This is a genomic window from Streptomyces sp. NPDC090045 (assembly GCF_044747975.1).
Classification (GTDB): domain Bacteria; phylum Actinomycetota; class Actinomycetes; order Streptomycetales; family Streptomycetaceae; genus Streptomyces.
This window is the reverse complement of sequence record NZ_JBIVFA010000001.1, coordinates 911587-1024090: the sequence shown is the minus strand read 5'-3', so window position 1 is coordinate 1024090 and position 112504 is coordinate 911587. Positions and strand designations below refer to the sequence as shown.

The following is a 112504-nucleotide window of genomic DNA, read 5'->3' as shown; positions in this document are numbered from 1 at the left end:
GATGAGGTCCTTGAGACGGCCGGGGGTGGCGACGAGCACCTCGGCGCCGCGGCGCAGGGCGCCGGACTGCCGGTTGATCGACATGCCGCCGACGACGGTCGCGATGCGCAGGTTGACGGCCGTGGCGTACGGGGCCAGGGCGTCGGTGACCTGCTGCGCGAGCTCGCGGGTCGGTACGAGGACCAGGGCGAGCGGCTGCTTGGGCTGCGCGCGGTGGCCGGCGGTGCGGGCCAGCAGCGCCAGGCCGAAGGCCAGCGTCTTGCCGGAGCCGGTGCGGCCGCGGCCGAGCAGGTCACGGCCGGCGAGCGAGTTCGGCAGCGTCGCGGCCTGGATCGGGAACGGCTCGGTGACGCCCTGGGCGGCGAGGGTCTTCAGCAGCGCCTCGGGCATGTCCATGTCCTCGAACGCGGCGACCGGCGGGAGCGCCGGGGTCAGCGGTTCGGGCATGGTGAATTCTTGCGGCCTGGCAACGGGGGCGGACTTCTGCCGTCCCGCGCCAGCCTTCGGACGTCCCTGGGCCGCGCCTCGGCCCCGGGTGGGGCGGCGGCTGGGTCGTGCGGAGCTGGAGCTGGTCATGCGGAAATGCCCTCCTGAAACCGGCAGGTAGAACTGGGTCGAAACAGCAGACAAGCCGGGGCCCGCACCTCACGGTGCGGACCCCGGCGAGCTGAAAAACTTAGGCGGGGAGGATGTTCTCCGCCTGGGGGCCCTTCTGGCCCTGGGTGACGTCGAAGGACACGCGCTGGCCCTCCTGGAGCTCACGGAAGCCCTGGGTGGCGATGTTCGAGTAGTGGGCGAAGACGTCCGGGCCGCCACCGTCCTGCTCGATGAAGCCGAAGCCCTTTTCCGAGTTGAACCACTTCACGGTGCCAAGTGCCATTTTGAATCTCCTGAATAGGCGGCAAAGGGCCCCATCCGGAGATTCCGGCAAAACAATAAAAGCGCCTGAGGAACATTCCCGTCAGGCGCACATAAAGTTCATGGGTACCACAACTGCAACGAGCTCTAAGCTAGCACACCTCCGTGCGGGGATGTGGCTGCAGGCGTGTGACCTGCGTCGTCCTCCTGAAAACCGCCGGCGGGGCCCCGGTCCCCGCCGGGGGTGTCGGAGCCCGCCGGGCCCGGGCTACAGCCGCTCGATGATCGTGACGTTGGCCTGTCCGCCGCCCTCGCACATGGTCTGGAGGCCGTAGCGGCCTCCCGTGCGTTCCAGCTCGTGCAGGAGCGTGGTCATCAGCTTCACGCCCGTCGCGCCCAGCGGGTGGCCCAGGGCGATCGCGCCGCCGTTGACGTTGACCCGTTCCGGGTCGGCCCCGGTCTCCTTGAGCCAGGCCAGCACCACCGGGGCGAAGGCCTCGTTGATCTCCACCAGGTCGATGTCGGCCAGCGACATGCCGGTCTTCTTCAGCGCGTACGCCGTCGCCGGGATCGGCGCGGACAGCATGCGGATCGGGTCCTCGCCCCGGACCGAGAGGTGGTGGATGCGGGCCCGCGGCCGCAGGCCGTGTTCCCGTACGGCCCGCTCGGAGGCGATCAGCATCGCCGCCGCGCCGTCCGAGACCTGGGAGGAGACCGCGGCGGTGATGGTGCCGCCCTCGACCACCGGCTTGAGGGTCGCCATCTTCTCCAGCGTGGTGTCCCGGCGGGGGCCCTCGTCCACCGTCACGTCCCCGTACGCCACCGTCTCTCGGGCGAAGCGCCCCTCGTCGATCGCGCGCAGCGCCCGCTGGTGGGAGCGGAGGGCGAACTCCTCCATGTCCCGCCGGGTGATGCCCCACTTCTCCGCGATCAGCTGGGCGCCGTGGAACTGGTTGACCGGGGCGTCCCCGTACCGGGCCCGCCAGCCCGCCGATCCCGCGTACGGGCCCTCGGTGAGTCCCAGCGGCTCCGCCGCCTGCCGCGAGGCGAAGGCGATCGGGATCATCGACATGTTCTGGGTGCCGCCCGCGACGACCAGGTCCTGGGTCCCGGAGAGCACTCCTTGCGCCGCGAAGTGCACGGCCTGCTGGGAGGACCCGCACTGGCGGTCGACGGTGACCCCGGGGACCTCCTCCGGGAGTCCCGCCGCCAGCCAGGCCGTCCGCGCGATGTCGCCCGCCTGCGGCCCCACCGTGTCGAGGCAGCCGAACACCACGTCCTCCACGGCGGCCGGGTCCACCCCGGAGCGCTCGACCAGCGCCTTCAGGACGTGCGCGCCCAGGTCGGCCGGGTGGACGGCGGACAGTCCGCCCTTGCGCCGCCCCACGGGGGTGCGTACGGCATCGACTATGTAGGCCTCGGGCATCGGGACTCCTCGGATCGGATCGGTCAGGTAGGGCGTAGGGCGATCCCGTCCAGCACCATCGACAGGTACTGGCGGGCGATCTCCTCGGGGCTGTGCTGTCCGCCCGGCCGGTACCAGGACGCCGCCACCCACACCGTGTCGCGCACGAAGCGGTAGGTGAGGCGGATGTCGAGGTCGGCGCGGAAGACCTGGGCGGCGACCCCTCGCTCCAGCGTCCCCAGCCAGGCCTTCTCGAACTTCTGCTGCGAGTCGGACAGGTAGTGGAAGCGGGGCTGGGCGGAGAGGGTCCGGGACTCCTTCTGGTAGATCGCGACGGCGGCGCGGTGCCGGTCGATCTCCCGGAAGGACTCGGTGACGAGGGCCTCGATGGTCTCCCTGGGGCCGAGGCCCGCGGCGAGGACGGTGTCGTACCCCTGCCACAGTTCGGTGAGGAAGGCCGAGAGGATCTCGTCGAGCATCGATTCCTTGGAATCGAAGTGGTAGTAGAGGCTGCCGGCGAGCATGCCGGCGGCGTCGGCGATCTTGCGGACGGTGGTGGCGTTGTACCCCTGTGCGGCGAAGACCTCGGCGGCGGTGTCGAGGAGTTCGCGGCGCCGCTCGGGCGAGGCCGTCACCTGCGGCTTCTTCTTGGGTGTCGGCCGGTTCGGCTGGTTCGTTGGCACGCGCCCATTCTCGGCCAAGGCATCCGCTAGGCGTGCTGGCTGCTGACCGAGACGGTCTCGCCGGTCATGTACGAGGAATAGCCGCTGGCCAGGAAGACGATGACGTTGGCGACCTCCCAGGGTTCGGCGTAGCGGCCGAAGGCCTCGCGGGCGGTGAGTTCGGCCAGCAGCTCCTCGCTGGTGACCTTCACCAGGTGCGGGTGCATGGCCAGGCTCGGGGCGACCGCGTTGATCCGTACGCCGAACTCCGCGGCCTCCAGGGCCGCGCAGCGGGTCAGCGCCATCACCCCGGCCTTGGCTGCGGCGTAGTGGGCCTGGCCGGTCTGTGCGCGCCAGCCGACGACGGAGGCGTTGTTGACGACGACCCCGCCGGCGCCGGACGCCTTGAACGAGCGCAGCGCGGCGCGGGTGCAGCGGAAGGTGCCGTTCAGGGTGACGTCGAGGACCTTGCCCCACTGTTCGTCGGTCATGTCGACGAGGGCGGCGGTGCCGCCGAGCCCGGCGTTGTTGACGACGACGTCGAGGCGGCCGTGGGTCTGTTCGGCGAGCGCGAAGAGGGCCGCGACCTGGTCCTCGTCGGTGACGTCGCAGGGCAGGGAGGCGACCCGGTCCGCGCCGAACTCGGCGGCGAGCGCCTCCTCGGTCTCCTTGAGGCGGCGGGCGTGGGCGTCGCCGATGACGATGCGGGCGCCCTCCTCCAGGAAGCGGCGGGCGGTGGCCCCGCCGATGCCGGCCCCGGCGGCCGCGGTGATGACGGCGGTGCGGTCCTTCAACAGTCCGTGCCCGGGGACATAGTCGGGGGTGCTCACGCCCGTACCTCCTTGGGAAGGCCGAGGATCCGCTCGGCGATGAGGGTGCGCTGGATCTCGTCCGAGCCCGCGTAGACCGTGTCGGCGCGGGAGAAGAGGAAGAGCCGCTGCCAGTCGTCGAGGTCGTACTGGTCCCCGTGCGCGCCCGCCGCGAGGAGCGAGGGGGCGGCGCACACGTCCATGGCGAGCTCGCCGAGGTCGCGGTGCCAGCGGGCCCAGTGCAGCTTGGCGGTGGAGGGGGCGGTACCGGGGGCCAGGGCGGTGGCGCGCATGGCCTCCAGGCCGATCCAGGCCTGGACGAGGCGGTCGCGGATCAGCGGGTCGGCGATCGCGCCGTTGCGGCGGGCCAGTTCGGCGAGGCCTTCGAGCTCGCGGCGGAAGCCGACCTGCTGGCCGAGGGTGGAGACGCCGCGCTCGTAGCCGAGGGTGGCCATGGCGATGCGCCAGCCGTCGCCGGGTGCGCCGACGACGTGGGCGGCGTGGGTGCGGGCGCCGTCGAAGTAGACCTCGTTGAACTCGGAGGTGCCGGTGAGCTGCACGATCGGGCGGACCTCGACCCCGGGCTGGTCCATGGGGACCAGGAGGTAGGAGAGGCCGGCGTGGCGGCGTGAGCCCGGTTCGGTGCGGGCGAGGACGAAGCACCACTGGGACTGGTGGGCGAGGGAGGTCCAGATCTTCTGGCCGTCCACCACCCACTCCCCGTCGCGGAGGGCCGCGCGGGTGCGGACGGCGGCCAGGTCGGAGCCGGCGTCGGGCTCGCTGTAGCCCTGGCACCACAGTTCGTCCACGGCCCGGACGGCCGGGAGGAAGCGGCGCTTCTGCTCCTCGGTGCCGTGGGCGATGAGGGTGGGGCCGAGCAGCTGTTCGCCGATGTGGTTCACGCGGGCGGGGGCGTCGGCGAGGGCGTACTCCTCGTGGAAGGCGATCTGCTCGGCGAGGCTCGCGCCGCGGCCGCCGTACTCGACGGGCCAGCCGAGGCAGGTCCAGCCGTGGGCGGCCATGTGGCGTTCCCACGCGAGGCGTTCGGCGAAGGCCTCGTGCTCCCGGCCGGGTCCGCCGCGGCCCTTGAGGGCGGCGAACCCGCCGGTGAGGTGGGCCCGTAGCCAGCTCCGAACCTCGGTGCGCAACTCCTCGACGCTGCTCATGGCCGTACGTTAACCTACCAAACACTTGTTAGGGAAGGATCCCCGCATGCCCGAAGCCCCCGTGGTGCTGTACGAGCGGCGCGGCCCGGTCGCGTACGTGACCATGAACCGCCCCCGCTACCGCAACGCGCAGAACAGCGCCATGACCTACGCCCTGGACGACGCCTTCTACCGCGCCGCCGACGACCCCGAGGTCAAGGTGGTCGTCCTGGCGGGGGCCGGGGAGCACTTCTCCGCGGGCCACGACATCGGCACCCCGGAGCGCGACGCCCACCTCCCCTTCGAGCGGCGGGCCGGCCTGTGGTGGGACCACTCCGGCCGGGCGGGCGCCGAATCCCGCTTCGCGCGCGAGTCGGAGGTGTACCTGGGCATGTGCCGGCGCTGGCGGGAGCTGCCGAAGCCGGTGATCGCCTCGGTGCACGGGGCCTGCGTGGCGGGCGGGCTGATGCTGGCCTGGGTCTGCGACCTGATCGTGGCGAGCGAGGACGCCTTCTTCGCGGACCCGGTCGTCCGGATGGGCATCCCCGGCGTCGAGTACTTCGCCCACCCGTGGGTGATGCCGCCGCGCATCGCGAAGGAGTTCCTCTACACCGGGGACCGGATGCCCGCCCGGCGCGCGTACGAGGTCGGCATGGTCAACCGGGTCGTGGAGCGTGCGGAGCTGGCGGACGAGACCGGCCGGCTGGCCCTGCGCATCGCCGAGATGCCGGGCTTCGGCCTGGCCCTGACCAAGCGGGCCGTCAACCAGGCCGAGGACCTCCAGGGCCTGCACACCGGCATGGACTCGGTCTTCGGCCTGCACCACCTGGCGCACGCCCACAACGCGGAGACGGCGGCGGATTCGCTCGGCGGCATGAACATCGCCGCCATGAAGGAGGCGAACACCTGATGGACCTCGACCACGCACCCGACGTGCAGGCCTTCCGGGCCGAGGCCCGGGCCTGGCTGGCCGCGCACGTGCCCGCCGCGCCCCTGCCCTCCCTGGAGACGGAGCAGGGCTTCGCCGCGCACCGGGAGTGGGAGGCGCGGCTCCAGGCGGACCGCTGGGCGGTGGTGTCCTGGCCCGAGGAGTACGGGGGCCGGGGCGTCGACATCGTGAAGTGGCTGGTCTTCGAGGAGGAGTACTGGGCGGCGGGCGCCCCCGGCCGGGTCTCCCAGAACGGCATCAACCTCCTCGCCCCCACCCTCTTCGACCACGCGACGGCCGAGCAGCGGGCCCGGGTGCTGCCGTCCATGGCGAGCGGCGAGGTCGTCTGGGCGCAGGCCTGGTCGGAGCCGGAGTCGGGATCCGACCTGGCCTCGCTGAAGTCGCGGGCGGTGCGCACGGAAGGCGGCTGGCTGCTGTCCGGACAGAAGACCTGGTCCTCGCGGGCGGCCTTCGCGGACCGCGCGTTCGGCATCTTCCGCACCGACCCGGACACCCCGAAACCCCACCAGGGGCTGACGTACCTGATGTTCGACCTGCGGGCGCCGGGGGTGACGGTGCGGCCCATCGGCCGCCTCGACGGCAAGCCGGCCTTCGCGGAGCTCTTCCTGGACGAGGTCTTCGTACCGGACGGGGACGTGATCGGGGAGCCGGGGCAGGGCTGGCGGATCGCCATGTCGACGACCGGCAACGAGCGGGGACTGACCCTGCGCTCCCCCGGCCGCTTCCTCGCGGCGGCGGACCGGCTGGCCGGGCTGTGGCGCGCGCAGGGGGACCCCTCCGACACCGCGCTGCGGGACCGGGTGGCGGACGCGGTGGTCGGGGCGCGCGCCTACGAGCTGTTCACCTGGGCCAACGCCTCCCGGTTCGCGGCGGGGGAGACGATCGGCGCCGAGTCCAGCCTGAACAAGGTGTTCTGGTCGGAGTACGACATCGCCCTGCACGAGACGGCGCTGGACCTGCTGGGCGCGGACGCGGAGCTCGCGGAGGGCGAGTGGGCCGAGCCGTGGGTCTTCTCCCTGGCCGGGCCGATCTACGCGGGGACGAACGAGATCCAGCGCGACATCATCGCCGAGCGGCTGCTCGGCCTGCCGAAGGGCCGCCGCTGATGCGCTTCCTGCCGACCGACGAGCAGTCGGACTTCGCCCGTACGCTGCGCTCCCTGCTCGGGGCGGCCGAGGTGCCGGCGGCGGTACGGGCCTGGGCGGACGGCGAGCACGGGCCGGGGCGGGCACTGTGGTCCCGGCTCGCGGGGACGGGCCTGTTCGCGCTGGCCGCGCCGGAGCCGTACGAGGGCCTCGGGCTGCTCCCGCTGGAGCTGTCGCTCGGCTTCGTGGAGCTGGGGCGGGCGGGGGTGCCGGGGCCGGTGGTGGAGAGCGCGGCCGCGTCGGTCCTCCTCTCGGAGCTGGGGACCGTCCTCGACGAGGAGCTGGCGAAACGCTTCGTCCCGGGTCTGGTCGCGGGCGGATCCTCGGCCACGCTGACCCTGCCGGGCGGCGGACCGTACGCCCTGGACGCGGACGCGGTGACGCACTGCCTCACGGTGTCGCCGGCGGGCGAGCTGCGGCTGGCGGCCGGGCACGGGGAGCTGCTGGCGTCGACGGATCCGGCGCGGCGGCTGTACCGGCCGGCCCCGGACGGCGAACTGCTGGCCGCGGGCCCGGCCGTGGTCGCCGCGGCGGAGACGGCCCTGCGGTGGGCGCGGCTGCTGACGGCGGCCCAGTGCCTCGGCGTGGGCGAGGCACTGCTGGCGCGGACGGTGGAGTACGTGAAGCAGCGCACCCAGTTCGGCGCCCCGATCGGCTCGTTCCAGGCGGTCAAGCACCGGCTGGCGGACACCCTGCTCGCCCTGGAGTTCGCCCGGCCCCTGCTGTGGGCGGCCGCCCTGTCGCGGGCCCCGGCCGACGTGGCGGCGGCGAAGCTGTCGGCGGGCGAGGCCTGCTACCGGGCGGCGATGACGGCGCTCCAGCTGCACGGGGCGGTCGGCTACACGGAGGAGCTGGACCTGTCCCTGTGGCTGCGCAAGGCCCGCCCGCTGCGGGACGCATGGGGAACACCGTCGGCCTGCCGGGCGGAGGTCCTGCGGTCGCGCGCGGGCTAGGGGTCCGCACCGGTCGGCCTCGCCGGCCGGGCCCGGGCGGCCGGCTGCGCCGGTACGGGTGGGGCCGGGCTGGTTGGCTTCGGCGGTGCGGGTGGGGCCGGGCCGGTTGGCTACGCCGGTACGGGTGGGGCCGGGCCGGTTGGCTTCGGCGGTGCGGGTGGGGCCGGGCCGGTTGGCTTCGGCGGTGCGGGTGGGGCCGGGCCGGTTGGCTTCGGCGGTGCGGGTGGGGTCGGGCGTGTTCCGGGGCGTCTCCTCGGGCGCCGAACGTGTCGGGAGGTCGGCGGGCCGGGGCACCTTGCGTTCGACGCCCTGCGGGGAGCGCCCCTGCACACACCCGCCCCCGCACCATCCAGCCCCCGCCGCACCCTCCAGCCCCTCCGGCGTTTGAGTGGGGGTCCCCCCGGACGAAGTCTGGGGGAGGGTCCGGGCAGAGCCCGGCGGGGTCCGGGGCGGAGCCCCGATCCTTGAGCCGCACCCTCCAGCCTCCGCCGCACCACTCCAGCCCCGCCGGCGTTTGAGGCGCGGGGTCCGGGGCGGAGCACCGGCCTCGCCGCAGCAGCTTCAGCCTCGGCGGCGCCGCGGGCCCGTCACACTCGCGTGAGGCCGAGGGTCACGACGTACTGCTCCTCGACCACGCCGTCCGGGAAGCGCGGGGCCAGCAGCTCCCGTTCCGTCGCGAAGTACTCCCGGGTGCCGGACTCGCCGAGGACCAGGAAGGCGGAGTGGCTGGCGAGGTTCGCGAGGTGGGCGTCGAGCGTGATGCGGCGGGACCAGCGCAGGGTGCGCGTGGTGAACTCGCCCAGGCCCTCCGGCAGGGTACGGAAGCCGTTCACACCCTCGGCCGCCCGGAAGAAGACGCGCAGCCGCTCCTCCTGCTCGGCGATCCACGGGACGCCGGAGTCCGTGTCGTTCCACCAGACGGCGAGCGCGCCGCCCGGGCGCAGCACCCGGCGGGCCTCGGGGACGGAGCGGGCGGGGTCAGTCCAGTGCCAGGCCTGGGCGTAGGTGAGGAGGTCGAACGCGCCGCTCGCGAGCGGCAGCCGGTCCCCGTCCCCGCGCACGAGCGGGATCGAGGGGTTCGCCCGCCGGAACTCGGCGGCCATCCCGTCGCCCGGCTCCACGGCGAGGACCTCGGCCCCGCGCTCGTGCAGCAGCGCGGTGGCGATCCCGGTCCCCGCCCCTACGTCGGCCACGCGGGCCCCGGCGAGCGGCCGTCCGGCGAGCTCCTCGAGGGCGTCGAGCAGGGCCGGCGGGTAGCCGGGCCGGTTGGCGGCGTACAGAGCGGCTGCGGAATCGAAGGAACGGGCACGTGTCGTCATGCGTCCATTGTTTTCGATCAAGCAATCGAGCAACAAGGACGAGGTACCAGGAACATGCGAAGCACGAAGACCGCGATGTCCGCGATGGCGCTGTGCGCGGCGGCCGCGCTCCTCACGGGCTGCGGCAGCGACGCCCCGAAGCCGGCCGTCGACAGCGGCAAGCCCGCCGCGGCCTCCCCGGCCCCCGCGTCGTCCGCGCCGGCGGCCAAGGCCGGCGGCGCGACCCACGAGGTGGTGCTGGAGGTCGGCGGCACCGGCAAGACGGCGGTCATGTACAGCGGCATCGGCAGCGGCTTCGAGCAGCAGACCCTGCCGTGGTCGAAGTCGGGCACCGCCGAACTCACCGCCGCCGAGCGGAAGGTGGGCTACCTGGTGAACGTCGTCCCCGGCACGATCACGGGCCCCGACGGCAAGCTCCAGCAGGCCCCGTGCACCATCAAGATCGACGGCAAGCAGGTCGCGGAGAGCGACGGCGTCAAGAACACGAAGGGCTGCTCCTACATCATCAAGGAGTAGCCGCCGTTCAGGTGCGGGGGCGCCGCAGGCAGAGCACGCCGAGGGTGACCGTCTGGAGCAGGAGCAGCCCGGCGGTGCCGGTGGCCTGCCAGAGGGGGCGGTCCGGGCGGCCGCCCAGGGACCAGGACCCGCCGTCCGGGTCCGTGGTCACGGTCAGGCGGGCGCCGGCCTGCAGGTCCAGGGTCACCGGCCCGGGCAGGTCGCGGCCCGCCTCCGTGCGCAGGCGCAGGGACGGGCTGTGGCCGGAGCCGTCCTCCACCATCGTGCGCGAGGCGACGACCGCCGTCTCCTCCCGGCCGCGCTCGTGGAGGGTGTGCCGGTCCCAGGTGATCCCGGTGAGGACCACGATCCCCACCGCGAAGAGCGCGACCGCGGTGCGGGCGACGAACTCCGCGTCGGTGCCGTGCGGGACGGCCGCGCCGAGGACGAAGACGGCCAGCAGGACCGGGACCCAGGACCACTCGGGTCCCCGCAGCAGCAGGACCGCACCGAACTCGGCGGCCAGGAGGAGGCCGTTGCGCAGGATCGCCCCGACCAGCCTCCGTATCGCTTCAGTCATGGACACATCATGCCCGGGATAACTCCGGTGCACCGTGCCCCGTCCGCCCCGTAGGATCCGGGGCAAGGGCGGGGTCGTAGCACAGAGGTAGTGCGCCTACACAGCATGGAGGAGGACGCCGGTTCGAATCCGGCCGCCCCGCCCCCCTATTCGCCCCCTTGCCGAGGGGTGGCCGCCAGCCAGGCCGCCGCCCCCGCGAGGGCGTCCCGCGCGGCCGGCAGTGGCAGGCCCAGGAAGCCGTGGAAGACGCCCGGGTGGAGCCGGACCGCGCAGTCGACTCCGGCCGCCGCGAGGCGGCGGGCGTAGGCGAGGCCCTCGTCGCGCAGCACGTCGCAGTCCGCGAGGACGATCAGCGCGGGCGGCAGGCCCGAGAGGTCGGGGGCGCACAGGGGCGAGACGTGCGGGTGCCGCGGGTCCCCGCCGTACTGGTCCCAGTACCAGGCCATGTGGGCGGCGGTGTGGAAGTAGCCCTCCGCGTACGTCTCCACCGAGGCGCAGCCCATCGAGGCGTCCAGGGGCGGGTAGAACAGCAGCTGGCCCGCGAGGAGTTCGGGGGCGCGCAGGGCGGTCACCGCCGCGAGGTTGCCGCCGCTGGAGTCCCCCGCGACCACCACCCGGCCCGGGTCGCAGCCGAGTGCGGTCGCCTGCTCGCGGGCCCACAGCAGGACGGTGAGCGCATCGTCGGGCGCCGCCGGCCAGGGGTGTTCCGGGGCGAGCCGGTAGTCGACGGAGACGAGCACCGCGCCCGAGGCCGCCGCGAGCGTGCGGCAGGTCGCGTCGTGGGTGTCCAGGCCGCACATCACCCAGCCGCCGCCGTGGAGGAAGACGACCAGGGGGCGGCCCCGGGAGCCCGGCGCGGGATCGTAGATCCGGACCGGTACCCCGCCCGCGGCGGTGTCGGACACCGAGGCCACGGGCGGGCCCGGCCGGGCGGACACCGCCGCCGCCCGCAGGGCCGCCGTGTCGCCCGGCCCCGGGAAGCCCGCGGTCATCGCGTCGCACAGCAGCCTGGCCGTCGGCGACAGGGGATCGCTCACGCTGTCGTGGCTCATGCCGCCGTCATCCCTCCGTCCACGGTGAACTCGGCGCCCGTCACGTACGAGGACGCGTCCGAGCAGAGGAAGAGGACGAGCTCTCCGACCTCCTCCGGCCGGCCCATCCGCCCCAGCGGTACGTGCGACCAGTCGCGGCCCGCGACCGCCTCGGCCACCATCGGCGTGTCGATGGCCCCCGGGTGCACCGAGTTGACCCGGATCCGGTCCCCGGCCAGGTCGAGCGCCGCGGACCGGGTCAGTCCGCGCAGCCCGAACTTGGTGGACCCGTAGGCCGCGTGGCCCGGTATCCCGACCAGTCCGGCGGTGGAGGAGATGTTGACGACCGAGCCGCCGCCCCCCGCGCGCAGCACCGGGGCCACGGCCTGGATGCCGAGGAACGGGCCCAGCAGGTTGACCCGCAGCAGGGTCTCGAAGTCGTCGAGGGTCTGCCGTTCCACATGGGCGGTGCGCCACAGGGCCGCATTGTTGACCAGCGCCGATACGGTGCCGAAGGCGCGGACCGACTCCGTCACCACCGTCGCCCAGCTCGCCGCGTCGGCCACGTCGTGGCGGACGTACAGCCCCTGGTCGCCGAGTTCCGCGGCCACCGCCCGGCCCTCCTCCTCCCGCACGTCCGTGACGACCACCCGCGCCCCGGCCGCCGCGAACAGCCGGGCCCCGGCCGCGCCCTGGCCGCGTCCGGCGCCGGTGACGACGACCACCTTCCCGTCGAGGGAGACACCCACGGCTCAGCCCTCCAGCGCGCGGAAGTGCGGGATGACCTTCTCGCCCCACTGGCGGATGGTCTCCATGCACGCCTCCTGGGGCACCGTGCCCATCTGGATCAGGCACATCACCTCGTCGACGCCGATCTCGCGCAGCTGCTCGACGTAGGCGATGGCGGTCTCGGCGCTGCCGTACGCGTGCTCCGCGTTGTACGTGCCCGTGTCGACCGGGCGGGCCGGGATGTTCGCCTCGTGCAGCCGGGCGACGAGCTCCTCGCGGCCCTTGGCCAGCGCCCCCACGTGGTCGTCCTCCTCGGCGTGACCGGTGGGCGCGGGGGCGTTGCCGTACCAGTGCGCGATGGATTCGGCGAAGAAGCGCTGGCCACGCGTGCCGAGCCGCAGGGCCCGCTCGGCGTCGTCGAGGACGATGGTCGGGCAGAGGGCGGACAGGTGGTCGTTGACCTCGGACGACACCAGGCGCTCGCCGGTGCGCGTGGCGATGGCCTCGTCGTAGACCTTGCGCATGGCACGTACGTCGTCGGCGCCGGCGAAGCCCATCACCAGGGCGCCGATGCCGAGTTCGGCGGCCAGCTTGAGGGTGTCGTGCTTGGAGCAGGCCATGAACAGCGGCGGGTGCGGGTCCTGGACCGGGCGGGGCAGGACCGCGCCCGGCCCGATGTCGAGGGAGCCGTGCCATTCGAACTGCGGCTCCCGCCAGGCGGCGGAGAAGATCCGCAGCGCCTCCTCCATCTGCGGGTAGGTGTCCTCGGGCCTGACCCCGTACATGGACATCTCCTGGCGGGTGGCGCCGCGTCCGGCTCCGATGTCGACGCGGCCGCCGGAGAGCACGTCGAGCATGGCCGCGCGCTCGGCGACGCGCACCGGGTGCTGGTAGCCGAAGGGCATGGTGACGACGCCGTGGCCGATGCGGATCCGCCGGGTGCGGGCGGCCACCCAGCTCAGGAAGATCTCGGAGGCGCTCATGTGCGCGTACTGGGTCAGGGAGTGGTGCTCGACCGCCCAGATCCGGTCGAAGCCCATCTCCTCGGCGAAGACGGCCTGTTCGACGCAGTCGTGGATGACCTGGCGTTCGCGTTCCGGGGTCGGGTCGACGAGCTGCGCCTCGAAGATCATCGAGAACTTCACGGGGCCTCCGTAGGTTCGCGGGCGGATCTATTTCTAATAGGCATACTTCTAGCAGTCATATCCCGAAGGGGGAAGGCCGCCGCGGGGACCGGTCGTAGACTGCGCTGCGTGGCAGACGAGACGAACAAGCGCGCGCTCCCCGCGACCAGCTGGGCGGTGCTCGGGCTGCTCTCCTTCGGAGAGGAGCTCTCCGGTTACGACCTCAAGAAGTGGTCGGACTGGTCGCTGCGGTTCTTCTACTGGAGCCCGTCGTTCAGCCAGATCTACAGCGAGCTCAAGCGGCTGGAGAAGGCCGGCTACGCCTCCTCGCGGATGGTCGCCCAGGACACCGGGACCCGCGACAAGCGGGTGTACCGGATCACCGACGAGGGCATGACGGCCGTACGGGAATGGGCCCGCGAGGCCCCGGTCGACCCGCCCGTCCTCAAGCACGGGCCGATGCTGCGGCTGTGGCTGGGCCACCTGCTGGAGCCGGAGCAGATGCGCGAGGTCCTGCTGCAGCACCAGGAGTTCGCGGAGCAGATGCGCCGTCGCGCGGTGGCCGACGTGGAGGGCGCCAAGGACGAGGCGGCGTGGGCGTACCCGACGCTCACCCTCAAGTGGGCCGAGCGGTACTACGCCTCCGAGCGCGACCTCGCGGCGAAGATGCTCGAGGACATCGACGGGCTCGCCGCACCCGGGGAGCCCGGCAAGCTGCCGTAGGAACGGCGGAAGTACAGCAGCGGCGGACTGCCGCGGTGCACGGCCAGGGCGGTGACCCGGCCGAGCACGATGGCGTGGTCACCGCCGTCCAGCACGCCCTCCAGATCGCATTCGACGCTCGCGAGCACCCCGTCGAGCACGGGCGCGCCGTTGCCGCCCGCGCGCCAGGCCACGCCGGCGAACTTGTCCCCGCCCGTGACCGCGAACCGGCGGCACAGCTCCTCCTGGTCGGCGGCCAGGATGTTGACGGCGAAGGCCCCGGCGGCCTCGATCCGCGGCCAGGTGGCCGACGTGCGGGCGGGGCAGAAGCAGACCAGCGGCGGGTCCAGCGACACCGACGAGAAGGACTGGACGGCCATCCCGGCGGGACGGCCGTCGCCTCCGCGTGCCGTGATGACGGCGACGCCGGTGCAGAAGCTGGACAGGACGGACTTCAGGTCCACGGACGTCATGGAAGCCTCCCGATCTCTGATTATTCCTACTAGGTATATGCCTAACAGAAACACGTGTGATTGGATACCGCCCACGCTCGCTCGTCAAGCAGCAAGTAGGGAGGGTCCGATGCCACCGATGCCGCCACCGCCGCAACCCGCGCCGCCACCGCCCGCCACGCTCGCCCGGCTCCCGGAGTACGCGGCCGCCGCGTACGGGGAGCGCGAGGCTCTCGCCGACGGAGAGGTCCGGTGGACCTTCGCGCAGCTCGCCGCCGAGATCGCCGCCGCCGCCCGCGCGGCCATCGCCCACGGCATCCGGCCCGGGGACCGGGTGGCGATCTGGGCGCCCAACAGCCGCCGGTGGATCGCCGCCGCCCTGGGCGCGGTCGGCGCGGGAGCGGTCCTCGTCCCGGTCAACACCCGCTACAAGCCCGCCGAGACGGCCGACATCATCCGGCGCAGCGGCGCCCGCGTCCTCTTCACCGAGCGCGGCTTCCTCGGCACCGACTACGTCGACGCCCTGCGCTCCTCGGGCGAGGACCTCGGGGCGCTCTCCTCCACCGTCGTCCTGCGCGGCGGTACGGGACCCGAGTCCTGGGAGGCGTACCTGGCAGCCGGCGGGTCCGTCACCGAGGCCGAGCGCCTCGCCCGCGCCGACCTGATCCGCCCGGAGGACCTGAGCGACATCCTCTACACCTCCGGCACCACCGGCCGCCCCAAAGGGGTGATGACCACCCACGGCCAGACCCTCCGGCTCTACGGCTCCTGGTCGGAGCTGGTCACCCTGCGCCCCGGGGACCGGTACCTGCTGGTCAACCCCTTCTTCCACACCTTCGGCTACAAGGCCGGCGTCCTCGCCTGCCTGCTGCGCGGGGCGACCATGCTCCCGGAGGCCGTCTACGACACCGACCGCATCCTGGTGCGCATGGCCGCCGAGCGGGTGTCCTGCCTGATGGGCCCGCCGACCGTCTTCCACGGCCTGATCCGGCACTCCGCGCGCGCCTCCTTCGACCTGTCCGCGCTGCGGCTGGCCGGCACCGGCGCCGCCTCCGTGCCCGCCTCCCTCGTCGAGGAGATCCGGAACGTCCTGGGCGCCCCCGACGTGTTCACCGCGTACGGACTGACGGAGTCCGGCGGCGTGGTCACCGTCTGCCCGACCGACGCCGACGCCTGGACGGTCGCCCACACCGTCGGCCTGCCGCTGCCGGACACCGAGGTGCGGATCGTCTCCCCGCTGGGCGAGGTGCTGCCCGCCGGGGAGCCCGGCGAGGTGCAGGTCCGCGGCTACCACGTCACCCCCGGCTACCTGGACGACCCCGCGTCCACCGCCGAGGCCGTACTGCCCGGCGGCTGGCTGCGCACCGGCGACGTCGGCGTCCTGGACGGGCGCGGCTACCTCTCGATCACGGACCGGCTGAAGGACATGTACGTGGTCGGCGGCTTCAACGCCTATCCGGCCGAGGTGGAGAACGTGCTGCTGACCCACCCCGCCGTCACCGACGCGGCCGTGGTCGGGGCCCCGGACGAACGGCTCGGCGAGGTCGGCGTGGCCTACGTGGTCACCTCCGCCCCCGTCACGGCCGCGGAGCTGACCGCCTGGACCCGGGAGCGGCTGGCCAACTTCAAGGTGCCGCGCCGGTTCACCCGGCTGCCGCAGCTCCCGCGCAACGCGGGCGGCAAGCTGCTGAAGGCGGAGCTGCGCCGCGCGGCGCGGGAGGAGCGGGCATGAGCGGGCCGGCGCGGACCCTCGCGGCCGAGCGGCAGGAACTGCGGGAACTGCGGGAACTGCGGGACGCGGTACGGGCGGTGCTCGACCGCCACCCCGGTCACGCGGCCTGGGCCCCGCTGACGGCGCAGGTGGGCGCGGCCGCGCTGGCCGTGCCGCAGGAGTACGGCGGGCTGGGCTGCGGGGCCCCCGAGGTCGGGGTGGTCATGGCGGAACTGGGCCGCGCGCTGAGCCCCGTACCGTACCTGAGCTCGGCGGTGCTGACCGTACAGGCGCTGCTCGCGTCCGGGGACCGGCAGGCGTGCGCCCGGCACCTGCCCCGGCTGGCCGAGGGCACACTGGTAGGCACCCTGGCCTGGGCGGAGTCCCCAGCGTGGCCCCCTGCGGGGAGCCCGGGCAGTCTCGTCGGGCCGCGCCCCGGCGCGAGCCCCGACCCCACATCCGGCGAGCTGCCCGAGGCGGCTCCCGATCCCCGACCCGAGCCTGGAACCGACCCCGGGGCTGGGCCCGGGGACGGAGCCGAAGCAGGGCCCGAGGCCCGAGCCGGGGCGGCTCGCGATGCGGCGTCCGGGGCCGGAGCCGGGGCGGCGGCGGGCGGGGGTACGGGCCCTGGGCAGGGCCCCGGGCCGCGCACCGGGCGTGGCGGGTGGGAGGTCGCCGACACTATCACCCTGGCGGTGCCGGACGGTGAGGGTTGGCTGCTCACGGGTACCAAGCGGTACGTGCTGGCGGGCCCGGCCGAGCCGGCACTCGTCCTGGTCTTCGCCGTCATCGGCTCCGACCCCGCTCCCGGCTCCGCGCCCGGCCAGGGCACCGGCATCGGTCGGCTGGGGCTCTTCGAACTCGCCGCCGCGCCGGCGGCCTTCACCGTACGGTCCACCCTGGACCGCACCCGCCCCCTCGCGGAGCTGACCCTGGACCGGACCCCGGCCCGGCTGCTCTCCGCCGACGGCGCCGCGGTCCTGGCCCGGGTCCGTGACCTGGCCTGCACCGCCCTGGCCGCCGAACAGGTGGGGGCCGCCGCGCAGGCCCTGGAGCTGACGGTCCGGTACGCGAAGGACCGCATCCAGTTCGGCCGCCCCATCGGCTCCTTCCAGGCCGTGAAGCACCGCCTCGCCGACATGCACACGGCGGTCGAGACGGCCGGGGCGCTCGCCGCTGCGGCGGCCCGCGCCGACGCCCCGCCCCGGCTCGCGGCGGCCGCCAAGTCGGCGTGCTCGCAGGCGTACGCGTACGTAGCCGGGGAGATGATCCAACTGCACGGCGGCATCGGCATCACCTGGGAGCACCCGGCGCACGAGTTCTTCAAGCGGGCCCACGGCTCCGCCCTGCTCTTCGGCTCACCGGCCGCGCACCGGGCCCGGCTTGCGGCAGACCTGGGTTTCGGCGGGCCGGTCTGACGTAACCTCGCCGCATGACGGGCAGTGCGATAAACCTCCGCAAGGTCGAGGAGACGGCTCCGGCGCTCGTGAGCCTCTACAAGAGCGCCGGGGTCTCCCTGCGCAAGCACGGCATGGAGGGCGGACGGGCGGCGGTCTACCTGGTGCTGGACTACTCCGGGTCGATGCGCCCGTACTACGCGGACGGCAGCGTGCAGGCCCTCGCCGACCGGGTGCTGGGCCTGTCCGCGCACCTGGACGACGACGGCCGGGTACCGGTGGTCTTCTTCTCCACCGAGGTCGACGCGGTGGAGGAGATCTCCCTGGCCGGGCACGAGGGGCGGGTCACCGAGATCGCCTCCCGCCTCGGCCACATGGGCAAGACGGCCTACGACGCGGCGATGGAAGCGGTGATCGACCACTACCTGGACTCGGGGTCGACGCAGCCGGCCCTCGTCGTCTTCCAGACCGACGGCGGGCCGATCAACAAGCTCGCGGCTGAGAAGTACCTGTGCAAGGCGGCCCGGCTGCCGCTCTTCTGGCAGTTCGTCGGCTTCGGCAACACGCGCAGCACGCAGTTCGACTTCCTGCGCCGGCTGGACGAACTGCCCGTGCCGGCCCGGCGCGTGGTGGACAACGCCGGCTACTTCCACGCGGGCCTGGATCCCCGCACCGTCCCGGACGCGGAACTGTACGACCGGCTGGTCGGGGAGTTCCCGGCCTGGCTGGCGGCGGCGCGCGGCGCGGGCATCGTGCGCGCCTGACCCGGGACCGCCCCGGCCACGCGCTTTCATGGACGTATGACGCACACCAGCTGGGCAGTCTTCGAGAAGGCGGAGCCGGAGTTCGCGGCGGCCGTCCAGGCGCGCTTCGCGCAGTACCCGCACCATGTCCTGGCCACCCTCCGCAAGGACGGCTCCCCCCGGGTGTCCGGGCTGAACGTCGACATCCGCGGCGGTGAGCTGTGGCTCGGCATGATGGCGGGCTCGATGAAGGCCAGGGACCTCCAGCACGACCCGCGCTTCGCCCTGCACACCAATCCGGGCCAGGGCGAGGAGATGCCCGACGGGGACGTACGGATCTCCGGGCGGGCCGTGGAGCTGGTGGACCCGCCCGAGCTGCACCGGTACGCGGAGGAGACGGAGACCCCGCACCCCTTCCACCTCTTCTACGCCGATGTGACGGAGGTCGTCCACATCGGTGTGGAGGGCGATGACCTGGTGCTGCGGTCGTGGACCCCGGCGCGCGGCACGCACACCGTCCGCCGGGGCAACGACGACGAGCCGCCGCGCGAGGACCCGGAGCCGGGCGGCTCGGCGGCGGACGGCTCGGCGCCGGACGGGCCGGCGCCTGGCGGGGCGGCTAGCTGAGCGGAACGGCCGGCCGAGCGGGGCGGCTAGCTGAGCGGGAGGACGCCCCCGACCGGGCCGAGGGCCGCCGGGTCCACGTCCACCCAGTTGCGGTCGATGTTGATGGTCACCCCGCCGTACGTGGCGTCGTGGTCGCCGCGGAACTGGTGGGCCCGGCGCGGCCCGGCCCACAGGGCCGTGCCCGCCGGCAGGCCCATGTCGGCGTCGGCGACGGACGCCGAGAGGTTCCAGCGGGCGGCCCACAGCACGTCCGGCATGGCCTGGGGGGCCTGGTGGTGGTGGGCGCTCAGCGCCTTGACCCCGGAACTCACCGAGACGTAGGCGGCGGAGCGGAAGCCCAGCTCGTGCAGCCGCTGCGTCCAGGCGGTCAGGTAGGCGACGACCGGGGCGTCCCAGGTGGCGCGGTCCGTGTAGTTCTCCAGGTCGTTGTAGAGCACCGTGCCCTCGGCCATGCCGAGGGACCGGGCCGCGTCCACCGCGCCCTCGGCGGCCTCCTTGCCCTGCCCGTTGGCCTCGGAGGGGTCGGTGGACAGGCCGGTGCTGGAGCTGTGCCAGGGCTGCGGGCCCACCCAGATCGGCATCAGGTGCCAGCCCGCCCCGGCCTGCCGCTCGACCCAGCGGGCGGTGAGCCGCGGCTGGGCGCAGGCCCGGGCGCGGCCGCCGATGTAGATGCCAACCGCGCGGAAGGGGGACTCGGCCCGCCAGGTGTCCATGGCCTTCTGGGTCGGGGCGGTGCAGGCGTCGAAGCCCTCGCCCTTGAAGGCCTCCTGGACGCTGCGCTGGTCCCCGCCGCGGGCCACCGCGGGCACCGCGGGGCGCGGGGCCGGGGTGGCGCTCAGCGTGCGGGCCCGGGTGAGGACCCTGCGTACGGCGTCGGGTGCGGCCCCGTAGGAGACGGTGGCCATGACCCCGGGCCGGAGCAGGGCGTAGCGCAGCTCGTTGCTGGCGGAGGGGTGGGGGGATTCGGGCAGCGCGGTGGCGGTCTCGACGGTGACGGTGGGGACGTCGGCGCGTTCGGGAGCCCCGTCGAGGGGTTCGAGGTGCAGGGTGTCGGCGCGGCTGGCGACGGCCCGGCCGGTGCATTCGCTCTGGGTGCCGGCGTGGCCGAGGTACAGGGTGGGCAGGTCGAGGCGGAGGCAGGCGCCGGGGTCGCGGTCGAGGTCGACGACCCGCCAGTCGGCCGGGAGGGCGAGGCGCAGCCCGTGGTAGTCGACGGTCTGCCGGTCGGCGGCGGCCAGGGACGGCTGGACGGACAGCAGCAGGGCGGCGGCGCCGAGCAGCCCGCTCAGCAGGGTTCGGGTGGGGGCCATGATCCGGATAGTTACCAGACGGCGTGCCCCCCGACTGCGCGGCGCCTCCCCCGGATGGTCCGTCCGGCCCAGGCCGGATCGGGCCGGCGCTCGGGATCCTGCCGGGTCGGTCGCGCGGGCATCACCCGCACGAGCGAATCGGGCTCGGCCCCGTCGCCGTCCGGTACGTCGCCGGTACCTCGCCAGTACCCCGCCAGTGCGTCGCCGGCCCGGGAAGCCCCGCCGGGCGGTGTCACCGCCCGTTGCGCACGGACCGCCCGGCCGACGTCAACTCCTTGAGCACGTGGTCCAGTTCGGTGGCCCGTACGCCGAGCAGGCGCTCGGTGTCGGAGGCGTCGAGGCGCAGCTCTCCGTCGTACTGGTAGGCCACCTCCGGGATCTCGGCCATCACGGGGTCCGCCGCTGCCGCCGCGCCGAGCTCCTCCCGCGTCGTGGTCCTGAGCCTCGGGCCCGCCGCCGCTGCGGGTGAGGGGGGACGGCGTCCGCGGAGTTCGGCCGGCTCTTCCCGGACGTCGAACTCGTGCCCGACGTGCTGTTCGTCGAGGACGGCGGAGTGCTGAGCTCGGCCGGCATGTCGGCCGGGATCGACCTGTGCCTGCACCTGGTGCGCCGCGACCACGGCGCGGCCGTCGCGAACGCCACCGCCCGCCTGGTCGTGGCGGGCCCCGTACGGCCGGGCGGCCAGGCCCAGTACATCGAGACCCCGCTCCCGACCGAGCGCGGCACCTCCCTCGCGGCCACCCGCGCCTGGGCGCTGGGCCGCCTGCACGAACCGACGACCCTGGCCGGGCTGGCCCGGCACGCGGGCACGAGCACCCGCACCCTGACCCGCCGCTTCCGCGCCGAGACGGGCCTCAGCCCCCTCCAGTGGCTGCTGCACCAGCGCCTGCACCGGGCGCGCGAGATCCTGGAGACCACCACCCTCCCCATCGACCAGGTGGCCGCCCGCAGCGGCCTGGGCACGGCGGACTCCCTCCGCACCCACCTGACCCGCCACACGGGCCTGACCCCGAGCGCCTATCGCGCCACGGCGCGGACCCGGTGGCCGTAGAGTCGAGGGGCGGCCGAAGCCAGTTGCGTTGGCTTCGGCCGCCCCTTTCCCTACGTTTTTCCCTCGTTCCGGTCAGGCCGTCCTACGGCGCAGCCACCAGGAGCAGAACCCGGCCAGCAGCCCGGAGAGCGCGAGGAAGATCCCGGTCTCGACCCACTGGAAGGTCCAGTAGCGGTCGGCGGGCTGGTAGGTGACCTCCGTGTGGAGGTCGGAGGTGGTGAAGCACTTGAAGGGATCCCCGTCGCGCTCCGCACAGCCGCGCGGGCCCCGGACCTCCCGGCCGGACTGATCGAGCACCGCGCCGGGGTCGGAGACGACCCAGGCGCCCGGCCTGAGGACCCCGACCTCCAGGTGGGCGTCGTCGCCGTAGCCCTTCAGCTGGACGTGGTTCACGTTCCAGCCGTCCGCCGGCGCACCGGACTCTCCGTTGCTGCCGACCGGCGCCAGGACGAGGGAGCTGAGCGCGACATCGGTGCGCTCCGGCGTCACGAAGTGCGGGCGGATCGCGAAGGGCACGAGGATCTGGACCGCGAGGAAGGCGACGAGGGTCGCGGCCATCGCGGGCACGGTGCGCCGGATCAGCAGCCCGGCGCAGGCGCCGAGGGTGAAGGCGAACGCCGCGTAGCCGAGGGGGACGATCGCGCGGCCGCTGAACATGAGGGGGGTGAACCGGTCCAGGTTGACCCGGTCGATGGGACTCGCCCACCAGGTCACCAGGAGGCTGAGCACCCCGGTGACGGCTACGGCGACCAGGCCGACGGCACCGAGCTTGACCAGGATCCAGCGGCCGCGGGTGATGCTCTGGTTCCAGACGAGCCGGTGGGTGCCGGTCTCCAGTTCACGGGCGATCAACGGGGCGCCCCAGAAGACCCCGATGACGCCGGGCGCGGCGAGCAGCAGGCTGGTGACGTAGTAGGTCAGGGTCCGGTACTCGACGACCAGCGCGTTCCTGGCCCTTTCACAGTCACCCTGACAGCCGGCGACGGTGCTGTCGTAGAGGTCGCGCATCTGGAGGCCGGTGACCACCAGGAACATCGCGGCCGCGGCCAGGGCGGCGAGGGCCACGAGCATCTGGACACGGTACTGGCGCCAGGTCAGCCAGATCATCGCTGGTCCTCCCGGGTGGCTCGGGGGCCCGGCCTGGCTGCGGCCCGACTCATGTAGGTGATGACGAGGTCCTCCAGGTTGAGGGGTTCCAGGACCCAGGAGGGGTCGTGGACCGCCTTGTCGGAGCGCACGATGAAGGTGCTCTGCCGCTCGGTGTGGGTCTCCTGGACGACCTGCATGCCCTCGGGCAGGGTGGCGGCCTCGCGGCGCGCGGTGGTGAGCCGGAAGTGTGTGGCGAGGAGGTCGTCGACGTCGCCCGCGAGCTGGACGCGGGAGGCGACGAGCGAGATCAGGTGGTCGCAGACCCGTTCCAGGTCGGACACCAGGTGCGAGGAGAGCACGACGGTGGTTCCGTGTTCGGCCACCACCTCCATCAGGCTCTGCAGGAACTCTCGCCGGGCCAGCGGGTCCAGGGCGGCGACGGGCTCGTCGAGGATCAGCAGTTCGGGCCGTTTGGCCACGGCGAGGGTCAGGGCCACCTGGGCGCGCTGGCCGCCGGAGAGCTTGCCGGCCTTCTGTGCGGGGTCCAGGCCGAGCTGCCGGATCCGGCCCTCCGCCAGCTGGGCATCCCAGCCCGGGTTGAGCCGGGCCCCCAGCTTCAGGTGGTCGGCGATGGACAGCCCGGCGTACGTGGGGGTGTCCTGGGCGACGAAGCCGACCTTGGCGAGCTGCTCGGGCCCGGAAGCGGGCCGGCCGCCGAGCACCTCGATGCTGCCGGAGGTCGGGCCGATCAGCCCGCAGGCCAGCTGCAACAGGGTCGACTTCCCGGCCCCGTTGGGCCCGACCAGGCCGACGACCCGCCCGGCCGGCACGCTCAGGGTGCAGTCGCTCAGCGCCTGTTTGCGGCCGTACCGCTTGCCCAGCGCGCGGGCTTCCAATATGGCGGTCATTTCTCCTCTTCGGTGTGCGGGTCCGTGCCGGTCCGGGCACGGAAGGTGCTCAGGAACAGGGCCTCGATGCTCTCCTCGCCCAGCCCGGCGGCCCGCGCCTTGTCGAGCCACAGCTGCAGCTCCCGGCGCAGTGGCTCGTGCTCGGAGAGCGAGTCGTCGCTGAGGGTGCCGGAGATGAACGTGCCGACTCCGGGCTTCTTCACGACCAGGCCCTCGTACTCGAGCTCCCGGTAGGCCTTGAGCACGGTGTTCGGGTTGATCGCCACGCCGGCCGCGACGTCCTTGACGGTCGGCAGCCGGTCCCCCTCGGCCAACAGCCCCAGCCGCAGGGCCTGCCGGACCTGGTGGATGAGCTGCATGTACGGGGCGACACCGGAACGGGCATCGAGGTGGAACTCGATCACTGTCCTCCTCTATTCATCTAGCTTCCTAGCACTATAGGACTGTAGGTCTGCGATCACTGTCAAGAAGGAGCGCCTCAACACGGGCGCGAGCAGGGCGGATTGGATGCGCTGGCCCATAACCCTGCGCGATGCCCTCGGGGTGCCCCAGGATGTGCCTGTCGGGTGCAAGGGGGGACCGCGGGCGGTCCCGGAGCCATGGGGGGCGTGGCGGACATGGCAGGACAACTCATCTCCATGACGTTGGAGGACGGCGGCGACGAGATTGCCGCCGTGTTCGAGGTCGACGGGGCGTTGGCGGGATCCGACCTGGAGCTCGCGGCAGACGACGGACTGGTGGGGCGGGCCCGCATCTCGCTGCAGGACGCCCTGGACCAGGTGAAGCCCACGCTGGCGAGGGTCGCGCGGACGGTACGCGAACTGGGCCCGGACGAGGCCGAGATCGAGTTCGGGCTGAAGATGGGCGGCGAGACCGGCGTCATCGTCGCGAAGGGCACGGCAGAGGTGAACTTCGCCGTCCGGCTCGTCTGGCACCGCGCCTGAACCGGATGGGCGCGCGGCGCGAGGGGTTCGTCGTCAAACTGCGCCAGGGCACGTCCGACGTACCCGTCGGGGTCGGCTTCGTGGTGGGCGACAAGCACATCGTGACCTGCGCACACGTCGTCAACGTGGCCCTGGGCAGACCGAAGGGCACCACCGAGAGACCGGGTGAAGAGGCCCGCGTCCAGGTCGAGTTCGTCCTGCTCGGCGACGCCGAGGGAGCTCCGCTGCGCAACTGCCGGATCGTGGCCTGGGACCCCCCTCCGGGGGACCGGCGGCCCGGGCGGGACGTCGCGGGACTCGTACTGGTGGGGGGCGACACCCTGCCGGCGGGAGCCGGCCCGGCCCGGCTCGTCGACCCTAGGAACGGCCTGGCGCAGACCACCGAGGTGTCCGTCTTCGGCTACCCGGGGAGCCCGCCGCGGAAGGCCAACGGCGCCTGGAGCAGCTGCGTGCTGCGGGGCGCCGTCGGCGGCGGCCTGGTCCAGCTCGACACGTCCGGCGAGTCCGCGCTGCGCACCCAGCCGGGGTACAGCGGCGCCGCCGCCATCGCCTCCGACCGCTGGGGGGACGTGGTGATCGGCATGCTGGCCGTCGCGAGCCGGGGCGGTGAGCACGAGGACGCGTACGCCGTACCCGTGTCGGAAGTGGCGTCGGCCTGGCCCGAGGTCCTGGAACGCACCGTGCTGGCCCCGTGCCCCTACCGGGGGTTGCAGGCCTTCACCGCGGCCGATGCCCGGGCCGGGGTGTTCGTGGGCCGTGAAAGGGAGATCGAACGCCTCCGGGCGATGCTCCAGAACCAGCCCTGCGTCGTGGTGGCCGGCCCCTCGGGAGTCGGCAAGTCCTCCCTGGTCGGGGCCGGCCTGCAGCCGGCGCTGGCCGCCGACGGCTGGACCGTGGCGAGCTTCCGGCCCGGATACACCCCGTACGACTCGGTGGCCCGTGCCCTGCTGGACCTGGAGAACCCAGATGCCGATCACACCCTGGAACGGCTGGAGAGCAGGGCGCGCGCCCTGAGGGAGGAGGGGTTCTGGCCGGTCGCCACGCGGATCGCGCTGCTCACAGGGCGCCGGCTCACCCTCATCGGCGACCAGTTCGAAGAGGTCCTCAGCAACGGCGGCCCCGCCCTGCGGCAGGAATTCCTGGAGCGGATGCTTCCCGAACCGGACTCCGTGGGCGACTCACCGGTGCGGCTCGTGTGCACCTTGCGGTCCGACTTCCTGCCGGACCTGCTGGATCTGCCCTCCATCGGTCCGCGCATCCAGGACCGCCAGCTCAACGTCTCCCCGCTGGACGAGGCGGCGCTGACCCGGGTGATCGTCGAACCGGCCGCCGCGGCCGGGGTCGTCTACAGCCAGGGCGTCGCCGAGGCCATCGCCGCCGAGGCGGCCAAGGCCCCGGGCAGCCTCCCGCTGCTCGAGTTCGCCCTGACCGAGCTCTGGCCCATGCAGCAGGAACGGAAGATCACCTTCGACGGCTACCACTCCCTCGGCGGGGTCGCGGGCGCCCTCAACCGGCACGCCGAGAACGCCTTCCGGTTCCTGGCCCGGCGACTGGACGAGGCCCGGATCCGGCGGGTGCTGCTGTCGATGGTGCGGGCCCGCGGCGGGGCGAGCAGCGCGGTCCGGGTGACCGCCCTGCGGGCCCATCTGGGCCGGGACTGGCAGGTCGCCCGGCTCTTGGCACAGCCCGACCAGCGACTCGTCGTACTCGGGACGACCGGACCGGGAACGGCGGAGATCGCCCACGAGGCGCTGATCAGGGAATGGACCAGGCTCGCCGACTGGGTCGACGCCGATGCCGACTTCCAGCAGTGGCTCGCGGTCATGGAGGAGCGGGCCGCGGACGGAGACCTGCTCTCCGCCGCCCGGGTGTCGGAGGCGGAACACTGGCGGAGCGAGCGCAGCACCGACGTGCCCGCGGTGGTGTCCGAGTTCGTCGAGCGCAGCGCGGCGGCCATCCTCGTCCAGCAGCACAACGAGGTCCTGCTGACCAAGTCGCAGGCCCTGACCGAGCAGTTACGCGAACGGTCCACGATGCTGGAGAACCGCCAGGCGGCGCTCCAGGCCGCGAACCGGCAGCTGGAGGAGCAGGCGGCGCAGCTGGCCCACGAGAACGACGCGATGGAGGTCCAGTACGCCCGGACCGAAGAGGCACGGCAGAGCCTGCAGGAGCACAACGAAGTGCTGGCCCTGTCGATCAGGCAGAAGAGCGAGTTCCTGGCGAACATGTCCCACGAGCTGCGCACTCCGCTGAGTTCCCTGCAGCTCCTGGCTCAGGAGCTCGCCGACAACGCCGACCGGACGCTCACCCCGAAGCAGGTCGAGTACGCCCGGGCCATCCAGGGGGCGGGCCGTGACCTCCTCTCCCTGCTGGACGACATCCTCGACCTCTCCGACGCGGAGACCGGCCGTATGGAGATCGTCCCGGTCCCGGTTCCCCTGCTCCAGGTCGCCGACCATCTCGATGCCGCGTTCTCGCCCTTGGCGGAGAGAAAGGGACTGGACCTGTCCGTCCGGGTGGCGCCGGAGCTGCCGGCGACCCTGCACGCGGACGAACAGCGTCTGCTCCAGATCCTGCGGAGCCTGCTCGCCAACGCCGTGAAGTTCACCGACGACGGCGAGATACGGCTCGAGATCCGGCCCGCCGGCCGGGACGTGCCGCCGTCGGTCCACGGACGGCTCGCCGACATGAAGGCGGCGGAGCTGATCGCCTTCTCGGTCAGCGACACGGGGGTCGGGATCTCCGACGGAAGGCTGAAGGTCATCTTCGAGGCGTTCGAGCATGCCGGCGACGTGACCGGGAAGCGGTACGTCGGGGCCGGACTCGGGCTGTCCATCAGCCGCGAGATCGCCCGGCTGATGGAGGGCGAGATCCATGTGGCCAGCGAACGCGGACTCGGGTCCGTGTTCACCCTCTACCTACCGCTCGTTCCCGGCGGGCCGGTGCCGCAGCCGGAGCCGTGGGAGCTGTCCGGGCCGCGGGAACACGCCGATGGCGCCGCGTCCGCCGCGGCCTACGGCTTCTCCGGGCAGAAGGTGCTGATCGTGGATGACGACGTCCGGGTGGCTTTCGCCCTCACCACCGACTTCGAGCGCCACGGCCTGGACGTCCTGTGGGCGGAACGCGTACCGCAGGCGATCGCCGCGGTCACCGCCGCCCCGGACGTCGCGCTGGTGCTGCTGCGCCTGCCCAGTCAGGGCATGAGCGGCGGCGGCTCCGCGGCGGCCTCGGTCATCGCCCAACTGACCGGCCCGTCCCAGCGCCCCGTCATCGTCCTCGCCCGCAAGGAGACCGCCTTGGGCCGCGAGAGGGCCCTCGCCGCGGGCGCGTCCGACTACGCCGCCAAGTCCCTCGACGGCGAACACCTCCTCCCGCTCATCCACCACTGGCTCCGCCCGGACCGGGACGGACCGTGACGCCTACGGATCCGGGCGCACCCCCGCGCAACGGATCCTGGAACGCCACAGCGCCCGTCATCCCTGGTCGGGGACATGACGGGCGCTGTGTCGGGAGTTCCGCACGCCGTTGTACGGACCGTATGAGGGGTCCCTCCCCCGAGGGAGGGTGCTGCCGGTGGCACGGGCCCCGCACCGACGGTCGGAGGCCGGCGCAGCCGGGCGAAGCCCGGGAGGCCGCCTGCGGCCGAGCGGTGCGAGCACGGCGTCCAGAAGGAGCCACGACGGGCGCTGTGTCGGGAGTTCCGCACGCCGTTGTACGGACCGTATGAGGGGTCCCTCCCCCGAGGGGGAGGGGGACTGCCAGGTCAGACGGTCAGAGAACGGTCCGTCGGCTTGACCGGGTACGGGAGGGCGCTGGTGCCGGTCAGGAAGCGGTCCACGCCGCGGGCGGCCGAGCGGCCTTCCGCGATGGCCCAGACGATGAGCGACTGGCCGCGGCCCGCGTCGCCGGCGACGAAGACGCCGTCGACGTTGGTCGCGTAGGAGGCGTCGCGGTCGATGTTGCCGCGGGCGTCCAGCTCCAGGCCGAACTGGTCGACCAGACCGTTGGCCTGGTCCGTGCCCGTGAAGCCCATCGCCAGGGTGACCAGCTGCGCGGGGAGGACGCGCTCGGTGCCGGGCTTCTGGACGAGCTTGCCGTCCTCGAAGGCGACCTCGACCAGGTGCAGGGCCTTGACGTTGCCGTCCTCGTCGCCCTCGAAGTGGGTGGTGGAGACGGAGTAGACCCGCTCGCCGCCCTCCTCGTGCGCGGAGGTGACCTTGTAGAGCATCGGGAAGGTCGGCCACGGCTGGTTGGCGTTGCGGTCCTCGCCCGGCTTCGGCATGATCTCCAGCTGCGTGACCGAGGCCGCGCCCTGGCGGTGGGCGGTGCCCACGCAGTCCGCGCCGGTGTCGCCGCCGCCGATGACGACCACGTGCTTGCCCTCGGCCGTGATGGGGGGCGCCATGAAGTCGCCCTCCTGCACCTTGTTCGCGAGCGGCAGGTACTCCATCGCGAAGTGGATGCCGTTCAGCTCGCGGCCCGGGACCGGGAGGTCGCGGGAGACCGTGGCGCCCGCCGCGATGACCACCGCGTCGAACCGCTTGCGCAGGTCGGTGGCGGTGATGTCGCGGCCGACCTCGATGCCGGTACGGAACTTGGTGCCCTCCGCACGCATCTGCTCGATGCGGCGGTTGATGTGCACCTTCTCCATCTTGAACTCGGGGATGCCGTAGCGCAGCAGGCCGCCGACGCGGTCGGCGCGCTCGTACACCACCACGGTGTGGCCGGCCCGGGTCAGCTGCTGGGCCGCGGCGAGACCCGCCGGGCCGGAGCCGATGACGGCGGCCGTCTTGCCGGAGAGGCGCTCCGGCGGCTGCGGGGTGACGTTGCCGTTGTCCCAGGCCTTGTCGATGATCGAGACTTCGACGTTCTTGATCGTGACGGCCGGCTGGTTGATGCCGAGGACGCACGCCGACTCGCACGGGGCCGGGCAGAGGCGCCCGGTGAACTCCGGGAAGTTGTTCGTGGCGTGCAGGCGCTCGCTCGCCGCCGACCAGTCGTCGCGGTACGCGAAGTCGTTCCACTCGGGGATCAGGTTCCCGAGCGGGCACCCGTTGTGGCAGAACGGGATGCCGCAGTCCATGCAGCGGCCGGCCTGCTCGCTGATGATCGGGAGCAGCGAGCCCGGAACGTAGACCTCGTTCCAGTCCTTCAGCCGGTCGGCGACAGGACGGGTACAGGCGGTCTCGCGCTGGGTGGTGAGGAAGCCCTTCGGGTCAGCCATGGGTCGCCGCCTCCATCATCTTCTCCGTGGTCTCGGATTCCGAGAGTCCGGCGAGCTCAGCGGCGTCCTTGGCGGCGAGCACTGCCTTGTACGTGGTCGGGATGATCTTGCTGAAGCGGTCCACCGCGACGGACCAGTCAGCCAGGAGCTTCGCGGCCACGGTCGAGCCGGTCTCCTCCTCGTGGCGGCGCACCACATCGTGCAGCCACTGCTTGTCGGTGTCGGACGGGGCCTCTACGGCGCCCGCGTTGCCGACGTTGACGTTGTTCGGGTCGAGGTCGATGACGTACGCGACGCCGCCCGACATGCCGGCCGCGAAGTTGCGGCCCGTCTCGCCGAGGACGACCGCGGTGCCGCCGGTCATGTACTCGCAGCCGTGGTCGCCCACGCCTTCCGAGACGACCAGGGCGCCGGAGTTGCGGACGCAGAAGCGCTCGCCGGTGCGGCCGCGCAGGAACATCTCGCCGCCGGTGGCTCCGTAGCCGATGGTGTTGCCGGCGATGGTGGAGTACTCGGCGAGGTGGTCGGCGCCGCGGTCCGGGCGGACCACGATCCGGCCGCCGGAGAGGCCCTTGCCGACGTAGTCGTTGGCGTCGCCCTCCAGGCGGAGGGTGATGCCCTTCGGCACGAAGGCGCCGAAGGACTGGCCGGCCGAACCGGTGAAGGTCAGGTCGATCGTGTTGTCGGGCAGGCCCGCGCCGCCGAACTTCTTGGTGACGTGGTGGCCGAGCATGGTGCCGACGGTCCGGTTGATGTTGCGGATCGCGACCTGGGCGCGGACCGGCTGGGCGCTCTCGGCGGAGTCGGCGTTCAGCGCGTCGGCGGCGAGCTCGACGAGCTCGTTGTCGAGCGCCTTCTCCAGGCCGTGGTCCTGCTCGATCAGGGCGTGGCGCACCGCGCCCTCGGGCAGCTCCGGCACGTAGAAGAGCGGCTCCAGGTCGAGGCCCTGCGCCTTCCAGTGCGTGACGGCCTTCGTCGTGTCGAGGAGCTCGGCGTGGCCGACGGCCTCCTCGATCGTACGGAAGCCCAGCTCGGCGAGGAGCTCGCGCACCTCCTCCGCGATGAACTCGAAGAAGTTGACGACGAACTCGGGCTTGCCCGAGAAGCGGTCGCGCAGGACCGGGTTCTGCGTGGCGATGCCGACCGGGCAGGTGTCCAGGTGGCAGACGCGCATCATGACGCAGCCGGAGACGACGAGCGGCGCGGTCGCGAAACCGAACTCCTCGGCGCCGAGCAGCGCGGCGATGACCACGTCGCGGCCGGTCTTGAGCTGGCCGTCCGTCTGGACGACGATCCGGTCGCGCAGCCCGTTGAGCAGCAGGGTCTGCTGGGTCTCGGCGAGGCCGAGCTCCCAGGGGCCGCCCGCGTGCTTCAGGGACGTCAGGGGAGACGCGCCCGTACCGCCGTCGTGGCCGGAGATGAGGACGACGTCCGCGTGGGCCTTGGAGACACCCGCGGCGACCGTGCCCACGCCGACCTCGGAGACCAGCTTCACGTGGATGCGGGCGACCGGGTTGGCGTTCTTGAGGTCGTGGATCAGCTGAGCCAGGTCCTCGATGGAGTAGATGTCGTGGTGCGGCGGCGGGGAGATCAGGCCGACGCCCGGGGTGGAGTGCCGGGTCTTGGCGACCCACGGGTAGACCTTGTGGCCGGGCAGCTGGCCGCCCTCGCCGGGCTTGGCGCCCTGCGCCATCTTGATCTGGATGTCGTCCGCGTTGACCAGGTACTCGGAGGTGACGCCGAAGCGGCCGGAGGCGACCTGCTTGATCGACGAGCGCCGCGCCGGGTCGTACAGGCGGTCCGGGTCCTCGCCGCCCTCACCGGTGTTGGACTTGGCGCCCAGCTGGTTCATGGCGATGGCGAGGGTCTCGTGCGCCTCCTTGGAGATGGAGCCGTACGACATGGCGCCGGTGGAGAAGCGCTTGACGATGTCGGAGACCGACTCGACCTCGTCGAGGGGGATCGACGGGCGGTCGCTCTTGAAGCCGAAGAGGCCGCGGAGCGTCATGAGGCGCTCGGACTGCTCGTTCACGCGGTCCGTGTACTGCCGGAAGATGTCGTACCGACGGTTGCGGGTGGCGTGCTGGAGGCGGAAGACCGTCTCCGGGTCGAACAGGTGCGGCTCGCCCTCGCGGCGCCACTGGTACTCGCCGCCGATCTCCAGCGCGCGGTGCGTGGCCGCGATGCCGGAGACGGGGTACGCCTTGGCGTGGCGGGCGGCCACCTCCTTGGCGATGACGTCCAGGCCGGCGCCGCCGATCTTCGTGGCGGTGCCCGCGAAGTAGGTGCCGACGAAGTCCTCGTTGAGGCCGACGGCCTCGAAGACCTGGGCGCCGCGGTAGGAGGCGACGGTGGAGATGCCCATCTTGGACATGACCTTCAGGACGCCCTTGCCGAGCGCGTAGATCAGGTTCTTGATGGCCTGCTCCGGCTCCAGGCCGGTCAGGAAGGTACCGGCGCGCAGGAGGTCCTCGACGGACTCCATGGCCAGGTACGGGTTGACCGCGGCGGCGCCGTAGCCGATCAGCAGCGCGACGTGGTGGACCTCGCGGACGTCACCGGCCTCGACGAGCAGGCCCACCTGGGTGCGCTGCTTCGTGGCGATGAGGTGGTGGTGCACGGCGGAGGTGAGCAGCAGCGACGGGATCGGCGCGTGCTCGGCGTCCGAGTGGCGGTCCGACAGGACGATCAGGTGCGCGCCGTTCGCGATGGCCGCGTCGACCTCGCCCCGGATCTCCTCGATCCGCGCGGCGAGCGCCTCGCCGCCGCCGGAGACCCGGTAGAGGCCGGAGAGCGTGGCGGCCTTCATGCCGGGCATGTCGCCGTCGGCGTTGATGTGGATGAGCTTGGCCAGCTCGTCGTTGTCGATCACCGGGAAGGGCAGGGTGACGCTGCGGCAGGACGCGGCGGTCGACTCCAGCAGGTTGCCCTGGGGGCCGAGCGAGGACAGCAGCGAGGTGACGAGCTCCTCGCGGATGGCGTCCAGCGGCGGGTTGGTGACCTGCGCGAAGAGCTGGGTGAAGTAGTCGAAGAGCAGCCGGGGGCGCTCGGACAGGGCCGCGATCGGGGAGTCCGTACCCATGGAGCCGAGGGGCTCGCCGGCGGTACGGGCCATCGGCGCGAGGATGACGCGCAGCTCTTCCTCGGTGTAGCCGAAGGTCTGCTGGCGGCGGGTGACCGAGGCGTGGGTGTGCACGATGTGCTCGCGCTCGGGCAGGTCCGACAGCTCGATCTCGCCGGTCTCCAGCCACTCCGCGTACGGGGCGGCGGCGGCCAGCTCGTTCTTGATCTCGTCGTCCTCGATGATCCGCTTCTGGGCGGTGTCGACGAGGAACATCTTGCCGGGCTGCAGGCGGCCCTTGCGGACGACCTTGGCCGGGTCGATGTCGAGCACGCCGACCTCGGAGCCGAGGACGACGAGGCCGTCGTCGGTGACCCAGTAGCGGCCGGGGCGCAGACCGTTGCGGTCGAGGACCGCGCCGACCTGGGTGCCGTCGGTGAAGGTGACGCAGGCCGGGCCGTCCCAGGGCTCCATCTGGGTGGAGTGGTACTTGTAGAACGCGCGGCGGGCCGGGTCCATGGAGGTGTGGTTCTCCCACGCCTCCGGGATCATCATCAGCACGCTGTGCGGGAGCGACCGGCCGCCGAGGTGGAGCAGCTCCAGGACCTCGTCGAAGGAGGCCGAGTCGGAGGCGTCCGGGGTGCAGATCGGGAAGATCCGGTCCAGCACGCCGTCGCCGAAGGCCTCGGAGGCCAGCTGGGACTCGCGGGCCTTCATCCAGTTGCGGTTGCCCTTGACCGTGTTGATCTCGCCGTTGTGCGCGACGAAGCGGTACGGGTGGGCGAGCGGCCAGGACGGGAAGGTGTTCGTGGAGAACCGCGAGTGGACCAGGGCGAGCGTCGAGGCGAAGCGACGGTCGGAGAGGTCGGGGAAGAAGGGCTCCAGCTGGCCGGTGGTCAGCATGCCCTTGTAGACGATGGTGCGGGCGGAGAGCGACGGGAAGTAGACCCCGGCCTCGCGCTCGGCGCGCTTGCGCAGCACGAAGGCCTTGCGGTCCAGCTCGATGCCGGTCGTCCCGTTGCTCACGAAGAGCTGGGAGAAGGCCGGCATGGTGGCGCGGGCGCCGTTGCCGAGCAGGTCCGGGGTGACCGGGACCTCGCGCCAGCCGAGAACGGTCAGGTTCTCCTGGGCGGCGATGGCCTCGATCTGCTCCACGGCGACGGCCTGTGCGGTGCCGTCGGCGGGGAGGAAGGCGATGCCGACGGCGTACGCGCCGGCCTCGGGGAGCTCGAAGCCGGCCACCTCGCGCAGGAACGCGTCCGGGACCTGGCTGAGGATTCCGGCGCCGTCGCCCGAGTCCGGCTCGGAGCCGGTCGCGCCGCGGTGCTCGAGGTTCCGCAATACGGTCAGGGCCTGCTCAACGAGGGTGTGGGTGGCCTCGCCGGTGAGGTTCGCCACGAATCCGACGCCACAGGCGTCCTTCTCGTTGCGCGGGTCGTACATGCCCTGCTGGGCGGGGCGACCGTCCATGGGCGACCAGGCGGTGGTGCTGAGCCCGGTCGCGGAGTGCGTGGATGCGGAACGCATCGGCTCTCCCGTCGTCGTCGTGGCATATGTGCATAGCCGAGGGACGACGTTGGCCCTCTGCGAAATTTCGTGCAGATTACATGATGACGACAATCCCGAGAAGCGGATACGTCATTCCAGCATGCGGACACTGCACGAGGCAGAAAGAGCGGACTTCCGCGGCACGCCAAGGGGTTTTCGCGGGGCGGAGGTCCGGACACAGGACGGGCATCGTTGCCCGGAGTCCTGGTCTGATTCCCGGCGGACACGGAATCGAAACCGCCGGGTAACGGACTACTTATGTTGCGCACTGCATAGTGTCTCACTCCAGCCGCGGTCAGCCTATGGCTCCACCGATCCAGGTTCCCAGGATGTACGTCACACCGGCGGCCGCGCCACCGAGGACCAGCTGGCGCACGCCGCTGTACCACCAGGACCGGGCGGTGACCCGGGAGACCACCGCGCCGCAGGCGAAGAGCCCGGCCAGCGCGAGCAGCACCGCGGGCCACAGGGCCGTGGCGCCGAGCAGGTACGGCAGTACGGGGAGCAGCGCGCCCAGCGCGAAGGAGCCGAAGGACGAGACCGCGGCGACGAGCGGCGAGGGCAGGTCGTCGGGGTCGATCCCGAGCTCCTCGCGGGCGTGGATCTCCAGCGCCTGCTCCGGATCGCGGGACAGCTGCATGGCGACCTCGCGGGCGAGCATGGGCTCGACCCCGCGGGAGACGTAGAGCTCGGCCAGCTCCTCCATCTCGTCGACCGGGTGCTTGCGCAACTGCTGCCGCTCTATGTCCAGTTCCGCGAGGACCAGCTCGCGCTGCGAGGCGACGGAGGTGTACTCGCCGGCCGCCATCGAGAAGGCGCCGGCCGCGAGGCCCGCCAGCCCGGTGATGACGACGGTCTGCGGGGCGACGGCGCCGCCGGCCACACCGGTCATGAGGGCGAGGTTGGAGACGAGGCCGTCCATGGCACCGAAGACGGCCGGGCGCAGCCATCCGCCGTTGACGTCGCGGTGGGTGTGGTTGTCCCGGTGCGCGGTGTGCAGCGGTGCTTCGATGTCGATGATGGACATGCCGAGATATCTCCCCATTTGTGCGAACGGGTGCCGCGAGACACCCCGCTCCCCCTGAACACCTCGAAACTACGCACGATTTCTGCCGCCCGCCAGCAAGGAAGGCCGTACTTACCTGCGGTTTTGTGGGTCGGCGACCGGGTGACGACGGGCTGCGCGGGGTGTTTCGCGACGAGCGACAAACCACATGCCGTGGCACAAATCCCCCAAGGGCTCATGATGAGCCCCATCCAATGTGGGAGAGGCGCGCCATGGAGCCGGTGAAGCTGATTGCATGCAATCCGCAGGTCCTCCTCGAACGGGCCAGGGGCGCTCTTCTCGGGCTCGCGGTGGGCGACGCGCTGGGCGCCCCCGCGGAGAACATGAAGCCGTCGGAGATCCGGGCCAAGTGGGGCCGCATCGAGGGGTTCGTGTCGGAGGACCCGGCGGGCACGGACGACACCGAGTACGCGATCTTCTCCGGGCTGCTGCTGGCCCGTCACGGCTCGGCGCTCACGGTCTCCCACGTGGAGCGCGCCTGGCACCACTGGATCGCGGACCTCGACGAAGGCCCGTTCCGCGGCGCCGGGTTCTCGGAGCGCGGCACCCTCGAAAACCTCCGCCGGGGCCTGGCCGCCCCCATCTCGGCCCAGCACCGGCACGCGTGGTCGGACGGTCTCGCCATGCGGGCGGCGCCGTTCGGGGTCTTCGCGGCCGGCCGGCCCGCCGAGGCGGCCCGGCTGGTCGCCATCGACGGCACGGTCAGCCACGACGGCGAGGGCATCTACGGCGGCCAGGCGGTGGCGGCGGGCGTCGCCGCGGCGATGGCCGGCGGCAGCCCTGCGTCCGTGGTCTCGGCGGCCCTGTCCGTGATCCCGTCCGACTCGTGGACGGCCCGCTCCCTGCGCCGGGCGGTCACCGCCGCTCCGCGCGGGGAACGGGCGGTGCGCTCGGCGGTGGTCATCGGCGGCTACCCGTGGACGGACCTGGCGCCCGAGGCCGTCGGCCTCGCCTTCGGCGCCTTCGCCGCGTGCCGGGGCGACTTTCCCTCCTCGGTCCTGACCGCGGTCAACATGGGCCGCGACGCGGACACCACGGCGGCGGTGGCGGGCGCGCTGTCCGGCGCGATGTCGGGCGCCGCCGCGATCCCCGCCGCCTGGTCCTCGGCCATCGGCCCGGTCCGCGGCAGCTGCCTCCCCTCGATGCGGGGCTACCACGTCCTCGACATCGCGGACCTCCTCACCCCCGAATACGAGGCCCCCCGATGACACCCCCGCCCGCCCCGGCAGAACCGGACCCCCGCCACCGGCCGCAGGCAGCGCTGACCGATACCAACGGAAACCGAGGGGCCGGGGGCCCGCCCCCGGAGCGGAACCCGGCCCCGGCAACGGCACCGGAGCCCGGCGGCCGGCCGCGCGCAGCGCTGGCCGATCTCTCGGCGGGCCCGACCGCGCCGGCAGAGCCGGACCCCCACCACCAGCCACGCGCAGCGCTGAGCGAGACCAACGGAAACCGGGGGGCCGGGGGCCCGCCCCCGGAGCGGAACCCCGCCGCAGCGACGGCACAGGAGCCCGGCGGCCGGCCGTGCGCAGCGCTGGCCGAGGCCGACGGGAGCAGGGGGGCCGGGGGGCTGCCCCCGGTTTCGGGAAGGGGCGGGGTGGGGGGAGTCTTCGCCTCCGCCGACGGCCCGCACCCGGCTCCCCGTACATCCGCGGGCGCAAGCGGAGCCACGGCCGGGGGCCGAGCCCTCGCCGCAGGCGAAGCAGGAGCCGTGGCCGTGGCCGGAGTGGGGAGCGGGGCCATGGCGGTGGCCGGGGGCGGGCCCCTGGTCGGGGTGGCGCGCGGGTGGGCCGGGGACGTGGCCTTCGGGGTGCTCGGTGCCGGGCCGGGCCTCCGTATCGCCGGGGTCCGGGTCGTCGCGCGGCCCGCCGCATCCGTCGAGCCCCCCGCAGGGGCCCGGCGGATCGAGGGCCTCCTCCTCGGCCTCGCCGCAGGCGACGCGGCCGGGTGGCCCGCCGCCCGCCACCGCGCCAGCCGGATGCCCGAGTGGACCCGCCGTCTCACCCGCGAGCTCGACACCTTCGCCGAGCAGAACGCCACCACCACCCTCCCCGTCCCCATCGCCCTCAACCAGCCCCCCGAGCCCCTGCGCCTCGGCCCGTCCGACGACGCCGAGTGGGCCGCGTTCGTCGCCGAGTCCGTACTCACCGCCGCCGGCGTCCTGCTCAGCGACCTGTCCCGGTCCCGCCGCATGCGCGCCGCCATCGACCTCGCGTGGAACGCCCTGGCCTCCGAGGTCGCCGCCGCGGCGGAACGCGCGCCCGAGGTCGAGTCCGCCGTCCTCCCCCTCCGCGCCCGGATCTCCGTCCGCGCCGGCCTCGGCAACCTCGCCACCGGCCTGCGCCCGCCCGCCACCGGCCACGACAACCCGCACTACTTCGACGACGCCGCCTGCATCCGCGCCTGCGTGCTCGCCGTCGTCCACCCCGGCGACCCCTTCGCGGCGGCCGACCTCGCCGAGTTCGACGCCCGCTACACCCAGGACGGCGACGGCGTCCACGGCGCCCGCGCCATGGCCGCGGCCATCGCCACCGCCCTCGCCACCGCCGACGTCGACGCCGCCGTCGAGGCCGCCCTCGCCCAGCTCCCCGAGGCCACCGAGATCGGCCGCAACGCCCGCCACGCCGTGGACCTCGCCCGTACCCGCACGGACGGCGGCGGCGCCTTCGCCATCGTCCCCATCCTCGAACACGAGATCGTGGACCACGTCTACAGCTACGGGATCGCCGCCGCCGAGACCGTCCCCGTGGCCCTCGCCCTCGCGACCGCCGCCCGCGGCCGGGTGACCGAGGCCGTTCCGGCGGCCGCCTGCCTGTCCCGCGTCGCGGACTCCGCCCCCGCCCTCGCCGGCGCCCTCACCGGCGTGCTCGGCGGCGGCGATTCGATCCCCGCCGCCTGGCGCGAGGCCTGCCGCACCCTGTCCGGCTGCGCCCTCCCCCGCCTCGCCGGCACCGACCTCGTGGAACTCGCCGCGCTCCTCGCGCGTACGGAACTCACCTCACCCAAACCGCAAGGGATGATTCGGACATGACGCTCACGTTGGAGGACCGGGCCTGCGGCGCTCTCGTCGGAGCCGCCGTCGGCGACGCGCTCGGCGGCCCGGTGGAGGGCTGGACCCCGGACCAGATCGTGGAACGGCACGGCGGCCGCGTGCACGGCATCGTCGGCCCGTGGCACGAGAACTGGCGCACGGCCCGCCCCATCGCCCCGTACCACAAGGGCGACGGACACGTCACGGACGACACCCTGATGACGCACGCGCTGGTCCGCGTGTACGAGGCCGTACGGGACCACCTCGACTCCCACGCGATCGCCGAGCACCTGGTCCCCGACCTGATGAACAACCCCCGCTGGATCCCCGAACTGGAGGCCGAGGCCCTGCCGTTGCAGCGGATCTTCCTCGCCGAGAAGTGGATCGTGACCCGGCTGCACTACGCGCACGTCGACCCCCGCGAGGCCGGCAGCGGAAACATCGTCAACTGCGGGGCCGCGATGTACATGGCGCCGGTGGGCCTCGCCAACGCGGGCAACCCGGCGGGCGCGTACGCCGAGGCGCTCGACATCGCCGGCGCGCACCAGTCCTCGTACGGGCGGGAGGCGGCGGGCGTGTTCGCGGCGGCAGTGGCCGCCGCGTGCGTGCCCGGGGCGACGGCCGCCTCCGTGGTGGACACGGCCCTGTCCCTGGCCAAGGACGGCACGCACGCCGCGATCGCGGCCGTCCGGGAAGCGGCCGCCGCCCACCGGGACTTCGAGTCGGCGCTGGCCCCGCTGCGGGCGGCGGTGGCCCCGTACGACTCGGTCGGCCCGGACTACCGCAACCCGTCACTCGGCGCCCGCCGCCCCTCCCGCCTCCACGCCATCGAGGAACTCCCGATCGCGCTGGGGATGCTGCTGGTCGCGGGCGGCGCGTACGAGACCTCGGTGCTCGGCTCGGTCAACTACGGCCGGGACTGCGACTCCATCGCCACCATGGCGGGGGCGATCGCCGGGGCCCTGGGCGGCGAGGCCGCGGTCCCGGCCGTCTGGGCCAAGCAGGTCGCCGAGGCCAGCCGCCTCGACCTGCACGCCCCGGCGCTGGCGATGGCCGCCGTGGCCCGCGAGGTCTTCGCCCTCGACCGGGACCGCCGCCGGACCCACGAGTCGGCCTTCACCGCGATCTCGGCCCCGCGGTGACGGCATCCGCGGCCTGCGCCCCGGACTCCGTCCGGCTCACGTGGGCCCAGCCCGAGGACCTCGTCGGGCACGAGCTGCGCCAGGCTGCCGAGGACGGCCGGAACCCGGAGCCCGCCCGGCGCGCCTGGCTGGCGGCGGGCGGCAGCCCGGCCCCGGACCGCGCCGGCGCCTCCCCGACCCCGGCGCCGCCGGAGCTCCGCGCCCTCGCGGTCGGCCTGCTGGACGAACTCGCCGCGCAGACCTCCCCCCTGGCCGCCGCCGAACCACAGCCCTGGCAGGCCATCGTCGCAGCCTGCCCAAACTGGCCCCCAACCGCAGCACAGCCCCCCGCCACCCCGGCCGAACACACACCGTCCACACCCCCCACCACCCCAGCCACGATGCAGGCCCCCGCCCGGAACCGGCCGCAGGCAACCGGGCCTGACCGGGACCCCGCCGGACACCGGCCAGCCTCCCACCCCGGCGCCGCGGCCGGGCACCGCCGGGAACCCGGCGGCCACCAGCCGTCCGGGCACGACCAGTCCGCACACCCCGCCGCCCCGGCCGCACAGTACGACCCCGCCCGGGCCGGACACGACGCGCCGAGCCGGCCGCAGGCCACCCGGCAGGACCTGGATCTGCGGACCCGGCTGGAAGCCGCCTGGTTGGGGCGGGCCGTCGGGTGTCTGCTCGGCAAGCCCGTCGAGAAGCTCCCCCTGGAGGGGATCCGGGCGCTGGCCCGCGCCACCGGCAACTGGCCGCTGAACGACTGGTTCAGCGAACGCGGCGTACCGCCGGAGGTGCTGGCCGCGTACCCCTGGAACCGCCGCTCCGCCCCCACCTCGCTCGCCGAGAACATCGACGGCATGCCCGAGGACGACGACCTCAACTACCCGCTGATCGGCCTGCTCCTGCTCCAGCGGCACGGCAAGGGCTTCACCACCGCCGACGTGGCCCGCCTCTGGCTCGACGAGCTGCCCGCCGGGCGGACCTTCACCGCCGAGCGCATCGCGTACCGCAACCTCCTGCTGGGGCTGGAGCCGCCCGCCACCGCCAACCACCACAATCCCTTCCGCGAATGGATCGGCGCCCTCATCCGCGCCGACGTCCACGGCTGGACCAACCCGGGCGACCCGGCCGCCGCCGCGGCCCAGGCGTACCGGGACGCCGTCCTGACCCACACCGGCAACGGCGTCTACGCCGCCCTCTTCATCGCGGCCGCCACCGCCGAGGCCGCCACCGGCCGGGCGGACGTCCACACCGCGCTCCGGGCCGGGCTGGCCGTCGTACCGCCCCGCTCCCGCCTCGCCGAGGCCGTCCGCCTCGGGATCCGGGCGGCCTCGGACGAGGCCGACTTCGACCTCGTCGTCGACCGGCTGCACGCACGCTTCGGGCACTACCACTGGGTCCACGCCGTCCCCAACACCGCCCTGATCGCGGCCGCCCTCACCCACGCCGACGGGGACTTCACCCGCTCCGTCTGCCGCGCCGTGTCCGGCGGCTGGGACACCGACTCCAACGGGGCCACCGCCGGCGCCCTCGCCGCGCTGGTCGCGGGCTCCCCCGGCGCCCTCCCGCACCGCTGGACCGCTCCCCTCAAGAACCGTCTCGCCACCACCGTCCCCGGCTTCGACGGCATCGGCTTCGACGCCCTCGCCCACCTCACCGCACAGGAGGCAGCACGCTCATGACGGCAATCGCCGTGCTCGGCAGTACGAACATGGACCTCGTCGCCTACGTCCCCAAGGCCCCCCGCCTCGGGGAGACCGTCACCGGCCGGGCCTTCCGCACGGTCCCCGGCGGCAAGGGGGCCAACCAGGCCGTCGCCGCCGCGCGCTCCGGCGGGGAGGTGGTGATGATCGGCGCGGTCGGGACCGACGAGTTCGGCGTACGGCTGCGCTCCGCGCTCACCGCCGACGGGATCGACACCGCGGCCCTGCGCACCGTCGAGGGTGCCAGCGGCACCGCCCACATCACCGTGGACGACGAGGGCGGCAACAGCATCATCGTCATCCCCGGCGCCAACGCCCGCGTCACCGGCCTGGAGGCGGGGGACGAGGCCCGGATCGCGGCCGCCGGATCCCTCCTCCTCCAGCTCGAACTCCCCCTCACCGCCGTCCTCGCCGGTGCCCTCGCCGCCCGCGCGCACGGCGTCCGTACGGTCCTCACGCCGGCCCCGGCCCAGCCGCTGCCCCCCGAGCTCCTCGCCACCACCGACCTCCTGGTGCCGAACGAGCACGAGGCGGCGGCCCTCACCGGCCTCACCGACCCCGGCCAGGCCGCCGAGGCCCTGCTGAACGACGTGCCCGAGGTGGTGATCACCCTCGGCGCGGCCGGAGTCCTGTACGCCGCCCGCGGCCGTGCGCCCCTCGCCGTGCCCGCGCCCCGGGTCCGGGCCGTGGACACCACGGCCGCCGGGGACACCTTCGTCGGCGCCCTCGCCGTGGCCCTGGGCGAGGGCCGGCCGATGCCCGACGCCCTGCGCTGGGCCTCGGCGGCGGCCGCACTGTCCGTCCAGCGGCACGGCGCCCAGGACTCGATGCCCACCCGCACCGAAACGGACGCCTTCGCCGCGGCGCGGCCCGGAGCCGCCTCGTGACGAGCACCGGGCCACTGGCAGGGCTGCGCGTGCTCGACCTGGCCACGCTGTTCGCCGGACCGCTCGCCGCCACCCTGCTCGGCGACTTCGGCGCCGAGGTCGTCAAGGTCGAGCACCCCGGCATCCCCGACCCCTCCCGCGGCCACGGACCGGCCAAGGACGGGATCGGCCTGTGGTGGAAGCTGCTTGGCCGGAACAAACGGACGATGACCCTCGATCTGTCCACCCCCGGCGGACGGGACACCCTGCTGCGCCTGGCCGCCACCGCCGACGTGGTCATCGAGAACTTCCGCCCCGGCACGCTGGAGAAGTGGGGCCTCGGCTGGCCCGAGCTGTCCACCGCCAACCCGCGCCTCGTCCTGGCCCGCGTGACGGCCTTCGGCCAGCAGGGCCCGTACGCCCACCGCCCGGGCTTCGGCACCCTGGCCGAGGCGATGAGCGGTTTCGCCGCGATCACCGGGGAACCGGACGGGCCGCCGACCCTGCCGCCCTTCGGGCTCGCCGACTCGATCGCCGCGCTGACCACCGCGTACGCCGTGATGACGGCCCTGGCCGGGCGGGACCGCACCGGGCACGGGCAGGTCGTGGACCTGGCCATCATCGAGCCGATCCTCACGGTGCTCGGCCCGCACCCGCTCTGGTACGACCAGCTCGGCTACGTCCAGCCCCGCACCGGCAACCGCTCCGCGAACAACGCCCCCCGCAACACCTACCGCAGCGCCGACGGCCGCTGGCTGGCCGTTTCCACCTCCGCGCAGTCCATCGCCGAGCGGGTCGTACGGCTGGTCGGCCGGCCGGAGCTGATCGCGGAGCCGTGGTTCGCGTCCGGGGCCGGCCGGGCCCGGCACACGGACGTCCTGGACGAGGCGGTCGGCGGGTGGATCGCCCGGCACAAGGCCGAGGAGGTCGTCGCCGCCTTCGAGGAGGCCGAGGCGGCCGTCGCCCTGGTGTACGACGTCCGGGACGTGATGGCCGACCCGCAGTTCGCGGCCCTCGACACGGTCACCGAGATCGAGGACCCGGAGCTGGGCCCGCTGCGGATGCAGAACATCCTCTTCCGGCTGTCCGAGACCCCCGGCGGGATCCGCTGGGCCGGCCGCCCGCACGGCGCGGACACCGACGAGGTCCTGACCGAGCTCGGGCTGACCCGGGCCGAGATCACCGCGCTGCGGACCGAGGGGGCCCTGTGATCCTGACCTGGCTGTACGCACCCGGCGACCGCCCCGCGGTGGTCGCCAAGGCCCTCGGCTGCGGGGCGGACGCCGTGATCGTCGACCTGGAGGACGCGGTACCGGTATCCCGCAAGGAGTACGCCCGCGCCGCCACCGCCGAGCTCCTCAGCGAGCGGCCCCAGGTCCCCGTGCACGTCCGCGTCAACGCCCTGGACTCCCCCTGGGGCGGCGCCGACCTCAACGCGCTCGGCGGGCTGCGCGGGCTCGCCGGGCTGCGGCTGCCCAAGATCAGCGCCCCGGAGCAGATCGGCGCCATCGCCGACCGGACCGGCGGGGTCGGCCTGCACGCCCTGCTGGAGTCGGCGCTGGGCGTGGAGCGCGCGTACGAGATCGCCCGCGCGCACCCCGCCCTGCGCGGGCTCTCCCTCGGCGAGGCGGACCTGCGGGCCGATCTGGCCGTGAGCGCGGAGACGGGGCTGGACTGGTGCCGGTCGCGGGTGGTGGTGGCGGCGCGGGCGGCGGGGCTGGCGCCCCCGGCCCAGTCGGTGTTCCCGGACATCCGGGACTTGGAGGCGCTGGCCGTCTCGTGCGTCCGCGGGCGGTCGCTCGGCTTCCTCGGCCGGGCGGCGATCCATCCGCGCCAGCTGCCGGTGATCGAGCGGGCCTACGTTCCGGCACCGGAGGAGATCACGGCCGCCGAGGAGGTCCTCAGCGCCGCCCGGGCCACCCCGGGCGCCCTGGCCCTGCCCGACGGCCGGTTCGTGGACCCGGCCGTCGTGGCGGCGGCCCACCGCACCCTGGTCCTGTCCCGGCGAATGGCTACGCGTTGAGTGCCGACCAGAGCCACTGGCCGCCGACGCGGACGTAGAGCCGCTTGTTGGCGGAGTCCACGGCCATGGTGCCGTCGAGCGGCGGGCGGGTGAAGGAGGCGTCGGTGACGGGGCCGGGCACCAGCCGCAGCGGGGGGTTCGGCGCGTTCTTGACCGGGATCGTGCCGGTGGCCTGGGCGCCGAGGGTGCCGTAGCTGTTCTCCACCCGGAAGTCCCCGGTGGAGGACTGCTCGTAGTAGATGTGGGTGCCGGTGGGCGCGGTGCCGTACAGCCCGACGACGTTGCGCAGCACGGCGGTGGAGCCGGGTCCCGAATACAAGGCCACGCCCGCGTTGACGGTGGCCCGGTCCCGGTTGGCGATGACCACGTTCTCCAGCGCGCTGGAGCTCGCCGCCCAGCTGATGATGTTCCGCGCAGTGGCCGGGGTGCCGGCCGCGAAGTCGCCCGCGTAGCAGTAGATGTGGTTCGCGTAGACGTGCTTGCAGCCCGCGTCGGTCTTCAGGTGCGGGCCGCCTCGCATCCGGGAGGTCTCGAACTTGCAGTCCGTGAGGTAGATGCCGTTGGGGTTGTTGGTGGTGACCGCGCCCTGACCGATCCACAGGGCGCCGGTGCCGAAGGCCTCCAGGCGGCAGCCGACGAAGTGGATCTGGTTGATGTTGTCCTTGCTGTGGCCCCAGGCGCCCTCGGTGGCCGAGGAGGCGTTGCGCAGCCAGATGTTGGGCTGGGTGGTGCTGCCGGTGGAACCGGTGCAGTCCTCGATGACCAGGTTGGTGAAGCGCGAGTCCCAGAACTCCACGGCGTCGATGCACATGTCGTTGTTCGACGACATGAAGACGTCGCGGAAGGCGGAGTTGTTGTTGTAGTACAGCTCCACCAGCAGCCCGGTCTTGCGGTTGCCGTTGAAGCCGAGGTTCTCCACGGCGCAGTAGCGGCGGTGCGTGGCGCCGGTGGAGTAGGCCGCTCCCGTCCCGGACATCCGCAGCAGGATGCCGTCTCCGCCCTTGACCAGAGTGGCGGCCTTCGCCCCGGCGCCGACGAGGCGGATGCCGTCGGCCTTGACGGCCAGGGCCGGGGCGCCGGCGGCGGGCTTGACCAGGTACTTCCCGACGGGGAAGTACACGGTGCCGCCACCGGCGGCGGCTGCCGCGTCGAGTGCTCGCTGGACGGCAGCGGTGTCGTCGGCGGCTCCGTCGCCGACCGCGCCGTGGCCCTTCACGTCGAACCAGTCCGGCGTGCCCGCGCCCGCGGCCGCGCCCGCTGCGGTGGCCGGCGCGCCACCGGATATCACCGCGGCTCCGGCCAGTCCCGCCACGGCTCCGGTCAGCAGGGCCCGGCGGGCGGTCTTCGGCAGCTGTTCGGTCATGGTCTCCCCCTCGTGACGACGGTCATCGGAGATGATCATGTCAGTCGGCACCGACAGACGAAGAGGGGTGCCGCGCGGTACGCGGCACCCCTCTTGCGTGACTCCTGCGGTCAGCGCGTCTCGGCCCCCGGGGCCTCGGCCGACTCGGCCTTGCGCAGATCTGCCTTGGTGCCCTTCGCCGCGTCCTCGGCCTCGGCGTCCTTGGGCTCCGCGTCCTTCGCCTTGGCAGCCTTCGCCTTGGCGTCCTTGGCCCCGGTGCTCTTGCCGTCGGCGTCCCCGGCCTCGGCGTCGCCCGCCTCACCACCGGAGGCAACCGGTTCGACCTCCGTCTCCCGGCCCGGCCGCAGCTTCGCCGACAGCACCAGGTAGACCACGGCCAGGACGAAGACCACGATCGAGGTCCACACGTTCAGCCGCACGCCCAGGATGTGGTGCGCCTCGTCGACCCGCATGTACTCGATCCAGCCGCGGCCCACGCAGTACGCGGCGACGTACAGCGCGAAGGCCCGCCCGTGGCCGAGCGTGAAGCGGCGGTCGGCCCAGATGACCAGCAGCGCGACGCCGATGCACCACAGCGACTCGTACAGGAAGGTCGGGTGGTAGGTGCCCGCGTCGCGGTTCGGACCCGCGGTGATCTCCACCGCCCACGGCAGGTCGGTGGCCCGGCCGTACAGCTCCTGGTTGAACCAGTTGCCCCAGCGGCCGCAGGCCTGGGCCAGCGCGATGCCGGGGGCCAGGGCGTCCGCCCAGGCCGGCAGCGGGATCCCGCGCAGCCGGCAGCCGATCCAGGCACCCACCGCGCCCAGCGCGATCGCGCCCCAGATGCCGAGGCCGCCCTCCCAGATCTTGAAGGCGTCGACCCAGTTGCGGCCTTCGCCGAAGTACAGCTGGTAGTCGGTGATCACGTGGTAGAGGCGACCGCCGACCAGGCCGAAGGGCACCGCCCACACGGCGATGTCCGCGACCGTGCCCGGCTTGCCGCCGCGCGCGATCCAGCGACGGTTGCCGAGCCAGACGGCGACGAAGACGCCGATGATGATGCAGAACGCGTAGCCGCGGAGCGGGATCGGTCCGAGATGGATCACGCCGGTCGACGGACTGGGGATGTAAGCAAGGTCCATGGCAGACATGACGCTACCCTGCCGGGTGGTGCGGACGGCAACCACCCGGCAAGACGAGACCAAATCCAGACATGGACCGGCCGGTGGTCAGTCCCCCGAAGCGCCGTTCGAAGCACCGTTCGAGGAGCCGGTCGCGGAGCTGCCCGAAGAGCCGGTCGAAGAGCGGTTCGCGGAGCCGTTCGACGCCGTCCTCGAGGCCGACGGCGAGGCCTTCGCTCCGGCCTTCGTCCCGGATCCGGCCGACGGCGAGGCCTTCCCCGCCGCCTTGTCGGCTTCCTTGTCCGCCCCCTTGTCGGCCGCGGTTCCGCCGGAACCCTTGGCCGCCTCCTCCACCTGCTGCTTCAGCTTCTCCGGGGTCACCGGCTTCGCCTCGTCGGCGAAGATGTTCTTGCCGTCCAGCAGCACGGTCGGCGTGCCCCGGAACTTCCCGGCGATGAAGGCCTCGTGCGATTTGTCCACCCAGCTGTTGTGGGTGCCGTCCTCGACGCACTTGCGGAACGCGGGGGTGTCCAGCCCGTCGACCTTGCCCGCCAGTTCCAGCAGCTTCGCGTTCTTGCCGTAGGCGTCATCGACCTCCTCCGGCTGGTTCTGGAAGAGGACGTCGTGGTACTCGGTGAACTTTCCGGCGTCCTGGGCGCAGGCCGCCGCGTTCGCACCCTTCAGCGAGCCGCTGCCGCCCATGTTCCCGTCGATGAGCTTGACCAGGTGGTAGTCGACCTTGAGCAGGCCCTTGGCCTCCAGCTCGTGGATCGTGTCCCGGTAGTTGTCCTCGAAGGACTTGCAGGCGGGGCAGCGGAAGTCCTCCCACACGGTGAGGGTGGACTTCGCCTCGGCCTTGCCCGTCTGGATGGCGAGGGCGTCCTTGCCGGTGGCCCCGGAGGGGGCGACCACCGGGCCCCCCTTGGAGCCGCCGCTCTTGTCGGTGTTGGCCGCGATCACGCCGACGACGGTCGCCAGACCGAGGACGCCGACGACCGCCGACGCCACGATGAGGGTCCGCCGGCGCTTGTCCCGGGTCTTCTGCCGCTGGCGCTCCTCCTGGAGTCGCTCCCGGGCCGATCGTTTCGTCGCATCGCGGTTAGCACCGTCGTTCTTCTCGCTCACGTTCGGCCAAACGAAGCAGGGAGGCACTCGCGTGCCTCCCTGCTCTCAATTCCACCCGATCGGACTACAGAACCCGGTCAGAGTTCCGGGCTCTCGATCGAACGGGGGCCGTCGGGGCCCCGTCAGCTCCTGCGGACGCCTTGCGCGAGCTCGCCCGCGAGCCCCCGTACGGCGTCCAGCCCGGCCGGCAGGTCCGGCGCGTCCAGCAGCAGCTTCACGAAGGCCGAGCCGACGATCACCCCGTCGGCGAAGCCGGCGACCTCCTTGGCCTGGACGGCGTTGGAGACGCCGAGGCCGACGCAGACCGGCAGGTCGGTCGTGGCGCGCGTGCGCCGGACCAGGTCCTGGGCCTGGTTGCCGACCGATTCGCGGGTGCCGGTGACCCCCATGAGGGAGGCGGCGTAGACGAAGCCGGAACCGGCCGCCGTGATGGTGGCCAGCCGCGCGTCCTTGCTGCTCGGGGCGACGACGAAGACGGTCGCCAGGTTGTGCTTCTCGGCGTGCTCGCGCCACAGCGCGGACTCCTGCACCGGCAGGTCGGGCAGGATGCAGCCGGCGCCGCCCGCCGCCGCCAGCTCGGCCGTGAACCGCTCGACGCCGTAGCGGTCGATGGGGTTCCAGTACGTCATCACCAGGACCGGGGCCCCGGTGGCCTCGTGCGCCTCGCGGACGGTACGGATCACGTCGGCGATCTTGACCCCGCCGCGCAGGGCGATGTCGTCGGCGGTCTGGATGATGGCGCCGTCCAGCACCGGGTCGCTGTGCGGGAGGCCGATCTCGACCACGTCCGCGCCGCCCTCGATGACGGCCTTGACCGCCTCGATGGCACCGTCGACGGTCGGGAAGCCCGCCGGGAGGTAGGCCACGAGGGCCGCGCGGTCCTCGGACTTCGCCTTGGCGAGGGTGTCGCTCAGCAGCTGGAGGTTTCCGGTGCTCACTTGTTCTCCCCCTCGCCGTCGTACAGCCCGAAGTAGCGGGCCGCCGTGTCCATGTCCTTGTCGCCGCGGCCGGACAGGTTGACGACCAGCAGGCCGTCCTTGCCCAGCTCCTTGCCGAGGTCCAGGGCGCCCGCGAGGGCGTGCGCCGACTCGATCGCCGGGATGATCCCCTCGGTGCGCGACAGCAGGCGCAGGGCCTGCATCGCGGCGTCGTCGGTGACCGCGCGGTACTCGCCGCGGCCGGAGTCCTTGAGGTAGGAGTGCTCCGGGCCGATGCCCGGGTAGTCCAGACCGGCCGAGATCGAGTACGGCTCGGTGATCTGGCCCTCCTCGTCCTGGAGGACGTACGAGCGGGAGCCGTGCAGGATCCCGGGCTCGCCGGCGGTCAGCGTGGCCGCGTGCTCGCCGGTCTCGACGCCGTGCCCGGCGGGCTCGAAGCCGACCAGGCGGACGCCGGCGTCCGGGATGAAGGCGTGGAAGAGACCGATGGCGTTCGAGCCGCCGCCGACGCAGGCCGCGACGGCGTCGGGCAGCCGGCCGGCACGCTCCAGGATCTGGCGGCGGGCCTCGACCCCGATGACCCGGTGGAAGTCGCGGACCATGGCCGGGAAGGGGTGGGGGCCGGCGACCGTACCGAAGAGGTAGTGGGTCCGGTCCACGTTGGCGACCCAGTCGCGGAACGCCTCGTTGATCGCGTCCTTGAGCGTCCGGGAGCCGGACTTCACGGCGATGACCTCGGCGCCCAGCATCCGCATGCGGGCGACGTTCAGCGCCTGGCGCTGGGTGTCGATCTCGCCCATGTAGATGACGCACTCGAGGCCGAAGAGCGCGCAGGCGGTGGCGGTGGCCACGCCGTGCTGGCCGGCTCCGGTCTCGGCGATGACGCGGGTCTTGCCCATGCGCTTGGTGAGCAGCGCCTGGCCCAGCACGTTGTTGATCTTGTGCGAGCCAGTGTGGTTCAGGTCCTCGCGCTTGAGGAAGATCCGCGCGCCGCCCGCGTGCTCGGCGAAGCGTGGCACCTCGGTGAGGGCGCTGGGGCGGCCGGTGTAGTTGACCATGAGGTCGTTGAGCTCGGCCGCGAAGGCCGGGTCGCCCTTGGCCTTCTCGTACTCGACGGCGACCTCGTCCACGGCGGCGACGAGCGCCTCCGGGATGAACTTGCCGCCGAAGTCGCCGAAGTAACCCTCGGCGTTGGGAACGTGACCCTCCGGGTCCGGGATGAAGAACTCGCTGGACATGTCCAGTGCTCCTACGGGTGCGAGATGCGGCGGGGTGGATTCACCGTATTGCGCCGTCCGCAAGTACGGCGCACACCCCGCTGGGGGATGTCGCGCGTACGGTGCGGAGCGGCCCGCGCCCGGAGCCGGCCGGCTCGGGCTGCAGGCCGTACGGGAGCGGCTCGCGGCGCGGTACGTCTCGCGTACCGGGCCGCGGCGGCCCTCGTTACAGCGCGCCTCCGCGGCGCCATCGCATGCCGTTGACCTGACCGGGCTCGGAGCCGATCACGTACCGGACCCGCCGCCCGTGCACGCGCCGGGCCGGGGCACGGCAGCCGCGGGGGCGGCAGCCGCGCGCCAGGGGCGCGTGCGCCGTCGGCACGCCGGCCAGGCGGGAGCCGGGCCGGGTGCGGACGGTGGGGCGGTCGTGGGCCATGGGGACGGGTCAGCTCCGCCCGTGGCGCAGGGCGGGGTGGGCGCCGGCGGCGACGAGGTCGGCCACGGCCGCCTTCGGGTCGCGGCCGGTCACCAGGGACTCCCCGACGAGGACGGCGTCGGCGCCCTCGTTGGCGTAGGCGATCAGGTCGTGCGGCCCGCGGATGCCGGATTCGGCGACCTTGACGATGTGGGCCGGGATCTCGCCGACGACGCGCTCGAAGGTGGAGCGGTCGACCTTGAGGTCCTTGAGGTTGCGGGCGTTGACACCGATGATCTTGGCACCGGCGGCGACCGCGCGCTCCACTTCCTCCTCGTCGTGGACCTCGACGAGCGGGGTGAGACCGATGGACTCGGCCCGCTCGATGAGGGAGACGAGGGCCTCCTGCTCCAGGGCCGCGACGATCAGCAGCGCGAGGTCGGCGCCGTAGGCGCGGGCCTCCCAGAGCTGGTACGCCGTGACGATGAAGTCCTTGCGCAGGATCGGGATGTCCACGCGGGCGCGGACGGCCTCCAGGTCGGCCAGCGAGCCGCCGAAACGACGCTGCTCGGTGAGGACGGAGATGACCGCCGCACCGCCCGCCTCGTAGTCGGCGGCGAGCCCGGCCGGATCGGCGATGGCGGCCAGCGCGCCCTTGGAGGGGCTGGAGCGCTTGACCTCGCAGATCACCTTGACGCTGTCGCCGCGCAGGGCAGCGACGCCGTCCTTGGCCTGGGGCGCCTTGGCGGCACGCTCCTTGAGCTCGTCGAGGCTCACGCGGGCCTGCCGTTCGGCAAGGTCTTCGCGGACCCCTTCGATGATCTCGTCGAGCACACTCACGCGAGCGGCCCCCTTCCGGGTCGATGACGGTCGGCCGCCTTGCAGACACGTACAACTGCAAGGTCAGCAATTCAAATGGTATCCGCAGGAGGCCTTGCCCTCCGCACGTGGTTGACGGCGTCCCAGTACCTGGACATCCGGAACCCGGGCTTCATATGCGCTGCTCAAGGGGCTCAGGGGGCCAGCATCGAGCCGAAAGAAAGATTTCGGACGACGACGAAGACCAGGGCCAGCGCGCCGAGCCCCCACCAGTACGGCCGCCGCAGGACGATCCTGGGGACCGGGCCGCCGCGGAAGGCGCGGACCAGCCACAGGGTCATGAATCCGGCGAAGACGAAGTAGCCCGTGACGGCGAGGGCATTCGCCCCGAAGGCCGTGACCAGATCGCCGTGGGCGAACGCGTGCGCACTGCGCAGGCCCCCGCAGCCCGGGCAGAGGATCCCGGTCAGCCGCAGCAGCGGGCAGACCGGATAGTGGCCCGGCTCGTTGGGGTCCACGGTGCCCACGTACGCGAAGGCGACGACGGCCCCGGCCAGGTAGGACGCCGGGACGGCGAGCCTGCGCGCCCGTGACCGCGGGGGCGCGGGCGGCACCTGGTGCGCCGGGTCCGCCGGGTGCCCGGCCGGCGGCAGGGCATCGGGGGTGCGAGAGGGGGTGCGAGAGGCGTCCACCCGGTGATTCTCTCCGGTCATGACAAAAGGCGCAGCCCGGCGGGGCCACGCCTTTCGGCTGCGCTGCATCTCGTCGCGCACCTCGTCGGTCGCGTCAGACCTTGGCAGGGACCTTGTTGGCGGCGATGACCTCGGCGAGGTCCTTGTGAGCGGCCTTCGGCGCACCCATGCCCGCGGCCCTCATCGCCATGCCCACGACACCGCCGAGCACGACGACGACGAGACCGGCCCAGAAGCCGAGCGGGTTCGCGATCACCATGAAGGCGCCGGAGATGCAGAAACCGATGAAGGCGATGATGACACCGGTCCAGGCGGCCGGGGTGTGTCCGTGGCTAGTGCCCGCCATGAGTTGCTCCTCGTTGCTCTGTCGCGCTGCTGTGTCGAACGTGCGGTCTGTGTCGAACGCTCGGTGACCATTGTCCCGCACCGGGCGGCCTCGCCGTCCAGGGGGGTCGGGTCAGCGGGCCGGGCCTGCGGTCGGGTCCGTGGTCGGGTCCTCGCCCCGGTCCAGAGCCTTCCACAGATCTTCCGGCCGGTCCGGATCCACCGCCGCGACGGCGCGCTGACGGGGGCTGCCGTCACGCTCGTAGCGGCCTCCCATCGAGGGCCAGCTCCGGCCGAAGCGCAGCGCCAGCAGCCCGGCGGCCAGGATCAGGACCGCGCCGGCGGCCGTGACGTACGGCCACGTCGTCTGGGTCAGCCCGGCCACGTGCGCGGCGCTGTCCGCGGTCGTACGGGCGGCCTCCGCGTCCAGGGCCCGGCGGCCGTCCGAGCCGAGGAGCGCGGACAGCACGGCGCCCAGGCCGCTGAGCGCCAGCAGGGCCGACACCAGCAGGCGGCTCTTGCCGCGCACGGCGAAGACGGCGACCAGCGCGGCCAGGCCCACGATGGCCAGGGCGGCCGGGAGACCCGTGACGGCCCGGCCGTCCGCGGCCAGCTGGAGCGAGTCGCCGCCGATGGCGGCGGTGCCCCGGGCCCAGGTGCGGCCGGAGGCGAGCAGGACGACGGTGGCGCCGAGCGCGCCGAGCAGCAGCGCGACGGCCACGCTGCGGCGGCCGCTGCGGCTGTCGGGAGCCTCGGGCTCGGACGCGGCATCGTTTCGGGGCGGGGGTACGGCACTCACGTACCCCACTATCCCCTACGCCCTCAGGAGCCGTGGAGGCGGTTCGCCGCTGCCACCGCGCGCAGCACCGCGGCCGCCTTGTTGCGGCACTCCTTGTCCTCCAGCTCGGGCACCGAGTCGGCGACGACACCGGCGCCGGCCTGCACGTACGCCGTGCCGTCGCGCAGCAGCGCGGTGCGGATGGCGATGGCCGTGTCGGAGTCCCCGGCGAAGTCCAGGTAGCCCACGCAGCCGCCGTAGAGGCCGCGGCGGGAGGGTTCCAGCTCCTCGATGATCTGCATGGCGCGGGGCTTGGGCGCGCCGGAGAGGGTGCCGGCCGGGAAGCAGGCGGTGAGCACGTCGAAGGCGGTCCGGCCCTCGGCGACCCGCCCGGTGACGGTGGACACGATGTGCATGACGTGCGAGTACCGCTCGACGCTCATGAAGTCGACGACCTCGACGGAGCCCGGCTCGCAGACCCGGCCGAGGTCGTTGCGGCCCAGGTCGACGAGCATCAGGTGCTCGGCGCGCTCCTTGGGGTCGGCCATCAGCTCCTCGGCGAGCTCGTGGTCCTCCTGCGGCGTGGCTCCGCGGTGGCGGGTGCCGGCGATGGGGTGGACCATGGCCCGCCCGTCCTCGACCTTGACCAGCGCCTCGGGGCTGGAGCCGACGACGTCGAAGCCGTTCTCGAAGCGGAAGAGGTACATGTACGGGGACGGGTTGGTGGCCCGGAGCACCCGGTAGACGTCCAGCGCGGAGGCGTGGCAGGCGGTCTCGAACCGCTGCGAGGGCACCACCTGGAAGGCCTCGCCGGCCCGGATCCGCTCCTTGATGTCCTCGACGGCCGCCTGGTACTTCTCGCCGCCCCACAGCGCCGAGAACTCGGGCAGCTCGGAGGTCGGCAGCGGGGCCGGCGTGTAAGGGGCGGGCCGCGCGAGGTCGGCCTCCATGGCGTCGAGGCGGGCCACGGCGTCCGCGTGGGCCTCGTCCACGCCCGTGTCGAGGTCGTTGTGGTTGATCGCGTTGGCGATGAGCTGGACGGTGCCGTCCCAGTGGTCCAGGACCGCCAGGTCGGAGGTGAGCAGCATGGTCAGCTCGGGCAGTTCGAGGTCGTCGGCCGTGTGCTCGCCGATCCGCTCCAGGCGGCGCACGATGTCGTAGCCGAGGTAGCCGACCATGCCGCCGGTGAAGGGCGGCATCCCGCCCGCGAGGTCGCGGGGTGTGTGCAGGGCCTCCACGGTGGCGCGCAGCGCGTCCAGGGGGTCGCCGTCGGTGGGCACGCCGACGGGCGGGGTGCCGATCCAGTGCGCGCGGCCGTCCCGGGCGGTCAGGGTGGCGTCGCTGCGGACGCCGATGAAGGAGTACCGGGACCAGGAGCGGCCGTTCTCGGCCGATTCCAGCAGGAAGGTGCCGGGGCGTTCGGCGGCCAGCTTGCGGTAGAGCCCCACGGGGGTGTCCCCGTCGGCCAGCAGCTTGCGGCTCACGGGGATGACGCGGCGGTCGGCCGCGAGCTTGCGGAACGTCTCAAGATCCATTGCGTGGGACCCTACCTAGTCGGCTGCGCGGAGGAGGACATCGTCGTCGAAGCAGGTCCGGGCCCCGGTGTGACAGGCGGCTCCGACCTGGTCGACCTGGACGAGCACGGTGTCGGCATCGCAGTCCAGCGCGACGGACTTCACGTGCTGGAAGTGGCCGGAAGTGTCCCCCTTCACCCAGTACTCCTGGCGGCTGCGGGACCAGTAGGTGCAGCGGCCGGTGGTCAGGGTGCGGTGCAGGGCCTCGTCGTCCATCCAGCCGAGCATGAGCACCTCACCGGTGTCGTACTGCTGGGCGATGGCCGGTACCAGTCCGTCGGCGGAGCGCTTGAGCCGTGCGGCGATGGCGGGATCGAGGGAGCCGGGGCGGGAGGACGTACTCATACGGACATTGTGCCGGGCCGGGACGGCGGTGATGATCCGCGTCCGCCTGATGGGCGGGCACGCGGTGGGTTCCGGCCGTAGGCTGGCCTGCATGTCTACCCATGCGAAGCGTGAACGCCTGTTGCTGGCGGACCTGTTGGAGGCGGCCGGCCCGGAGGCCCCCACGCTGTGCGACGGCTGGACCTGCCGGGAACTGGCTGCGCACGTCGTCGTCCGGGAACGGCGGCCGGACGCGGCGGGCGGGATCCTGCTGAACGTGCTGAAGGCCCGCCTGGACAAGGCCATGGCGGAGTACACGGCCAAGCCGTTCGAGGAACTGATCCAGCTGATCCGGACCGGCCCGCCGAGGATGTCGGTGTACGCGCTGAAGCAGATCGACGAGGCGGCGAACGCGGTGGAGTTCTTCGTCCACGCGGAGGACGTCCGCCGGGCGCAGCCGGACTGGTCCCCGCGGGAACTGGACCCGGTGTTCTCGGACTCCCTGTGGTCCCGCCTGGAGAAGATGGCCCGCCTGACGGGCCGCCGCTCCCCGGTGGGCCTGGTCCTGCGCCGCCCGAACGGCCAGACGGCGGTGGCGCACAAGGGGGCGCCGGTGGTGACGGTGACGGGCGAGCCGGGCGAACTGACCCTGTTCTGCTTCGGCCGCCAGGACTCGGCCGACGTCTCTCTGGACGGGGAGAAGGAGGCGGTCGCCAAGTTGACGGTGGCCAAGCTGGGCATCTAGGCCCCGGATCGGGCCGGGCGCTTTCGGCTCGTCCCTCTTGTCTGGCAGGGACATGGCGTGCTTAATGAAGCCCCGCTCCGTCCGCGGTCGACAGCTCACGGGGGAAGAATGTCGAACTCGGTCCCGCCACCGTTACCTTCCCGGCCGCCACAGCAGCCGTCGACTGCTCCACCGGTCCCACCGCCGCTCTCTTCCGGGAGCGGTGTGGAGCTGCGGGTCAGCAGCCGGCTGCTGTGGGTGGACGGCGCGGCCTATCCGCTGCACAACATCGCCCGGGTGCACACCTTCAAGCTCAGGCCCGACCGCTGGAAAGCCTTCATGAGCTTCCTGAAGGGGGTCGCCGCCGCCGTCGTGGCCGTCCTCGCGCTCCAACTCACCAACGGGAACTCGCAGCCGTTCAGCAGCTCGGACTACGGCACGGACGATTCCGCGACAGGGCTGTGGAGCCTCGTCGTCTGCGTGGTGATCGTCCTCTTCGTCCGGCTGCTCTCACAGTTGTTCGCGCGGTCCGAGCACGTTCTGGCCGTGGAGACCTCGGGCCCCAGCGCCCTGGTGACCCTGCCCGACAAGGAGCAGCTGCGGCAGCTGGTCGGGCAGATCGTGCACGCCATCGAGCACCCGACGGCCGAGTTCGCCGTACGGGTCCAGCGCGTCGGCGACACGGTGAACATCTTCGGCGGCACCGGACACACGGGAATCAAGAAATGACCGAGGGCAACCACTACGGCGACGTCGTCAACATCCATGGCGGGACGCACCACATCGGCATCGTGAAGAACCAGTCCCCCACCATCGCCCCGCAGCTTCCCGCCGACCAGCGTGAGGCCATCGCCGAGCTGGTCCGGCTGCTCGACGGGCTGCGCGACCGGATGCCGCCCGGCGGCGCCGAGACCGTCGACGGCTCCCTGCGCGCGATCGGCTCCGCCGACAGCACCCCTCAGGAGCGGCGCAACGCCCTGATGGCCGTGGCCGGGGTCGCGTCGCTGATCGGCACCGTCGCCCAGCCGGTCAGGGACGCGGTGACCGCGATCCTCCAGCTGATCGGCGGCTGAGCCGGTGCGGGGCCCGGCCGGAGACCGGACGGGCCCCGCACCGTGGCGCAGGACCGGGTCAGCGGACCGGGTGGCCCGCTTCCCGGAGGGTGGCCTTGACCTCGGAGATCCGCAGGTCGCCGAAGTGGAACACCGACGCCGCCAGCACGGCGTCCGCGCCCGCCTCGATGGCCGGCGGGAAGTGCTCCAGCCTGCCGGCCCCGCCCGAGGCGATCACCGGGACCGTGACGTGCTTGCGTACGGCCGCGATCATCTCGGTGTCGTAGCCGTCCTTCGTCCCGTCCGCGTCCATCGAGTTGAGCAGGATCTCCCCCGCGCCCAGCTCGGCCGCCCGGTGGGCCCACTCGACGGCGTCGATGCCGGTGCCCCGGCGGCCGCCGTGCGTGGTGACCTCGAAGGTGCCGGCCTCGGTCCGGCGGGCGTCGACCGACAGGACGAGGACCTGGCGGCCGAAGCGCTCCGCGATCTCCTGGATCAGCTCGGGGCGGGCGATGGCGGCGGTGTTGACGCCGACCTTGTCCGCTCCGGCCCGCAGCAGCTTGTCGACGTCGTCCGCCGTGCGGACGCCGCCGCCCACCGTGAGCGGGATGAAGACCTGCTCGGCGGTCCGCCGCACCACGTCGTACGTGGTCTCGCGGTTGCCGGAGGAGGCGGTGATGTCGAGGAAGGTCAGCTCGTCGGCGCCTTCGGCGTCGTACAGCTTGGCCATCTCCACCGGGTCACCGGCGTCGCGCAGGTTCTGGAAGTTGACGCCCTTGACGACCCGGCCGTTGTCCACGTCCAGGCAGGGGATCACGCGTACGGCGAGGCTCATCCGGACACCGCCTTGTACGCCTCGACCTCCACCTCGACGACCATCGACGGGTCGACGAAGCCGGAGACGATGAGCATGGTCGCGGCCGGGCGGACCGCGTCGAAGAGTTCCTTGTGCGCGCGGCCCACCTCGTCCACGTCGCGGGCGTGCGTCAGGTACATGCGGGTGCGGACGACGTCCTCGGGGCCGAGCCCGGCCTGGGCGAGGGCCTTGAAGGCGACGCCGAAGGCCGCGACGGTCTGGTCGTACGGGCCGCCAGCGTCGGCCGCGGTGCAGCCGGAGACGAGCACGAGCCCGTTCGGCAGCTGCACGGCGCGGGAGTACGCGATGACGTCCTCGTAGGGGCCGCCGGAGGAGATGCGGCGTACGTCTGCGGAGCTCATGCGGAGACCACCTTCAGGGCTTCTTCCAGGGTGAAGGCCTTGGCGTACAGGGCCTTGCCGACGATCGCGCCTTCGACGCCCAGCGGGACCAGCTCGGCCAGGGCCCGCAGGTCGTCCAGGGAGGAGATGCCGCCGGAGGCGACGACGGGCCGGTCGGTGGCGGCGCAGACGTTCTTCAGCAGCTCCAGGTTGGGGCCGGTGAGCGTGCCGTCCTTGCCGATGTCGGTGACGACGTACCGGGCGCAGCCCTCGGAGTCCAGGCGCGCGAGGGTCTCGTAGAGGTCGCCGCCCTCGCTGGTCCAGCCGCGGCCCTTGAGGGTGGTGCCGCGTACGTCGAGACCGACCGCGATCTTGTCGCCGTGCTCGGCGATGGCCTTGGCGGCCCACTCGGGGGTCTCCAGGGCGGCGGTGCCGAGGTTGACGCGGGTGCAGCCGGTGGCGAGGGCCGCGGCGAGCGAGGCGTCGTCGCGGATGCCGCCGGAGAGCTCGACCTTGATGTCCATGGCGCCGGTGATCTCGGCGACCAGGGCACGGTTGTCACCGGTGCCGAAGGCGGCGTCGAGGTCGACCAGGTGCAGCCATTCGGCGCCGGAGCGCTGCCAGGCGAGGGCCGCCTCCAGCGGGGAGCCGTAGGAGGTCTCGCTGCCGGACACCCCGTGCACGAGGCGGACGGCCTGACCGTCGCGGACGTCGACCGCGGGAAGGAGTTCCAGCTTCGCTGAGGACACGGTCATCACAGGGTCTCGATCCAGTTGGTGAGGAGCTGGGCGCCGGCGTCGCCGGACTTCTCGGGGTGGAACTGGGTGGCCCACAGTGCCCCGTTCTCCACCGCCGCGACGAAACGCTCGCCGTGGGTGGCCCAGGTGACCTTGGGGGCGCGGATGAGCGGGTTGGTGGTCTCCAGGGTCCACTCGCGCGCCGCGTAGGAGTGCACGAAGTAGAAGCGGGCGTCGGCGTCCAGGCCGGCGAAGGCCTGGCTGTCGGCCGGGGCCTCGACGGTGTTCCAGCCCATGTGCGGGACGATCGGGGCCTTCAGCGGGCCGACCGTGCCGGGCCACTCGTCCAGGCCCTCGGTCTCCACGCCGTGCTCGATGCCGCGCTCGAAGAGGACCTGCATGCCGACGCAGATGCCCATGACCGGGCGGCCGCCGGAGAGCCGGCGGCCGATGATCCAGTCGCCGCGGGCCCCGCGCAGGCCCTCCATGCAGGCGGAGAAGGCGCCGACGCCGGGGACGAGGAGTCCGTCGGCGTCCATGGCCTTGTCGTAGTCACGGGTGATCTCGACGTCGGCGCCGACGCGGGCGAGGGCCCGCTCGGCGGAGCGGACGTTGCCGAAGCCGTAGTCGAAGACGACGACCTTCTTGGTGGGGCGTGCTGTGCTCATTCCCAAATTCCCTGGATCCGCAGGACTCCGGCGGCGAGGCACATCGCGGAGCCGATGGCGAGCAGGACGATGACCGACATCGTCATCTTCTGCTTGTGGAAGGAGTAGACGCCACCGGCCAGGAACAGGCCGAGGACGATCAGGATGGTGTTGAGGCCGTTCACGGCTAGAGGGCGCCCTTCGTGGAGGGCAGGATGCCGGCCGCGCGCGGGTCGAACTCGGCGGCGTAGCGCAGGGCCCGGGCGAGGGCCTTGAACTGGCACTCCACGATGTGGTGGGCGTTGCGCCCGTACGGGACGTGGACGTGCAGGGCGATCTGCGCCTGCGCGACGAAGGACTCCAGGATGTGCCGGGTCATCGTGGTGTCGTATTCGCCGATCATCGGCGCCATGTTCTCGGGCTCGGTGTGCACGAGGTACGGGCGGCCGGACAGGTCGACGGTCACCTGGGCGAGGGACTCGTCGAGCGGCACGGTGCAGTTGCCGAAGCGGTAGATGCCGACCTTGTCGCCGAGGGCCTGCTTGAAGGCGGCGCCCAGCGCGAGGGCGGTGTCCTCGATGGTGTGGTGGCTGTCGATGTGCAGGTCGCCGTCCGTCTTGACCGTGAGGTCGAAGAGGCCGTGGCGGCCGAGCTGGTCGAGCATGTGGTCGTAGAAGCCCACGCCCGTCGAGACGTCGACCTTGCCGGTGCCGTCGAGGTCTATCTCGACGAGGACCGAGGTCTCCTTGGTGGTCCGTTCGACCCGTCCGATGCGGCTCATGCGTGCTGCTCCTTCTTCAGTGCGCGAACCGCTTCCAGGAACGCGTCGTTCTCTGCCGGGGTGCCGGCGGTGACGCGCAGCCACCCCGGTACTCCGTTGTCACGGACCAGGACACCCTGGTCGAGGATCTTCTGCCATGCGGTGTGGGAGTCGTCGAACTTCCCGAACTGGATGAAGTTCGCGTCGGACTCGGTGACCTCGTAGCCGATGGCCCGCAGTTCGACGACCAGCCGGTCCCGCTCGGCCTTGAGCTGCTCGACGTAGCCGAGCAGGGTGTCGGTGTGCTCCAGGGCGGCCAGCGCGGTGGCCTGGGTGACGGCCGACAGGTGGTACGGCAGGCGCACCAGCTGGACGGCGTCGACGACGGCGGGGTGCGCGGCCAGGTAGCCCAGGCGCAGGCCGGCCGCGCCGAAGGCCTTGGACATGGTCCGGGAGACCACCATGTTCGGGCGGCCCTCGATGAGGGGCAGCAGCGAGTCGCGGTGGCTGAACTCGACGTACGCCTCGTCCACGATGACCAGCGAGGGCTTGGCCGCCTGCGCGGCCTCGTAGAGGGCGAGGACCGTCTCGGCCTCGACCGCGGTGCCCGTGGGGTTGTTGGGCGAGGTGATGAAGACGACGTCGGGGGCGTGCTCCGCGATGGCCTGCTCGGCCGCCTCCACGTCGATGGTGAAGTCCTCGCGGCGCGGGCCGGAGATCCACCCGGTGCCGGTGCCGCGGGAGATCAGCGCGTGCATCGAGTAGGAGGGCTCGAAACCGAGGGCGGTGCGGCCGGGCCCGCCGAAGGTCTGCAGCAGCTGCTGGATGACCTCGTTGGAGCCGTTGGCGGCCCATACGTTCTCCCGCGCGACCGGGTGCTTGCCCGTACGGGTGAGGTAGGCGGCCAGCTGGGTGCGCAGCTCGACCGCGTCCCGGTCGGGGTAGCGGTTGAGGGTGCGGGCGGCCTCGGCCACCCGCTCGGCGATCCGCGCGACGAGCTCGGCGGGGAGCTCGTAGGGGTTCTCGTTGGTGTTCAGCTGGACGGGCACGTCGAGCTGGGGGGCGCCGTACGGGGTCTTGCCGCGCAGCTCGTCCCGGATGGGGAGGTCGTCGATGCCGGTCACGCCTGGGGAACCTTCCATCCGAAGCGGGCCTTGAGGGCGGCGCCGTGCGCCGGCAGGTCCTCGGCCTCCGCGAGGGTCACCACGTGGTGGGTGACCTCGGCGAGGGCGTCCCGCGTGTAGTCGACGATGTGGATCCCGCGCAGGAAGGACTGCACGGACAGGCCCGAGGAGTGGCAGGCGCAGCCGCCGGTGGGCAGCACGTGGTTCGACCCGGCGCAGTAGTCGCCGAGGGAGACCGGGGCCCACGGGCCGACGAAGATCGCGCCGGCGTTGCGGACGCGGGCGGCCCAGGCCGCGGCGTCCGCGGTCTGGATCTCCAGGTGCTCGGCGCCGTACGCGTCGACGACCTTGAGCCCGTCCTCCAGGCTGTCGACCAGCACGATCGCGGACTGCTTGCCGGCGAGCGCGGGCTTGATCCGGTCCTCGACGTGCTTGGTCGCGGCGACCTGCGGCTCCAGCTCCCGCTCGACCGCGTCCGCGAGCTCCGCGGAGTCGGTGACGAGGACGGCGGCGGCCAGCGGGTCGTGCTCGGCCTGGCTGATCAGGTCGGCGGCGACGTGCACCGGGTCGGCCGTGGAGTCCGCGAGGACCGCGATCTCGGTCGGGCCGGCCTCGGTGTCGATGCCGATCTTCCCGGTGAAGTAGCGCTTGGCGGCGGCGACCCAGATGTTGCCGGGGCCGGTCACCATGTTGACCGGCAGGCAGTCCTCGGTGCCGTACGCGAACATCGCGACGGCGACCGCGCCGCCGGCCGCGTACACCTCGTCCACGCCGAGCAGCGCGCACGCGGCGAGGATCGTCGGGTGCGGCAGCCCGCCGAACTCCTTCTGCGGCGGGGAGGCGAGCGCGATCGACTCGACGCCCGCTTCCTGGGCGGGAACGACGTTCATCACGACGGAGGAGGGGTACACCGAGCGGCCGCCGGGGGCGTACAGGCCCACGCGCTCCACCGGAACCCACTTCTCGGTCACGGTTCCGCCGGGGACCACCTGGGTGGTGTGCTCGCTGCGGCGCTGGTTGCGGTGCACGATCCGGGCGCGCCGGATCGACTCCTCCAAGGCGGCGCGGACGGCCGGGTCCAGCTGTTCCAGGGCGGCCTTGATGGCCTCCGCGGGTACCCGGACCCGCGAGAGCTCGACTCCGTCGAACTTCTGCGCGTACTCGATCAGCGCCGCCGTGCCACGATGATGGACGTCCTCGCAGATGGGCCGCACCTTCTCCAGGGCAGCTTCTACGTCGAACTCGGCACGGGGCAGCAGATCGCGCATGGCGCCACCCTCGGGGAGGGCGTCACCGCGCAGGTCGATACGAGAGATCACCTCCCAATTCTCTCAGACCGCCCAGCGCCACCGTTCGCCCGTATCACTGGCTGATACACGCCCCGGATGTCACAGGCGCCCGATAACTTTGATCTACACGTACATGTCAGCGGAGGGGGGCCGCCGTGGCCGAGGCGCGCGCGGGCGAGGAACCGGCGGATCTCACCGCTTCCGAGCGCCGCATGTGGGAGGCGTTCCGCACCGGCAGCATCTGCGACCTCAGCGCCCGGGCCCCCGACCAAGACGATCCGCACGCCGACCGCGTCTGGGGCCCCGGGCGCAGCGTCCGCGCCCGGGTGGTCGCCCTGCTGCTGCTCCACGGGCCGCCGCCGGTGCCGGGCCGGGTGGCCTCGCTCAAGCTGCGCGGGGTGCGGATCACCGGGCGGCTGGATCTGTCCGGTGGCACGGTGGCCCCGTACGTCGAGCTCCAGTCCTGCCGCTTCGACAGCGAGATCCAGCTGTCCGAGGCCCGCTTCGGCACCCTGCGCCTGATCAACTGCGCGATTCCGCGGCTGGAGGCGGCCCGCCTGCACACCGAGGGCGATCTGCACCTGCCGCGCTGCCGGGTGGCGCGCGGGATCCGGCTGACCGACGCACAGATCGGCACCGACCTGCTGGTCAGCCAGGCCGTGGTGCAGCGGGACAGCAAGGGCCGGGCCGTGGCCGCCGACGGGATGTCGGTCGCGCAGGACTTCCAGGGCGAGCTGCTGGAGACGTACGGGGAGGTGAGCCTGCGCGGCGCCAAGGTCGGCGTGTCGATGAACCTGCGCGGGGCCCGCCTGCACAACCCGTCCGGGCGGTTCGCGCTGAACGCCCCGCAGCTGACCGTCGAGCGGACCCTGTACCTGACCTCGATCGCGCTGGGCTACGTGCAGGGCGGGGAGGGCTCCTCCACTCCCCCGTACGGGCTGGGGGCGACGCCGGTGCGCGGCCGGCGGGCGCAGCGCTTCGAGTGCCGGGGCGGGCTGCGGCTGGACGACGGCCGCTTCGGGGACGCCATCGACTTCTACGGCGCGCGGTTCGAGCTCACGGACGAGCAGGAGATCTCCCTGCGCCGGATCCAGACCCCCGAGTTCCGTTTCGTCGGCGAGCGGCCGGAGCGCGGGCGTGTCGTGGTGTCCGGGGCCAAGGTCGTCAAGCTCGTCGACACCTCCACCAGCTGGCCGGGCCCGGGCGGGGTGTCCATAGAGGGATTCGTCTACGAGAACCTCGCGCCGCGCGGCCACTTCCCGCTCGCCCGGCGCCTCGCCTGGGTGGCGGCGGCCACCCCCGAGTACTCGCCGGAACCGTACGAGCGGCTGGCCGCCGTCCTGCGCGCGAGCGGCGAGGACGCGGACGCCCGCGAGGTGCTGCTGGCCAAGCAGCGCCGGCGCCGGGCCACGCTGCCGCCGGGGCCGAAGGCGTGGGGGTACCTGCAGGACTGGACGGTGGTCTACGGGTACCGGCCGGGCCGGGCCGCGCTGTGGATGGCGGTGCTGTGGGCAGCGGGCGCGCTGCTGTTCTCCCAGCTCGATCCGCCGGCCATCAAGGAGGACGAGCATCCGCAGTGGAGCGCCGCCCTGTACGCGCTGGACCTGCTGCTCCCGGTGATCGACCTCGGCCAGCAGGGCCAGTGGAAGCTGGAGGGCGGCTGGCAGTGGGGGGCGGCGGGCCTCGTCATCATGGGCTGGATCCTGGCCACGACGGTGGCCGCGGGGGCGTCCCGGCTGCTGCGGCGGGGGTGACGGGGTCTGTGCCCGGGCGATTACCCTGTGCCTCGTGACCACCGTTCGCCTGCCCCTCTTCCCGCTGAACTCGGTGCTGTTCCCGGGACTCGTCCTCCCGCTGAACATCTTCGAGGAGCGTTATCGCGCCATGATGCGCGAGCTGCTGAAGACGGGCGAGGAGGAACCGCGCCGGTTCGCCGTCGTCGCGATCCGCGACGGCCGGGAGGTGGCACCGACCGCGCCCGGGCTGCCGGACCAGACCGCCCTGCCCGAGCGGGGCCCCGCCGCTGGCTTCGGCTCCGACCCGATCCAGGCCTTCCACCGGGTGGGCTGCATCGCGGACGCGGCGACGATCCGGGAGCGGGAGGACGGCAGTTTCGAGGTCCTGGCGACGGGTACGACGCGGGTCCGCCTGCTCTCGGTCGACTCCTCGGGCCCCTTCCTGACGGCCGAGCTGGAAGAGCTCCCGGAGGACTCGGGCGACGGCGCGGGGGTCCTGGCCGAGGGGGTGCTGCGGGCGTTCCGCAGTTACCAGAAGCGGCTGGCGGGGGCCCGCGAGCGGTCCCTGACGGGCGCGGAGCTCCCCGACGAGCCCTCGGTGGTCTCCTACCTGGTGGCCGCGGCGGCGGTGCTGGACATCCCCGCGAAGCAGCGGCTGCTGCAGGCCCCGGACACGGCGACCCGGCTGGCGGAGGAACTGAAGCTGCTGCGTACGGAGACGGCGGTGATCCGCCACCTCCCGTCCCTGCCGGCGGTGGACCTGACCCGTTCCCCGACCAGCCCGAACTGACGGACGAGGCGATGGCGAAGAAGACGAAGCAGGCGGCCGGCACCCCGGCGATCGTGGCCCTCACGGCGGCGGGCGTCCCGTTCACCACGCACGCGTACGAGCACGACCCGGCGCACCCCTCGTACGGCGAGGAGGCGGCGGAGGCGCTCGGTGTCTCGCCCTCCCAGGTGTTCAAGACCCTCGTCGCCGACGTGGACGGGGTCCTGACGGTGGCGGTGGTCCCGGTCTCGGGGTCGCTGGACCTGAAGGCGCTGGCGACGGCGGCCGGCGGCAAGCGGGCGGCGATGGCCGATCCCGCTCTGGCCGAGCGCACCACGGGCTACGTGCGCGGCGGCATCTCGCCGCTGGGGCAGCGCAAGCGGCTGCGCACGGTGATCGACGCATCGGCTTCGGGGCACGCCACCATCTGCATCTCGGCGGGCCGCCGGGGCCTGGAGGTCGAGCTCGCCCCGTCGGACCTGACCTCCCTCACGTCGGCCGTCCTGGCCCCGATCGCCCGCTCCTAGGGCCGTTCGAAGGCCTGGAGCACACCCCCGAGCGAGAAGCACAGGGCTCCGGTCAGCGTCCCCCAGTTGGCGATGTCGGTGTTGACCAGGCTTCCGGTGGCGGGCCGGGTGAAGGCGGCCAGCGCCGAGACCATGAACAGCACCGAGCCGAGCTGGTTGACCGCGACGATCCACCAGCCGAGGCTGCGCGAGCGCAGGCAGGGCCAGGGCCGGTGGCAGATCTCGGCGAACGCCAGGTGCCCCGAGACCAGGAACAGCACGCATCCGATCACGTCGGGGGTCCAGATCAGCCGGTTGACCTGCTGGACGGTGAGCCCGTGCAGGAAGGAGTCCAGCAGGTTGACGCCGAACACGAGCGTCCCGACGAACAGCACGAACGTGCTCAGCCAGTCCAGGCGCGTCGGCTCGTACCCCCACCACCTCCAGGCGGACGTGACCAGTCCGCCGCCGCCCGGGGAGTGGCGGGGCGCGTTCAGCACCTGCAGGAGCGAGGTGTAGCCCCCGGTGTTGAAGAACAGGCCGCCCGCGAAGTAGATCGCGGCGCTCTCCAGCGCGTCGCCCGAGCCGAACTGGGCGACCGCGGCGCCGAGCGCGAAGAGCGCTCCCCCGATGACGAACGCCCCCGAGGCGAGGGCGTTGAGCCTGCGGAGGCGGCGGAGGGCCTCGGCGTCGGCGGTGGTGGTCCGGTCGGCCGTCTCTCCCGGACCGCGGACCGAGAGGGCCCCGCGCCTGCGCGCGGGCCGCGACTCCCACACCACCGTTTCCCCTTCGGGCCGGTGCCAGGTGAGCCGGGTGGTGAACGGTCCTGCACCTTCGGCGCGCTGCTCGGGCTGTCCCACGGCCCGAGCGTAGTGGTTTCAGCCTTGCCTGCGATTGAGGCGCGGGGTCCTTGAGCCCCGCCCAATCCAGCCCCGCCGGCGTTTGAGGCGCGGGGCCCGGGGCGGAGCCCCCAATCCAGCCCCGCCGGCGTTTGAGGCGCGGGGTGCGGGGCGGAGCCCCGAATCTTTCAGCCGCGCGGCGGCCCGGCGTCGGCCTGCGGGGGCTGGTAGTAGCCGGACCAGCCGTAGACCGGGGCGGGATCCGGGTCGCGGGGGCCCCACAGGGCCGTGAGGCCCAGGTGGAGCAGGACGGCGGCCATCGGCCAGGCCAGCAGCGCCCCGTGCGCCAGCAGCTGCAGCGGCGCGTCGAACGGCACCCCCTGCCCCGCCTTGGCCGCGGCGGCCGCCAGATCCGAGGACGGCCCCAGCCACAGCCCGAACCGCCACCCCACCAGCGCGGCGAAACAGGATCCGACCGCGAGCCCGATCACCAGCGGCACGCCCCCGGCGCGGCGCCACAGGAACACGCCGACGGCGCTCAGCACGCCCAGCCCCACCGACAGCAGGAAGAAGGTCCCGTCGGAGGCGATCCGCGCCTCGCTCTCGCTGTTGCGCAGGAACACGGCGTCCCCGTTGGCGACGTACTGCACGCGCGGCGCGAGCCACACCCACAGCAGGCCGAGGAGCAGGCCGGCCGTCCCGACCGCGAGGGCGACGACGGCCCCGTCCCGGATGTCGTCCGGGGTGATGGCCGAGGCGGCTCCGCCGGGCTTCTCGGGCGGGAGCGGCGGCGGGTCGAAAGGAGACGGCGGGGTCACGGCTTCGGTCACCCCCACATCGTGCCAGGTGTGCCCGGCGGCGGCGTCGCCGGACCGCTTCAGCGGACCGCGGCCCGCCGGTACGCCCAGGTGGCGGCGGCCAGCGAGAGCACGCCGACCGCAGCGCACACGCCCAGGTCGATGGCGACGGCGGCCCAGTCCGGTTCCGGGGCGAAGGTCCGCGCGAAGGCCTCCACCCCGTACGTCGACGGCAGCAGGTCCCGCGCCCACACGATCACGCCCGGCATCCGCTCGGGCGGCAGCACGCCCAGCAGCAGCGCCGCCGACATCCCGAGCTGCCCGGCGAGCGTGGCCAGCTCCTGCCGCGGCGCCAGCAGCCCCAGCGCCGCGCCGAGCCCGGCCAGCGCGGCCCCGGCCAGCGGCACCACGGCGGCCAGGATCCACAGCCCGCTCATCGGCAGGCCGAAGAGCACGCACCCGAAGACGGCGGTGACCAGTGTCCCGGGCAGCGTGAAGGAGGCGTACGCGGCGGCCGCGCCCAGCACCACCGACGCGGGCGGCACCGGCAGGGTGGCGTAGTGGTCGAGCCCGCCGCTCGCCCGCAGCTGCCCGAAGTACTGCGCGAGCAGGTTCAGCGCGACGAAGGCGACGACCAGGACGGAGGAACCCGCGACGACGGCCCGGGCCTCCGAGCCCCCGTCCACCACGCCGCGCATCAGGATCATGATCCCGACGGACTGGAAGGTGGCCACGAAGAGCAGCGGGATCCGCGCCACCCGCGCCCGGGACAGCTGGGCCCGGTAGACGGCGGCCAGTGCGGGCAGGAACCGTGCCCGCGGGGCCAGCGGCGCGGCGGCCGGCTCCTCGACCGGAGCCGGAGCCGGAGTCGGAGTCGGATCCGGAGTCTGCAGGACGGCGCTTGCCGGACGGTCGTTCACGACTTGACCAGGCCTTTCGTCTTTCCGCCGAGCGCGAGGTACACGTCCTCGAGGCTCGGCGTGGCCAGCGTGAAATCGTCCAGGGCGGCGAAGGCCGGCCCACCGGTCACCGAGGCGACGGCCGCCCGGGCCTCGTCCGGGCCGAGCCGCAGGACCCAGCGCCGTCCGGACTCGACGGCGAGCTCGCGCAGCGCGGCGACCTCGGGGACGTCCAGCGGCGCGGTCTCCCGCCACACGAGCTCCAGCCGGACCTCGCCCGAGACCCTGGCCTTCAGGCCGGCCGGGGTGTCGCAGGCGATGACCCGGCCCTGGTCGATGACGGCGACCCGGTCGAGGACGGTCTCGGCCTCGATGACGTTGTGGGTGACGAGGAGGACCGTCGCGCCGTGCTCGGCGCGCCGGCGGTCGACGGCGGACCAGACGGCCCGCCGGGCCACCGGGTCCATGCCGGTGGTGGGCTCGTCGAGGACCAGGACGGGCCGCTCCCCCACCAGTGCGGAGGCGAAGCAGGCGAGGCGCCGCTGTCCGCCGGAAAGTTTCTTCAGGGGCCGCCCGGCGATCTCGGTCAGCCCGAGCTCCTCCAGTACGGCGTCGCGCGCGGCCCGGGCCGCCCGTGCGTCGAGCCCGCGCAGCCGCCCGGTGGTCTCGGCGGCCAGCGCCACCGTGAGCTCGTCGAGGGCGGTGGACTCCTGCCCGAGGTAGGCGAGCAGGCGCGAGGCCCGTTCGGGGTGGCGTACGAGGTCGTGGCCGAGGAGGGTCACGGTGCCCGCGTCGGGCCGCATCAGGCCGGTGAGCTGGCGGACCAGCGTGGACTTGCCGGCGCCGTTGGGGCCGAGCAGCCCGAAGATCTCGCCGCGCCGCACGTCCAGGCAGACGCCGTCGTTGGCGCGGGTCTCGGGGAGTGCGGGAGCCCCGCGCCGGCCGCGTACGGCGGGATACGTCTTGACCAGGTCACGCACCGCGCAGATCACGTCCGAAGCCGCTCCCGCGGCCGGCGCCGTGCTGTTTTCCGCGTGTGCTGTGCCCGTACTCACGAGGGAGCAGCCTACGGGGTTCCCGCCCCTACTCGGCCGCCGGGGTCAGCGGCGCACCGAGCTCGGCGGGACCGGATCCGGGCGCGGCGGCCGGTACGGCGGCCACGTGCTCGGCGGCCGCGCGGACGTCGATCTCCCTCCAGAACCCGGCGCGGATGGCGTACCGGTCGTGCTCGTCGATCTGGTCGTCCTTGTGCGCGAGCAGCCCGAAGCGGGCGGCGTACCGCAGCAGCTCGCCGTCGATGCGGTGCGGGATGCGCGGGTACATGGTGGCCAGCTTCTGCAGGTGCACGGTCTCGGGGAGGCGTTCCATCCAGCGCCGGGCGAACACCTGTCCCACCTCGAACGGGTCCCCGCCGACGGTGGTGATGTCCTCCTCGCGGTCCGCCCAGCGCTGTTCGGCGCTGGTGAGCTGGGCGAGGGTGGGCAGCGAGGCGGTCTCGGCGGGTTCGCCGAGCGGTCCGGCCCGGTCGATCCAGCCCTTGTCGGAGGACCAGCGCAGGGCGCTGGCGGGGGCCGGTGTGCTGCCGGACCCGGTCTGCGGGCCGCTCTGGGGGCCGGGGGCGCGCAGGGATCCGGCGAGGTCCTTGGGCGTGGGCACGGTCTTGCCCCCGGGGGCGGCGGGTGCCGGTACGGGGGCTCCCTCGCGGTCGTCGTCGCCGGTGGCGGCGGTGCCGTTGCGGGCGGCCTCGGCGAGCGCCGCCTCGGGCAGCGGGGCCGAGAGGATGGCGGCGATGTCGGGGCGCGGTGCGGGCGGGGGCGAGCACAGGCCGGTGAGGTCCTTGGCGCGGACGGCCCGGGTGATCCAGGCCCGGTCCAGGACGCGCCGTTCGTCGGCCTCGGCCACGAGGTCCTCGGACTGGTTGTAGTCCCCGTCGGCGGCCTGGACGGCCCACAGGTGGACGGCGACGCCGTGTTCTTTGGCGGACATCAGGCCGGGCAGCAGGTCGCCGTCGCCGGTGACCAGGACCACGTCGGAGCAGGCGCGGTTGCGGGCGAGCTCGGTGAGCTCGGCGTGCATGGCGGCGTCGACGCCCTTCTGGGCCCAGCGGCCGTCGCTGCGGGTCAGGGCGCCCAGGCGGACGGTGACGCGGGGCATGACGCGCAGCCGCCGGTGTTCGGGCTGCGGCACCCGGTCGGGTGCGCCGTCGAACCAGTAGATGCGCAGCAGGGGCTGTTCGGTGTCGGCCTCGGCCCGCTCGCGCAGGCCCTGGATGAGGGCGGCATGGTCCACGGTGATCCGGGAGCGGGAGGGCTCCCCGGCGAGAAGGCTGGCGGCGGCGCCCAACAGGTAGCCGGCGTCCACCAGGACGACGCAGCGGTCCACGCGTTCCACCCTCTTCCCTGGGGGTCCTGTGTTTTTCGACGGGTGCCCCGAGTCTGCCCGACCTCAAGGGTGTTGAAGGCCGGAACTCGATCATCGGCGTGGCGGATCTCACGGGGCGGCCGGGAAGGACCGTTCGGCTACGCGCAGTAATGATCCAAAATGCGCGGTTTCGGGCGCTGTGTGAGTGTGAAGGCGGTCCTGGCCCCTAGACCCTCACGGAGGTTCCACCATGGCCAAGAACAAGAATCAGAAGCAGCCGTCGAAGCAGCAGCAGGCCCGCTCCTCGCAGGACCCGTCGAAGAGCTCGATGGACAGCCCCTCCGAGTCGGTGAACCCATCGCCGAGTCCGATGGATCTGGCCCACAAGAGCAAGCAGAAGAAGTTCGGCCACAACTGACGCGGCGCGACGTGATGTGACGGAAGGGCCCGCCCGGGAACGCCGGGCGGGCCCTTCCGTACGTGCGGCGCCGGTGGGCGGGCGTCGCTATCCGGCCAGGCAGGACGGCCCGAGCAGCACCTTGAGGTCGCCGAAGAGGGCCGGGTCGGGCTGTACGCGGTGCTTGTCGAGGCGCAGCACGGTGGTGGTCCGCGGCCCCTGGAGCTTGATGCGCACCTCGGTGTTGCCCTTGTGGTGGCGCAGGATCTCCCCCAGACGGGTCACCATCGGCGGTGTGACCTTGACGGTGGGGATGGTGAGGACCACCGGGGCGTTCGTGCCGGCCGAGGTGAGGTCGGGGACCATCATCTCCATGGCGACCAGGCGGGGGACGTCCTCGCGCTTGTCGAGGCGGCCCTTGACGAAGACGACCGTGTCCTCGACCAGCTGGGTGGAGACGAGCTGGTAGGTCGCGGGGAAGAACATGCATTCGATGGAGCCGGCCAGGTCCTCGACGGTGGCGATGGCCCAGGCGTTGCCCTGCTTGGTCATCTTGCGCTGGAGGCCGGAGATGATGCCGCCGATGGTGACGACCGCGCCGTCGGAGTGCTCGCCGCCGGTCAGCTGGGAGATTCCGGCGTCCGTCTTGTCGGAGAGCACGTGCTCCAGGCCGAAGAGCGGGTGGTCGGAGACGTAGAGGCCGAGCATCTCGCGCTCCTGCGCGAGCAGGTAGGACTTCTCCCACTCGACGTCGGAGAACTCCACGTCGAGGCCGAAGCCAGGCTCGTCGCTCGCGGCCTCGTCGCCCATTCCGCCGAAGAGGTCGAACTGTCCCTCGGCCTCCTTGCGCTTGACCGCGACCACGTTGTCGATCATCGGCTCGTGGTGGGCGACCAGGCCCTTGCGGGTGTGGCCCATCTCGTCGAAGGCGCCGGCCTTGATCAGGGACTCGACGGTGCGCTTGTTGCAGACGACGGCCTCGACCTTGTCCAGGAAGTCCGGGAAGGTGGAGTACTTCCCCTTGGCCTTCCTGGTCTTGATGATCGACTCGACGACGTTCTGGCCGACGTTGCGCACGGCGGTGAGGCCGAAGAGGATCACGTCGTCGCCCTGGGCGGCGAAGTTCGCCTCCGACTCGTTCACGTTCGGCGGGAGCACCTTGATGCCCATGCGGCGGCACTCGTTCAGGTAGATCGCGGACTTGTCCTTGTCGTCCTTGACCGAGGTGAGCAGGCCCGCCATGTACTCGGCCGGGAAATTGGCCTTGAGGTAGGCGGTCCAGTAGGAGACCAGGCCGTACGCGGCCGAGTGGGCCTTGTTGAAGGCGTAGCCGGCGAAGGGGACCAGGACGTCCCACAGCGCCTTGATCGCCTGGTCGCTGAAGCCCTTCTCCTTGGCGCCCGCCTCGAAGATGACGAAGTTCTTCGCCAGTTCCTCGGGCTTCTTCTTGCCCATCACGCGGCGCAGGATGTCGGCCTCGCCGAGGGAGTACCCGGCGATGATCTGGGCGGCCTTCTGCACCTGCTCCTGGTACACGATGAGGCCGTAGGTGACGCCGAGGATCTCCCTGAGCGGCTCCTCCAGCTCCGGGTGGATCGGGGTGATCTCCTGCTGCTTGTTCTTGCGCAGGGCGTAGTTCGTGTGCGAGTTCATGCCCATCGGGCCCGGCCGGTACAGGGCCGAGACGGCGGAGATGTCCTCGAAGTTGTCGGGCTTCATCAGGCGCAGCAGGGAGCGCATGGGCCCGCCGTCGAACTGGAAGACGCCGAGCGTGTCACCGCGGCCGAGCAGTTCGAAGGTCTTGGGGTCGTCGAGCGGCAGGCCGAGGAGATCGAGGTCGATCCCCTTGTTGGCCTTCACCATCTTGACGGCGTCGTCCATGATCGTGAGGTTGCGCAGGCCGAGGAAGTCCATCTTGATCAGGCCGAGCGACTCGCACTGGGGGTAGTCCCACTGCGTGATGGTCACGCCGTCCGTGTGCCGCACCCAGATCGGGGCGTGGTCGACGATCGGCTCGCTGGACATGATCACGCCGGCGGCGTGCACGCCCATCTGGCGGACCAGGCCCTCGACGCCGCGTGCGGTGTCGATGACCTTCTTGACGTCCGGCTCGTTCTCGTACATCGCGCGGATCTCGCCGGCCTCGCCGTAGCGCGGGTGCGAGGGGTCGGTGATGCCGTTGAGGTCGATGCCCTTGCCGAGGACGTCGGCGGGCATGGCCTTGGTGAGCCGGTCGCCCATGGCGTACGGGTAGCCGAGGACGCGGGCCGAGTCCTTGATGGCGTTCTTCGCCTTGATCTTTCCGTAGGTGCCGATCATGGCGACCTTGTCGTCGCCGTACTTCTCGGTCACGTACCGGATCACTTCGACGCGCCTGCGCTCGTCGAAGTCGATGTCGACATCGGGCATGGAGACGCGCTCGGGGTTGAGGAACCGCTCGAAGATCAGGCCGTGGGTGATCGGGTCGAGGTCGGTGATGCCCATGGCGTACGCGACGATCGAGCCAGCCGCGGATCCTCGGCCGGGGCCCACCGCGATGCCCTGGTTCTTGGCCCACATGATGAAGTCGGCGACGACGAGGAAGTAGCCGGGGAACCCCATCTGGATGATGACGTCCAGCTCGTACTCGGCCTGGCGCTGGCGGTCCTCGGGGACGCCTCCGGGGTAGCGGCGGGCCATGCCGCGCCGCACCTCCTCGCGGAACCAGGTGATCTCCGTGTAGCCCTCTTCGGGGATCTCGAACTTCGGCATGAGGTTCTTGGCCTCGAACATGCCGGTGGTGTCGATCTGCTCGGCCACCAGGAGGGTGTTGGCGCAGCCCTCCTGCCAGGCGTCCGAGGAGTCGACCGCGTACATCTCGTCCGTGGACTTCAGGTAGTAGCCGGTTCCGTCGAAGCGGAAGCGGTCCGGGTCCGAGAGGTTCTTGCCGGTCTGGATGCAGAGCAGGGCGTCGTGGGCGCCGGCCTCGTGCGCGTACGTGTAGTGCGAGTCGTTCGTCACCAGCGGCGGGATGCCGAGCTTCTTGCCGATCTCCAGCAGCCCGTCGCGGACCCGGCGCTCGATCTCGATGCCGTGGTCCATCAGCTCCAGGAAGTAGCGCCCCTCGCCGAAGATGTCCTTGTAGTCGGAGGCGGCCTGCACGGCCTCGTCGAACTGGCCGAGGCGCAGCCTGGTCTGCACCTCGCCGGAGGGGCAGCCGGTGGAGGCGATCAGCCCCTCCGACCACTGGGAGATGGTCTCCTTGTCCATGCGCGGCCACTTGGTCAGCCAGCCCTCGGCGTACGCGTCGGAGGACAACCGGAAGAGGTTGTGCAGCCCGGTGGAGTTCGCCGCCCAGATCGTCTTGTGGGTGTAACCACCGGAACCGGACACGTCGTCGCGCTTCTGGTGGGGCTGGCCCCACTGGATGCGCCGCTTGTTGCGCCGGGACTCCGGGGCCACGTACGCCTCGATGCCGATGATCGGCGTCACACCGGCCTTCTTCGCGGTGTGGAAGAAGTCGTACGCCCCGTGCAGGTTGCCGTGGTCGGACATGGCGATGTGCGTCATGCCCATCTCGTTGCACGCGTTGAACATGTCCTTCAGCCGCGCGGCACCGTCCAGCAGGGAGTACTGGGTGTGGACGTGCAGGTGCGTGAACGGCGTCTTGGTCACGGTGGGGGCCTCCGAGGGGAGAGTGGGGCGGCAGCTCTGAATCCTACGTCGACCGGGTGACATTCCCCGGGCACCGACGGGTACGGTCATGCGTTGCAGAACCAAGGGCACCTGTCCGAAATGCGATCGGCGCCGATCCACCCCGCACCACCAGGAGGCATCCGCCATGGCGGTTCCCGAGACGACCGACGAGCAGCGCGCCGAGCAGATCCTCGACGTGTTCGACACCGCGTTCGGTGAGCTGCTCGCCGCCGACCCCGCTGCCTTCCAGGTCAAATTCCGCAAGATGGCGGCCTCCGCCTTCGCCTTCTACCGGGGCACCGCCTGTCTCTTCTACTCCGACCTGGAGCGGGACCGGCACGGCGGCCCGTACCTGGACGAGCGGACGGGCCGGGTGTGGATCCACGGCGATCTGCACGCCGAGAACTTCGGTACGTACATGGACTCCAACGGCCGGCTGATCTTCAACGTCAACGACTTCGACGAGGCCTACGTCGGCCCCTTCACCTGGGACCTGAAGCGCTTCGCCGCCTCCGTCGCCCTGATCGGCTACACCAAGGCGCTGAGCGACGGCCAGATAAGCGAGCTGGTGCGGATCTACGCCGGCGCCTACCGGGAGCGGATCCACCGTCTCGCGGCGGGGGCCAAGCACGAGGAGGTGCCCTCCTTCACCCTGGACACCGCCGAGGGCCCGCTGTTGGACGCGCTGCGCTCGGCCCGCTCCCGCACCCGCTTCTCCCTGCTGGACTCCATGACGGAGATACGGGACTACGAGCGCCGCTTCACCTCCGGCGGTGGCTCCATCGAGCTGGACGCCGCCACCCGCTACAAGGTGCTGGCGGCCTTCGACGGGTACCTGGAGACCCTCCCCGACGAGTCCCTCGTGCGGCCGGACTCCTACCGGGTCAAGGACGTGGTGGGACGCCGGGGCGTCGGGATCGGCTCGGCCGGTCTGCCCTCCTACAACATCCTGCTGGAGGGGCACAGCGACGCCCTGGAGAACGACGTCGTGATCTACCTCAAGCAGGCGCAGACCCCGGCGGTGTCCCGGCACATCACGGACCGGGCGGTGCGGGAGTACTTCCGGCACGAGGGCCACCGCACGGTGATCTCGCAGCGCGCCCTGCAGGCCCACGCCGACCCGTGGCTGGGCTGGACCGAGCTGGACGGGGCGGGGCAGCTGGTGGCCGAGGTCTCCCCGTACGCGGTGGACCTGGACTGGTCGGACCTGGACGACCCGGAGGAGATCGCGGCCGTGGTCGCCGATCTCGGCCGGGCCACGGCGACCATGCACGCGTCGGCCGACGAGGCCGAGAGCGGGCACTCGCTGGTCCCGTTCTCCACCGAGCGGGCCATCGACGCGGCGATCGCGGCCGATGAGGAGGGCTTCGCGGGGCTGCTCGTGGACTTCGCCCACGCGTACGGCGCCCGGGCCCGCGCCGACCACCAGATCTTCGTGGATCTCTTCCGCAACGGGCGTCTGACCTCGTAGTTCGTGCCCGTGGCCGGGGCCGGGACGCGGCTTTCACAGGTACGCATGGCAGACTCGCGACGATGGACATTTCAGGAGTGAGGCTTCGAGGGCTGCGTGCCGCGCTGTTCAGCGCGCTCGTCGTGCTGCTCTCGGCCGGCTCGCACGTCCTCATGTCCCGCGTTCCGCTGCCGCCCGCGCTGGTGGCCGGGGCCTTCGCCGCCGTGTTCGTGATCGCCTACGCGCTCGCGGGCCGGGAACGGGGCTTCGGCCCCATCGCCGGGCTGCTCGTTCCGCTGGAGCTGGCCGCCGACACCGTCTTCACCGCCGGGCAGCACCTCTGCTACGGCCCGGCCGGCGGCCCCGTCTCGGGTCCGCTGCGCGCGATGGGCCTGGACGAGCTGTGCGGGGGCACTCCCGTGGGCGGGCCGCTCACCGAGGTGACCGGGCCCGTCGCCGATCCGGCCGCGATGCTGGCCGCGCCCGGGCCGTGGACGCCCTGGCTGCTGCTCGGCGCCCACGTCTCGGTCGGGCTGCTCGCCGCCGGGTGGCTGCGCCACGGCGAGCGGGCCCTGGGGCAGCTGCTGCGCGCGGTGGCCGCCTTCGCGTTCCGGCCGCTGCTGCTGGCGGTGGCCTCGGCCCCGGCCTTCTGCGGTCCGGCGCGGCGGCTGCTGCGGCCGGTCCTCGAGGGCACGCAGGCCCGTACGCGATTCCCCGCACACTCCGTGGGCCGGCGGGGACCTCCCGTGCTCGGCGCGCTCGCTCGCGCCTGACGCACGTACGGGGCACCTCCCAGCGATGGCTGGGGGCCACTCCCCCGAGCAGTCCCCTCGACACGTCACACCCCACGGAGATCACGATGAGTTCACGCAACAGCCAGGCGAACAAGGCAGCGGCCCGCGAGCGGCTGCGCGCCGAGCGCGAGGCACAGGCCAAGAGGGACAAGATCCGCCGCCAGGTGATCGTGGCGGGCGCGCTCGTCGCCGGGCTCGGCCTGGTCGGCGTCGTCGGCTACGCGATCGTGCAGTCCAACCAGCCCGGCTACTGGGACAAGGCCGCCAAGGCCGAGCTGGTCAAGCCGAAGAACACCGAGGGCGAGGACGGCACCACGGTCGTCATCGGCAAGCCCGACGCCAAGAAGACGCTGGAGCTGTACGAGGACTCGCGCTGCCCGGCCTGCGCCGGCTTCGAGCAGGCGGCCGGCGAGCAGATCAAGAAGGACGTGGACGCGGGCAAGTACAAGCTCCAGTACTTCGGCGCCACCTTCATCGACAACGCCGTCAAGGGCGAGGGCTCGAAGAACGCGCTGAGCGCGCTGGGCGCGGCGCTCAACGTCAGCCCGCAGGCCTTCCTCGACTACAAGGCCGCGCTGTACTCCAAGGAGCAGCACCCCGAGGAGACCGTCGACAGCTTCGCCAAGGACGCGTACCTGCTGAAGGTCGCGGACACGGTCCCGGCGCTCAAGGGCAACGCCGAGTTCAAGAAGGCCGTCGAGGACGGCACCTACGACCGGTGGGCGATGGACATGTCGAAGGCCTTCAACAAGTCCGGCGTGACGGGTACCCCCACGCTGAAGATGGACGGCAAGAAGATCGACACCCCGCAGACCGCGGAGCAGTTCACGGCGGCGATCGACAAGGCCCTGCAGGGCTGATCCCCGGACATTCCGGGACACGCTTCCGGAAGGCCGCACCATCGGGCGGGCGAACTCCCAGAGTTCGCCCGCCCGTTGCATTCCGACATCTGTTCCATCAGGTGTACCCGTCGGTAATGTGACCGGTCGTGACCAGTCATCTCATCCCTTCTCAGACCCCGGCGACTCCCCGTCGCCGTACGGTCGTTCTCGCCGCCGCGGCCACGGCCGCGCTGGCCCCGCTGACCTCGCTCGGCGCCTCGGCGGCCCACGCGGCGACACAGTCCGCGCCCGCCTTCCTGCACGGCGTCGCCTCGGGCGACCCGCTGCCCGACGGGGTCCTGCTGTGGACCCGCGTCACCCCCACCCCCGAGGCCGTACCCGGCTCCGGCCTCGGCCCGGCCACCCAGGTGAGCTGGGAGGTGGCCGCGGACCAGGCCTTCTCCCGCATCGTCGGCTCCGGCACCGTCACGGCGAGCGCCGCCACCGACCACACGGTCAAGGTGGACGTGCGCGGGCTGCAGCCGCAGACGTCCTACTGGTACCGGTTCACCGCCGGCGCCACCGTCTCCCCCACCGGCCGCACGCTGACCACCCCGGGCCACGACGTGACGACCTCGGGAGTCCGTTTCGGTGTGGTCTCCTGCGCCAACTGGGAGGCCGGCTACTTCTCCGCGTACCGCCACCTGGCCGCCCGCACCGATCTGCACGCGATCCTGCACCTGGGCGACTACATCTACGAGTACCCGACCGGGGGCTACCCGGAGGCGAAGTACGTCGTGCGCCAGCACGAGCCGAAGCACGAGATCGTCTCGCTGGCCGATTACCGCACGCGGCACGGCAAGTACAAGACGGACGGCGACCTGCAGGCGCTGCACCAGGCGCACCCGGTCATCGCCATCTGGGACGACCACGAGTTCGCGAACGACATGTGGGCGGGCGGCGCCGAGAACCACACGCCGGGCGCCGAGGGCGAGTGGGCGGCCCGCGCGGCCGCCGCCAAGCAGGCGTACTTCGAGTGGATGCCCGTACGCACCTCCGTCGCGGGCACCGTCTACCGGCGGCTGCGCTTCGGCACCCTCGCCGATCTGCACCTGCTGGACCTGCGCTCCTTCCGCTCGCAGCAGGCCAAGGTGGGCAGCGGTGCGGTGGACGACCCGGAGCGCACGATCACCGGGCGCGCCCAGCTGGACTGGCTCAAGTCGGGCCTCGCGGGCTCGAACGCGACCTGGAAGCTGGTCGGCACCTCGGTGATGATCTCGCCGGTCGCCTTCGGCTCGCTGCCCGCGCACCTGCTGAAGCCGCTGGCCAAGCTCCTCGGCCTGCCCGAGGGAGGCATAGCGATCAACGTGGACCAGTGGGACGGGTACACCGACGACCGCAAGGAGCTGCTGGGCCACCTCAAGGACCGGAACGTCAAGAACACCGTGTTCCTGACCGGCGACATCCACATGGCGTGGGCGAACGAGGTCCCGGTGAACATGGCCACGTACCCGGGCTCGGGGACCGCCGCGACCGAGTTCGTCGTCACCTCGGTGACCTCCGACAACATCGACGACATCCTGCACGTGCCCGCGGACACCGCCTCGCTGGTCGCGGAGACGGCCATCAAGGCCGCCAACTGGCACGTGAAGTGGCTCGACATGGACGCACACGGCTACGGGGTGCTGGACGTGACGGCGGAGCGCTCGCAGATGGACTACTACGTGGTGTCCGACAAGCGGCGCCAGGACGCCACGGCCGCGTGGGCCCGCTCGTACCGGACCCTGAACGGGACGCAGAAGGTGGAGCGGTCCTACCAGCCCGTCCGCTGAAATAACTGATTGACCGTCAATTCTCCTGCCGCGTGGGGCGCCTGGTACATACCAGGCGCCCCATGTGCGTTTCTGGCAACAAATCTTTTACGCAAGACACTTGACCTGAATATGTCATGCACACATAAGCTTCCCGCCAGCTGAAGAAGATCCTTCAGGCCATCACCCCCCACCACCCCCCACCCGCGAGGAGCACACGTGCGCGCAATTGCCCGCATATCCCCCCTTCTTCGCCGCCGCCTGATGGGCACGGCGGTTCTGGCCGGAACCCTGGCCTTCACTCCGCTCGCGGCCCCCACCACGCTTGCGGCAGCCAAGACCCCCGCCGAGCTCTGCGCCGAGCAGCCGGCCGCCGCCGGCGCCGCCAACGCCCGCGTGACCCGCGCCCACGACGAGCACGCGGACGAGCCCAACGAGGTCACCGACGCCCAGGCCAAGGCCATGGACGCCGACCTCAAGGCGAAGCTGGACAAGGCCCTCAAGAACCAGCCGCAGCGCAGCCTCAGCGCCGCCGAGGCCGTCGTCAACATCCCCGTGTACTTCCACGTCGTGCACTCCGGTGCGACCGGAAAGCTGACGGCCACGGATGTCAGCAAGCAGCTGGCGGTCCTCAACGCGGCCTACGGCGGCCAGGGAACCGGAAACGTCAACACGAACTTCCAGTTCACCCTCGCGGCCACCGACTACACGGACAACGCCTCCTGGTACAACCTGGCCTCCGGCTCCCAGGCCGAGAAGGACATGAAGAACACCCTGCGCAAGGGCGGCCCGGGCGCGCTCAACTTCTACACCGCCAAGCTCTCCGGCGGCCTGCTGGGCTGGGCTACCTTCCCGACCTCCTACGCCTCCAGCCCCAAGATGGACGGCGTGGTCGTGCTCGACTCCTCGCTGCCGGGCGGCTCCTCCGCCAACTACAACGAGGGCGACACCGCGACCCACGAGGTCGGCCACTGGCTGGGGCTCTACCACACCTTCCAGGGCGGCTGTAACGGCAACGGCGACTACGTCTCCGACACCCCCGCCGAGAAGAGCGCCGCGTACGAGTGCCCGACCGGCCGCGACAGCTGCGCGAGCAAGCCGGGCGCCGACCCGATCCGCAACTTCATGGACTACACGTACGACTCCTGCATGTACCAGTTCAGCGCCGGCCAGGTGGCCCGCATGAGCAGCAGCTGGACCGCGTACCGCGCCGGCTGATCCCCTGCCACGACGAAGGGCACGGCCCGGCATCCGCCGGACCGTGCCCTTTCGCTATCCGCCCATCCCCCTACAGGCTGTCGAGGAAGCCGATCGCGACCTTCCACACCTGCTCCGCGGCCTCCGCGTCGTAGTCGTCCAGGTCCGGGTCGGTGAACAGGTGCCCGGCACCCGGGTAGCTGTGGACCTCCACGTCCGCCCCGGCCCGCTGCATCCGCAGGTACCAGGCCGTCAGCCAGTCGTGCGGCTCGAAGGGATCCGGGTCCGCGATGTGCAGCTGCACCGGCAGCTCGTCCACCGAGGCGCCCTCCTCCAGGTCCGCCGTCCCGTGCAGGAGCAGCAGCCCGCGCGCCTTCTCGTCGGCCATCGCCAGGTGCTGGGCGACGGAGCCGCCGAAGGAGAAGCCCGCGTAGACCAGGCCCTGGTCGGAGTGGGGGGCGGCGGCCAGCACCGCGCGCTTCAGCAGTTCGTCACGGCCGATCTCGTCCCGGTGGGCCATGCCCTCCTCGACGGTCTCGAAGGTGCGTCCCCCGAAGAGATCCGGCACCTGGACCTGGTGCCCGGCCGCGCGCAGCCGGTCGGCCGCCGCGTGCACCGCGGGCCGCAGCCCGTACGTCGAATGGAAAAGCACGATGTTCATGCCTCCATCGTGCCAGCCGCCGAACGGAAGGTGTCCGCGGACCGCTTCCCGCTACGTTCCTCCCATGGAGATGGAGAACTTCCTTCGCCCCGCCCTCGTCATCGGCGGCGCGCTGGTCGCCACCCTGATCGCGGGCTGGCTGCTGGACCTGCTGCTGCGCCGGGCCGACGCCCGGCACACCGAGACCCCGTTGTGGGGCCTGCTGCGCCGCTGCCGGCTGCCCTTCCAGGTGGTGCTCTGCGCCTCGCTGCTCAGAGGCTCCTACCGCTGGGCGGGGGTCCTCCCCGACCACCCCGTCGGCGTCGGCCGCTTCCTCACCCTGGTGCTGATCGCCTCGGTGGCCTGGCTGGCGGTGCGGATCGCGACCGCCGCCGTCGACTCGACGTACGCGCGCTACGCCGCGGCGGCCGAGGACGACGCCCGGGTCCGCCGGGTCCGCACCCAGGTCACGCTGATCCAGCGGGTGGTCACGGCGGTGGTGGTCGTGGTCGCCGCGGCGGCGATGCTGCTGACCTTCCCCCCGATGCGTACGTTCGGCGCCTCGATGCTGGCCTCGGCGGGCGTCCTCGGCATCGTGGCGGGCATCGCCGCGCAGGCCGCGCTCGGCAACCTCTTCGCCGGCCTGCAGATCGCCTTCGGCGACACCGTCCGGATCGGCGACACCGTGGTGGTCGACAAGGAATGGGGCCGGGTCGAGGAGATCACCCTGACCTTCCTGACCGTCCGCACCTGGGACGAGCGCCGTATCACGATGCCGGTCTCGTACTTCACGAGCAAGCCCTACGAGAACTGGTCGCGCGGCGGCGCGCAGATGACCGGCACGGTCTTCTGGCACCTGGACCACAGCGCACCGCTCGCCCCGATGCGGGAGCAGCTCCAGGAAATCCTGAGGGAACTCCCCGAGTGGGACGGCCGCGGCGGCGGCCTGGCCGTGACGGACACCACACCGCACACCGTCCAGGTCCGCGCGGTGGTCACGGCGAAGGACGCGGACGACCTGTGGACCCTGCGCTGCGCGGTCCGCGAACGCCTGATCGCCTGGCTCGTCACCCACCACCCCTACGCCCTCCCCCGCGTCACCACGGCCGAAGCCACCCCCAGACCGGACGATTCCAGCCCGTCCGGCGTTTGAGGACCGGGGTCCGGGGCGGAGCCCCGGTCTTTCAGCCCCGCCGGCGTTTGAGGCGTGGGGGTCCCCCCGGACGGAGTCTGGGGGAGGGTCTGGGGCGGAGCCCCGGGAAGCCGGCGCTCGGCCTTGGTCAGAACGTCAGGCGGAACAGGGCGCCGCCGCCCACCGCGGGCTCGGCGGTCAGCTCGGCCCCGTGCGCCCGCGCGATCTGCCGCGCCATGGCGAGCCCCAGCCCCGACCCCGGCAGGGCCCGCGCGGCCCCCGCCCGGTAGAACCGGTCGAAGACGTACGGCAGGTCCTGCTCCGCGATCCCCGGCCCGTGGTCCCGTACGGTCAGCTCCGGCCCGGCGCCGACGCCGGCGTCCGCCAGCTCCACCTCCACCGGCAGCCCGGCAGGGCTGAACTTCGCCGCGTTGTCCAGCAGGTTCGACAGCAGCCGGCTCAGCCGCGCCGGCACCCCCGGCACGACCACCGCCCCCTCCGCCACCCGCACCCGGAACTCCACCGCCGGCCAGTGCGCCCGCGCCGCGTCCACCCCGTGCCGCACCAGCGCGTCCAGCCGTACCTGCTCCACCAGCGGCGTCGGTTCCTCGTCGCGCGCCAGCTCGATCAGGTCGTTCACCAGTCCCGTCACCTCCCGCAGCTGCCGCCCCAGCGCGGCCGACGCCCGCTCCCGCTGTGCGGCGGTCAGCCGGTCGGCCTTCGCCAGCAGCTCCGCGTTGGTCCGCAGCGCCGTCAGCGGGGTGCGCAGCTCGTGCGAGGCGTCCGCGACCAGCCGCCGCTGGGCGGTGACGGACTGCTCCAGCTCGCCGAGCATGGTGTTGAAGCTCCCGGCCAGCCGGGTGATCTCGTCCTCCCGCCCGGAGGGCCCCGGCGGCGGGAGTTCGATCCGGTGCCGCGGGTCCCGGGTCGCCGCGATCCGCTCGGCCGTCGCCGTGAGCCGGGTCACCGGGGCGAGGCCGGTCCGGGAGACCCAGTAGCCCAGTACGGCGGCGAGCAGCACCCCGGCCGCCGCCGTCAGGACGAGCCACCCGGCGGCCTCCGCGATGCCGGACTCCACCGTGTCGGCGCGCAGGGCCACCTGGAGGGCCCGCCCCTTGGCGTAGTCGGTGGTGAGCATCCGCGCCGGGTGTCCGGCCACCGAGATGTTCGTGTAGTAGGGGGCCCGCCGGCCGTCGGCGACCTCCCGCGCGGCCGGGTCCACGGGCAGCAGTCCCGGCGTACGGGGGTCCTTGGCCGGGTCGGCCGCGACCACCTCGGCGCAGGCGGGGGCGGCCAGGAAGCGGCACTCCCCGGCCAGCGTGCCCGGCGCCTCGCCCGGGTTGCGCTGTGCGGCGAGCCGGGCTGACTGGGTCAGGCTGAGGTCGAGCTGCTCGTAGAGCGCGGACCGTACGACGAGGAAGGCGGCGGCGCACACGACCACGGCCACGAAGGCCACGGCGGCGGTGACGGCCAGCGCCAGCCGGGTCCGCAGCGGCCGTCGCCGTCTCCAGGCGGCGCCGAGCCCCCTGCGCCCCGATCCGCTCACGCCGCGTCCAGCCGGTAGCCGACCCCGTGCACGGTGTGGACCAGCCGGGGCTCGCCCCCGGCCTCCAGCTTCCGCCGCAGGTAGCCGACGTAGACGGCCAGGGAGTTGGAGTCCGGCCCGAAGTCCCGCCCCCACACCAGCTCCAGGATCACCTCGCGCGGCAGCACCTGGCCGGGGTGGCGCAGGAGCAGCTCCAGCAGCGCGGCCTCGGTCCGGCTGAACTCCAGCGGCCGCCCGCCCCGCCGCCCGGTCCGCGTCCCGGGGTCCAGGACGAGGTCGTCGAAGGCCAGCGGGCCCGCTCCGGCCGGGTCGGGCGCGGCCCGCCGCAGCAGTGCCCGGACCCGTGCGACCAGCTCGTCCAGGGCGAACGGTTTGACGAGGTAGTCGTCGGCCCCGGCCTCCAGCCCGTCGACGCGTTCGCTCACGGAGTCCAGCGCGGTCAGCACGAGGACGGGCGTGCGGTCGCCCATCGCGCGCAGCTGGCGGCACACCCCGAGCCCGTCGAGCACCGGCATCATCACGTCGAGCACGACGGCGTCCGGCTCCCAGGCCGCCACCTCGGACAGCGCGGCCAGCCCGTCCGCCGCTCCGCGCACCTCGTACCCCTCGACGGCCAGCCCGTCCTCCACGGCGGCGCGCACCTCGGGCTCGTCGTCGACCACCAGGATCCGATGCCTGTTCAGGGAGCTCATGGGGCAAAGCCTGCCAAAGGCTTCGCCGCGAACCTCTTAGAACCTTCTTAGGGCGCACCGGGAGGGTGCGGCCATGACCACTCGACACTCACCTGACACAACCGCGGAGCTGTCCGTCGTGATCGGTGCGGGCGGCACCGGCGGCCACATCTACCCGGGGCTCGCGCTCGCCGAGGCCCTGCGCGCGGCCGTTCCCGGCGCCGTGGTCTCGTTCATCGGGACCGAGCGGGGCCTGGAGACCGAGCTGATCCCGGGCGCCGGCTACCGCCTGCACACCGTCGACATGATCCCCTTCGATCCGGCGCTGGGCGCGAAGCGGTACCTGCTGCCCGCGGCCCTGCTGCGCTCGGCGCACCAGGCCCGTGCCGTGATCCGGGCGCAGGGCGCGCACGCCGTCGTCGGCATGGGCGGCTATCCGAGCGCGCCGGCCGTGCTCGGCGCCCGGCTGGCCGGGCTGCCCGCCGTGATCCACGAGTCGAACGCGGTACCGGGACGCGCCAACCAGTTCGCGGCCCGGCTCACCCCGCACGTGGCGGTGGCCTTCGACCGCAGCCGCGCCCATCTGACGGGCGGCGACCGGGCGCTGACGACGGGGATGCCGATCTCCGCGGCCCTGGCGGGGCTCGCGGAACGGACCGGACCGGAGCGCGTCGCGCTGCGCGCCGAGGCCCGGCGGGCCCTGCGCGTCCCCGCGGGGCGGCGGCTGGTGGTCTTCAACGGCGGCAGCCTGGGCGCCGTCCGCCTGACCGGGGCGGCGGTCGCGCTGGCCCGGCTCTGGCAGGGCCGGGACGACGTACAGCTGCTGGTCAAGACGGGGCCGGCGGCGCTGGACGGCGCCCTGGTCGAGCTGGCGGCCTCCGGCGGGCGGCGGATCGCGCGGGCCGTGCCGTACCTGGACCGGATGGACCTGGTGTACGCGGCCGCCGACCTGGTGGTGTGCCGGGCCGGGTCGGCGACGGTGGCGGAGCTGGCGGCGACGGGCGTCCCGGCGGTGCTCGTCCCCTACCCGCACGCCCCCGGCGACCACCAGACCCACAACGCCCGGGTGCTGTCCGACGCGGGCGCCGGGCTGCTGCTGCCGGATGCGGAGACCACCGCCGAACGCCTCGGCGATCTCATCGGCCCGCTGCTGGCCGATCCGGTCCGGCTGGCGTCGATGGCCGGAGCCGCCGACCCGGGCCCGCACGCGCGGGCCGCCGACCTGCTGGCCGCGGAGGTCCTCCGCGTCGCCGGCGTCCGCCTTCCCACCCTGGAGCACGCATGACCCTGAACTGGAACGACCGCACCGTCCTCGTCACCGGCGCCGAGGGGTTCATCGGCTCGACGCTGGTGGACCTGCTCGTGGCCCGCGGCGCCCGGGTGCGCGCTTTCGTGCACTACAAGCCGTACGCGGAGAAGGGCCACCTGGCGCGCTACCTCGCGGACCCGGACGGCCCGGTGGAGATGTGGGCGGGCGACGTCCGCGACGCGGGCCGCGTCAGCGACGCGGTGGCGGGCTGCGACACCGTCTTCCACCTGGCGGCGCTGATCGGGATCCCGTACAGCTACGCCTCGCCGGGCGCGTACGTGCAGACGAACGTCACCGGCACGGAGAACATGGCGGAGGCCTGCCGCCGCCACGGCGTGCGCCGCCTGGTCCACACCTCCACGAGCGAGGTCTACGGCACGGCCCTGACGGCCCCGATCTCCGAGGACCACCCGCTCCAGCCGCAGTCCCCGTACTCCGCGTCGAAGATCGGCGCGGACATGATGGCGCTCTCCTTCCACCACGCCTTCGAACTGCCGGTGACGGTGGTGCGCCCCTTCAACACGTACGGCCCGCGCCAGTCGGCCCGCGCCGTGATCCCGACGATCCTGGCCCAGCTCCACGCGGGCTCGCGGGAGATCCGCCTCGGCTCCCTCTCCCCCACCCGCGACTTCACGTACGTGACGGACACGGCCGCGGGCTTCCTCGCGGTGGCGGAGTGCGACCGGGCGCTGGGGGAGGTGGTCAACCTCGGCACGGGCGAGGAGATCTCCGTCGGCGCCCTGGCCCGGGCGCTGATCACCGCCTCGGGCCGGGACGCGGAGGTGGTGGTGGACCCCTCCCGCCTGCGTCCCTCGGGCAGCGAGGTCCACCGCCTCCTCTCGGACAACTCCCGCGCCCGCGACTGGGCGGGCTGGAAGCCCGAGGTCTCCCTGGCCGAAGGCCTGCGCCGGACCTCGGACTGGATCGCGGAGCACCTCCACCTCTTCGCCCCGGACCGCTACCAGGTCTAGAGCAGGGCGGCCGCGCACTCCTCGGCGAGGTCCTCGGCATGCGGCGGCAGCGGACCGCCGGCGCGCAGGTGGCGGCGGACGACCGAGAGCGGCAGGTCGATCAGGGCGAGGGTGACCCGGTCCAGGCCCTGGGGGTCCGTCGCGCCGAGGGAGTCGGCGAGGGTGCCGAGGGCGTCGTACACGCGCTGGTTGCCGGAGTCGGCCCGCCGGGTGTGCTCCTCGGACCAGTCGGCGCGGCCGAACTCCGCGGGACCGTACAACAGGAGCGCGGCCTCCTGCGGGTGGGCGCGGCTCCAGGCCACGACGTGCCGGGCGGCCGCGCGGGCGGCCCGGCGGGGGTCGGGGTCGCTGTGCAGCATGGCGAAGTAGCCCTCCTGGAACCGCTCGACGCTCCGCAGCCACACCTCGGCGAGCAGGGCCGTCCGTCCGGCGAACCGGTGGTACATGGATCCGCTCGGCGCGCCGACCGCCTGGGCCGCGGCGGACATGGTGACGCCGCCCGGTCCGGCGGTGGCCGCCAGCCGGACGGCGGCGTCGAGGATCTGGTCGGTGTCGAACCGGGGTGGTCTCGCCATGAATCAGAGAGTACCCTCCAGATTATTAGAGACACATCTCTAATAATCTCAGGGGAGGACGCATGGGCGTCTACAACGTGCACGAGCGCCTGATCGGGGCCAAGCAGAGCGAGGTCGGCGCGCTCATCGACACACTGTCCGGCGGGGAGGACGACCGGCTCTGGCCCGGCCACCTGTGGGAGGAGATGGAGTTCGACCGCCCCCTGGGCGTCGGCGCGGTCGGCGGACACGGACCGGTGCGCTACACGGTGGTCGCGTACGTGCCGGGCACCTGGGTCCGCTTCGCCTTCACCGGGCCCCGCGGCTTCCACGGCTTCCACGAGTACACCGCGCTGGCCGTCGACGCGGAACGGACCGTGTTGCGGCACACCCTCGCGATGTCCGTCAGCGGCGTTTCCCGCCTCACCTGGCCGCTCGCCTTCCGGTCGGGGCACGACGCCGTCCTGGAGGACAGCCTGGACCGCGCCGAGCTGGCCTGCACCGGCACCATCGCCCGCCCGGCCCGCTGGTCCCCGTACGTCCGCTTCCTCCGCTCGCTGGAGCGGCTGCTGTCCCGGCCGGCCCAGGCCCAGGCCCAGGCCGGCCGGGTCTAGGGGGCGCGCAGGCTGCGTACGTCCAGGTGCCGCAGCACCCGGTCGACGACCTCCGGGTCGGAACCGGGTTCGCTGCGGGCGGCCAGCACCTCGTGGCGGGCGGCCGACATCATCTCCCGCTGGATCCGCTGGATGTCGTGGAGCCGCTGCACCCGCTTCGCGTACGCCTCGCGCCGCTCCTCGTCCACCATGTCCGGGCTGATCCTGGCCCCCACGTCGTACGCGCGCCGGGTCAGCTGCTCGATCAGGTCCTCCGACAGCTCCTCGACCTCGTCGATCTCCTTCAGCCGCCGCTTCGCGGCCTTCGCGGCGCGGATCGCCAGCTGCCGCTCGGCATCCCGCCGCACGTCCGTGTCGGCCTCCACACCCAGCCGCCGCACCAGCCACGGCAGGGTCAGACCCTGGCATACCAGGGTCGCCATGATCACCGCGAACGCGATGAAGATGATCTCGTCCCGCGCCGGGAAGGGCTCCCCCGAGTCCGTCTTCAGCGGGATGGCCAGCGCCAGGGCCACCGAGGCCACCCCGCGCATCCCGGCCCACCACATCACCACGCTCTCCCGCCAGCTCAGCGGGATCTCCTCGTCGTAGTCGCGCCGCTGGTGCAGCTTCTTCGCGAGCCAGCCGGCCGGCAGCAGCCACACCAGCCGTACGCCGACCACCACCGCGACGACGACCGCCGCCCAACCGGCCATCTCCCACTCGCGGTCCTGCGCCGTCCCGAACACGCTGTGGAGCTCCAGCCCGATCAGCCCGAAGGCCACCCCGGTGACCAGCGTGTCCACGACCTCCCAGAAGGTGTGCCCGGCCAGGCGCCCCAGCACGTCGTCGGCGTCGGACGCGTACTCGGCGAGGAACAGGGCCGTCGTCAGCACGGCCAGCACCCCCGACCCCTGGAGTTCCTCCGCGACCACGTACGACACGAAGGGCACCAGCAGCGTCAGCCCGATCTGGAGGGTCGCGTCGTCGAGCCGGCCCATCAGCCGGTGGGTGATCCAGCCGAGGGCCAGGCCGACGACCACGGCGACGACCGCGGACAGCACGAACTCCCCCAGCGCTTCGGGCCAGGAGAAGCTGCCGCTGACGGCCGCGGCGATCGCCACGTGGTAGAGCACGATCGCCGTCACGTCGTTGAAGAGCCCCTCGCCCTCCAGGATCGACACCATGCGGCGGGGCAGCCCGAGCGATCCGGCGACGGCGGTGGCCGCGACCGGGTCGGGCGGGGCCACGAGCGCTCCGAGCGCGACGGCGGCGGCGATCGGCAGCGCGGGCACCGCGGTGTACGCGACGGCGGCGACGGCGGCGGTCGTGACGAACACCAGGGCCACGGCCAGCAGGAGGATGGGCCGCACGTTGGCGGCGAACTGGCGCCACGAGGTCCGCTGCACGGAGGCGTACAGCAGGGGCGGCAGCACCAGCGGGAGGATGAACTCGGGCGGCACCTCGACCTCCGGCACGGCCGGCACGAGCGCGAGGACCACCCCGCCGAGGGTCATGAGGACGGGCGCGGGCAGTCCCAGCCGGTCCCCGAGCGGCACCATGACCACGGCACCGAGCAGCAGCACGAACAGCAGAGCAAGCTGATCCACTCCCCCACCCTGCCAGTCCGCTGCGCTCGGCCCGACCGGTAACCACAGCAACCCGCGTGTCGCCCCGGGCCCCGAACCCTTCCGGGGCTCCGCCCCGAACCCCTACGGCGCTCCGCGCCCGCGCCTCAAACGCCGGCGGGGCTGAAATTGCGCTCCGCGCAATCCAGCCCCGCCAGGCAAATCCAGCGCCGTCGAGCAGAATCCAGCCTCGCCACATCCAGCCTCGCCGGCGTTTGAGGCGCGGGGTCCGGGGCGGAGCCCCGATCTTTCAGCCCCGCCGGCGATTGAGGCGCGGGCTACGGCAAAGGGCGGCGCATCGCGCGGTGGGGGATGCCGGCGTCCTGGAATTCCGGGCCGTAGGCCACGTACCCGAGGCGCTCGTAGAAGCCGAGCGCATGCGTCTGCGCGCCCAGGTCCACCCCCGTCAGCCCCAGCCGCACCGCCTCGGCCTCGATCGCGCGGACCAGCGCCACCCCGACCCCCAGCCCGCGCGCAACCTTCCGCACGGCCAGCCGGCCCAGTGCGCCGACCGCCGGATCGCCCGTCTTGGCCAGCACGGCGGCGCCGTGGAGCAGCCGGCCGGTGCCCAGCGGCTCCCCGTCCGGCCCCACGGCCAGGACGTGCACCGCGCCCGCGTCGTACGCGTCGTACTCGATCGACTCCGGTACGGACTGCTCGACCACGAACACCTCGGTCCGCACGGCGAAGCACGCCGCCATGTCGGCCTCGGAGTCCGCGACCCGTACCTCGAAGCCGACGGCGGTCACTCGCTCTCCGCCCGGATCACGTCCAGCGCGTGCTGCAGGTCCGCCGGGTAGCCGCTCTCGAACTCCACCCACTGCCCGTCGGAGGGGTGCTCGAAGCCGAGCCGCACCGCGTGCAGCCACTGCCGGGTCAGGCCCAGCCGCTTCGCGACCGTCGGGTCGGCGCCGTACGTCAGGTCGCCGACACACGGGTGCCGGTGCGCGGACATGTGCACGCGGATCTGGTGCGTACGCCCGGTCTCCAGCTTGATGTCCAGCAGCGAGGCGGCGCGGAAGGCCTCGATCAGGTCGTAGTGCGTGACGGAGGCCTTGCCCTCCTGCGTCACGGCCCACTTGTAGTCCGCGCTCGGGTGGCGGCCGATCGGCGCGTCGATGGTGCCGCTCATCGGGTCCGGGTGGCCCTGCACCAGCGCGTGGTAGCGCTTGTCCACGACCCGCTCGCGGAACTGGTTCTTCAGCGAGGTGTACGCGCGCTCCGACTTGGCGACGGCCATCAGGCCGGACGTGCCGACGTCGAGGCGGTGCACGATGCCCTGGCGCTCGGAGGCGCCGGAGGTGGAGATGCGGTAGCCCGCCGCGGCGAGGCCGCCGATGACGGTGGTGCCGGTCCAGCCGGGGCTCGGGTGGGCGGCGACGCCGACCGGCTTCATGATGACCACGATGTCGTCGTCGTCGTGGACGATCTCCATGCCGGGGACCGGCTCGGCGACGACCTCGACCGGCCGGGGCGGTTCGGGCATCTCGACTTCGAGCCAGGCGCCACCGTGCACACGCTCGGACTTCCCGACGACACTGCCGTCGACCGACACCTTCCCCGCGGCCGCGAGGTCGGCCGCCTTCGTCCGGGAGAAACCGAACATACGGGCGATGGCGGCGTCGACACGCTCGCCTTCGAGGCCATCGGGAACGGGCAGGGTGCGGATCTCGGGAATCGTACTCACCCGTCGAGTATGCAGGACTCGGCAGCCGGGCAGTTCCGCGAGCGGTCCAGCGATCAGTTGGGCGATCAGTCCCGCGATCAGTCCTTGTGGACCGTGCCGTCCGGGTCGAGGCCCTTGAACGACAGCAGGACGATCAGGATGCCGCCGCACACGATCGCCGAGTCGGCCAGGTTGAAGACCGCGAAGTGGGCCGGCGCGATGAAGTCGACGACCGCACCCCGGAACACGCCCGGCGAACGGAAGATCCGGTCGGTCAGATTGCCCAGCGCACCGCCCAGCAGCAGGCCCAGCGCGATCGCCCACGGCAGGCTGTAGAGCTTGCGCGCGAGCCGCACGATCACCACGATCACGGAGGCCGCGATGCAGGTGAAGATGATGGTGAAGGCCTCGCCGAAGCCGAAGGCGGCGCCCGGGTTGCGGACCGCCTCGAACTTCAGCAGGTCACCGATGATCTCGATCGGCGGCTGGTGCTCCAGCTTCGCCACGACCAGCATCTTGGTGCCGAGGTCGAGCAGGTAGGCGAGCACCGCCACGACGAGCAGCGCCGCGATCCGCCGGCGCCCCTTGGGCCCGGCGGACTCCGGCTGGGCGTCGTCCCCGACCTCCGGCGTACCGATGATGCGCTCCGCCTCTGCCACGTGAGTCCCTCGAACTAGCTCGAACCAGGCTCCTCCTGGACCCTGACGAGACACGAGGGTACGTCAGGGCCCCCGCCCACCGCCTGCCCCACCTCCACCCAATTTCCCTGGCCCGGTGCCGGGGCCTAGTGCCGCCGCTCCTGCTTCTGCTTGCAGTCCACGCACAGAGTGGCCCGCGGGAAGGCCTGCATCCTGGCCTTCCCGATGGGCTGCCCGCAGTTCTCGCAGAGGCCGTACGTGCCCGCCTCCAGCCGTTCCAGGGCCCGCTCGGTCTGCTCCAGCATCGAGCTGGCGTTCGCCGCGAGCGCCAGCTCGGACTCCCGGGTGATGTTCTTGGTGCCGGTGTCGGCCTGGTCGTCGCCCGCGCCGTCGCCCGAGTCCCGCATCAGGCCGCTGATCGCCACCTCGGAGGCGTCGAGCTCGGCGCGCAGCCGCAGCACCTCGCTCATCAGCTCGCTGCGGGCCTCGTCGACCTCCGTCTGGGTCCAGGGGTCCTCGCCGGGCCGTACGGCGAGCTCGCCGGGGGTGAGGGCCGCCGTGACCCGCGTCTTGGGCAGCCCGCTGGTGGCCGCCGCAGCCGTCTTCCTCGCCGTGCCGGTGCTCTTCTTGGCAACCACTTTGCGGACTCCCGTCTTCTTCGCGGCGTGTGCCGCCCCCTCGGCCGCGGCCTGCTTGGCCGTGGCCGTCCGCTTTTCGACGGCGGTCGTCTTCTTCACGGCGGTGGCCTTGTCGGCCGTCGCCGTCCCGGCCGGTGCCTTCTTCGCCGGTGCCTTCTTCGCGGCCGCCTTCGTAGCCGGCGCCCTGATGGCGGCGGCGGTCTTCCCGGCAGCGGTCTTCCCGGCGGCGGTCGCCTTCTTGGCGGGAGCCGCGTCCTCGGGGGCCTCCGCCTTCCCGCCGGCCTTGCCGACAGCCTTCTTGGCAGTACTCCCGGCGGTCTTCTTCGCCACCATGGCCGCGGCCCCTTCACATACTGTGATCAATGCTCGCGATTCGTGCCGGAACGATAAATCGCCTCCAGCCCCGCGGCAACGGGGCACGCATCCATCGAGGTCAACCTGCATCCGTTGTGCCCATCCGGAGCCCCGGTAATCCGCCACTCCCGCCCCACCCGCGTCCGTACCGGCGCCCAGGCCCGTTCGGGTCACGCGCGGGCCCGCCCCGCACCTCCCGCCGCGCCCCGGCGGCGCCCCCGCCACGCCGTGCCGCCGCCCACCGCACGGGCCCCCGTAAACCGGTCTGCCGAGGACCCGCCCGGCCCGTACACTGGGCCCAGCGAAAGGCATGGACGGGGACGAGTAGCGCCGTACGCAGCCAGGAGCGACCCGGGGACGGTGAGAGCCCGGGGGCGAGCGCGATGTGAAGGATCACCCCTGAGCCGCCGGAAGAAAGCCCGTACGGATCCCCGTGGGGCGAGTAGAACCGGCTTCGCACCCCAATGAGGGGGCCACCGGATCCGTCCGGCGGCCAAGGAGGGTGGTACCGCGGGAGCAGGCGTCCTGGATTCTCAGAACGGCTCTCGTCCCTCCGGACGGAAGTGACACCCCGCCGGAGGAAGAGTTCAGCCTCATGACCACACCGCCGCAGTACCGCCCGGTACCCGCCCAGGTCGACCTGCCTGCCCTCGAGCACGCGGTCCTCGACTTCTGGCGCGAGAGCAAGACCTTCGCCAAGACCCTGGAGCAGTCCGAGGGCCGCCCCGAGTGGGTCTTCTACGAGGGCCCGCCCACCGCGAACGGCATGCCCGGCGCGCACCACATCGAGGCCCGCGTCTTCAAGGACGTCTTCCCCCGCTTCCGCACCATGCGCGGCTACCACGTGGCCCGCAAGGCCGGCTGGGACTGCCACGGCCTGCCCGTCGAGCTCGCCGTCGAGAAGGAGCTGGGCTTCAACGGCAAGCAGGACATCGAGGCGTACGGCATCGCCGAGTTCAACGCCAAGTGCCGCGAGTCCGTGACCCGCCACACCGACGCGTTCACCGAGCTCACGACCCGCATGGGCTACTGGGTCGACCTGGACGACGCCTACCGGACCATGGACCCCGAGTACGTCGAGTCCGTGTGGTGGTCGCTGAAGGAGATCTTCAACAAGGGTCTGCTCACCCAGGACCACCGCGTCGCCCCCTGGTGCCCGCGCTGCGGCACCGGCCTCTCGGACCACGAGCTGGCCCAGGGCTACGAGACGGTCGTCGACCCCTCGGTCTACGTCCGCTTCCCGCTGACCTCCGGCCCGCTCGCGGGCGAGGCGGCCCTGCTGGTCTGGACGACCACCCCCTGGACCCTGGTGTCCAACACGGCGGTCGCCGCGCACCCCGAGGTCACGTACGTCGTCGCGCGCCGTACCGGCGTCGAGGACTCAGAGAAGCTGGTCGTCGCCCAGCCGCTGCTGGAGAAGTCCCTCGGCGAGGGCTGGGAGGCCACCGGCGAGTCCTTCACGGGCAAGGAGATGGAGCGCTGGACTTACCAGCGCCCCTTCGAGCTCGTGGAATTCCCGGCCGAGGCCCACTACGTCGTGAACGCCGAGTACGTCACGACCGAGGACGGTACGGGTCTGGTCCACCAGTCCCCCGCCTTCGGCGCCGACGACCTCGCGGTCTGCCGCGCGTACGGCCTGCCCGTCGTGAACCCGGTCCGCCCCGACGGCACCTTCGAGGAGGAGGTCCCGCTCGTCGGCGGCGTCTTCTTCAAGAAGGCCGACGAGAAGCTGACCGCCGACCTCGACGCGCGCGGTCTGCTCTTCAAGCACATCGCCTACGAGCACAGCTACCCGCACTGCTGGCGCTGCCACACGGCCCTGCTCTACTACGCGCAGCCGTCCTGGTACATCCGCACCACCGCCGTCAAGGACGCGATGCTGCGGGAGAACGAGAAGACGAACTGGTTCCCGGACTCGGTCAAGCAGGGCCGCTTCGGCGACTGGCTGAACAACAACATCGACTGGGCGCTCTCCCGCAACCGCTACTGGGGCACCCCGCTGCCGATCTGGCGCTGTGAGGAGAACCACCTCACCTGCGTCGGCTCGCGCGCGGAGCTGACCGAGCTGTCGGGCCAGGACCAGACGGCCCTCGACCCGCACCGCCCGTACATCGACGACGTCACCTTCCCCTGCACGCACGAGGGCTGCTCCCTGACGTCCGTCCGCGTGCCGGAGGTCATCGACGCCTGGTACGACTCGGGCTCGATGCCGTTCGCGCAGTGGGGCTACCCGCACAAGAACAAGGAGATCTTCGAGAAGCGCTACCCGGCGCAGTTCATCTCGGAGGCCATCGACCAGACCCGCGGCTGGTTCTACACGCTGATGGCGGTCGGCACCCTCGTCTTCGACAAGTCCTCCTACGAGAACGTGGTCTGCCTCGGCCACATCCTCGCCGAGGACGGCCGCAAGATGTCCAAGCACCTGGGCAACACCCTGGAGCCGATCGCGCTCATGGACCAGCACGGCGCGGACGCGGTGCGCTGGTTCATGGCGGCCGGCGGCTCCCCGTGGGCGGCCCGCCGGGTCGGCCACGGCACGATCCAGGAGGTGGTCCGCAAGACCCTCCTCACGTACTGGAACACGGTCGCCTTCCAGGCCCTGTACGCCCGTACGTCGAACTGGGCGCCCTCCGCGGCCGACCCGGCCCCGGCGGACCGCACGGTCCTCGACCGCTGGCTGCTCTCCGAGCTCAACACCCTGGTGACCGAGGTCACCGAGGCCATGGAGTCCTACGACACCCAGCGCGCCGGAAAGCTGCTCTCCGCCTTCGTGGACGACCTGTCGAACTGGTACGTCCGCCGCTCGCGCCGCCGCTTCTGGCAGGGCGACAAGGCCGCGCTGCGCACCCTCCACGAGGTCGTCGAGACGGTCACCCGCCTGATGGCCCCGCTCACCCCGTTCATCACCGAGCGGGTCTGGCAGGACATGATCGTCCCGGTCACCCCGGACGCCCCGGAGTCGGTGCACCTGTCGGCGTGGCCGGAGGCGGAGGCCACCCAGGTGGACCGGACCCTGTCCCAGCAGATGCTCCTGGTCCGCCGCCTGGTCGAGCTGGGCCGCGCCACGCGTGCCGAGTCGGGCGTGAAGACCCGCCAGCCGCTGTCGCGGGCCCTGGTCGGCGCGGCGGGCTTCGACGCCCTGTCCCCCGACCTCCAGGCCCAGATCACGGAGGAGCTGAACGTCTCCTCCCTGGCCTCCCTGTCGGAGGTTGGCGGCTCGCTGGTCGACACGACGGCGAAGGCGAACTTCCGGGCGCTGGGCAAGCGCTTCGGCAAGGGCGTGCAGGACGTGGCGAAGGCGGTGGCCGCCGCCGACGCGGCCGCGCTCTCCCTGGCCCTGCGCTCCGGCTCGGCGACCATCTCGCTGAACGGCGAGGAGATCTCCCTCTCGCCGGAGGAGGTCATCATCACGGAGACCCCGCGCGAGGGCTGGTCGGTGGCGTCCGACTCGGGCGCGACGGTGGCCCTGGACCTGGAGATCACCCCGGAGCTGCGGCTGGCGGGTCTGGCGCGTGACGCGATCCGGCTGATCCAGGAGGCCCGGAAGAACTCGGGCCTGGACGTGGCGGACCGCATCGCCCTGCGGTGGGTCTCCGCGGACCCGGAGGTCGTGACGGCCCTGACGGACCACACGGCCCTGATCGCGGACGAGGTCCTGGCCACCGACTTCGCGTCGGGCGAAGCCGATGCCGCCTACGGTGCCCCCTTCACGGACGAGCCCCTGTCCCTGACCTTCCGCCTCCGCAAGGCATAGCCCCCGGCCCGAGCGGCCCGTATCCCCGTACCCGGGGGTGCGGGCCGCTTTCTTTCCCCCACCCCGCCCCTTCCCGAAACTGGGGCTCCGCCCCAGACCCCGGTCCTCAAACGCCGGACGGGCTGAATCTTCAGCCCCGCCGCACCACTCCAGCCCCGCCGGCGTTTGAGGCGCGGGGTTCGGGGGCTGGCCCCCGGGAGCGGCGCCGCACGCGGGCATGCGAAAACGGGCCGGGCCCGAGGTTCCGTGGGGAACCTCGGGCCCGGCCCGTAGAGCGCGGCTGCCGACCGCAGGAACGGCGGCGGCGCCTAGTTGTCGTCCTCGTCGATCAGAAAGCCCCGCATCGGCGACGGCGCCTGCATCGGCTGCGGCGCAGCCGGCCGCACCGGAGCCATCGGCTGGGTCATCGCCGGGGACATCTGCTGCTGGCCGCCGTACGACGGGCCTGCGCCCATCGGGGAGGGACCGCCCATGGGCGACGGGCCGCCCATCGAGGGGCCACCCATGGAGTGCCCCATCGCACCGGCCGGAGCCATCGAGGGCGACGGCGACGGCGGCAGCGCGGGACCGGCCGGGTTCCGCGGCGGGGCCAGCGAGTCGTCGGCCTGGGTCTCCAGCTGGCGCAGCTGCGACTCCAGGTAGGACTTCAGACGCGTACGGTACTCACGCTCGAAGCCCCGCAGGTCCTCGACCTTGCGCTCCAGCGTGGCGCGGGCGGACTCCAGGGAGCCCATCGCGACGCGGTGCTTCTCCTGCGCGTCCCGCTCCAGCGCGTCGGCCTTGGCGCGGGCGTCCCGCTCCAGGCCCTCGGCGCGCGACCGGGCCTCGCCGACGATCTTGTTGGCCTCGGAGCGGGCCTCCGCGATCGCCTGGTCGGCGGTCTGCTGCGCCAGCGACAGGACGCGGGCGGCGCTGTCGCCACCGGGGCCCTGCTGCGGGAGCTGCGGCTGCTGCTGCATCTGCTGCATGGGCTGGCCCATGGGCTGCATCTGCTGGCCCATCTGCTGCATCTGCTGCCCCATGGGCTGCATCTGCTGGCCGAGGGGGTTCTGGCCGCCCATCGACTGCTGCTGCTGGCCCATGGGCTGCTGGCCCATGCCCTGCGGTCCGCCCATGGGGTGCTGCTGCATGGGGCCGCCCATCGGGCCGCCCATCTGGCCGGGGCCCTGCTGGCCCTGGCCGCCGGGGCCCGGCGGGAGCTGCGGCTGGCCGCCCGGAAGCTGCGGCGGGCCCATCTGCTGCTGCGGCGGGCCGGATATGGCCGCGGGCACGGGGGCGCCGGGGCCGCGCTGGTCCTGGGGTTCGGGCTTGCGCATGCCCTGCTGCTGCTGGTTCTGCGCGGCGGCACGCGTGGCGGCTGCCAGCTTGGCGCGCAGGTCCTCGTTCTCGCGCAGCAGGCGCGTCAGTTCGGACTCGACCTCGTCGAGGAAGGCGTCGACCTCGTCCTCGTCATAGCCTTCTCGGAGGCGGACGGTCGTGAACTGCTTGTTCCGCACGTCCTCGGGAGTCAGCGGCATGTCTTCTTCACCTCTACGTAGTCGTCGGCAGTCGGCAAGACCGTATCGGGATCGTCCCCGCGCGCGCGGAGAAGCTCATCGTTCATACGCTTCTCGCAGCACCGCTGACGAGACTGATGAGGATGTAAACGATGATCATCAGAACGAAGAAGGACAGGTCGAGTGCCACGCCCCCGAGACGCAACGGCGGAATGAACCGCCGAAGAAGCTTGAGCGGTGGATCGGTGACAGTGTAGGTGGCCTCCAGAACGACCACCATCGCCTTGCCGGGCGTCCATGAACGTGCGAACTGGAACACGTAGTCCATGACCAGTCGGAAGATCAGCACGATGAGGAAGCACATCAGCGCGATGTAGACCACCTGTAGTGCGACGCCCATCCCGCGCTTCCCTCTCCCCGTTTCCCGCTCTGTTCCCGGTCCCGTATCTGACGGATCGGTCTAGCTTTGGTTGAAGAACCCGCCCTCCGCGATGCGAGCCTTGTCCTCCGCCGTGACATCGACGTTAGCAGGCGACAGCAGGAACACCTTCTGTGTCACGCGTTCAATGCTGCCGTGCAGACCGAAGACGAGTCCGGCGGCGAAGTCCACGAGACGCTTCGCGTCCGTGTCGTCCATCTCCGTGAGGTTCATGATCACCGGAGTGCCCTCACGGAAGTGTTCCCCGATGGTACGGGCCTCGTTGTAGGTCCGCGGGTGCAGCGTCGTGATGCGGTACGGCTCCCGCTCGGAGACGACCTTGGGCATGATCACGGGGGCGTTCTTCTCCAGGTTGGTGCGATCAGGTGTGATGGATGCCACGGGGGCAATTCGCGCAGGACGTCCGTTTTCCACCGGAATTGGGATGGGTTCCCGCTGCGCCGGAGGCTGTACGGCTCGTACCGGTTCGTCCGAAATGGGCGATTGGTGCACGGGCTGCTGTCGGCGATCCCGCTCCCGAGCCCGCTCCATCTCCGGCTCGGGCTCGAACTCGTCGTCGGGGTCGTACCCCGGGTTGTCGTACCGGTCGTCCTCCACGAGGCCGAGGTAGACCGCCATCTTGCGCATCGCGCCGGCCATTCTCCGAGTCCTCCGCTCTGTGGTGGATCGCCCTGTCGCAGGTGCCGCCGTGTCACGAATGTCACCAACTGCCCGCGATCCACGTGGTCTGCCCGCTCATCGGCGGGAATGACCATATTTTCTGCTGTGGTCCGACTTTCTTCGCGACGTTACCCGAGCCGGGGTCTCGCGCCGAGTACCGCAGTGCCGACGCGTACATGTGTCGCACCGGCCGCAACGGCCTGTTCCAGGTCTGCGCTCATCCCGGCCGACACCATCGTGGCAGCAGGATGGTCCGCGCGCATGCGGGATGACAATTCCATCAACCGCTCGAAAGCGGCCTGTTCGCGTCCCGCGTAGGGGCCGGACAGCGGAGCGACGGTCATCAGCCCGTCGATCCGCAGTCCCGGTGCGGCGGCGACGAAGTCCGCCAACTCCGCCAGCTGCTCCGGTGCCGCGCCGCCGCGGGCCCCGCGTTCCCCCGATTCGGCGTCGAGGGCGATCTGCACGAGGCAGCCGAGCTCCCGGCCGGCGTTCGAGGCGGCGGCCGAGAGGGCCGTCACGAGCCTGGGGCGGTCGACGGACTGCACCACATGCGCGTATCCCGCCACGGAACGGACTTTGTTCGTCTGCAACTGACCGACGAAGTGCCAGCTGAGCGGCAGATCCGCGCAGGCCGCGGCCTTGGGGGCGGCGTCCTGGTCACGATTTTCCGCAACATGACGGACACCCAGCTCCGCCAGCAGTCGTACGTCGCTCGCGGGATAGGTCTTGGTGACCACGATGAGCGTCACCTCGTCCCGCTCCCGGCCCGCCGCCGCGCAGGCGGACGAGATACGTTCCTCCACCCGCGCCAGGTTCTCGGCGAGCTCCGACTTACGATCCGTCATTCTTCTTTTCCCCCGGGGGCCCGGGGGTGGCGCCCCGGGAAGACTCTTCCAACCAGACATATCCGGCAAGCCGCCCGGTCACCCGGTTGCGGCGGTACGAGAAGTGGTCCCGCGACTCCAGTGTGCAGACCGGTGAGCGGCGGCTGTTCACCACCCCCGCCTCCGCGAGCTGCGCGTGCACTCCGGCGACCACGTCCACGGCCGGTGTCCCCCAGCTGGTCTCGGCCCGGGCGGCGGGCACCACTTCGGCCACCGCCTCCCGCATCTCGGCGGGCACCTCGTAGCAGCGTCCGCAGACCGCGGGTCCGGTACGGGCGACGATCCGGCCGGGCTCGGCGCCGAGGGAGACCATCGCCGCCACGGCGGCGGGCACCACCCCGGCGACCAGTCCTGGCCGACCCGCGTGGGCGGCCCCCGCGACCCCGGCGACGGGGTCGGCCAGCAGGACGGGCGTGCAGTCGGCGGTGAGCACCGCGAGGGCGAGCCCCCGACGGGCGGTCACCACGGCGTCCACCGCGGGGACCTCCACGTCCGGGCCCCACGGCCCGTCCACCACGGCGACGTCGCGGCCGTGCACCTGGTTCATCCAGACCACCCGGTCCGGGGCCAGCCCCAGGGACCCCGCGGCCAGCGCCCGGTTCGCGAGAACGGCGGCCGGGTCGTCTCCGACCGCGCCGCCGAGGTTGAGCTCTTCGTACGGAACGGCGCTCACCCCGCCCCACCGGTCGGTGAAGGCGAAGTGGGCGCCGCCCACGTGGTGCTGCTCCGGTGTCACTTCAAGAAGTCCGGGACGTCCAGTTCCTCGGCCGGGCTGTCCTGGTACGGGCGGGCCGTGGGGACCTGCGGCGCGGGGGCCTGGGCCTCGACCGGGGCCGGCTCGACCGGGGCCGGGGGGTCCTCGCGCGGGGTGACCGTGCCGAGTCCGCCGAAGGCCGGGCGGGCCGGCTCGGCGGCGCGGACCGGAGCCGGGGCCGGCTCCTCGCGCTTGGTGGACGCCGCGCCGATGACGTTGTCCCGGCGGGCCGGGGGCTGTCCTCCGTCGAACCCGGCCGCGATGACGGTGACCCGTACCTCGTCGCCGAGCGCGTCGTCGATGACGGCGCCGAAGATGATGTTCGCCTCGGGGTGCGCGGCCTCGCTCACCAGCTGCGCGGCCTCGTTGATCTCGAAGAGACCGAGGTCCGAGCCACCGGAGATGGAGAGCAGCACGCCTCGGGCGCCGTCGATGGACGCCTCCAGCAGCGGCGAGGAGATCGCCATCTCGGCCGCGGCCACCGCGCGGTCGTCGCCGCGGGCCGAGCCGATGCCCATCAGGGCCGAGCCGGCCTCGGACATCACGGACTTGACGTCGGCGAAGTCGAGGTTGATGAGACCCGGGGTGGTGATGAGATCGGTGATGCCCTGGACGCCCGAGAGCAGGACCTGGTCGGCCGACTTGAAGGCGTCGAGCACGCTGACCTGGCGGTCCGAGATGGACAGCAGTCGGTCGTTGGGGATGACGATGAGGGTGTCGACCTCTTCGCGGAGCTCGGCGATGCCGTCCTCCGCCTGGTTCGCGCGGCGCCGGCCCTCGAAGGTGAACGGCCGGGTGACCACACCGATCGTCAGGGCGCCCAGCGAGCGCGCGATGTTGGCGACGACGGGTGCGCCGCCGGTGCCGGTGCCGCCGCCTTCACCGGCGGTGACGAAGACCATGTCGGCCCCCTTGAGGACCTCCTCGATCTCCTCGCGGTGGTCCTCTGCCGCCTTCCGGCCGACGGCCGGGTTGGCGCCGGCGCCGAGGCCCCGGGTGAGTTCACGGCCGACGTCGAGCTTGACGTCGGCGTCGCTCATCAACAGCGCCTGGGCGTCCGTGTTGATGGCGATGAACTCGACGCCCTTGAGACCGACCTCGATCATTCGGTTGATGGCATTGACACCACCGCCGCCGACACCGATGACCTTGATGACTGCGAGGTAGTTCTGCGGTGCTGCCACGTCGAAGGCCTCTCGCCTCGAGTTACGTGTCGCCGCCTCGCGGGCCTGCGTTGCGACGACTGATGCCGAAATAGGGACGGTCCGAACGCGCCGACCCGAACCCTCACCCTGAAGTTTAGGGTTAGGGGTGTGTCTGTTCCTTGGACTCTTCCGAACAGGACACTAAGTCGACAAGTAGCGCGTGTTCAACGAACACGCCGAACCTCCCGTTTTTCTTTTCACCCTATGTGATCACCCGTATCGCTGGCCAACCAGGGTGCGTCGTTGTTCGACCGGGAGTCAACTCCCGGACACCGCAGGGGCGGTGGGGACGCTCACGTCGAAGTGAGCGGCCTTGGGCGCGGCTTTCAGCAAAGCGGTCAGCGCACGCCCCTTCGCCGCGCTCTGTTCACCGCTCCCCCACGTCACGGACCGGCCCCTGGTGAGCTCCAGGACCACCGAATCGTAGGAACCCACCTTGACCTGCACGGTTTCCCTGGCGACCGGTTCCGGGAGGGCGCCGGCGACGAGAACGGCCTCGTGCAGGAGCCGTTCCTCGTCGAAGCGGCGGGCGCTCGGCGATCGTGCGGCGTTCAATTCCAGGACCGGAACGCCCGCGGGCGCTTTCGGAACCGTGTCGAATCGCACACCCGAAGCGTCCACTTCGACGAAGTCGGCGCCCTTTCTGATGAGCAGGACGGGTTTGCGTTCCGTCACTTTCAGCCCGATTCCGTGCGGCCAGGCCCGCACCACATCGACCGAATCGATGCGGGGCAGCCGGCCGCGGACGCGGCTCTCGATCTCGTCGGTGTCCACGCTCACCAGGGGCGCGCCGACGGGCACGGCCGCGGCCGCGAGGACCTGCTCGGGGGTGAGCACCTCCGTGCCGCTCGCCGTGACCTTCTCGACGCGGAGCCAGGAGGACCCGTAGAGCGCCCAGGTCCCGCCCGCGGCGAGGAGCAGCGCGGCGGCCAGGGAGGCCAGCACGGGGCCCCGGCGCAGGCGTGCGCCGGGGCCCTGCGGGCCGGATCCCTTCACGGACTTGCCGGACTTGGGGGCCTTGGGTGGTTTGGGAGAGCCGGCGCCCTTGCGGGCGGGCCGGCCGGACCCGCCGGAACCAGGGGTTCCGCGCTGTGCGGTCGTCGCTCCGGCCACTCCTGTGCCTCCTGCGTCTGGGCTCCGCGTCAGCGGTTCCTGTGGGCTGCGATCGCCTCGTACACCATGCCGACCAGGAGCTCGTCGGCGTCCCGCCGGCCGAATTCACCGGCGGCGCGGGACATCTCGTACAGGCGGTGCGGGTCGGACAGCACCGGGAGGACCTGGCCGAGCACCCACTCGGGCGTCAGTTCCGCGTCGTCCACGAGGAGGCCGCCGCCGGCCTTGACCACCGGCTGGGCGTTGAGCCGCTGTTCGCCGTTGCCGATGGGCAGCGGGACGTAGGCGGCCGGGAGCCCGACGGCGGAGAGTTCGGCGACGGTCATCGCACCCGCGCGGCACAGCATCATGTCGGCGGCGGCGTACGCGAGATCCATCCGGTCCACGTACGGTACCGGCACATACGGCGGCATCCCGGGCATGTTGTCGACACGCGGCAGTTCGTTCTTCGGGCCGACGGCGTGCAGGATCTGGACGCCGGAGCGCTGCAGGGTCGGCGCAACCTGCTGGATGACCTCGTTGAGGCGGCGTGCGCCCTGTGAGCCACCGGAGACCAGCAGCGTCGGCAGGTTGGGGTCCAGGCCGAAGGCGGCGCGCGCCTCCGGGCGCACGGCGGCCCGGTCGAGGGTGGAGATGGAGCGGCGCAGCGGGATGCCCACGTAGCGGGCGCCGCGCAGCTTGCTGTCGGGGGTGGAGACCGCGACGGCGTGCGCGTACCGGGAGCCGATCTTATTGGCCAGTCCGGGCCGGGCGTTGGCCTCGTGGACGATGATCGGCACCCCGAGCCGCTTGGCCGCGAGGTAGCCGGGCAGGGCCACGTAGCCGCCGAAGCCGACGACGCAGTCGGCCTTGGTGCGGATGAGGATCTCCTCCGCGGCCTTGATGGTGCCGCGCAGCCGTCCGGGGACGGTGATCAGTTCCGGGGTCGGCTTGCGGGGCAGCGGTACGGCGGGGATCAGCCCGAGTTCGTAGCCGCGCTCCGGCACCAGGCGGGTTTCCAGTCCGCGCTCGGTGCCGAGGGCGGTGATGCCCACTGAAGGGTCCTGCCTGCGCAGGGCGTCCGCGAGGGCGAGCGCCGGCTCGATGTGGCCGGCGGTCCCCCCACCGGCGAGTACGACATGCACCGAAATTCACCGCTCTCCGGACGGACGCTTCTTGACGCGCCGTCTCATCGACTTCCATCTCACCCCGGTCCGCCACCAGCCGGTCTTCGGCTGTCGCATCGCGAGGGCCGCGCGCGCCGCCGGCTCCTCACGCGCGAAGGCGATGAGCAGTCCGACCGCGAACATGGTCGGCAGCAGGGCTGACCCTCCGTAGGAGAACAGCGGGAGCGGGACTCCGGCGATCGGCAGCAGGCCGAGCACCGCACCGATGTTGATCACGGCCTGGGCCGTGATCCAGGTGGTCACGCCTCCCGCGGCAAACCGTACGAAGGAATCCTCCGTGCGTCCGGCCACGCGGATACCCGCATAGCCTAGAGCCGCGAACAGGGCGAGCACCGACAGCGTCCCCGCGAGACCCAGTTCCTCCCCAGTGATGGCGAAGATGAAGTCGGTGTGGGCTTCGGGTAGTTGCCCCCATTTTTCCACACTTGCACCCAGCCCGGAACCGAACCATCCGCCCGAGGCGAGGGCGTAGATCCCATGGACGGCCTGCCAGCAAAGGTCGTTCTTGCCCGGGTCTGTCGCACCGAGGCATTCCAGCCGGTCCATCCGGTGCGGACTGGTCTTGATCAGCAGGGCGACGATCGCACCCGCGAAGGCCAGCACTCCGACGAACAGTCGCGTCGGGGCGCCCGCCAGCCAGAGCAGACCGAACAGGATGGCACCGAGGATCATCGCGGTGCCCATGTCCCCGCCCAGCATGATCAGACCGAGCAGCAGGAAGGCCACCGGGACCAGCGGCACCAGCAGGTGCTTCCACTGGCTCAGCAGCCCCTTGTCGCCCTTGCGCGCCAACAGGTCGGCGCCCCACAGGATCAGTGCCAGCTTGCCGAACTCACTGGGCTGCAACATGAACGGACCGCCAAGGGAGATCCAATTCTGGTTGCCGTTGATCGAGACCCCTATCCCGGGGATCTGGACCAGCACCATCAGGAAGAGCGTGCCGGCGAGCACCGGATAGGACAGCGCCCGGTGCAGCTTGACCGGCATCCGGGAGGCGACCAGGAGCAGTCCGGTGCCGATGAGGGCCGCCAGGAACTGCTTCTTGAAGAAGTACGCGTCGCCGAGGCCGAGCTGGAGGGCCTTGATCATGGAGGCCGAATACACCATCACCAGACCGAGCACGGTGATGAGCAGCGAGCTGCCGAAAATCAGGTAATAGGCGGTGAGCGGGCGGTCCCAGGCCTTGAGCAACTGCCGCTGCGTACGCCGCAGCCCGGCCAGCGGCCCGCGTCCCGCGGGCCGCTTCACGCGCACCAGGGGCCGTTTGCGGCCCTGCGCCTTCACGGCGGACGGCCGCCGCCCCGGCAGCATCTGCTTGGCCGGCATCTGTGATCTTCCCCTCCACTCGTACGAGGCGAGCAGCCGGCCGGAGGGAACCTGCCCCGGAGCCCCGGCCTAGACCGTGTCCGCAGCGTTCTCGGCGGCCAGTTCGCGCACTGCGTCGGCGAACGCGTCCCCACGCTTGTTGTAGTTCGCGAACATGTCCATCGAGGCACAGGCAGGTGCCAGCAGGACCGTGTCGCCGGGCTCGGCGAGCGCGGCCGCCTCCCGGACCGCTGCGAGCATCGCCCCAGTGTCGGTCCGGTCGAGGTCGACGACCGGGACCTCGGGGGCGTGTCGCGCCAGCGCCTCGGCGATGAGCGCCCGGTCGGCGCCGATCAGCACCACACCGCGCAGCCGCTTGGCCGACTTCTGCACGAGCTCGTCGAAGGTCGCGCCCTTGGCGAGACCGCCGGCGATCCACACGACCGGCTCGAAGGCGGCCAGCGAGGCCTCGGCCGCGTGCGTGTTGGTGGCCTTGGAGTCGTCGACGTACGCGACCCCGGCGACCTCGTCCACGTGCGCGACCCGGTGGGCGTCGGGGCGGAAGTCGCGCAGCCCGTCGCGAACGGCGCGCGGCTCCACGCCGAAGGCGCGGGCCAGGGCCGCGGCGGCGAGGGCGTTGGCGATGTTGTGCGGGGCCGGCGGATTGACGTCCTTGACCTCGGCGAGCTCCTGGGCGTTCTTCTGCCGGTTCTCGACGAAGGCGCGGTCGACGAGGATGCCGTCGACGACGCCGAGCATGGAGGGGCCGGGGGCGCCGAGGGTGAAGCCGATCGCGCGGCAGCCCTCCTCGACGTCGGCGTTCTCGACGAGCTTCTCGGTGGCGGGGTCGGCCACGTTGTAGACGCAGGCCACCGTGTTGCCCTCGTAGATCCGGCCCTTGTCGGCGGCGTACGCCTCCATCGAGCCGTGCCAGTCGAGGTGGTCCGGGGCCAGGTTGAGGACGGCGCCCGAGTGGACGCGCAGCGAGGGCGCCCAGTGCAGCTGGTAGCTGGAGAGCTCGACGGCGAGCACGTCGTACTCCTGCTCGCCGAGCACCACGTCGATGATGGGCGTGCCGATGTTGCCGACGGCGGCGGTCCGCAGGCCGGCGGCCTTCAGGATCGACGCGAGCATCTGGGTGGTGGTGGTCTTGCCGTTCGTCCCGGTGATGGCGAGCCAGGGAGCGGCGTTCTCGCCGCGCAGCTGCCAGGCGATCTCCACGTCTCCGACCACGTCCACACCCGCGGCGGCCGCGGCCGCGAACAGCGGGCTGTCGGGCTTCCAGCCGGGAGAGGTGACGACCAGATCGGTACCCCCGGGGAGGGTCTCGGCGTCGGCGAGGCGTACGGAGATCCCCAGCTCGCCCAGTTCGGCGGCGCGGGCGCGGTGGCCCTCGCCGTCGCCCCCGTCGACGACGGTCACCACGGCGCCGAGGCCGGCCAGGGCGCGGGCGGCACTGATGCCGCTCACCCCGAGACCGGCCACGGTGATGTTCTTGCCCTGCCAGGAGGTCACTTGTCGGCTGCCCATCCCGCGTAGAAGAGACCGAGACCCACGATCACGCACATGCCCTGGATGATCCAGAAGCGGACCACCACGAGGACTTCGGACCACCCCTTGAGTTCGAAGTGGTGCTGCAGCGGGGCCATCCGGAAGACGCGCTTCCCGGTCATCTTGAACGAGCCGACCTGGATGACGACCGACATGGTGATGAGGACGAAGAGGCCGCCGAGCAGGGCGATCAGGAACTCCGTGCGGGAGCAGATCGCGAGGCCGGCGAGCGCGCCGCCGAGGGCCAGCGAGCCGGTGTCACCCATGAAGATCTTGGCGGGCGAGGTGTTCCACCACAGGAAGCCGAAGCAGGCGCCCATCAGGGCGGAGGCAACCACGGCGAGGTCGAGCGGGTCGCGCACCTCGAAGCAGGCGTTCGGGCTGGGCAGGGTCTGCGCGTTCACGCAGGACTCCTGGAACTGCCAGACGCCGATGAAGGTGTAGGCGCCGAAGACCATCACGGCGGCGCCGGTGGCGAGGCCGTCCAGACCGTCGGTCAGGTTCACGCCGTTGGACATCGCCAGGATCATGAAGAGCGCCCAGACGACGAACAGCACCGGGCCGATCGACCAGCCGAAGTCCGTCACGAACGACAGCTTGGTGGAGGCCGGGGTCAGCCCGCGCGAGTCCTTGAACTGGAGCGCGAGCACCGCGAAGGCGATGCCGACGATCAGCTGGCCGGACATCTTGGCCTTGGCCCGCAGACCGAGCGAGCGCCGCTTGACGATCTTGATGTAGTCGTCCAGGTAGCCGACCAGGCCCATGCCCGCCATCAGGAAGAGCACGAGCAGGCCCGAGAAGCTCACCGCCTCACCGGTGATGACCTTCGTCAGGGCGTACGCGACGAGCGTGGCCAGGATGAAGGAGATGCCGCCCATGGTGGGCGTGCCCTTCTTCCCTGCGTGGCCGCGCGGGCCGTCGTCGCGGATGAACTGGCCGTAGCCCTTCCGGGCCAGCAGCTTGATCAGCAGCGGGGTGCCGACAACGGTGAGGAACATGCCGATGACACCGGCGAACAGGATCTGCCTCATCGGCCGGGGACCTCGCCCTCGACAGTGCCCTCGAGCAGGGCCTGGGCCACCCGCTCCAGACCGGCCGACCTGGAAGCCTTCACCAGCACGACGTCACCCGGGCGCAGTTCACTGCGCAACAGGTCGACCGCCGCCTGCGCGTCGGACACGAGCACCGACTCCTCACCCCACGAACCCTCGTTATATGCGCCCAGTTGCAGCCAGGAGGCTTCCCTGCCCCCGACTGCGACGAGCTTGCTCACGTTGAGCCGGACGACAAGTCGCCCGACCGCGTCGTGCTCGGCGAGCGCGTCGTCCCCGAGCTCGGCCATCGGGCCGAGCACCGCCCACGTGCGTCCCCCGTTCGCCCTGCCGGCACCGCCCATCGCGGCGAGCGCGCGCAGTGCGGCCCGCATGGACTCGGGATTCGCGTTGTAGGCGTCGTTGACGATCGTCACACCGTCCGCGCGCTCGGTGACCTCCATCCGCCACCGGGACAGCGTGCCCGCCCCGGAGAGCGCCGTGGCGATCTCCTCGACGGACATGCCCAGTACATGGGCAACGGCGGCCGCGGCGAGCGCGTTCGACACGTGGTGCTCACCGTACAGCCGCAAGGTCACGTCGCTGCACCCGGTCGGTGTTCGCAATGTGAAGGAAGCCCGTCCGCTGTCCGTCATGCGGACTTCGGTGGCCCGGATTGCGGCGTCCTCGGCCTCTCCGAACAGCACCGTACGGGCCTTCGTGCGCCCGGCCATGGCGCGAACCAGCAGGTCATCGGCGTTGAGGACGGCGACACCGCCCTCCGCCTCGGCGGGCAGCGCCTCGACCAGCTCCCCCTTGGCCTGTGCGATCTGCTCCCGGCCGCCGAACTCGCCGATGTGCGCGGTGCCGACGTTGAGCACCAGGCCGATCCGCGGCGGCGTCAGCCCGGTGAGGTAGCGGATGTGGCCGATGCCGCGGGCGCCCATCTCCAGGACCAGGTGCTGCGTCTCCTCGGTGACGCGCAGCGTCGTGATCGGCAGGCCGATCTCGTTGTTGAGGTTCCCGGGGGTCCACACGGTCGGCGCGTGGTGCTGCAGCACCTGCGCGATGAGGTCCTTGGTGGAGGTCTTGCCGGCCGAGCCGGTGAGGGCGACGACGTCGGTGCCCAGGCGGGCGACGACGGCCCGGGCGAGCGCCCCGAGGGCGGCCACCACGTCGGGGACGACGATCGCCGGTACGCCCACGGGCCGGGTCGCGAGGACGCCCACGGCGCCGGCGGCCAGCGCGCGTTCGGCGTAGTCGTGGCCGTCGACCCGCTCGCCGACGAAGGCGGCGAACAGGCTGCCCGGCAGGACCTCGCGGGAGTCGTAGACCACGGGACCGGTGACCTGTACGGACGGATCCGGTATGTCGTGGGGCCGCCCGCCGGTGATGTCGGCGATCTCGGCGAGGGAAAGGGCGATCACTGGTTCACCTCGGCCTGTCGGACCTGGATGGCCTGGTCGAGCACGGCCTGGTGCTCGATCGCGGCGCGGAGCACGGTGCGGTCGTCGAAGGGCCGTACGACACCGGCGGTGTCCTGGCCCTGCTCGTGGCCCTTGCCCGCCACCAGCACGGTGTCGCCGGGCCGGGCGCGCGCGACGGCGGCGGCGATGGCCGCGGCCCGGTCGGCGTCGACCAGCACGGTGCCCCGCTCGGCGGGCGGCACGGACACGGCGCCCTCGAACATCGCGGCGAGGATCGCGAGCGGGTCCTCGGAGCGCGGGTTGTCGGAGGTCAGGACGGCCACGTCGGCGTACCGGGCGGCCGCGGCGCCCATCGGGGCGCGCTTGGTGGTGTCGCGGTCACCGCCGCAGCCGAGCACGATGTGCAGCTTGCCCTCGGTGACCTCGCGCAGCGCGCGCAGCACCGATTCCACGGCGTCCGTCTTGTGCGCGTAGTCGACGACGGCGAGGTACGGCTGTCCCGCGTCCACCCGCTCCAGCCGGCCGGGGACCCCGGGGACCGCGGCGACGCCGTCGGCGGCGGTCTGCGGGTCGAGGCCGGCGGCGGCCAGGGTGACGATCGCGGCGACCGTGTTGGCCACGTTGAACGGGCCGGGCAGCGGCGCGGCGGCCCGTACGCGCTGTCCTTCGGGGCCCAGCAGGGTGAGGGTGGAGCTCGCCGGGCCGAACACCACGTCCTCGGCGCGCCAGTCGGCGGCCGGGTCGCCGGCGGCGGAGAAGGTGACGACCGGGATCGTCGCCTCCTTGGCCAGGCGGCGGCCGTACTCGTCGTCGAAGTTGACCACGCCCAGGCGGGCCCGGCGGGCGGTGAAGAGCCCCGCCTTGGCCTGGAAGTAGTCCTCCATGTCGGAGTGGAACTCCATGTGCTCCGGGCTCAGGTTGTTGAAGACGGCGACGTCGAAGACGCAGCCGTCGACCCGGCCGAGCACCAGCGCGTGGCTGGAGACCTCCATCGCCACGGCCTCGACCCCGCGTTCGCGCATGACCGCGAAGAGGGCCTGGAGGTCGGTGGCCTCGGGGGTGGTCCGCTCGGACTTGATGCGCTCGTCGCCGATGCGCATCTCGACGGTGCCGACCAGTCCGGTGCTGCGGCCCGCCGCGCGCAGACCGCCCTCGACGAGGTACGCCGTGGTGGTCTTGCCGGAGGTTCCGGTGATGCCGATCTGGAGCAGGTCGTCGCCGGGGCGGCCGTAGATCGCGGCGGCGAGCTCTCCCATCCGGCCGCGCGGGTCGTCGACCGCGAGGACCGGCAGGCCGGTCGCCGCGGCGCGCTCCGACCCCGCGGGGTCGGTCAGCACGGCGGCGGCACCGAGGCCGGCGGCCTGTGCGGCGAAGTCCGCGCCGTGCGTCCTGGCTCCCGGCAGGGCCGCGTACAGGTCTCCGGGACGGACCGCACGGGAGTCGTGCGTGATCCCGGTGATCTGCGCCGCGGCGGGCGCCGGGATGCCCAGCAGGGTGGCCAGCTCGCCCAGAGGGGTCGGGCGGGCGGACAGGGGCCTGGGCGCTCCCGGCGGCACTGCCGGGGCGTCTTTCTGGGAGGTTCTGGGCTGATCAGCGTGGGGCACGGCGGTGAGCGTACCGGGCGCGGCGGGCCGGTCGCGAAGCGAGGGCCCGGCCTCGGCGTCGGCAACCGGCTGGTTCCCGGGTTTCGGGGTGATCGTTGTCACTGATGGTGCCTCACGCTTTTCTGGCGGGCCGACCGGGCTGTGGGTCACGGACCGGGCTGCGGACTGGGCTGCGGGGCGGGCTGCGGGCCGGCTTCGTAGGTGACCGGCAGCCCCGCGGGGGCGGTTCCGGTGGGGGCGACCTGGAGGGTCTTGAGGGCGAACTCCATGACCTTCTTGTAGATGGGGCCGCAGATCTGGCCGCCGAAGTAACTGCCCTTCGTGGGGTTCTGGATGGCGCAGTAGACGGTGATCCGCGGGTTGTCCGCGGGTGCGAAGCCGGCGAAGGAGGCGGTGTAGCCCTTGTAGCGGCCGGTGGCCGGATCCACCCGGTTGGAGGTGCCGGTCTTGCCGCCGACCCGGTAGCCGGGGATCTTCGCCTTGGTGCCGGTGCCCTCCTGGTCGTCGACGACGGATTCGAGCATCGCGGCGAGGGTCTTGGCGGTCTCCGAGCTGATCACGCGGTGCTGCTCGGGGGCCGGGGCGGGGGTGAAGCGGCCGTCGGGGCCCTTGGTGCCGCGCACCAGGGTCGGCTCGATCCGGACCCCGTCGTTGGCGATGGTCGAGTACACGGAGGCCGCCTGCATGGCGTTGAGGGACAGGCCCTGGCCGAAAGGAATCGTGTACTGCTGGGAGGTGGACCAGTCCTTGGGCTCGGCGAGGATGCCGCGGGACTCGCCGGGGTAGCCCAGCCCGGTGGGCCGGCCGATGCCGAACTTGGTCAGGTAGGAGTGCAGGACCTTGTTGGCCTCGGGCTGGGTGGGTCCGAGCTGGCCGGTGGCCAGGATCGTGCCGATGTTGGAGGACTTGGCGAGGACCCCGTTGAGGGTCAGGTACCAGGTCGGGTGGTCGATGTCGTCCTTGAACAGCCGGTCGCCGCGGTGCAACCGGTTGGGGACCTCGACGCGGGTCTCGGGGGTGGCCTTCTTCTCCTCCAGCACGGCGGCCATCGACATGACCTTGGCGGTGGAGCCGGGCTCGTACACGTCCTGGAGCGCGGCGTTGCCCATGGCGGCGGAGCTGGCCCGGCTCAGGTCGTTGGGGTCGAAGCCGGGGGCGTTGGCCATGGCCAGCACCTCGCCGGTGCGGGTGTCCTGGACGATGACGTAGCCGCGGTCGGCCTCGGACTTCTGGACCTGCTCGGCGATGGCGCTCTGGGCCGCCCACTGGATGTCCCGGTCGATGGTCAGCGCGATGTCCTCGCCGGGGACGGCGGGCTTCTCGCTGGAGCCGGCCGTGGGGACCTTGCGGCCGCCGGACTGGGCGTACGTGATCTCGCCGTCCTTGCCGGACAGCTTCTTGTCGAGGGAGGACTCCAGGCCGCCGCCGCCCTTGCCGTCGGCGTTGACGTAACCCAGTATCCCGGCGGCGAGGTCGCCGTTCGGGTACACGCGCTTGCTGCTGTCCTCCTTGAACACGCCGGCGAGGACGTTGGCACCGGGGCCGTTGTTCTTCTTGTCGGCCGCCGCCTTGTCCCGGAAGACCCGCTGGAGGTCCTTGATCTGGTTCCAGACCTGGGGGGTCTGGCGCTGGGCCAGGATCACGTACCGGGTGTTCTTGGTGCTCAGCTTGGCGGTGAGCTCCTTGGCGTCCTTGCCGAGGATGGGCGCGAGGAGGGCGGCGGCCTGCGCG

103 protein-coding genes, 1 tRNA gene and 2 pseudogenes (2 of these 106 running past the window's edge) are annotated in these 112504 nt (G+C 72.4%); 37 read left to right on the top strand and 69 right to left on the bottom strand.

All coding sequences use genetic code 11. From position 1 onward, the window contains the following. From ACIPYQ_RS04700 to ACIPYQ_RS04675, 6 genes are all read right to left on the bottom strand, one after another. Positions 1 to 576, bottom strand: partial view of a DEAD/DEAH box helicase gene (locus ACIPYQ_RS04700; protein WP_401246010.1) — the 5' portion only. Its footprint begins 1110 nt before the window's first position; the window shows 576 of its 1686 coding nt (coding positions 1-576); the start codon lies at positions 574 to 576; the stop codon falls past the left edge of the window. A gap of 100 nt (positions 577 to 676) precedes the next feature. Next, entirely contained in the window at positions 677 to 880 is a 204-nt protein-coding gene (locus tag ACIPYQ_RS04695; RefSeq protein WP_150520063.1) for a cold-shock protein, read from the bottom strand. Positions 881 to 1126: 246 nt separating this feature from the next. Beyond that, the gene (locus ACIPYQ_RS04690) at positions 1127 to 2284 is read right to left on the bottom strand and encodes an acetyl-CoA C-acetyltransferase (RefSeq protein ID WP_401246007.1); all 1158 of its coding nucleotides are present in this window, start codon (positions 2282 to 2284) and stop codon (positions 1127 to 1129) included. Between the two features lie 23 nt (positions 2285 to 2307). Next, complete coding sequence (locus tag ACIPYQ_RS04685; RefSeq protein ID WP_361762654.1) at positions 2308 to 2946, bottom strand: TetR/AcrR family transcriptional regulator; 639 nt, start codon at positions 2944 to 2946, stop codon at positions 2308 to 2310. A 26-nt stretch (positions 2947 to 2972) separates the two neighbouring features. After that, on the bottom strand, positions 2973 to 3755 hold the full coding sequence (locus tag ACIPYQ_RS04680; RefSeq protein WP_401246005.1) for an SDR family oxidoreductase: 783 nt from the start codon (positions 3753 to 3755) through the stop codon (positions 2973 to 2975). Next, positions 3752 to 4900 (bottom strand): acyl-CoA dehydrogenase family protein, encoded by a 1149-nt coding sequence (locus ACIPYQ_RS04675; RefSeq protein ID WP_401246003.1) that lies wholly within the window; start codon positions 4898 to 4900, stop codon positions 3752 to 3754. The genes ACIPYQ_RS04680 and ACIPYQ_RS04675 overlap by 4 nt, the downstream gene beginning before the upstream one ends. A gap of 46 nt (positions 4901 to 4946) precedes the next feature. Here ACIPYQ_RS04675 and ACIPYQ_RS04670 point away from each other — a divergent pair, with 46 nt between their 5' ends. From ACIPYQ_RS04670 to ACIPYQ_RS04660, 3 genes are read left to right on the top strand one after another with little or no spacing between them, the layout of a single operon-like run. Further along, complete coding sequence (locus ACIPYQ_RS04670) at positions 4947 to 5789, top strand: enoyl-CoA hydratase (RefSeq protein WP_401246001.1); 843 nt, start codon at positions 4947 to 4949, stop codon at positions 5787 to 5789. After that, positions 5789 to 6934 carry an acyl-CoA dehydrogenase family protein gene (locus ACIPYQ_RS04665; protein ID WP_401245999.1) on the top strand — a complete coding sequence of 382 codons (1146 nt, stop codon included), beginning with the start codon at positions 5789 to 5791 and terminating at the stop codon, positions 6932 to 6934. Before ACIPYQ_RS04670 ends, ACIPYQ_RS04665 begins: the two co-directional genes overlap by 1 nt. After that, a complete protein-coding gene (locus ACIPYQ_RS04660; RefSeq protein WP_401245997.1) occupies positions 6934 to 7926 on the top strand; it encodes an acyl-CoA dehydrogenase family protein in 993 nt (330 codons plus the stop codon). Before ACIPYQ_RS04665 ends, ACIPYQ_RS04660 begins: the two co-directional genes overlap by 1 nt. Before the next feature lie 587 nt (positions 7927 to 8513). Here the strand turns inward: ACIPYQ_RS04660 and ACIPYQ_RS04655 are convergent. Continuing rightward, positions 8514 to 9245, bottom strand: a complete 732-nt coding sequence (locus tag ACIPYQ_RS04655; RefSeq protein ID WP_401245995.1) for a class I SAM-dependent methyltransferase — start codon at positions 9243 to 9245, stop codon at positions 8514 to 8516. A gap of 54 nt (positions 9246 to 9299) precedes the next feature. Here ACIPYQ_RS04655 and ACIPYQ_RS04650 point away from each other — a divergent pair, with 54 nt between their 5' ends. Next, positions 9300 to 9761, top strand: a complete 462-nt coding sequence (locus tag ACIPYQ_RS04650) for a hypothetical protein (RefSeq protein ID WP_401245993.1) — start codon at positions 9300 to 9302, stop codon at positions 9759 to 9761. A gap of 7 nt (positions 9762 to 9768) precedes the next feature. Here ACIPYQ_RS04650 and ACIPYQ_RS04645 read toward each other — a convergent pair whose 3' ends face one another. Next, on the bottom strand, positions 9769 to 10320 hold the full coding sequence (locus tag ACIPYQ_RS04645; RefSeq protein WP_401245991.1) for a hypothetical protein: 552 nt from the start codon (positions 10318 to 10320) through the stop codon (positions 9769 to 9771). Between the two features lie 68 nt (positions 10321 to 10388). Between ACIPYQ_RS04645 and ACIPYQ_RS04640 the strand changes: the two genes are divergently transcribed. Further along, positions 10389 to 10463 (top strand) — tRNA-Ala (locus ACIPYQ_RS04640). A gap of 3 nt (positions 10464 to 10466) precedes the next feature. Here the strand turns inward: ACIPYQ_RS04640 and ACIPYQ_RS04635 are convergent. The 3 genes from ACIPYQ_RS04635 to ACIPYQ_RS04625 are packed head-to-tail and all read right to left on the bottom strand — an operon-like array spanning position 10467 to position 13225. After that, positions 10467 to 11372, bottom strand: coding sequence for an alpha/beta hydrolase (locus ACIPYQ_RS04635; protein ID WP_401245989.1), 906 nt, complete (start codon positions 11370 to 11372; stop codon positions 10467 to 10469). After that, positions 11369 to 12100: a glucose 1-dehydrogenase gene (locus ACIPYQ_RS04630; RefSeq protein ID WP_401245987.1), complete on the bottom strand. Its 732-nt coding sequence runs from the start codon at positions 12098 to 12100 to the stop codon at positions 11369 to 11371. The genes ACIPYQ_RS04635 and ACIPYQ_RS04630 overlap by 4 nt, the downstream gene beginning before the upstream one ends. A gap of 3 nt (positions 12101 to 12103) precedes the next feature. After that, entirely contained in the window at positions 12104 to 13225 is a 1122-nt protein-coding gene (locus ACIPYQ_RS04625; RefSeq protein WP_401245985.1) for an LLM class flavin-dependent oxidoreductase, read from the bottom strand. Positions 13226 to 13333: 108 nt separating this feature from the next. Between ACIPYQ_RS04625 and ACIPYQ_RS04620 the strand changes: the two genes are divergently transcribed. After that, positions 13334 to 13927 (top strand): PadR family transcriptional regulator, encoded by a 594-nt coding sequence (locus ACIPYQ_RS04620; protein WP_361758949.1) that lies wholly within the window; start codon positions 13334 to 13336, stop codon positions 13925 to 13927. Here ACIPYQ_RS04620 and ACIPYQ_RS04615 read toward each other — a convergent pair. Beyond that, a complete protein-coding gene (locus tag ACIPYQ_RS04615) occupies positions 13840 to 14379 on the bottom strand; it encodes a flavin reductase family protein (RefSeq protein WP_401245982.1) in 540 nt (179 codons plus the stop codon). The genes ACIPYQ_RS04620 and ACIPYQ_RS04615 overlap by 88 nt on opposite strands. 118 nt (positions 14380 to 14497) lie before the next feature. Between ACIPYQ_RS04615 and ACIPYQ_RS04610 the strand changes: the two genes are divergently transcribed. From ACIPYQ_RS04610 to ACIPYQ_RS04595, 4 genes are read left to right on the top strand one after another with little or no spacing between them, the layout of a single operon-like run. Further along, positions 14498 to 16090: a FadD3 family acyl-CoA ligase gene (locus ACIPYQ_RS04610; RefSeq protein ID WP_401245980.1), complete on the top strand. Its 1593-nt coding sequence runs from the start codon at positions 14498 to 14500 to the stop codon at positions 16088 to 16090. Then, the gene (locus ACIPYQ_RS04605; protein WP_401245978.1) at positions 16087 to 17487 is read left to right on the top strand and encodes an acyl-CoA dehydrogenase family protein; all 1401 of its coding nucleotides are present in this window, start codon (positions 16087 to 16089) and stop codon (positions 17485 to 17487) included. Before ACIPYQ_RS04610 ends, ACIPYQ_RS04605 begins: the two co-directional genes overlap by 4 nt. Positions 17488 to 17501: 14 nt before the next feature. Further along, positions 17502 to 18230 (top strand): vWA domain-containing protein, encoded by a 729-nt coding sequence (locus ACIPYQ_RS04600; RefSeq protein ID WP_401245976.1) that lies wholly within the window; start codon positions 17502 to 17504, stop codon positions 18228 to 18230. 36 nt (positions 18231 to 18266) lie between these two features. Beyond that, complete coding sequence (locus tag ACIPYQ_RS04595; RefSeq protein WP_401245974.1) at positions 18267 to 18836, top strand: pyridoxamine 5'-phosphate oxidase family protein; 570 nt, start codon at positions 18267 to 18269, stop codon at positions 18834 to 18836. Between the two features lie 26 nt (positions 18837 to 18862). Here ACIPYQ_RS04595 and ACIPYQ_RS04590 read toward each other — a convergent pair whose 3' ends face one another. Beyond that, positions 18863 to 20146 carry a DUF1906 domain-containing protein gene (locus ACIPYQ_RS04590; RefSeq protein WP_401245972.1) on the bottom strand — a complete coding sequence of 428 codons (1284 nt, stop codon included), beginning with the start codon at positions 20144 to 20146 and terminating at the stop codon, positions 18863 to 18865. Positions 20147 to 20378: 232 nt separating this feature from the next. Further along, the gene (locus tag ACIPYQ_RS04585) at positions 20379 to 20534 is read right to left on the bottom strand and encodes a hypothetical protein (RefSeq protein WP_401245970.1); all 156 of its coding nucleotides are present in this window, start codon (positions 20532 to 20534) and stop codon (positions 20379 to 20381) included. 123 nt (positions 20535 to 20657) lie between these two features. Here ACIPYQ_RS04585 and ACIPYQ_RS04580 point away from each other — a divergent pair. Next, positions 20658 to 21197 (top strand): annotated as a pseudogene (locus ACIPYQ_RS04580) (GlxA family transcriptional regulator); the annotation flags it as partial. Between the two features lie 72 nt (positions 21198 to 21269). Here ACIPYQ_RS04580 and ACIPYQ_RS04575 read toward each other — a convergent pair. Genes ACIPYQ_RS04575 through ACIPYQ_RS04565 form a run of 3 tightly spaced genes read right to left on the bottom strand, consistent with a single transcriptional unit; the run spans position 21270 to position 23598 of the window. Then, a complete protein-coding gene (locus ACIPYQ_RS04575; RefSeq protein ID WP_401245968.1) occupies positions 21270 to 22304 on the bottom strand; it encodes an ABC transporter permease in 1035 nt (344 codons plus the stop codon). Next, positions 22301 to 23194: an ABC transporter ATP-binding protein gene (locus tag ACIPYQ_RS04570; RefSeq protein WP_401245966.1), complete on the bottom strand. Its 894-nt coding sequence runs from the start codon at positions 23192 to 23194 to the stop codon at positions 22301 to 22303. The genes ACIPYQ_RS04575 and ACIPYQ_RS04570 overlap by 4 nt, the downstream gene beginning before the upstream one ends. Next, entirely contained in the window at positions 23191 to 23598 is a 408-nt protein-coding gene (locus tag ACIPYQ_RS04565; protein ID WP_401245964.1) for a GntR family transcriptional regulator, read from the bottom strand. The genes ACIPYQ_RS04570 and ACIPYQ_RS04565 overlap by 4 nt, the downstream gene beginning before the upstream one ends. 213 nt (positions 23599 to 23811) lie before the next feature. On the opposite strand from ACIPYQ_RS04565, the gene ACIPYQ_RS04560 reads away from it, so the two are divergent. Beyond that, positions 23812 to 24138 (top strand): CU044_2847 family protein, encoded by a 327-nt coding sequence (locus tag ACIPYQ_RS04560; protein ID WP_401245962.1) that lies wholly within the window; start codon positions 23812 to 23814, stop codon positions 24136 to 24138. A 5-nt stretch (positions 24139 to 24143) separates the two neighbouring features. Then, the gene (locus ACIPYQ_RS04555) at positions 24144 to 27554 is read left to right on the top strand and encodes an ATP-binding protein (RefSeq protein ID WP_401245960.1); all 3411 of its coding nucleotides are present in this window, start codon (positions 24144 to 24146) and stop codon (positions 27552 to 27554) included. A 347-nt stretch (positions 27555 to 27901) separates the two neighbouring features. Here ACIPYQ_RS04555 and ACIPYQ_RS04550 read toward each other — a convergent pair whose 3' ends face one another. The 3 genes from ACIPYQ_RS04550 to ACIPYQ_RS04540 all read right to left on the bottom strand — a co-directional run bounded on the left by ACIPYQ_RS04550 (position 27902) and on the right by ACIPYQ_RS04540 (position 34998). Continuing rightward, on the bottom strand, positions 27902 to 29362 hold the full coding sequence (locus ACIPYQ_RS04550; protein WP_401245958.1) for a glutamate synthase subunit beta: 1461 nt from the start codon (positions 29360 to 29362) through the stop codon (positions 27902 to 27904). Continuing rightward, positions 29355 to 33893: a glutamate synthase large subunit gene (gltB, locus tag ACIPYQ_RS04545; protein WP_401246126.1), complete on the bottom strand. Its 4539-nt coding sequence runs from the start codon at positions 33891 to 33893 to the stop codon at positions 29355 to 29357. The genes ACIPYQ_RS04550 and gltB overlap by 8 nt, the downstream gene beginning before the upstream one ends. Positions 33894 to 34266: 373 nt before the next feature. Next, positions 34267 to 34998, bottom strand: a complete 732-nt coding sequence (locus ACIPYQ_RS04540) for a VIT1/CCC1 transporter family protein (protein ID WP_361758898.1) — start codon at positions 34996 to 34998, stop codon at positions 34267 to 34269. 260 nt (positions 34999 to 35258) lie between these two features. Here ACIPYQ_RS04540 and ACIPYQ_RS04535 point away from each other — a divergent pair, with 260 nt between their 5' ends. The 7 genes from ACIPYQ_RS04535 (at position 35259) to ACIPYQ_RS04505 (ending at position 43790) form a co-directional block, all read left to right on the top strand. After that, positions 35259 to 36245, top strand: a complete 987-nt coding sequence (locus ACIPYQ_RS04535; RefSeq protein ID WP_383575509.1) for an ADP-ribosylglycohydrolase family protein — start codon at positions 35259 to 35261, stop codon at positions 36243 to 36245. Between the two features lie 509 nt (positions 36246 to 36754). Continuing rightward, a complete protein-coding gene (locus ACIPYQ_RS04530; RefSeq protein ID WP_401245955.1) occupies positions 36755 to 38068 on the top strand; it encodes an ADP-ribosylglycohydrolase family protein in 1314 nt (437 codons plus the stop codon). Next, complete coding sequence (locus ACIPYQ_RS04525) at positions 38065 to 39210, top strand: ADP-ribosylglycohydrolase family protein (RefSeq protein ID WP_401245953.1); 1146 nt, start codon at positions 38065 to 38067, stop codon at positions 39208 to 39210. The genes ACIPYQ_RS04530 and ACIPYQ_RS04525 overlap by 4 nt, the downstream gene beginning before the upstream one ends. After that, entirely contained in the window at positions 39207 to 40880 is a 1674-nt protein-coding gene (locus ACIPYQ_RS04520) for an ADP-ribosylglycohydrolase family protein (RefSeq protein ID WP_401245951.1), read from the top strand. Before ACIPYQ_RS04525 ends, ACIPYQ_RS04520 begins: the two co-directional genes overlap by 4 nt. After that, a complete protein-coding gene (gene rbsK / locus ACIPYQ_RS04515) occupies positions 40877 to 41788 on the top strand; it encodes a ribokinase (RefSeq protein WP_401245949.1) in 912 nt (303 codons plus the stop codon). The genes ACIPYQ_RS04520 and rbsK overlap by 4 nt, the downstream gene beginning before the upstream one ends. Then, the gene (locus ACIPYQ_RS04510; protein ID WP_401245947.1) at positions 41785 to 42978 is read left to right on the top strand and encodes a CaiB/BaiF CoA transferase family protein; all 1194 of its coding nucleotides are present in this window, start codon (positions 41785 to 41787) and stop codon (positions 42976 to 42978) included. The genes rbsK and ACIPYQ_RS04510 overlap by 4 nt, the downstream gene beginning before the upstream one ends. Further along, a complete protein-coding gene (locus tag ACIPYQ_RS04505; RefSeq protein ID WP_401245945.1) occupies positions 42975 to 43790 on the top strand; it encodes an HpcH/HpaI aldolase/citrate lyase family protein in 816 nt (271 codons plus the stop codon). The genes ACIPYQ_RS04510 and ACIPYQ_RS04505 overlap by 4 nt, the downstream gene beginning before the upstream one ends. Here ACIPYQ_RS04505 and ACIPYQ_RS04500 read toward each other — a convergent pair. The 12 genes and pseudogenes from ACIPYQ_RS04500 to hisI form a co-directional block, all read right to left on the bottom strand. Continuing rightward, complete coding sequence (locus ACIPYQ_RS04500; RefSeq protein WP_401245943.1) at positions 43780 to 45153, bottom strand: glycosyl hydrolase family 28-related protein; 1374 nt, start codon at positions 45151 to 45153, stop codon at positions 43780 to 43782. The two genes, ACIPYQ_RS04505 and ACIPYQ_RS04500, sit on opposite strands and share 11 nt — an antisense overlap. A gap of 110 nt (positions 45154 to 45263) precedes the next feature. After that, a complete protein-coding gene (lgt, locus tag ACIPYQ_RS04495; protein ID WP_401246124.1) occupies positions 45264 to 46274 on the bottom strand; it encodes a prolipoprotein diacylglyceryl transferase in 1011 nt (336 codons plus the stop codon). A gap of 312 nt (positions 46275 to 46586) precedes the next feature. Beyond that, positions 46587 to 47378, bottom strand: a pseudogene (locus ACIPYQ_RS04490) (DsbA family protein); the annotation flags it as partial. A 122-nt stretch (positions 47379 to 47500) separates the two neighbouring features. After that, on the bottom strand, positions 47501 to 48316 hold the full coding sequence (trpA, locus tag ACIPYQ_RS04485) for a tryptophan synthase subunit alpha (RefSeq protein WP_361758877.1): 816 nt from the start codon (positions 48314 to 48316) through the stop codon (positions 47501 to 47503). After that, positions 48313 to 49554 (bottom strand): tryptophan synthase subunit beta, encoded by a 1242-nt coding sequence (gene trpB / locus ACIPYQ_RS04480; RefSeq protein ID WP_361758874.1) that lies wholly within the window; start codon positions 49552 to 49554, stop codon positions 48313 to 48315. Before trpB ends, trpA begins: the two co-directional genes overlap by 4 nt. A gap of 205 nt (positions 49555 to 49759) precedes the next feature. Next, complete coding sequence (trpM, locus tag ACIPYQ_RS04475; protein WP_361758871.1) at positions 49760 to 49969, bottom strand: tryptophan biosynthesis modulator TrpM; 210 nt, start codon at positions 49967 to 49969, stop codon at positions 49760 to 49762. Positions 49970 to 49978: 9 nt separating this feature from the next. Next, positions 49979 to 50788 carry an indole-3-glycerol phosphate synthase TrpC gene (gene trpC / locus ACIPYQ_RS04470; RefSeq protein ID WP_214932893.1) on the bottom strand — a complete coding sequence of 270 codons (810 nt, stop codon included), beginning with the start codon at positions 50786 to 50788 and terminating at the stop codon, positions 49979 to 49981. A 173-nt stretch (positions 50789 to 50961) separates the two neighbouring features. Then, on the bottom strand, positions 50962 to 51459 hold the full coding sequence (locus ACIPYQ_RS04465; protein WP_401245940.1) for a DUF2752 domain-containing protein: 498 nt from the start codon (positions 51457 to 51459) through the stop codon (positions 50962 to 50964). A gap of 94 nt (positions 51460 to 51553) precedes the next feature. Further along, complete coding sequence (locus ACIPYQ_RS04460) at positions 51554 to 51805, bottom strand: HGxxPAAW family protein (RefSeq protein ID WP_362806835.1); 252 nt, start codon at positions 51803 to 51805, stop codon at positions 51554 to 51556. 111 nt (positions 51806 to 51916) lie between these two features. Then, positions 51917 to 52591, bottom strand: a complete 675-nt coding sequence (locus ACIPYQ_RS04455) for a TIGR02234 family membrane protein (RefSeq protein WP_362238093.1) — start codon at positions 52589 to 52591, stop codon at positions 51917 to 51919. A gap of 14 nt (positions 52592 to 52605) precedes the next feature. After that, the gene (locus ACIPYQ_RS04450) at positions 52606 to 54096 is read right to left on the bottom strand and encodes an anthranilate synthase component I (protein ID WP_361758858.1); all 1491 of its coding nucleotides are present in this window, start codon (positions 54094 to 54096) and stop codon (positions 52606 to 52608) included. A 15-nt stretch (positions 54097 to 54111) separates the two neighbouring features. Beyond that, the gene (gene hisI / locus ACIPYQ_RS04445; protein ID WP_361758855.1) at positions 54112 to 54480 is read right to left on the bottom strand and encodes a phosphoribosyl-AMP cyclohydrolase; all 369 of its coding nucleotides are present in this window, start codon (positions 54478 to 54480) and stop codon (positions 54112 to 54114) included. 91 nt (positions 54481 to 54571) lie between these two features. On the opposite strand from hisI, the gene ACIPYQ_RS04440 reads away from it, so the two are divergent. From ACIPYQ_RS04440 to ACIPYQ_RS04430, 3 genes are all read left to right on the top strand, one after another. After that, positions 54572 to 55204 (top strand): TIGR03085 family metal-binding protein, encoded by a 633-nt coding sequence (locus tag ACIPYQ_RS04440; RefSeq protein ID WP_401245936.1) that lies wholly within the window; start codon positions 54572 to 54574, stop codon positions 55202 to 55204. A 204-nt stretch (positions 55205 to 55408) separates the two neighbouring features. Beyond that, positions 55409 to 55912: a DUF6232 family protein gene (locus ACIPYQ_RS04435; RefSeq protein WP_401245934.1), complete on the top strand. Its 504-nt coding sequence runs from the start codon at positions 55409 to 55411 to the stop codon at positions 55910 to 55912. Further along, the gene (locus tag ACIPYQ_RS04430) at positions 55909 to 56256 is read left to right on the top strand and encodes a hypothetical protein (RefSeq protein ID WP_401245932.1); all 348 of its coding nucleotides are present in this window, start codon (positions 55909 to 55911) and stop codon (positions 56254 to 56256) included. Before ACIPYQ_RS04435 ends, ACIPYQ_RS04430 begins: the two co-directional genes overlap by 4 nt. Positions 56257 to 56314: 58 nt before the next feature. Here ACIPYQ_RS04430 and hisF read toward each other — a convergent pair whose 3' ends face one another. The 8 genes from hisF to hisD are packed head-to-tail and all read right to left on the bottom strand — an operon-like array spanning position 56315 to position 62019. Next, entirely contained in the window at positions 56315 to 57070 is a 756-nt protein-coding gene (gene hisF / locus ACIPYQ_RS04425; RefSeq protein WP_361758844.1) for an imidazole glycerol phosphate synthase subunit HisF, read from the bottom strand. Further along, the gene (locus ACIPYQ_RS04420; protein ID WP_361758841.1) at positions 57067 to 57453 is read right to left on the bottom strand and encodes a RidA family protein; all 387 of its coding nucleotides are present in this window, start codon (positions 57451 to 57453) and stop codon (positions 57067 to 57069) included. Before ACIPYQ_RS04420 ends, hisF begins: the two co-directional genes overlap by 4 nt. After that, complete coding sequence (gene priA, locus ACIPYQ_RS04415) at positions 57450 to 58187, bottom strand: bifunctional 1-(5-phosphoribosyl)-5-((5-phosphoribosylamino)methylideneamino)imidazole-4-carboxamide isomerase/phosphoribosylanthranilate isomerase PriA (RefSeq protein ID WP_319721782.1); 738 nt, start codon at positions 58185 to 58187, stop codon at positions 57450 to 57452. The genes ACIPYQ_RS04420 and priA overlap by 4 nt, the downstream gene beginning before the upstream one ends. Beyond that, positions 58187 to 58837: an imidazole glycerol phosphate synthase subunit HisH gene (gene hisH, locus ACIPYQ_RS04410; RefSeq protein ID WP_401245929.1), complete on the bottom strand. Its 651-nt coding sequence runs from the start codon at positions 58835 to 58837 to the stop codon at positions 58187 to 58189. Before hisH ends, priA begins: the two co-directional genes overlap by 1 nt. Continuing rightward, positions 58834 to 59001, bottom strand: coding sequence for a hypothetical protein (locus ACIPYQ_RS04405; RefSeq protein WP_401245927.1), 168 nt, complete (start codon positions 58999 to 59001; stop codon positions 58834 to 58836). Before ACIPYQ_RS04405 ends, hisH begins: the two co-directional genes overlap by 4 nt. A gap of 2 nt (positions 59002 to 59003) precedes the next feature. After that, positions 59004 to 59597 carry an imidazoleglycerol-phosphate dehydratase HisB gene (gene hisB / locus ACIPYQ_RS04400; RefSeq protein ID WP_401245925.1) on the bottom strand — a complete coding sequence of 198 codons (594 nt, stop codon included), beginning with the start codon at positions 59595 to 59597 and terminating at the stop codon, positions 59004 to 59006. Further along, entirely contained in the window at positions 59594 to 60700 is a 1107-nt protein-coding gene (locus tag ACIPYQ_RS04395) for a histidinol-phosphate transaminase (protein WP_401245923.1), read from the bottom strand. The genes hisB and ACIPYQ_RS04395 overlap by 4 nt, the downstream gene beginning before the upstream one ends. After that, entirely contained in the window at positions 60697 to 62019 is a 1323-nt protein-coding gene (gene hisD, locus ACIPYQ_RS04390; protein WP_401245921.1) for a histidinol dehydrogenase, read from the bottom strand. Before hisD ends, ACIPYQ_RS04395 begins: the two co-directional genes overlap by 4 nt. Before the next feature lie 125 nt (positions 62020 to 62144). Here hisD and ACIPYQ_RS04385 point away from each other — a divergent pair, with 125 nt between their 5' ends. From ACIPYQ_RS04385 to ybaK, 3 genes are read left to right on the top strand one after another with little or no spacing between them, the layout of a single operon-like run. Continuing rightward, positions 62145 to 63743 (top strand): oxidoreductase, encoded by a 1599-nt coding sequence (locus ACIPYQ_RS04385; protein ID WP_401245919.1) that lies wholly within the window; start codon positions 62145 to 62147, stop codon positions 63741 to 63743. Positions 63744 to 63777: 34 nt separating this feature from the next. After that, a complete protein-coding gene (locus ACIPYQ_RS04380) occupies positions 63778 to 64515 on the top strand; it encodes an LON peptidase substrate-binding domain-containing protein (protein ID WP_361758827.1) in 738 nt (245 codons plus the stop codon). A gap of 11 nt (positions 64516 to 64526) precedes the next feature. Continuing rightward, positions 64527 to 65021, top strand: coding sequence for a Cys-tRNA(Pro) deacylase (gene ybaK / locus ACIPYQ_RS04375; RefSeq protein WP_401245917.1), 495 nt, complete (start codon positions 64527 to 64529; stop codon positions 65019 to 65021). Here ybaK and ACIPYQ_RS04370 read toward each other — a convergent pair. The 5 genes from ACIPYQ_RS04370 to ACIPYQ_RS04350 form a co-directional block, all read right to left on the bottom strand. Next, complete coding sequence (locus ACIPYQ_RS04370) at positions 65018 to 65860, bottom strand: hypothetical protein (RefSeq protein WP_401245915.1); 843 nt, start codon at positions 65858 to 65860, stop codon at positions 65018 to 65020. The genes ybaK and ACIPYQ_RS04370 overlap by 4 nt on opposite strands. Positions 65861 to 66027: 167 nt before the next feature. Further along, positions 66028 to 66669: a hypothetical protein gene (locus ACIPYQ_RS04365; protein WP_401245913.1), complete on the bottom strand. Its 642-nt coding sequence runs from the start codon at positions 66667 to 66669 to the stop codon at positions 66028 to 66030. 47 nt (positions 66670 to 66716) lie between these two features. Then, positions 66717 to 67529, bottom strand: a complete 813-nt coding sequence (locus tag ACIPYQ_RS04360) for an ABC transporter permease (RefSeq protein ID WP_401246122.1) — start codon at positions 67527 to 67529, stop codon at positions 66717 to 66719. Between the two features lie 23 nt (positions 67530 to 67552). Beyond that, complete coding sequence (locus ACIPYQ_RS04355; protein WP_361758982.1) at positions 67553 to 68524, bottom strand: ABC transporter ATP-binding protein; 972 nt, start codon at positions 68522 to 68524, stop codon at positions 67553 to 67555. A gap of 94 nt (positions 68525 to 68618) precedes the next feature. Beyond that, positions 68619 to 69926, bottom strand: a complete 1308-nt coding sequence (locus ACIPYQ_RS04350; RefSeq protein ID WP_361758815.1) for an NYN domain-containing protein — start codon at positions 69924 to 69926, stop codon at positions 68619 to 68621. Between the two features lie 220 nt (positions 69927 to 70146). Here ACIPYQ_RS04350 and ACIPYQ_RS04345 point away from each other — a divergent pair, with 220 nt between their 5' ends. Continuing rightward, positions 70147 to 70314: a hypothetical protein gene (locus ACIPYQ_RS04345; protein WP_327413484.1), complete on the top strand. Its 168-nt coding sequence runs from the start codon at positions 70147 to 70149 to the stop codon at positions 70312 to 70314. Positions 70315 to 70401: 87 nt separating this feature from the next. Here ACIPYQ_RS04345 and dnaE read toward each other — a convergent pair whose 3' ends face one another. Then, a complete protein-coding gene (gene dnaE, locus ACIPYQ_RS04340; protein WP_401245911.1) occupies positions 70402 to 73947 on the bottom strand; it encodes a DNA polymerase III subunit alpha in 3546 nt (1181 codons plus the stop codon). A 166-nt stretch (positions 73948 to 74113) separates the two neighbouring features. Here dnaE and ACIPYQ_RS04335 point away from each other — a divergent pair, with 166 nt between their 5' ends. The 5 genes from ACIPYQ_RS04335 to ACIPYQ_RS04315 all read left to right on the top strand — a co-directional run bounded on the left by ACIPYQ_RS04335 (position 74114) and on the right by ACIPYQ_RS04315 (position 80062). Further along, positions 74114 to 75439: a DUF2252 domain-containing protein gene (locus ACIPYQ_RS04335; RefSeq protein WP_401245909.1), complete on the top strand. Its 1326-nt coding sequence runs from the start codon at positions 74114 to 74116 to the stop codon at positions 75437 to 75439. A gap of 62 nt (positions 75440 to 75501) precedes the next feature. Next, positions 75502 to 76191 carry a hypothetical protein gene (locus tag ACIPYQ_RS04330; RefSeq protein WP_401245907.1) on the top strand — a complete coding sequence of 230 codons (690 nt, stop codon included), beginning with the start codon at positions 75502 to 75504 and terminating at the stop codon, positions 76189 to 76191. A gap of 86 nt (positions 76192 to 76277) precedes the next feature. After that, on the top strand, positions 76278 to 77072 hold the full coding sequence (locus tag ACIPYQ_RS04325; RefSeq protein WP_361758803.1) for a DsbA family protein: 795 nt from the start codon (positions 76278 to 76280) through the stop codon (positions 77070 to 77072). 128 nt (positions 77073 to 77200) lie between these two features. Next, positions 77201 to 78865, top strand: a complete 1665-nt coding sequence (locus ACIPYQ_RS04320) for an alkaline phosphatase D family protein (protein ID WP_401245904.1) — start codon at positions 77201 to 77203, stop codon at positions 78863 to 78865. 243 nt (positions 78866 to 79108) lie between these two features. Then, positions 79109 to 80062 (top strand): zinc metalloprotease, encoded by a 954-nt coding sequence (locus ACIPYQ_RS04315; RefSeq protein ID WP_362234382.1) that lies wholly within the window; start codon positions 79109 to 79111, stop codon positions 80060 to 80062. A 70-nt stretch (positions 80063 to 80132) separates the two neighbouring features. Here ACIPYQ_RS04315 and ACIPYQ_RS04310 read toward each other — a convergent pair whose 3' ends face one another. Beyond that, a complete protein-coding gene (locus ACIPYQ_RS04310; RefSeq protein ID WP_361758798.1) occupies positions 80133 to 80702 on the bottom strand; it encodes a dienelactone hydrolase family protein in 570 nt (189 codons plus the stop codon). Between the two features lie 70 nt (positions 80703 to 80772). On the opposite strand from ACIPYQ_RS04310, the gene ACIPYQ_RS04305 reads away from it, so the two are divergent. Continuing rightward, the gene (locus tag ACIPYQ_RS04305) at positions 80773 to 81834 is read left to right on the top strand and encodes a mechanosensitive ion channel family protein (RefSeq protein WP_401246120.1); all 1062 of its coding nucleotides are present in this window, start codon (positions 80773 to 80775) and stop codon (positions 81832 to 81834) included. 127 nt (positions 81835 to 81961) lie between these two features. Here ACIPYQ_RS04305 and ACIPYQ_RS04300 read toward each other — a convergent pair whose 3' ends face one another. Further along, positions 81962 to 83359 carry a sensor histidine kinase gene (locus ACIPYQ_RS04300; RefSeq protein WP_401245902.1) on the bottom strand — a complete coding sequence of 466 codons (1398 nt, stop codon included), beginning with the start codon at positions 83357 to 83359 and terminating at the stop codon, positions 81962 to 81964. After that, the gene (locus ACIPYQ_RS04295; protein WP_361758792.1) at positions 83356 to 84051 is read right to left on the bottom strand and encodes a response regulator transcription factor; all 696 of its coding nucleotides are present in this window, start codon (positions 84049 to 84051) and stop codon (positions 83356 to 83358) included. Before ACIPYQ_RS04295 ends, ACIPYQ_RS04300 begins: the two co-directional genes overlap by 4 nt. A 73-nt stretch (positions 84052 to 84124) precedes the next feature. Here ACIPYQ_RS04295 and ACIPYQ_RS04290 point away from each other — a divergent pair, with 73 nt between their 5' ends. Beyond that, complete coding sequence (locus ACIPYQ_RS04290) at positions 84125 to 85315, top strand: UDP-N-acetylglucosamine--N-acetylmuramyl-(pentapeptide) pyrophosphoryl-undecaprenol N-acetylglucosamine transferase (protein WP_401245900.1); 1191 nt, start codon at positions 84125 to 84127, stop codon at positions 85313 to 85315. Then, on the top strand, positions 85312 to 86310 hold the full coding sequence (locus ACIPYQ_RS04285; RefSeq protein WP_361771154.1) for an SDR family NAD(P)-dependent oxidoreductase: 999 nt from the start codon (positions 85312 to 85314) through the stop codon (positions 86308 to 86310). Before ACIPYQ_RS04290 ends, ACIPYQ_RS04285 begins: the two co-directional genes overlap by 4 nt. Here the strand turns inward: ACIPYQ_RS04285 and ACIPYQ_RS04280 are convergent. Further along, complete coding sequence (locus ACIPYQ_RS04280) at positions 86307 to 86885, bottom strand: TetR family transcriptional regulator (RefSeq protein WP_401245898.1); 579 nt, start codon at positions 86883 to 86885, stop codon at positions 86307 to 86309. The two genes, ACIPYQ_RS04285 and ACIPYQ_RS04280, sit on opposite strands and share 4 nt — an antisense overlap. Positions 86886 to 86947: 62 nt before the next feature. On the opposite strand from ACIPYQ_RS04280, the gene ACIPYQ_RS04275 reads away from it, so the two are divergent. After that, positions 86948 to 87478, top strand: coding sequence for an SRPBCC family protein (locus ACIPYQ_RS04275; RefSeq protein WP_401245896.1), 531 nt, complete (start codon positions 86948 to 86950; stop codon positions 87476 to 87478). On the opposite strand, the gene ACIPYQ_RS04270 is transcribed toward ACIPYQ_RS04275, so the two are convergent. The 5 genes from ACIPYQ_RS04270 to ACIPYQ_RS04250 all read right to left on the bottom strand — a co-directional run bounded on the left by ACIPYQ_RS04270 (position 87475) and on the right by ACIPYQ_RS04250 (position 92360). Beyond that, entirely contained in the window at positions 87475 to 89067 is a 1593-nt protein-coding gene (locus tag ACIPYQ_RS04270) for a Na+/H+ antiporter (RefSeq protein WP_401245894.1), read from the bottom strand. The two genes, ACIPYQ_RS04275 and ACIPYQ_RS04270, sit on opposite strands and share 4 nt — an antisense overlap. A 296-nt stretch (positions 89068 to 89363) precedes the next feature. Next, a complete protein-coding gene (locus tag ACIPYQ_RS04265) occupies positions 89364 to 89786 on the bottom strand; it encodes a GNAT family N-acetyltransferase (protein ID WP_361771000.1) in 423 nt (140 codons plus the stop codon). A gap of 44 nt (positions 89787 to 89830) precedes the next feature. Further along, positions 89831 to 90772 (bottom strand): RluA family pseudouridine synthase, encoded by a 942-nt coding sequence (locus ACIPYQ_RS04260; protein ID WP_362239950.1) that lies wholly within the window; start codon positions 90770 to 90772, stop codon positions 89831 to 89833. Positions 90773 to 90849: 77 nt separating this feature from the next. Beyond that, positions 90850 to 91410 (bottom strand): signal peptidase II, encoded by a 561-nt coding sequence (lspA, locus tag ACIPYQ_RS04255; protein ID WP_401245892.1) that lies wholly within the window; start codon positions 91408 to 91410, stop codon positions 90850 to 90852. Between the two features lie 125 nt (positions 91411 to 91535). Then, on the bottom strand, positions 91536 to 92360 hold the full coding sequence (locus ACIPYQ_RS04250) for a TraR/DksA family transcriptional regulator (RefSeq protein WP_401245890.1): 825 nt from the start codon (positions 92358 to 92360) through the stop codon (positions 91536 to 91538). Between the two features lie 616 nt (positions 92361 to 92976). On the opposite strand from ACIPYQ_RS04250, the gene ileS reads away from it, so the two are divergent. Then, positions 92977 to 96135 (top strand): isoleucine--tRNA ligase, encoded by a 3159-nt coding sequence (gene ileS, locus ACIPYQ_RS04245; protein ID WP_401245888.1) that lies wholly within the window; start codon positions 92977 to 92979, stop codon positions 96133 to 96135. 308 nt (positions 96136 to 96443) lie between these two features. On the opposite strand, the gene ACIPYQ_RS04240 is transcribed toward ileS, so the two are convergent. The 14 genes from ACIPYQ_RS04240 to ACIPYQ_RS04175 form a co-directional block, all read right to left on the bottom strand. Further along, positions 96444 to 97652 (bottom strand): DivIVA domain-containing protein, encoded by a 1209-nt coding sequence (locus ACIPYQ_RS04240; protein WP_361758160.1) that lies wholly within the window; start codon positions 97650 to 97652, stop codon positions 96444 to 96446. A gap of 82 nt (positions 97653 to 97734) precedes the next feature. Beyond that, a complete protein-coding gene (locus ACIPYQ_RS04235) occupies positions 97735 to 98031 on the bottom strand; it encodes a YggT family protein (RefSeq protein ID WP_361758163.1) in 297 nt (98 codons plus the stop codon). 60 nt (positions 98032 to 98091) lie between these two features. Further along, a complete protein-coding gene (locus ACIPYQ_RS04230) occupies positions 98092 to 98709 on the bottom strand; it encodes a cell division protein SepF (protein ID WP_030707332.1) in 618 nt (205 codons plus the stop codon). Positions 98710 to 98858: 149 nt separating this feature from the next. Beyond that, positions 98859 to 99578 carry a YggS family pyridoxal phosphate-dependent enzyme gene (locus ACIPYQ_RS04225; RefSeq protein ID WP_401245885.1) on the bottom strand — a complete coding sequence of 240 codons (720 nt, stop codon included), beginning with the start codon at positions 99576 to 99578 and terminating at the stop codon, positions 98859 to 98861. Further along, complete coding sequence (gene pgeF, locus ACIPYQ_RS04220) at positions 99565 to 100353, bottom strand: peptidoglycan editing factor PgeF (RefSeq protein ID WP_362238848.1); 789 nt, start codon at positions 100351 to 100353, stop codon at positions 99565 to 99567. The genes ACIPYQ_RS04225 and pgeF overlap by 14 nt, the downstream gene beginning before the upstream one ends. Next, positions 100350 to 101555: a cell division protein FtsZ gene (gene ftsZ, locus ACIPYQ_RS04215; RefSeq protein WP_319721757.1), complete on the bottom strand. Its 1206-nt coding sequence runs from the start codon at positions 101553 to 101555 to the stop codon at positions 100350 to 100352. Before ftsZ ends, pgeF begins: the two co-directional genes overlap by 4 nt. Positions 101556 to 101834: 279 nt before the next feature. Then, positions 101835 to 102689 (bottom strand): cell division protein FtsQ/DivIB, encoded by an 855-nt coding sequence (locus ACIPYQ_RS04210; protein WP_401245882.1) that lies wholly within the window; start codon positions 102687 to 102689, stop codon positions 101835 to 101837. Between the two features lie 29 nt (positions 102690 to 102718). Continuing rightward, on the bottom strand, positions 102719 to 103813 hold the full coding sequence (gene murG / locus ACIPYQ_RS04205) for an undecaprenyldiphospho-muramoylpentapeptide beta-N-acetylglucosaminyltransferase (RefSeq protein ID WP_319721756.1): 1095 nt from the start codon (positions 103811 to 103813) through the stop codon (positions 102719 to 102721). Between the two features lie 6 nt (positions 103814 to 103819). Beyond that, on the bottom strand, positions 103820 to 105181 hold the full coding sequence (ftsW, locus tag ACIPYQ_RS04200) for a putative lipid II flippase FtsW (protein ID WP_401245881.1): 1362 nt from the start codon (positions 105179 to 105181) through the stop codon (positions 103820 to 103822). Positions 105182 to 105250: 69 nt separating this feature from the next. After that, positions 105251 to 106690: a UDP-N-acetylmuramoyl-L-alanine--D-glutamate ligase gene (murD, locus tag ACIPYQ_RS04195; RefSeq protein ID WP_401245879.1), complete on the bottom strand. Its 1440-nt coding sequence runs from the start codon at positions 106688 to 106690 to the stop codon at positions 105251 to 105253. After that, positions 106672 to 107742: a phospho-N-acetylmuramoyl-pentapeptide-transferase gene (gene mraY / locus ACIPYQ_RS04190; protein ID WP_030707344.1), complete on the bottom strand. Its 1071-nt coding sequence runs from the start codon at positions 107740 to 107742 to the stop codon at positions 106672 to 106674. The genes murD and mraY overlap by 19 nt, the downstream gene beginning before the upstream one ends. Then, positions 107739 to 109169 carry a UDP-N-acetylmuramoyl-tripeptide--D-alanyl-D-alanine ligase gene (gene murF, locus ACIPYQ_RS04185; RefSeq protein WP_401245877.1) on the bottom strand — a complete coding sequence of 477 codons (1431 nt, stop codon included), beginning with the start codon at positions 109167 to 109169 and terminating at the stop codon, positions 107739 to 107741. The genes mraY and murF overlap by 4 nt, the downstream gene beginning before the upstream one ends. Then, positions 109166 to 110875, bottom strand: a complete 1710-nt coding sequence (locus ACIPYQ_RS04180) for a UDP-N-acetylmuramoyl-L-alanyl-D-glutamate--2,6-diaminopimelate ligase (RefSeq protein ID WP_401245875.1) — start codon at positions 110873 to 110875, stop codon at positions 109166 to 109168. The genes murF and ACIPYQ_RS04180 overlap by 4 nt, the downstream gene beginning before the upstream one ends. A gap of 44 nt (positions 110876 to 110919) precedes the next feature. Next, positions 110920 to 112504, bottom strand: the 3' portion of a protein-coding gene (locus tag ACIPYQ_RS04175) for a peptidoglycan D,D-transpeptidase FtsI family protein (RefSeq protein WP_401245873.1). Its footprint extends 422 nt past the window's final position; only the last 1585 of its 2007 coding nucleotides appear in the window; its start codon lies off the right edge, out of view; the stop codon is at positions 110920 to 110922.

Coding starts and splice junctions, on each gene's coding strand:
- ACIPYQ_RS04695 (WP_150520063.1), bottom strand. CDS start 880: ATGGCACTTGGCACCGTGAAGTGGTTCAACTCGGAAAAGGGCTTCGGC.
- ACIPYQ_RS04690 (WP_401246007.1), bottom strand. CDS start 2,284: ATGCCCGAGGCCTACATAGTCGATGCCGTACGCACCCCCGTGGGGCGG.
- ACIPYQ_RS04675 (WP_401246003.1), bottom strand. CDS start 4,900: ATGAGCAGCGTCGAGGAGTTGCGCACCGAGGTTCGGAGCTGGCTACGG.
- ACIPYQ_RS04670 (WP_401246001.1), top strand. CDS start 4,947: ATGCCCGAAGCCCCCGTGGTGCTGTACGAGCGGCGCGGCCCGGTCGCG.
- ACIPYQ_RS04665 (WP_401245999.1), top strand. CDS start 5,789: ATGGACCTCGACCACGCACCCGACGTGCAGGCCTTCCGGGCCGAGGCC.
- ACIPYQ_RS04660 (WP_401245997.1), top strand. CDS start 6,934: ATGCGCTTCCTGCCGACCGACGAGCAGTCGGACTTCGCCCGTACGCTG.
- ACIPYQ_RS04655 (WP_401245995.1), bottom strand. CDS start 9,245: ATGACGACACGTGCCCGTTCCTTCGATTCCGCAGCCGCTCTGTACGCC.
- ACIPYQ_RS04650 (WP_401245993.1), top strand. CDS start 9,300: ATGCGAAGCACGAAGACCGCGATGTCCGCGATGGCGCTGTGCGCGGCG.
- ACIPYQ_RS04645 (WP_401245991.1), bottom strand. CDS start 10,320: ATGACTGAAGCGATACGGAGGCTGGTCGGGGCGATCCTGCGCAACGGC.
- ACIPYQ_RS04635 (WP_401245989.1), bottom strand. CDS start 11,372: ATGAGCCACGACAGCGTGAGCGATCCCCTGTCGCCGACGGCCAGGCTG.
- ACIPYQ_RS04615 (WP_401245982.1), bottom strand. CDS start 14,379: ATGACGTCCGTGGACCTGAAGTCCGTCCTGTCCAGCTTCTGCACCGGC.
- ACIPYQ_RS04610 (WP_401245980.1), top strand. CDS start 14,498: ATGCCGCCACCGCCGCAACCCGCGCCGCCACCGCCCGCCACGCTCGCC.
- ACIPYQ_RS04605 (WP_401245978.1), top strand. CDS start 16,087: ATGAGCGGGCCGGCGCGGACCCTCGCGGCCGAGCGGCAGGAACTGCGG.
- ACIPYQ_RS04600 (WP_401245976.1), top strand. CDS start 17,502: ATGACGGGCAGTGCGATAAACCTCCGCAAGGTCGAGGAGACGGCTCCG.
- ACIPYQ_RS04595 (WP_401245974.1), top strand. CDS start 18,267: ATGACGCACACCAGCTGGGCAGTCTTCGAGAAGGCGGAGCCGGAGTTC.
- ACIPYQ_RS04590 (WP_401245972.1), bottom strand. CDS start 20,146: ATGGCCCCCACCCGAACCCTGCTGAGCGGGCTGCTCGGCGCCGCCGCC.
- ACIPYQ_RS04585 (WP_401245970.1), bottom strand. CDS start 20,534: ATGGCCGAGATCCCGGAGGTGGCCTACCAGTACGACGGAGAGCTGCGC.
- ACIPYQ_RS04575 (WP_401245968.1), bottom strand. CDS start 22,304: ATGATCTGGCTGACCTGGCGCCAGTACCGTGTCCAGATGCTCGTGGCC.
- ACIPYQ_RS04570 (WP_401245966.1), bottom strand. CDS start 23,194: ATGACCGCCATATTGGAAGCCCGCGCGCTGGGCAAGCGGTACGGCCGC.
- ACIPYQ_RS04560 (WP_401245962.1), top strand. CDS start 23,812: ATGGCAGGACAACTCATCTCCATGACGTTGGAGGACGGCGGCGACGAG.
- ACIPYQ_RS04555 (WP_401245960.1), top strand. CDS start 24,144: ATGGGCGCGCGGCGCGAGGGGTTCGTCGTCAAACTGCGCCAGGGCACG.
- ACIPYQ_RS04550 (WP_401245958.1), bottom strand. CDS start 29,362: ATGGCTGACCCGAAGGGCTTCCTCACCACCCAGCGCGAGACCGCCTGT.
- gltB (WP_401246126.1), bottom strand. CDS start 33,893: ATGGACGGTCGCCCCGCCCAGCAGGGCATGTACGACCCGCGCAACGAG.
- ACIPYQ_RS04540 (WP_361758898.1), bottom strand. CDS start 34,998: ATGTCCATCATCGACATCGAAGCACCGCTGCACACCGCGCACCGGGAC.
- ACIPYQ_RS04525 (WP_401245953.1), top strand. CDS start 38,065: ATGACGCTCACGTTGGAGGACCGGGCCTGCGGCGCTCTCGTCGGAGCC.
- rbsK (WP_401245949.1), top strand. CDS start 40,877: ATGACGGCAATCGCCGTGCTCGGCAGTACGAACATGGACCTCGTCGCC.
- ACIPYQ_RS04500 (WP_401245943.1), bottom strand. CDS start 45,153: ATGACCGAACAGCTGCCGAAGACCGCCCGCCGGGCCCTGCTGACCGGA.
- lgt (WP_401246124.1), bottom strand. CDS start 46,274: ATGGACCTTGCTTACATCCCCAGTCCGTCGACCGGCGTGATCCATCTC.
- trpB (WP_361758874.1), bottom strand. CDS start 49,554: ATGTCCAGCGAGTTCTTCATCCCGGACCCGGAGGGTCACGTTCCCAAC.
- trpM (WP_361758871.1), bottom strand. CDS start 49,969: ATGGCCCACGACCGCCCCACCGTCCGCACCCGGCCCGGCTCCCGCCTG.
- ACIPYQ_RS04460 (WP_362806835.1), bottom strand. CDS start 51,805: ATGGCGGGCACTAGCCACGGACACACCCCGGCCGCCTGGACCGGTGTC.
- ACIPYQ_RS04450 (WP_361758858.1), bottom strand. CDS start 54,096: ATGGATCTTGAGACGTTCCGCAAGCTCGCGGCCGACCGCCGCGTCATC.
- hisI (WP_361758855.1), bottom strand. CDS start 54,480: ATGAGTACGTCCTCCCGCCCCGGCTCCCTCGATCCCGCCATCGCCGCA.
- ACIPYQ_RS04440 (WP_401245936.1), top strand. CDS start 54,572: ATGTCTACCCATGCGAAGCGTGAACGCCTGTTGCTGGCGGACCTGTTG.
- ACIPYQ_RS04430 (WP_401245932.1), top strand. CDS start 55,909: ATGACCGAGGGCAACCACTACGGCGACGTCGTCAACATCCATGGCGGG.
- hisF (WP_361758844.1), bottom strand. CDS start 57,070: ATGAGCCTCGCCGTACGCGTGATCCCCTGCCTGGACGTGGACAACGGC.
- ACIPYQ_RS04420 (WP_361758841.1), bottom strand. CDS start 57,453: ATGAGCTCCGCAGACGTACGCCGCATCTCCTCCGGCGGCCCCTACGAG.
- priA (WP_319721782.1), bottom strand. CDS start 58,187: ATGACCGTGTCCTCAGCGAAGCTGGAACTCCTTCCCGCGGTCGACGTC.
- hisH (WP_401245929.1), bottom strand. CDS start 58,837: ATGAGCACAGCACGCCCCACCAAGAAGGTCGTCGTCTTCGACTACGGC.
- hisB (WP_401245925.1), bottom strand. CDS start 59,597: ATGAGCCGCATCGGACGGGTCGAACGGACCACCAAGGAGACCTCGGTC.
- ybaK (WP_401245917.1), top strand. CDS start 64,527: ATGGCGAAGAAGACGAAGCAGGCGGCCGGCACCCCGGCGATCGTGGCC.
- ACIPYQ_RS04345 (WP_327413484.1), top strand. CDS start 70,147: ATGGCCAAGAACAAGAATCAGAAGCAGCCGTCGAAGCAGCAGCAGGCC.
- ACIPYQ_RS04335 (WP_401245909.1), top strand. CDS start 74,114: ATGGCGGTTCCCGAGACGACCGACGAGCAGCGCGCCGAGCAGATCCTC.
- ACIPYQ_RS04330 (WP_401245907.1), top strand. CDS start 75,502: ATGGACATTTCAGGAGTGAGGCTTCGAGGGCTGCGTGCCGCGCTGTTC.
- ACIPYQ_RS04325 (WP_361758803.1), top strand. CDS start 76,278: ATGAGTTCACGCAACAGCCAGGCGAACAAGGCAGCGGCCCGCGAGCGG.
- ACIPYQ_RS04315 (WP_362234382.1), top strand. CDS start 79,109: ATGGGCACGGCGGTTCTGGCCGGAACCCTGGCCTTCACTCCGCTCGCG.
- ACIPYQ_RS04310 (WP_361758798.1), bottom strand. CDS start 80,702: ATGAACATCGTGCTTTTCCATTCGACGTACGGGCTGCGGCCCGCGGTG.
- ACIPYQ_RS04305 (WP_401246120.1), top strand. CDS start 80,773: ATGGAGAACTTCCTTCGCCCCGCCCTCGTCATCGGCGGCGCGCTGGTC.
- ACIPYQ_RS04295 (WP_361758792.1), bottom strand. CDS start 84,051: ATGAGCTCCCTGAACAGGCATCGGATCCTGGTGGTCGACGACGAGCCC.
- ACIPYQ_RS04290 (WP_401245900.1), top strand. CDS start 84,125: ATGACCACTCGACACTCACCTGACACAACCGCGGAGCTGTCCGTCGTG.
- ACIPYQ_RS04285 (WP_361771154.1), top strand. CDS start 85,312: ATGACCCTGAACTGGAACGACCGCACCGTCCTCGTCACCGGCGCCGAG.
- ACIPYQ_RS04280 (WP_401245898.1), bottom strand. CDS start 86,885: ATGGCGAGACCACCCCGGTTCGACACCGACCAGATCCTCGACGCCGCC.
- ACIPYQ_RS04275 (WP_401245896.1), top strand. CDS start 86,948: ATGGGCGTCTACAACGTGCACGAGCGCCTGATCGGGGCCAAGCAGAGC.
- ACIPYQ_RS04265 (WP_361771000.1), bottom strand. CDS start 89,786: ATGGCGGCGTGCTTCGCCGTGCGGACCGAGGTGTTCGTGGTCGAGCAG.
- ACIPYQ_RS04250 (WP_401245890.1), bottom strand. CDS start 92,360: ATGGTGGCGAAGAAGACCGCCGGGAGTACTGCCAAGAAGGCTGTCGGC.
- ileS (WP_401245888.1), top strand. CDS start 92,977: ATGACCACACCGCCGCAGTACCGCCCGGTACCCGCCCAGGTCGACCTG.
- ACIPYQ_RS04240 (WP_361758160.1), bottom strand. CDS start 97,652: ATGCCGCTGACTCCCGAGGACGTGCGGAACAAGCAGTTCACGACCGTC.
- ACIPYQ_RS04235 (WP_361758163.1), bottom strand. CDS start 98,031: ATGGGCGTCGCACTACAGGTGGTCTACATCGCGCTGATGTGCTTCCTC.
- ACIPYQ_RS04230 (WP_030707332.1), bottom strand. CDS start 98,709: ATGGCCGGCGCGATGCGCAAGATGGCGGTCTACCTCGGCCTCGTGGAG.
- ACIPYQ_RS04225 (WP_401245885.1), bottom strand. CDS start 99,578: ATGACGGATCGTAAGTCGGAGCTCGCCGAGAACCTGGCGCGGGTGGAG.
- ftsW (WP_401245881.1), bottom strand. CDS start 105,181: ATGCCGGCCAAGCAGATGCTGCCGGGGCGGCGGCCGTCCGCCGTGAAG.
- murD (WP_401245879.1), bottom strand. CDS start 106,690: ATGGGCAGCCGACAAGTGACCTCCTGGCAGGGCAAGAACATCACCGTG.
- mraY (WP_030707344.1), bottom strand. CDS start 107,742: ATGAGGCAGATCCTGTTCGCCGGTGTCATCGGCATGTTCCTCACCGTT.